Below are 115,343 nucleotides of genomic sequence, written 5' to 3' on the forward strand. Positions count from 1 at the left end.
CTAAATGCACGGTGACATATTTGTTTAGTTTAATCGCATCCATAATAAAATCACATAAAGAGCGCTGAGAAAATTCTAAAAGATTACTTAAGGTAGTCTTTTTTATTTTTTCGGTGGTTAAACGCAGAAAAGGATTAACATCCTCATAAAAAAAATCAAACTTCGAGAAATCAAAGATATAATGAGGCGGTTCCTCATCATTTAATTGTTGGCAGAAAATATGCAAAAAGTTATTAAAAATCCATGGATAACTGCCTTCATGAGTAGATATAATGGCTAACTGGTTACAATGCCAAGGGTAACAGGTAACGATAGGTTTCGAAACCGGTAAGGTTATTCGCAAAATTTGATCCTCCACTATAAGTTAATTAAATTCCCTTTGTTTGCTTAGCGATTCTTAAATTTTTTGCTTATGACAAATCGAGACGTGGAGAAAGTGCTTCAATCCGTTTAGTTTGTGTGATCGGCTCCTTTTATGTATCCGGTTTCATATATTATTCTATATCGCTGCCTAATCTCCTTTGTCCTCCATCGTCTGATTACATTCACAGCACTTTCTCCGAAGCTTCTCGCAATTCACGTCTAAAAAAACGTTTGCTGTGCACAAAAAAGGGTATCCCCTTGCCGCAAGGCAATGGAATACCCTTTGTTTGTGTGTATGTCAGCAGATGAAGCTGCTTCCAGAATTACATCGTCAGATCACGGCCTGCTGAACCGGCTTCTTCTTTTACAGAAAACGGCCACCAATTGGCGCGTCCGAACATCCGGACCATGACCGGCACAAAAAATGGCAGGAACAGAAGTGCGTACAGTACCAGTCCCACCAGTACCACCGTAGCGATCTGCATCATGGAGAGAACGCCGGAAGGATACATCGAAGCAAAAGTGCCGCCAAGAATGACAACCGCGGACAGGATAACCGTCCCCATATTTTTCATGGCATGCAGAATCGCGTCTTTCACATCCCACGTTTTGTTTTCATTAAAGCGTGCCATCAGGAAGATGCTGTAGTCGACCCCAAGCGCCACCAGCATAACGAAGCTGAAAAACGGTGTGGACCACGTGATGCCCGAATAACCCAGGCCGTTTACAAAAATCGCTTCGGTTACGCCAACGGCCGTAAAGTAGGTCACCATCAGCGACAAAATCAAATACACCGGCATAATGATCGACCGCAGCAGCAGCACAAGAATAATGAATATGCCGCCGAGCATCAAAAATACCGTCCGGGTATAGTCTTCGTTGGAAATCGTCTGCAGGTCGCTGTAGGTGCTGGTTACGCCGCTCATGGCGATTTCAGCGTTCTCCAGCTTTGTACCTTTGACCGCACGGTTGACCGCCGCCTGAATATCGTCCACGCTGCCGATCGCTTCCGTGCTGTACGGATTCGCCGCAAACACAACGTCCAGTGTCATGACTTTCCGGTCGCCGGACAGATACGTGTCAAATACCTGCTGAAACTCGGCGTTCTGCAGTGCCTCTTCCGGCACAAGGAATCCGCTGAGCTCTTCGTCCTGGGCGTTCTGCACTTGATCCAGATAACCCTGTGCCGAGTTCAGTCCGTCGGAGATCTGCTTCAGCCCGGCGGCGCTGCTGTTCAGGCCTTCGGTCAACTGGCCGATTTGGCCGCTCAGCTGGCCGAAGCCTTCAGCAAGCTGCTGCTGGCCGCCCTGCAGTTTGTCGAGCCCGCCGGTCAGATCCGGGATTTTGCCGACGATCTGGCCTTGGCCCGCTGCCGCCTGATTCAGGCCGGACTGCAGCTTGCCGATTCCGTCAACCAGCTGCTGCAGGCCATTCGCCAGTGCGGTTTGGCCTGCGGCTGCCTCAGCGTAACCTTTGTTCGCTTCCGTCAGGCCGCCTGCCGCACCCTTCAGCTGGGTGGAGATTTGGCCGAGTCCAGCTGCAAGCTGCTGTGCGCCTTCTCCGGTTTTCGTCACCGTGCCTTTAATCGTCTGGTAATTCACATCCTGAAGCAGCTCAGGATGGCTGCCTTCCAGGCCGGTAAACGAGGCGTTCAGCCCGGTAAGCGCTCCTGCTACGCCCTGCAGCTGCTCCTGCAGCTTCGCCATACCGCCGTCAAGCGCGTTCAGCCCGCCGCCCAGCTTCTTGTACCCTTCCAGCAGCCGTTTATGGCCGTCCGCCAGCTGCTTAGCGCTTGCAGCCGCTTGGGCCAGGCCGGATTTCAGCTCGCCAGCACCGGCCGAGCCGCTTTCAATGCCCTCTTGAATGCGCGACAGTCCGTCGCCCAACTGAACGATGCCTGCTTTAAGCTCGGCAGTTCCTTTGCTCAGTTCGCCGGCTCCCTGTACCGCCTGGTCCAGCTTCGGCGCATTTTCGCTCAGCTGCCGTCCGGCTTCCGAAAGGCCTGACTGAATTTTGTTCAGACCCTCGCCGGTCTGGTCCAGACCTTGGGCCAGCGTTTTGACCTGAGTCGGGATGAGAAAATCATTAATCATCTCCCCGGTCGGACGTGACAACCCCCGGACCGTGTCGACGCCTTCCACTTTCTCGACTTCACGGCTGATTTTTTCCGCAAGGCCCATATATTCCGAGCTGTCCATACGGTCGTCGTTCTTGATCACCAGCTTGCCAGGCATCGACTGCCCCGGGCCAAAGCTGTCCGAAATAATGTTGAAGCCTTTCACCGAGTCGTAACCCGACCCGATTTCATCCATGCTGTTGAACGAAAGCTTGCCGTCGTACGTGACCAGGAAAGGCACCACAATCACCGCAACCAGCAGCAGCGCCGCCCACGGACGTTTGAGTGAAAAGGAACCCGCCGCGCCCCAAATCCGGCTTTCGCTGTGCTCCAGACTGCCCCGGGACGGCCAAAACAGCTTTTTGCCCAATACCGCCATAAAAAACGGCACAATCGTTACGAGCGCCAGCAGCATCACGGCGATGCCGACAGCGACCGCAACCGCCGAACGGTACAGCATGAATTTGGACAAACCGATCGCCACAAAACCAACGAATACGGCCAGACCGGAATAAAATACCGTCCCGCCCGCTTTGCGGTAGGTCTCAATGATGGCGCTTGTTGTATCCTCCGCTTTCATCAGCTCTTCTTTAAAGCGGCTGATCAGCAGAATACAGTAATCCGTCCCGATCCCGAACATAACGGCCACCATAAAAATTTGGGTAAAGGTGGAGAGCGGGAAATCAAAGCGGTCGACCAGAAACGCAACGATCGACTGTGACACTACGTAACTCAGACCGACCGTCAGCAGCGGCACAAACGGCGCCACAAACGACCGGAACACAACAAACAAAATCAGCAAAATGAAAACAACGGTAATATACTCCGATTTTTTCAGACCGGCTTCGGAGCTGACGATGGTATCTTCGGTGATCAGCCCTTCACTGGTCAAATAGTGGTCGGCGGACACGTCCTTTAGCAGCGTATCCATTTCTTCCGGCAATTTTTTAACTGCTTCTTCGCCCCCGCTTACTGACAGGGCAGCCATAATCGTCTGGCCATTGTCGGCTACCAGCGTATCCGCCAGCGCCTCCTGCGTAAACGGTTCGGTAATCGAGTCGATGCCCAGCTTCTCCTGGTTCGCCGTGATCTGCTCGAGACCTTTACGGATGCTCTCTTTGTCTTGATCCGTCAGACCTTCAGGCTTATTGAAGACCAGCGCCACCTGGTGCAGCGTCTCGCCGCCTTCGCCCGAACTGACTTCCTTCAGAATTTCAGCAGCACGGGATGAGGTATATCCTTCAGGCACCGCAATTTGCCCTTTCTCACGGACGAGCTCCGACATGGGCGGAGCGGTCAAAAACAGCGCTACCGCGGCGGCAAGCCAAACAGCGATAATCGCCCATCTAGCTTTCAGTATGGTTCTCACTTGGTTTTCCCTCCTGCATCAATTCATCCAGTCTTTCAAACAGCGTAATAAACTTCTCTACATCCTTTTCGTCAAACATCTGCAGGTAAGGAGTCACAATTTTATACACTTGCGCTTCAGCCGCCTCAAATACGCTGCGTCCATGCTCCGTAATGGTCAGGTATACCTGCCGCCGGTCGGCTTCATCACGCGTCCGCTGCAGAATGCCCGCTTCCACCAGCCGGTTCACAATCGCGGTAATCGAGCTTTTGCCAACGGCAAATACTTCCGCAAGCTGTGTGGATGTGCACGGATTCATGCTGGAGACGAGGCGTAGAATCTGGTATTGATCATTGGTAAGCGACTCGCCCAGATGATCCCGGATCTCCGCGTTGATCCGTCGAGTGACCCGCAAATAGGCGCCCATGTATCTGTCGATCCACTGCTTGGTCTCCTCCTCCACCGTATTTCCCTCCTTTTGTAATAGTTCATGTATCGAACAGTTTCACTGTAAAACTATAGGCCCGATTTAGGCAAAAGTCAATGCATTCTTCGCCGGTGTTGTCCCGGGTTAAGTCTATACTTCGCATCTGTATACTGTACTCCCGTGACGATGTATGCATAACAAAAAAGGACGCGTCTGATTCAGACGGTCCTGTTCATTTTTTGCTGTTGCTTTGCCCCCTGCGAGGACATCTGTATGACGCAAACATTCCTCAGCGTTCCGGACTGCGGGTCCTCTCCAATGTGAACGATTACGAGCGGATACGACTCAGACCGTGTCTACTACAGGTCTTCGTTTTCCTCAATCTCATATACACAGCGGAACTGCTCAATCCCGTGCGGCGACTCGCCGAGGCTGTAAACCATAAAGCCAAGTCTGCGGAAAAAATCAGCGGTCAGCTCGTCCTCCGTCTCCGCCACAACATAACGCGGCTCCACCGCGGACAGTGTTTCAAGAATCAGTCCTCTGCCATAACCCTTGCCCCGGTTCTCCGGAAGAACAGCGATATGCCGGATGTCCATCGATCCGTCTTCGGTCTCTTCAAAGCCGACCAGACCAACCAGCACACCTTCCTCCTCCCAGCCAAGCAGCCGCAGCGCCGCCTGCCGCTGATATTCGCCCGCTGCCTGCGCCGCCTGATCCGGATCACCGAATGCCGCATAACCCAGCAGCTCCACCACTTCCGGCGTTTCTGTCCTTGCTTTCAAATCCACCAGCATCACTTTACCTCCTTGATTGTCCTTGTTTCTGCGTGCGCGGTTTGGCTGTTCCTGAGGAGCCGGAGCTTCGGCCAGCCTTGGCGGGGGGTACCGTCATAAGCACCAGAAGATAACCTGCCCACACACCGCACAGATTCAAAATAATATCATCCACGTCAAAGCTGCCGACACGAAGCAGCATTTGTAACGTCTCCAGCGCCGTAATGCCGAGCACAGCCCGGACCGTCAGCGGCATCCACCGGGCGCACCTCCCGCTGATTACCGGAAGGATCAGCCCGAACGGCACAAAAACAAGCACATTCCCGGCCAGATTGATCAGCCGGCTGCGCAGCGGAAGGCCATTATGCGGATTCAGGTACATTTCAATCGTCTCAAACGGCGTCAAATTGAACAGCACCGGTCCCTCCGCACGTTCCGACCGCCCAAATCCGATAAACATCCAATAAAATAAAGCTAAAAAATACGCGGCCAGCAGTATGCCGAGGATGAAGCGGAAAACCGGCCCGGCGTTCCCGCGCGGCCGTCTCGCCGCTGTCCGCCCGTTTGTCCGGGTCAAGCTCCCGCTTCGCTTTCCAGAATTTCAATGCGGCCGTCGCTGTGGCCAACGATTGCAAGTGAAGCGATGCCAAGAAACAGCCCGTGCTCCACCATGCCGGGAATTTCCCGCAGCGCCTGCTGCAGAGCCGGAGCGGAAGCAATCGCTCCAAAGCGGCAATCCGCAATATAGTTGCCGTTGTCGGTCACATACAGACCGTCTTTTCCTTGACGGAGCTTGGCTGCACAGCCAAGCTTGATAAGCTCCGCAAGCGTCCATTCCCAGGCAAAAGGAACGATTTCCACCGGCAGCGGAAATTGACCGAGCGTGTCCACTTTTTTGCTTTCGTCCGCAACAACAATCATCCGCGTACTGCCGGCGGCCACAATTTTTTCCCGCAGCAGCGCGCCTCCACCGCCCTTGATCAGCTGCAGCTGTCCGTCCAGCTCGTCCGCCCCGTCGATCGTCAAATCCAGCGAATCGATATCCGCAAAGGACACCAGCGGAATGCCCAATCCCCGCGCCTGTTCCTCGGAGGCGAGAGAAGTTGCAACTGCGGTGATCCGCAGGCCCTCTTTGACCCGCTGGCCGATTTTTTCAATTGCCCAATAAGCGGTGGAGCCGGTTCCCAGACCAACCTGCATACCGTCCTGTACATATTCGACGGCTTTTTCCGCCGCAAGCTGCTTCATGTTCATTACATACTACCTCCATCAATTCGTCATATTAATGAGATGAAACCTTCCGCTAACTGGACTAACGGGAGGCTTCAGCATGTGAACTCCCACATAGATGAATAGGTTCTGAAAATCGCCTTTACCGTAAAATTTATGTATTACCGTGGAAACGCCCGGTCCCGGCCGGAACACCTGCGCTGGCTATAAGCTGCTCCAGCACCTCTCTTTCGCCGGCGCTGCGCGCCGCTTCCAGATGAAACCTGCAGTAAAGCTGACCGCCGCCGCGCCGCAGCTGTTCCAGCGCATGCAGCATCCAGGCTTTGGCCTGCTCCAGATCCATTTCCGCCTGGGCTTTCGGCACCCGGTATAATGCGGCTGATTCGCTGCTATCTTCATCCGGTCCAGCTTGCACCCGCAGCAGCAGCTCTCCGCCATCCGGCGCCCGAGGTCCCGTCGAAGCTGAATAACCGCAAGGTTCCTCCGGTCTTCCGGACCGTTCCGCAATTAATTTGCTGTTCCGGTAAGCAAGCATGCCGGCCGCTCCAAGCAGAAGCAGAGTAAGTATCACCGCCGCGTAGATCACTGCTTTCTCCTCCATCTCCGCGGCTGCCGCCGCCATCCTCTTGTCTATCTTACCATGGGCAGCCCTTCCGGGAAAATGCGAAAACCGGCGAATTGGCCAGCTTGCATGCCGGAGGTGTTAGCATAACTCCGCCTCTTTCCTTTTAGCTAGCGTCAGCGAGATTGAGCCGTCTGCCTTTTTAGCTAACTTCCGCATAACCGGCCTCCTGCCCTCTTAGCTACCTCCGCGCAACTGCGAAGCGCGCAGTCTATCTTATCAGCCAATGCGAACAAGGACCTATTAAAGCTATCTGCCGGGATTCATTTGGGTCAGCTGCCGGATGTATTCTTCCGCGCCGGGCATCGCTTTACGCCTGGCTGTACGTACAGTCCCCGAGAGATTAAATGGAACACGCACAAACTGCAGCGAAAACGGAGCCGGAATCATTCCCTCCCAAGTGCCTTCCAGCACCGCGTAACAGGCCAGCGGTACATCTCTTGGCGTCCCCACGCTGCCTGCGTTAAACAGCATTTTCCGGTTCAAATACTGCACAAACGCCCGGTGGATATCTCCGTAACCGATAATGTCAGGCCGGCCGGTTGCTCCCGCCGATTGGGTCATCGGTGTATTCTCAAACATCGCCAGTCTGTCCTTTTCGCTGCTCCACGGCTGTACCCGGTGATACAGGCTTTTGGCCGACGCGTGAAACAGCCGGACCCGTTTGCCGCTGAGCTGCCATTCCAGGGCAAACGGCAGGCTGCGCAAATAGTTAATCCGTTCGGGGCCCAGCTCTTTTGTGAGCCAGGACAACCCGCCCTCCGCCGCGGATGCATCCGCAAGTTTGCCTTCCCAGTTGCCGGCGCAGACGGCCTCGCACGTTTCCCGGATGAGGTCCACCGTCTCCGCAGGCTCCGGGCCTTTGCCGACAAGATCTCCAAGACACTGGATCCGCCGGATGCCTCTAGCTGAAATATCCCTAAGCACGGCCTGAAGCGCCGGCAAATTACCATGTATATCCGATAAAATCGCGATTTTGTCCATGGAGCCCACCTGCCCGTTTTTATTTGAAATACCCGGTGCCGGCGTAGGCCAATCGGATTGCCGCGGACGAGAAATAAAATGTGCAGCATAGGGGTTTGAAAGCCTTTATAAAAGTTATTTTGAAATATTCATATTAACAGTTGAATCTTGACCCTAGATCAAGCATAATATGGGTATCCATACTGCTTTACCTCAATACCGAAATCAAGGAGGAATTAGGTCAAATGAAGTTTTTCTTGGATACGGGGAATATTGAAGAAATAAAGCGGATTACACGTTTAGGTCTGGTTGACGGCGTAACGACGAATCCGTCGCTTATCGCCAAGGAAGGCAGAGTGTTTAAGGAAGTAATCGAAGAAATCTGCGCCATCGTGCCCGGACCAGTAAGTGCGGAAGTCGTCGGCGTCAAGGCTGACGATATGCTGAAGGAAGCCTACGAGATCGCCCAGTGGGCTCCCAATGTCGTTATCAAGCTGCCGATGACCGAAGACGGCCTTTATGCCTGCCACGAGCTGACGCAAAAAGGCATCAAAACCAATGTAACGCTAGTCTTCTCCGCCGCCCAGGGCCTGATGGCCGCCAAAGCCGGCGCCACTTATATCAGCCCGTTTGTCGGACGCCTCGATGATATCGGTGTGGACGGAATGAAGCTGATCAAGGATCTGAAGACGATTTTGACCAATTACGGACTGGCTTCCGAAATTATCGCGGCAAGCATCCGGAACATCGCCCATGTGGAGCAGGCTGCCATTGCAGGTGCCCATATTGCCACGATCCCGGGTTCCCTGCTGCCATCCCTTTGGAAGCACCCGCTGACCGATAGCGGTATCGAGCGATTCTTGAAGGACTGGGAAAAGGTTCCGCAAGCATCCAAGCCGGTTTAAATCTTACGCTTCAATGGACGAGCCCCGATCCGCTATGGATCGGGGCTCGCTGTTTTTGGTCCGCCGCGCATTTGACTACGCCCGGCCGACCCCCTATGATTAAAACGAAATCTGTTTGGATCAATGGAAAGGACCGATACCCATGCCGGAGTATACCTCCCCCTCAATTGCCCCCCTGCTCGGTTCCGCTTACCGCAAGATCAGCACGGCTTTTGCGCGGGCGCTGCGCCCGTATGACATCACGCCGGAGCAGTGGTCAGTGCTCTACGCCGTATGCGCCCACGAAGGCATTACCCAAAAGGAAGTAGCGGATGCGGCCGATAAGGACCAGCCGACAACAGCCCGGATCATTGAACTGCTGCTCAAAAAACGTTATCTTGACAAATCCCCTTCTCCTTCGGACGGGCGGGCTTTCTGCCTGTATCCGACCGAATCGGGACGCCAGCTTATCCATGATACGATTCAGACCGAAGCGGACACCATCGCCCACGCTCTCCGGGGACTAACCAGCGAGCAAATCACCGGGCTGCGCCTGGCGCTGGAGACGATCAAACACAATTTAGCTCCTTGACGGCAGTACAGCGCAGCCTCGTTCGGGTGCTCTAAAAAGGGGCTTTTCTCCGAATTGCCTGCAGCCCCCGGACACGCTGCGGGGCCGACGGCTGCGGGGAGCTGCTTTTCGGACGGACTGCAAACAAGGTCAGCAGCCCGCCCGCCGCGCCCACCGCCGTCATCGTGATGAATAGCAGCCCTTGACCGGCCGACATGAGCAGGGAAACGACAGGCGGGCCAAGCGAGACGCCGATAAACCGCATGCTGCTGTAGAGTGAAGTGATCGTGCCCCGGCTGGATTTTTCAATCCCCTCCGTAATGAGCGCATCCATGCTTGGAAGGGTGATCCCGATACCGATCCCCGCGAGGCACAGCCAGGCAAGCAGCCAATAGATGGAATCCGTGACGATGCAGACCACCATGGCGCCTGTCAGCAGCAGCATGCCAAAGAACCCCATCCATTTCATCAGCCGTTTGTTTTGACCGATGATTTTTCCTGTCCCGTATGAGGCCAGACAGAGCAGCGCCAGCGGTACCGCAAGCACCAGCCCTTTCATGGCTCCATGCATCCCGTAAGTCTCTTCCAGCGTTTCCGACAGGAAAAACAACACGCCGAAGATCACAAACATACAAATTCCGCCGATGGCAAAAATCGCATACAGCCACCTGCCTTTGCGCCCCAGCACCTTCCGCACTTGTGTCAGAAACTGTCTTAAGGACGGCTTCGCGCTTTCGTCGCGCTTTGGACTGCGTACCATAAACATAACCATAAGGAAAGAGATCATCGACAGCGCGGGAATGGAGATAAACGGCAGATACCACAGGATTGCACCAAGCAGCGCGCCTAAAATCGGGCTGAGCACCTTGCCGAACGTGTTGGAGGTTTCAATCAGACCTAGGCCTTTGCTGACATCCTTTTCGTCATGGAACAAATCGCCGACAAAAGGCAGGACAATGGGAAACGCCCCCGCTGCGCCGATCCCCTGCAAAAAACGCCCCGCTAATATCACCCAATAGGCGCTTAGTCCGGTCATAAGCCAAGCCGCCACCGCCGCGACCGCACCGCCTACGGCAGTAATCAGCAGGCTGGGAACGATGATTTTTTTACGTCCGTACCGGTCCGACAAAAAACCGGCGACGGGAATCATCAGAATGGCGACAACGCCATATACCGTAATCAGCAGGCTCACCTGAAACGACGAAATCCCCAAGTGATGCGAAACCAGCGGCAGTACCGGCAGCAGCATGGAGTTACCCAGTGTCATAATCAGCGGTATGGATGCCAGTGCGATAAGATCCCGCTTTTTGCTCATGATTGCCGACCACCTTTGCAGAAGTTGACACTCTTGTGTATTGTGGCTGTTCAGCGGGCGGATTATGCTCTCGCAAATAAAAGAGCAGCACGGTCCGCGCTTCTTGGCGGTCCGTGCTGCTTTGCGGGTTTGGGGGCGGCTCAAGGAGGCAAAAGGCCCTTTTTAACCCTCTGATCGGGTTATCGTGTTTCCCCTGCTTTGGCGGCCGGCAGCGGAATAAACGGACTGGGCTGCCCCAAGCAAAACACATGCAGCACATGCATCGCCCGCGTGCAGGCCGTATAAAACAGCTTCCGCTCGCTCTCCCGGCTGTACCGCGTTTCCGAGCCATCGAAAAGAATCACCGCGTCAAATTCAACACCTTTAGCCAAGTAGGCGGGAAGCACCAGCGTTCCTTTTTGAAAATTAGGCGTATCTTTGGTCACCAGCCGGGCATCCAGCGACTCGGACAGCCGCTTGTGCACTTCAAGGCTCTCTTCCGCCGTCTTGCAGATGACCGCAACATAGTGATATCCCCGTTCGTGAAGCCCGGCGATATCCTTGTTAACCGCCGCATATAAATCCTCCTCCGTCTCCACCTGACGGACCTCCGGCTCTTCCCCTCTGCGGTTGAACGGAACAATCCGCTCGCCGCCGGGGATCATGGAACGGGTGAAGTTTACGATTTCGTAAGTCGACCTGTAGCTGCGCGTCAGTGATATGACCTCCGTCTGGTCCGGCCCGTATATCCCCACCAGATTCGCCAACTCGCCAAGCGCTTCGCCTTGCGCGTAAATCGCCTGGTTGAGATCGCCCAGCACCGTCATTTTGGCCCGGGGAAACAGCCGCCGGACGAATTCCAGCTGAAACGGCGAATAATCCTGTACCTCATCAATGAAGACATGCCGGATTTGCGTGTTGGTGCGGAACCCCTGTGTCAGCTCCTTCAAGTACAAAAACGGGGTGGCATCTTCGTATCCCAGTTCATTCGCTTCAAGTGTCGCAAGCGTCCGCGCGGCCACATCGTCCCACCGTTCCGGAAGCGTTTCGCCGTTATTTAAACTCTCAAGCAGCAGGCGGTCGGAGAACAGCCGCCCATACATGCCCTTAACATCCACGAAACGGCCGCGTTTAACCCAGCCCCGCAGCGGCTTCAGCTTCTGGCTGACAACATAACGGGCCAGCAGTTCCCGTTCGGTGTCAAAATCGTCGAAAGTGTCGCTTTGGCCGCGCTGCTTGCGCCGCATCATCTGATAGGCTCTCTGATATTCCGTCGTATCCAGCAGCTCAATTTGATCCATCACCCAGTCGGCTGTCCGTTCTTCAACGGCGAAGCCGGCGATCCGTTTAAGCAGCCAACCGGTCATCAGGTCAATCCGGTTTGCCAGACGGATGGAAGAATCGTAAGAATAAAAATGCCGTTCCATCTCCTCGCGGCCAACTACGGCTTTCCCCTGGAACATCACGGGCTTAAACATCATCCCCTGGCGCTCCAGCCGGGAAGCGTAACGACGGATCACGTCAAGATAGGCCACGGACGATTTGTAGGTGATACCTTCCCTTCTCGCGTCCGCCGCCGGACTGTCCGGATCGTTCAGCAGATCTTCAGTCTGGCTGAATACATCCTCCAGCTGAAATTCCTGGCCAAGCCGGTGTTCCAGATATATCTGAAATGTGGTCTGCTGCATGTTTTCTTCGCCAAGCTCCGGCAGAACTGTGGATACGTAGCTGTTGAACAGCGGATTTGGAGAAAACAGCACAACCTGATCGGCCTGCAAGCTGTCCCGGTATTTATACAGCAGGTAAGCCACGCGCTGCAGCGCGGCTGATGTCTTGCCGCTGCCCGCCGCGCCTTGAACGACCAGCATCCGTTTTTTGTCGTTGCGGATAATGGCGTTTTGCTCTTTTTGAATCGTCGCGACGATGTTCTTCATCCGGTCATCCGCGCTGTGGCTCAGCACCTGCTGCAGCAGCTCGTCCCCGATGGTCATACCGGTGTTAAACATAACTTCGATTTTGCCATCATGAATGACAAACTGCCGCTTTAAATTCATTGTGCCTTCGATGATTCCCCCCGGCGTTTCATACGAAGCGGGACCAGGTGCGCCGTCATAATACAAACTTGATATCGGCGCGCGCCAGTCATAAATCAGAAAGTTCCCGTTGTCCTCCACAAGCGATCCGATTCCCAGATAAATCCGGTCCTCACTCCCGCCGTCCGTCTCTTGGAAATCAATTCGGCCGAAATAGGGTGAAACCACCAGCTTGTTGTATTTTTTAAGCGCTTTGCTGGATTGAAGATGATGCCGTTCACGTTCGTTCAGCACCTGGGCCTGCTGCCGGAGGCTGGTCGATGTCTCCCCCAGATCGTCCGCGCTGCTAAAGTTAACCGTTACCTCATCCCAAAAATCCTTCCGCATATCAACAACATCCGTCCGGGCCAGTCCCAGCTCCTGCGACAGCTGTCTGATCCGGCTTCTGAGCAGCGCGGTTACGTTATTAACCCGCTTTTGTTCAGCGTTCCATTCCGTTTCATGGATAGACAATTCAGTTCATCCCCTTTGAAAGGTTGACAGCACAGAAATCACATAGTATAATATATTGTGATATTGTCTGCTTTTTTATTTCTTATTCTCGACATCTTTATATTTTACCAATAAATGTGCGGCTGTTCAAGGTCCCTTGCCCGCCGTAATATGAAGAAGATCCGACTCTGACAGGAGACCGGATCTTCTTTTTTTATTTACTCAACTTTCGCAGAGCGAACATCAGCTTAGCTCAAGTCCTGGTGTGAATTTAACCGCAATAAAGTAATCGTCTTGAAAAAATAGAAAAACACCGCTTCGTTGCGGCGAACGCACGCTCGGCGGGATTTACGGTGCGATGAAGTCAGCACCCTAGACCGGGCTGTTTCCTTGACACAACTCATAAAACGGTTGAACGAAATTGCGACTCAGGTTGGGAAGAACTTAAGAAGGACAGGTGGGGCGGAGCCGCCACTGCGGACAATTGGGAACTTCCGGCCCGCTGTTATTTTCAAAATTCTTGATTGGAAGTCTCCGTTAACGGGAGAACTCCGAATATAAAGCAAGAAAACTAAAACATAAGGAGGGAGGCAATCGCGTTCGCTCCTCCATCTCCAAATTGCCTGCTCTTTCCTCCCATTCAAAGATTCAGTCTATAAAGATATACAGTGTCTTGGACTATCGCTGTTGTCATTGAACTACCTGAACGAATTCCTCCCCTGTGACACACCGCAGCGGATTTACCACCGAACGCGACACCAAGGTCTTTCCGGACCCAGCGGACGTTATTTCTGAAATTGTTGGGCTTTTGGGTTGCCTTGCGGACTCCAGATCCGTTATTCGTACCGAAAACATCCAAACGATGGATTTTCCGCGTAAATAAGGGAATCTGAGTCCGCCACTTTGCCAAAACACGGAATAATCAGCAAATAAGGGAAACTGAGTCCGTCACTTTGCCAAAATACGGAATCATCAGCAAATAAACAGAGGGAGGTCTTCTGAGTCCGTGAGAAAGTCACAGGGGAGGTCAATGCGGAGCTGCCTCAAAAGGCCCCTGAAATTTGGAAAATACAAGTAAATCCATTGAATGTTTCTTGCTTACTCAAAGGTTATGCCATTTTTCCAGCTGCGAAAGTTGAGTTATTATTTATTTGCCGGATCCCGGCCCTACTCCTTTTTATCTTCGCCAGAACGGTTAAAATGCTCCGCCACTTTATTCAGGCGTTCAAGCTGGAAGCCGTAATCATACATGGCGGCGGCAACAACCGCCAGCCGAAGCTGGCCCGCCCGGTCGGCATCATAACTCTCAATCGCCGATTCTAAGAATTTGTTGTTGTCCTCCTCCAGCGGTCCGGAATCAAACAGGTTCGGCTTTATTTTTTCCTCAAACTTCAGCAGAATGTGCTCATGATATTTAATCAGCAGTTCAAGATGCTTGTCAAAGATTTCATCGGTGCGCGCCGAACGCTCCGCCTGAAAATAATGCCGGTCGACCGCCTCGAGCACATCGTACCCTTTTTGCAAGGTGGCCAGCAAATTTTTGTAGAGCACAAGCTGCCGGGTAGAGCTGTATTTTGGTTTGCGCAGCTTCTTCTGTTCTTCTTCAAACAGGCTGTATTTATCCGTCAGCGATTTGATGGAGCCGCCCAGCGCATTTTTTTGATCCCTGAAGACAGACTCCTTCATCTCATGCGATATCGCCGTCCGGAGCAGCAGGGACAAGCTGCTGAATACACTTTCTATTTGCTTAATATACTGCTCCCGCGGTTTGGGCGGGATAACCACAATATTGATTACAAAAGCAGACACGATCCCGGTCAGCGTCTGCGCGAACCGTGCAAGCGCGAATTCCCACTGTCCGGATGCTTCCATAACCGAGATGACAGTGACCAGCGTCAGTCCGATCGTATCCGCCCGGTTCATTTTCATGCTGATCATGATGACCAGCACACACACAAGCCCCACGGCGATTGGCTCATTGGACAGCAGCATGCCGCCCAGCAGCGCAAGCGCCGCTCCAATCGTACTGGTCTGCACCTGATCGAGAAAATATCTCCATGACCGGTAGATGGACGGCTGCATGGCAAAAATGGCGGCGATCGCCGCGCCCACTGGCGACGGAAATTGGAGCAGCATGGATAAATATAAGGCCAGCGTTACCGCCATGCCCGTTTTGAGAATGCGGGCGCCAAAAGCCAAGCCTATCCCCCCTTAACCCTATTCTTGTTAGTATATTACCCTGACCCGCCATACGCGAATGCACGCTTTAACTGCAGCTTCCTCCTTCGTTTGGGCAATACTGTGAACTAGCGGGACTGCCGCTATCCATTCTGAAAGGAGTTCCATGATGAAAATCGCATACGCAGCATGTTTATTTGCGGCGCTCTCCACAGGCGTATCGCCGGCTGCCGCTTGGGCCGCCGCTCCTGAACAGGCGCTGGCATCGCCCGCGTCCTCCAATGCAGTGCCGGCAGCAGCCTCCGGGACAGCGGCAATAAAGGCTTCTAAGGCAGTGGCGACAAAGGCTTCTAAGGCGGCGACAAAGGCCTCTAAGGCAGTGCCGTCTTCGGCAGCAGCCTCCAAGGCAGTGCCAACAGCGGCCTTGAAGTCTGCGCCAACCGCGCCCCCTAAGCCGTCACCAACACCAACCGTATCCCCATCCCCCAAACGGGGGCCGCATCCTAAAGCGCTGCGGGACGCCAAATTCCGGTCGGGGAGCCGGTTTATTATCCGGGAAACCGCCCATTTGCTGGAAATCCCGCCGGAACAGCTAATTGAGCGTTTAAGCACTGGAACGACCCTTGCCGAACTGGCACGGGAGCGCAAAGGCTGGAGCGAAGAAGTTTATGTACAAAAACTGGCCGCTGCGGCAAACGAGCGGATCGACGCGGCAGTACGGGCGGGCCGGTGGAACCGGGAAGAGGCCGAGCGGCTGAAAACGCGGCTGCCCGGCATGATCAAGCAGCGCATCCATATGCGCGGCAGCAATCCGGCGGAGCATCCCCGCCCGCTCCGCCCCGCCCGCCCGGAAGTTTAGCCCTTCCGGCCTTCCAGGACGCAAAACGGATACCCGCCGCCTTATTCCGGCGGGTATCCGTTTCACATCTCCCGTTGTCCCGGCCGCGAACGCCGGAACCGTTCAAACAGACCGATGGAAAAGGTGAGCCAGGCGGCGCTGGCTGCATATCCCGCGACGACGTCGCTTGGATAATGCACGCCGAGATAAATCCGGCTCCAGCCCATCACCAGAATCATAAAAACTGCCGCGATAATGAGCACCGTTCTGCCTGCCGCAGAGGGGATGTGGCGCCAGAGCAGGAATGCAAGCACGCCGTAGAGCGAAACTGCGGCCATCGAATGCCCGCTCGGAAAGCTGTACCCGATCTCTTCCATAATCCGGTGGATATTCGGCCGTTCTCTTACGAATCGTTCCTTCAAAATCACATTAATCAAGTTGGAGCCGACCCCGACCCACAAGAACAATAGCAGTTCCAGCCGGTGTTTAAACACTACAAACAGCAGCGCCATAGCGGCTAGCGAAAGCGGAATCGCCCCTTTTGAAGAGCCGAGTATGGCTAAAAGTTTGGCAGCGCCGGTTAATTCAGGCGATTCGGCGGACTGGACAAATCCGATGACGGCAGAATCGAAACCCGCCGTATTTTCGGCCTGCACCAGCCATGCGATCAGACCAAACGCTGCGGCGCAGCATAAAGCCAGCCAGAAAGCCGCGTTTTTGCGTGAAAAAACCATACCTTCCTCCTCAGATCCATCTAACATTTAACCATGTACGAGCTGCCCCGAACTCGTGGTATACTGTAAAGAAGAACATCATTTTTCGGGGATGGGGTGCTGCAAGTGGATCAACCGAAGCTTCAGGAACGAATGCTGAATCAGTTAGTTCAAACACGTATGCCGGTGACGGTATTTACAACCAACGGCGTCAAGATGCAGGGCATCATCACTTCATTCGACGTTTACACGCTGACGCTGCAGGGCCAGAATGACAGCCGGCAAAATGTCCTTTTTAAGTCGGCGGTTTCCACCATCGCGCCGCTGAAGCCGGTATCGTTAAGGTAACCCGCAGCACAAGTAAATACGCGCGGCAAGGAACACCGGGACGCCCCGGTGTTCCTTGTGCTTTTACCGGATGGTTTCAGGCTATATACTAGCGCCGTACAGGAATGACGCATACCGGCTTGGGCAGCGCTGCGGAGTGTCCCGTATAGGTGAGCCCGCCCGATTCTTTATCAATCGTAAAGACGACGAGATTCTCCGCTCCGTCGCGGTTGGCGCAGATTAATTCCGCACCGTCCGGCGTAAGCGCAAAATGGCGGGGATGTCCGCCTCTCGTCGGCGTGTGGCTGGCCGGGACAAGAGACGCCGGGTCTTCGCCAACCGCAAAGACGGCAATGCTGTCGTGTCCGCGGTTTGAGCCATAAACGAATCTGCCATCCGGGGTAACCGCGATTTCGGCACAGCCGTTTTCCCCTTCATAACCTTCAGGCAGCGTGGAAACCGTCTGCACGGTGTGCAGTTCGCCAGTGGCCGGATCATAGCGGAATGAAGTGACGGTTGAGCCAAGTTCACCAATGACATAGGCTGTTTTCCCGTCCGGATGGAAGACGAAATGGCGCGGCCCCGCGCCCGGGTACAGCCGGGTATCTCCTTGGGGAACCAGCTTTCCTGCTTCGTAATCAAGCTTATAGGTGCGGATGATGTCCAGTCCCAAATCCGAAACAAAAATATAGTTCCCGTCCGGGCTGAACACCGCGGAGTGGGGATGCGGACGATCCTGCTGTTTCGGGTCGGCGCCGTGCCCGGTGTGAAGCTGCGTGTCGCACAGCTCGCCTACCCGCCCGTCCTCAAGCAGCAGGAGCAAGCCTACCGCCCCTCCATGGTAACTGCAGACCACAAGATATTTTGACTGCGGATCTTTGGCGATATGGCACAATGTCGTTGGTTTCTCCCCGGCCGGAATAGCAGCCATCCGGTTCAGCTCCCGGATCACACCGGTTGCCGGCTCAAAGGAATAAGCCGCTACGACGGCTTCCTTTACGGGTTGGCCTTCCGATTCCCCAAAGGTATAAAAAATGTTCCGCTCCTGGTCAACGCTAAGAAACGTAGGATTGGCCAGACCACCAGCGCCGTTCAAAGCCTGCAATCCGCCTTCCTTGAGGCTGTCCCATGAGTAAGTATGCAGTCCTTGCGCCTCTGCGCTTGAATAGGAACCGATGAGCAGCAAATAGTTTGAATTTTGTTCCAATTTAACAGCCCCCTTATCATTTATAAATGTACATGGTTTTTGGACTGTTTTCAAACGTTCTGTGACGTATAGTTAAAAATTAGGGTTTTCAAGGCCGCAAAGATGTGTTATGATGTAAGCGCTAACATTTTTTAACGAGGGGGGAACAGGAATGAGCAGTATTCTGCTGGAAGCCAGAAACGTATATGAGGACTTCGAGGTGGAAAAAGACATTCTGTTCTTTAAAGTCGGGGATCACCACTCCGTCATTTTTCACGGCAGAAATTATAATATTAAAAAGAGAATGTCTGCCGAACAGTTGAACCGGTTGCTGTCCAACCCCAACTACTATCAGGTAAACGGCTGCTATGTCAATCTGACCAAAATCAGCTCCATCGAAGACGACTGCATTTATTTTGGGGAAAAGGGCCGTTATGCGAAGCATGTACGGGTACCTAAATGGAAGCAGGAGAGCATTCGAAGCCTGCTAAAACGGCAGCGCTCCTAAATGATCTCCTTGGCAGACGGCCAGGGATTCGAGGATTTCTTTACTTTTTAAGCGTTAAGCGGCACACACCATTTTGCAATAATGAAAATAAGACCGGGCAAGGGGAAACCCCGCCTGGTCTTGTTTTTTTGGTGCCGCTGCTCCCCGCCGTTTATTCGTGCCGGGGAGCCCACAGCATGATCGATACGCCCGCCACGCACACAGCGGCGCCGATCCAGTCATACAGATCTGGAGTTTTTTTATCGACCCACCATCCCCATAACACCGCCAATACGATAAATACACCGCCATAAGCGGCATATACCCTGCCGAATGACGGAAACTTCTGAAGGGTGGGAATCACTCCGTAGGCAATCAGGATCAGGCTTCCGGCCAAACCGTACCATGCGGGCTTGGACTCTTTCAGCCACAGCCATACCAGATAACCTCCGCCGATCTCGGCAAGACCCGCCAGCACAAATAACAAGACCGCAAACACCATTTATTAGCCTCCTGTTCCACTTCAGCGGATCGTCCGCGCGGGTGTTGATTCGTTTCTTCGGCTCTTCTTCACTCCTTCTTCAGATGATTATAGCATGGCCTGTGTATACGGCTGAGTGCTGGACGAGCAGGTATTTTAAGAGATTCGGACACATTTTTATGCTTTCTTAAGGTTTGAAGCGCGGATTTCTGTTAAAGTTGTAAAAGACAAGCATTACCTATAAACGAAGGGAGTCATTGTGTAGATGGATAAGAAAGACTGGAACGAGCAGGAACCGAAGACTAACGAGGAAACAGCTGGAACGCAGCCCGGGGGGGCCGAAACGCCGGAGAGCCAAACCGTGGAACCCCCTGTCGGACAAGAGGCCTCCGCCGGTCCGGTCATGAATAAATACGGCGCCGCAGATGGAAGCGGGAATAACGGTTCGAACGGCTCCAAGTCCGGCAAAGGCTGGATGATCGCCTCCATCGTATTGGCCGCTGCGCTGATTGTGGTGCTGATCAAACCGCCATTCCCTCAGACCGATGCCAAAAAAGCCGTAGCTACCGTCAACGGCACCGACATCACCAAGCAGGAACTTTACGACAAGCTTGTGGAAGCCGGCGGCGAACAGACGCTGCAGTCGCTGATCACAACGAAGCTGGTGGACCAGGAAGCAGAAAAAGCGAAGGTTACGGTAACCGACGCGGACATCGACTCCGAAATCAAAGATCTGCAGGAGCAGTTCGGCGGCGAAGAAGGCCTGAACAGCGCACTGGCTCAAAGCGGCATGACGATTGACGATTTGAAGAAGCAGATGCCGATGCAGGTCCAAATCCGCAAGCTGCTGGAACCTAAAGTCAAAGTAACGGATGACGAAATCAAAAAATCGTTTGAGACCAACAAAGCCTCGTACAACACCGAGGAAGAAGTCCGCGCTTCCCACATCCTGGTGAAGACCGAAGCTGAAGCCAAAGCGATTCTGAAAGAGCTGGAAGGCGGAGCCGATTTCGCGAAGCTTGCTTCTGAAAAGTCAGAGGATACGGGCAGCAAGGCGAACGGCGGCGACCTGAACTTTTTCAAGCGCGGCGATATGGTGCCTGAATTCTCCGATGCGGCCTTCAAGCTGAAGGTCGGCGAGACCAGCGGCGCGGTGAAAAGCGATTTTGGTTACCACATCATCAAGGTGACGGACCGCAAGGAAGCCCATACCGCTACGCTCGAGGAGAAAAAAGAAGAAATCCGCGACACGCTGACCAACCAGAAAATTTCGGAAATGTCTCAGCAGTGGCTGGAAGACTTGAAAACCAACGCCAAAATCACAAATACGCTGACAGACGAGCCGGAAGCCTCTCCTAGCGCTTCGGCCGTGCCAGATGCTTCGGCTGCCCCAGATGCTTCTGCAGCACCGGAAGCTTCCGCAGCAGCAAAACAATAGACAGCCGCAGAGCGAAATTGGGTCACATTCAACTGATCTTAAGCCGCATACATTCAACCAACAGCCTTGGTCCGGTACATCCGGAGCCAAGGCTGTTGGTTTTTTTACATATCCTCACCACATGTCCTCCCTTCCCTACCTTCTCTACTTCTCTACCTTCTCACCCCTTCTCAGCTTCGATGGTCTCTCTGTAGTAATGCGAATAAGGTCTAATCATGTCGAATTTCCTCAAATTAACACGAAATATGTCTAAATTATAGGCCGCTAATTCCGATAAATATACCAAACCCTAGTAATCTTCCGGGAAGAAGGCGTATTTATTCGTTTAAGATAAACGCCTATGTTCACGGGATGCATTACCTAATAGAGAGAAGGCGGGAAACGATATGGCGAAAACAGTACTTCAAGAACAAAACAGTGGCAGCGGGAAAAACATAATTGTTTCCTTGCTAAACAGCATTTCCAACATGGGACTCCGCGGCAAGCTGTTTTTTTCCGTAATTTTGTCGGTTGTGCTCATATTTGCTGCGGTTGCGGTCATTATCTACGATAACGCCAAGCAGGTCATCACCGGCCAGTTGAACGACTCCCTTACTTATGAAAAAGAACACATCAGCGTTACGGTCGATCAAATGCTGAAGCCCGCTGAAGACAGCGTCCAGCTGCTTAACGCCAATGCTTTCGTCCGCGGTTACATCTCAAGCGCGCAGTCGGCGCAGGACACAAAATCAACTCCCGGGTTTAATGAGATGGTTAGGACCTTGAAGCTGATCAAGGACAGCAATCCGAACCTGCTGAATGTGTATATTGGACTTGACCGCGCCAATACTTTGATTACCGATCATGCCGATTTTGTACCTCCCCCCGATTTTGTACTTAAAGAACGCGGCTGGTATAAAACGACAGTAGCCAATAAACGGCTTACCATTACCGATCCTTACATTGATGTGACCTCCGGCAAAATGGTGGTCGCCGTCAGTGTCCCTATTCTGAATGACGCCAACGAAATCATAGGTGTGGCAGGTGTTGATATTTCGACGGAACAAATCAGTCAAGTGCTGGGTTCCTTTCATTACACGGATAACAGCTACGCTTTTTTGGTGGACAAAACGGGCAAATTTATTTACCACCCCAATCAGGCGTACATTTTACAGAAAAAAATGGACGAACTTGGGGCAGACTGGACAGCGGTTGCGGGGCCGATGCTGAAACTGGATTCCGGCGGACTGATCAGCGACGTGGACGGCAAAGCCAGCTATGTGTCTTATGCGCCTGCGGCGGGTAAACAGTGGGCTGTCGGTCTGGTTGTTCCGGTTAAAGAAGCCGAAAGTGCACTGCAGACCTTCAAGATGATCTTCATCTACTCTATTTTGGCTTCCATTCTCATTTTGGGCATTCTGCTGTTTGTGCTGTCGAACAGTATCCTTAAGGCGATCCCTCTGCTGACTGCCGCTTTCCGGACAGCGATGACCGGCGATTTGTCCGTACGGGTCAAAGTCAAAGCCAAAGGTGAAATCGGGGTGCTGGCTGCCGGATTCAACGACATGATTACTTCGCAGCAGGAGCTGATTCAGGAGATCATGAACAACTCCCGGAGCATCTCCGCGGCTGTGGGGAATACGGAGCAAAACGTGTTTTCATTGGATGAAAGCATTGCAGATGTGTCCGCAACGACGGAACAGCTGTCGGCCGGCATGCAGCAGACGGCGGCTTCCATGGAAGAGCTGAACGCAAGCACCGTCGAAGTGGAGCATGCTATAGAGAGCATCGCACGCAAAGCCCAAGAAGGCGCCGATTCGGCCAAGCTAATCAACGAAAGAGCCGAACAGCTCAAGCAAACCGCCGTCCAGTCACGCCAAAACGCGGATGAATTGTTTGGACAAAGCGAAGTGAAACTGCGGAGCGCCATCGAGCAATCCCGCACAATTGAGCAGATCCGGACCTTGTCGGAATCGATCTTGGAGATCGCATCGCAGACAAACCTGCTGTCCCTTAATGCCTCGATTGAAGCGGCACGGGCGGGAGAAGCGGGGCGCGGCTTTGCCGTCGTAGCAGAGGAAATCCGCAAGCTGGCAGAGCACTCCCGCGGAACGGTCGCCGAAATCCAGCACGTCACCGGCCTGGTGATGAGCGCGGTGGGCAATTTGGTGGATGGCGCAGAAAGCGTACTGCATTTTGTAGACCAGCAGGTGTTGAAGGATTACGACATGATGGAACAAACGGGCAGCCGGTACAGTGAAGATGCCAAATATATTGAAGACCTGGTGACCGACTTTAGCGCAACTTCCGAAGAACTGCTGGCTTCTATTCAAAGCATGCTTACGGCGATCGGAGAGACAACGGTAGCCACCAGTGAAGGCGCCGAAGGTGCCGGCAACATTGCCATCAAAACAGAGGAAATTATTGAACGTTCAAACGGCATTGTGCGGGAAATGGAAGATATCAAGGGGAGCACCGCCAAGCTGCTTGGCACGGTCTCCCGGTTCAAAGCGTGAGTTCACAGCCGGTGGTCCGCGCTTAAACCGTATGGTGCATAGGAACGGACTTAAGAAAATAAAACGGGGCCGTCCCGCGTCATTTTAAGATGACGTTCGGGACGGCCCCGTTGTTTCGTTTCAGGCCAAGCCGCGGGGACTAATGGCCTTTTTTGCGGATTTGCTTGTCGTGATTTTCGCCCCACTCTTTCGCCTGTGCCGTCGCGATGGAAATCGCGAGGCCTTCCTCGTAACCGTCCTCCAGCAGCGCGTTTGCAATATCAATCGCTTTGTTGCGGACAGGCGCGGTGAAATTTTTCAGGGAGTCGGGGTAGTTATCGTGATTCCAAGGCATCGGTCATTCCTCCTTAGCTTGGCGTTTGGCCTCTTACTTTATAATTAGCCAATGCCTTCGGAACGAAACAAGTGCCCGGAAGCTTGTCATTAATTATTACCTCCACTTATTTTAGTAACTTACTTTTTTAAATATAATTCATCGGTTTTAAAATTTCAAGCACCCCACACATATTTTTTCCGGTTTCTCTTTCATTACTCGCTGTCCGGAACTCCGAAACAGTTGCGCTTACTTTTTACATAAGGGCCTCCCGCTTCTTTTCTCCCGTCGGTCCGCCGAGTAAAAAAAAGCACCAGCCCCGTAAGAGAGCTGGTGCCTGTTTCTATTGTTTTGCCTGATCCATCTAATCACGGGTAATGAAGAGCGTACCCTCTTCATCTTGAGTGACGGCAGCACCCAGTGTCTGCGCCAGTATCCGCAGCGGTACATAAGCGTCGCCGTATTCGTCGATAAAGACAGGCTGCGCCAGCTCGATCGGCAAACCATTCAGCGAGGCCTTGTCTGAGTCCACTTTAAACGTCAGCTTATCCCCATCCAGATCATCGATAACCGTGATTTCGGACGTCTGACCATTCCACTCCAGACGGCCGCCCAAGTCTTCGGCTATATAACGGACCGGAACCATCGTTACGTTATCGATTACAAGCGGATAATAGTAATCATCTTCCACCGGAATAACGAGCGACGCGGAGGTAATCCCCATATCCTCCTTCAGAATCCGGTATGCCGCGCTTTGCGGGTCAAACACGGAAAGCACGCGTGCCGAAGTTACATCCGGATCGGATACATCAAGCGCGCCATCCGCAGAAAGAACGTCCGCGGTAACTTGGCCATTGATGTTCCATGCTTCGCTTACGGATTTGACCGTCACACTGCGCACCGGTACGTCTTCACCTTGCGGAAGCGCAATCCGGAAGTCGACAGCCTGCTTGCGGATATGCAGCGAGCTGTCTACGTACAGATCCGCGGTCAGCTTCGTCTCTTTGCTGAGCACTGTGCGCATTTCCGGCACATCGCTGTACAGGCTTTCCAGACCTTGGTCGTACATGAGCAGTCCTGTGTCGACCAGCAGCTTGGCAGCGTCATGCACCACAGTGACGATGCCTTCTTTATCGTCGAGCGGCACAGACGGGATGCCCAGACCCTGGAACAGCTCTTCGTCCGCTCCGTTTTTCTTGATGATCGGCATCAAATAATCGTACAGCCCGCCGATCAGCTTTTTGAAGCCTTCCGTATCCTCGGAAATGGACTTCAGCAGTGATTTGGCAAGTGCCGGCAGTTCATCCCCGGTTACTTCCGCATGAACTTTGGTAAGATTCAGCGTTTCTCCATACACGGTTTCGGTGGCCGGCGAAATCTGCAGCACCGATGGATTCGGAAGATTATTTACCAGGAATTCGGTGACCAGATTGGATACTTCCTGGGCTTTGGCCGGATCAAGGCCTTCCGCTTCCATTTCAGCCATCATATCGCCAAACGGCACAACGAACGGCTGCTTGGCGCCTTCCACTTGAAGAACCGCCTGCGTGTTATCCGCATAAAGGGCAAAAGGCACGACAGCCGATTTGTAGCCGATGTTACCGCTTACCGAAACGGTACCGTTCTCCTGCGCCTTAATGGAAGAAGCCTGAACCGACAGCGAGTTGATCCAATCGATGATCTCGCGGTCTTCCGCGGTGGCCCCTTCCGACGCTTCCAGCTGCAGACTCAGCGAAAAGCTGGATTCCCCTGAACGCACATCCAGCGCGCTCAGCAGCGCTTTGTTCAAATCAAGCGCTCCGACCTGGCGGCAGCCCGCCAATACCAGCAAGAGCGCCAGCAGCGGCGCCAGACATTTAAAACCGATGGATGAAATTCTCTTCATTGCATTGCTCCCCTGCTGATTAATGTAAATCAATTTATTATCTCAGCGGGAGGGAGATCTTGTAAATCTTACTTTGGCCCTAGCCTATTGTAGGATACGGTTGCGTGTATTTGCGCATCCCAAACAGGACGGATAGACTAAGGGTTCTACGTTAGCCTGCCTTTCCTGATAAATCGTCACCATACGATCCATTTGACAGCAGCAAGCAGCGCAAGATGCGCCGGATAAAAAACACGCCACACCCAACGGGGCGGCTTGATCCGGTTCAGCCGGGTTTCCACTCCACCGCCAAACGCAATAACAAGGGTCGGAAGCAGACTGAACATCTGGATCGCCCAGCCATAATAAAACAGATAGATAAAATTTAGCGCCAGATGTCCTGCAACCGCCCAAAACGCAGGCAGGTAGCGGAACACCAGCACAAGCAGCAACCCGTAGGCATTATAGTCAAACGGAAGCCGGTCCATAACCCAAAGAGCAGCCAGCACGGCCGGTATCCCGTAAGCGGGGTGAGGCAGCCAGTCCAGCAGGCTGAGTACGGCGGCGGACACAAGGAGCGTAAACACGACATTTAGTCCAAATGGCGCAAGCGCAAAATTATACGGAATCTGGGAGGCCACTGCAATTAGCAGCAGACGGAACAAATATCTTGGTCTTGACGAAGTGTGCAAATGCCCCTGAACCAACAAATAACAGTACAGCGGGAACGCAATCCGCCCGATGTATCTCCATGCGGGCTGCTCGGGAAAAAAGATGTATCCGGTGTGATCGATCAGCATCGTCAGCATGGCAATAAGTTGCATCCGTTTCCTCCTTGATTCTAAGCTCTCCGGGCCCAAACTCCGCCGCATTAACAAGCCGGCACGTTTAGGAAAAGGTTGACTCTTATTATGCTGGATTTGTATGGCGGGCGCAACTTCCGCGCCTCCGGGCATAGCCGCCTATCAACGGGATAATATTTCCGGGAGCCTTGGCTTTGGCGGGAAACTTGGTAACGGCAAAAAAGCCCGCACACTGGAGTGCGCGGACTTTTCCTTAATCATTAGAAGTAGTCCCTTTTTACCGGGAAGACGCAGCGGGTTTAACATACAGACGGGCGGTTTCCTCCCAGATTTCGCCTGGCTCAAGTCCGAACAGTCCGGTTGTTTCCGCCGGAAGCTCGACGTTTGGAGCGTTTACCAGATTAATCTGCGGCTCAGGGCAGAAAAAAGTGCCGTTAGCGCCGTTGTTCCAGATCATCCACTGTTTGTAGGAAACCCCGACATCGTAGACCAGGGTAACGCCAATACGTGTATCGGTCAATTCCATCCGGTTGCGCCCGTCTTGCGGCACGGCGGTGTAATGATTATCCATAGGCTCAAAATAAGGGCTCACGCCTTCGCCGCGCAGCAGCTTTTCGCCATCGGACAACGGCTGGTGCTTGCCCGTCGGCAGCATCCGCTCGCTCAATTCCCAGCGTTCGCCGATTGTTGCCTTCACAAGGCAATCGTCTGCGCTGCTGCCCGGTGCAAACGGCGCGTTTACTGCCGTATGGAACGCCAGCAGACAAGGCATCCGTTCGTCGCCGTCGTTGCGGACAGTCAGCTGCTGGGAGAGCCCGTCCGGTCCAAGGGAATACCGCAATCTGACGGTGTAACGGTGGGGCAGATAGACGTACGACGGATGGCTGTCGTCAATCCGGATGGCGACGGTTACAAAGCTTTCGCTGCGGCCAGTGCCGAACTCCTCCACTTCCCATGCCGCCGTATGTAAAAAGCCGTGCAGATGGTTGCCCGTCGCTTCTTCGTTAACAGGAAATTGATACGTTTTGCCATTCCATGGAAATTTGCCGTCCTCGTAGCGGTTGGGCGGGAACAAAACCGGGATCCCGTGCGCACCGGGGCTCTGCCGGAACTCCTCCATCTCTTCGGCTCCCGGTTCGCGGAGAAAACGGTAACCGTTTACGGCATCCCGGAACAAAATCAGATTGCCGCCGATTTCGGGCAGCACCGCCGCTTCATAATTTCCAGCTTTTAGCCAGACCGCGCGTTCACCTTCATAGGTTCCTTCATAAGCTTGAATGGTTGTCACTTGCTTCGTGCTCCTTTCCACATAAACAATCAAGTAGCATACAACTGTAAGCGTATCATATCTTGCGGGTTCGTAACATGAGCAATTTTGAAGGGGGACGGTATCAGACTTTGCTCCTCCCCCTTATTCTACAGCTGCTCCACTTCAACACTGATCACATGGTCAATTGTTTTTATAAAATAATACACTTCGGTCGCATAATTATGATCGGGGGTGGACAGCACCATATCGATCTGCTGCTTGCCATCCTCCAGATCCTTGATTTTTATCCTGCGGATAATCTTGTTCCGCTGATGGGTATCGTGCTTCCGGTTCTTCTCTTCCTCAATCTTATAGATCAGGTCGGTCATGCCGCCGTCGTTTGATTTCATGATGATCTTGACGGCAAGATCATGTTTGTTCAGGTTCTGCGGGCCAATCTGCCTAATCAAATGCGGAACGACGTTGACGGCAAATATCAGCAGCAGCACCGCTACACCGGCTTCCACATAAAAACCCGCGCCCACTGCAATGCCGATACCTGAAGCCGCCCAGATCAGCGCAGCCGACGTCAGGCCCGTAATGGCGTCTCCGCCCCTGCGCAGAATCACGCCTGCCCCCAAAAAACCGATGCCGCTCACAACTTGCGCCGCAAGCCGCATGGGGTCCATGTTGGGATGGTTCGGATTGGCGAATTGATCATATGCATGAATCGATACCAAGGTAACCAGACAGCTGGCGATACTGATGACCATACTGGTGCGTATACCAAGCGGCTTCTGCTTCAGCTGCCGGTCGATTCCGATGAACAGGCCAAACAGCATGGCGGCAAGCAGCTTGATTACCGATTCTGTTAAACTCATGGTCTTATGCCTCCTTCAGGATTCGTAGCACCGCCGGACGCATTACCAACTGGCACGGAATAAGCGGTATTCAGCAGAAGTGTTAACAACAACCCTATCTGCAAAAAAACCGCCGAGGCGGTTTTTTAATCAAACATTATTATATTATGCGCTAACCGCAAGCGTTAGGCAACGGTTTTCACAAGCCCGTCATGACGCTTAGCCGTGGAGCAGCGATTCGGCTCCGTCGACGTACACCTCGGTGCCCGAAATGTGATCCGAATCGTCCGAAGCGAGGAACAGTGCCAGCTTCGCCACCTGGCGGGGTTTGCCCGGTCCCTCCTCCAGCGGCTGGTCGCCTTCCGGGAATTCCACCGGAATTTTGACTTCTTCCAGATCGTCGGAAGGGAACGTGTTGTCACCGATATTGGTCTCGATGGCCCCTGGACAAATTGCATTCACCCGGATTTTAAACTGGGCAAGCTCCAGCGCCGCCATCTTCATAAAAGCAACCTGGCCGGCCTTCGTTGTGCTGTACGCAGAAAATCCGATATTCGAAAACACGCGGTTGCCGTTGATCGAGCTGCAGATCAGGATGCTGCCACCGCGTTCTTTTAAGTGCGGGATCGCATATTTTACCGTCGCAAACGTGCCGCGCAGATTAATCTGAATCGTCTGGTCCCAATCGTCCATCTCCATCGTTTCAATCGGCGCCATGGCTCCGTTGATTCCGGCGTTCGCGAATACCACATCCAGTCTGCCCCACGTCTCGGCGACCTGGTTGACCGCTTGCTTGACCATTTCCGGCTTCGAGATGTCGCATTCCACTACCATCGCTTCGCCGCCGGCCTGCTCGACCTGGCGTTTGACTTCTTCCGCTTTATCGACAGTACGGTCCAGAAGCGCCACCTTGGCCCCCTGCTCCGCAAACAGCAGCACGCTTGCCTTGCCAATCCCTGACCCGCCTCCGGTTACGATCGCTACCTTGCCTGCCAGCTTCTTCTCCGACATGTCCACGATTCCTCCTCGTATGGGCGATAGCGGCCGCCTGACAAGCGGCCACGGTTATGTTCTTTCCTTAACCTTTACCTCCCATGCGCCCTGCTGAATCGCTGACTCTCCCGGTTCCCCCGGTCAGGACGGATCAGGCGTTATTTCAGACTGACTTTTCAACCGCCTGCATGGCAAGATGCTTCTGCCGCACCCTAATTCCTCCGCTGATAAATGGCGAGTTCATGCAGTCCCGCTTCGTCCATTGCATCGGTAACCAGTCCGGCAAGCAGCCGTGCGCCAAGCACCTGAAAATGCGTGTTATCCGATACTCCTGCCGGATGCGCCAAATATTCGCCGGGGTAACTCCACATGAACAGGTCTTTTGTTCCTTCGGGACCGTACCGTTCAAACAGTTCCCTGCTTTTGTCTGCCAAATCGATTAGCGGCACCTGCTCATCCGCAGCCAGCTCGCGCATTGCTTCAATGTAGCCGCCGTGGGTATTCAAAATCCGGCCTTGTCCGTCAAAAGCACGGCGATGAACGGGCGTGACAAGCACCGGCTGGGCTTTCGCCCGGCGGGCGCCTTCAATATAAAACTTAAGCTGATCCTTGTAAGTCGTAAACGGTTCGGTCCGCCTTGCGGAATCCGGCTTGGCGTCATTATGGCCAAATTGGGCCATCACGTAATCACCGGCCCGGAGCGTGCCAAGGATTCGCTCCCAGTGCCCTTCTTCTATAAAGCTTTTGGAGCTGCGGCCGGACAGCGCCCGGTTCTCGACAGCGATTCCGGCTTTAAACCGCTCCGGCAGGTATTGTCCCCAGCCTGCGTACGGAAAACCGGCTTCCCCTTGGTCGGTCACCGTGGAGTCCCCCGCAAGATACAATACGCGCGCTTCGGGATCGGGGCGGATTTCCAGCATGTTAATTCGCGGAGCCGCACCGGTAAACGACAGCAGCAGCGAACCGTCGTCCACCCGGATACTAAACGATTCGACGGCGGGACAGCCGGCAGTCCCGGCTAACGGATCAAGCAGGCTCCGTGCTCCCGGTCCGCGGACCGCCGTCCGGGTCTCCGCCAGCGGATCGCCGGACAGCAGCGTAATTCGGTAGACGCCGTCAGGAACGTCCATCCGGAACCCCGCCCGGAGGGGGATGCAAAAATTTCCTCCGGGTGATTCCGAGCCGGGTCTGGACCGGGCGTATACCACCGAACCGGGCAGAAAACCAAAACCTGCGGCTTCTGAATATTCCGTTTCCGGTGTTACCTTCACCATATCCGCTGCCGGTCTTCCCATGCCAAAATCAAACCTCATCACGTCGAAACTAAGCAATAAACCTCCTCCTTACCCCTTCAGGCCGCTTGTGCTGATTCCCTCGACGATCTGCTTCTGAAACAGGAAAAAAATCAGCATGACCGGCGCAAGGCTCACCACCGACATGGCGAACATCGGCCCCCAATTGGACACCGATTCGCTGTCGAGGAACATTTTCAGCCCCATCGACACGGTGTATTTGGAAGGGGAATTGAGATACAGCACCGGGCCAAGCAGATCCTCCCAGCGCCAGTAGAATGAAAAGATGGCGGCCGTGGCCATCACCGGACGGATCAGCGGCAGTATAATTTGATAATACAGCCTGAACTTCCCGCAGCCGTCGATTGTCGCCGCTTCATCCAGCTCTGCCGGAATCGTCCGGATAAACTGCAGCATCAGGAACGTAAAGAACGGCACGCTGAAAAACTGCGGCACAACAATCGGTTTGATGCTGTCGAGCCAGTTGAGCTTGGTGTAGATGATATACTGCGGCACAAGCACCACATCCGAGGGAAGCATCAGTGTCATCATCATAATGCCGAACCAGAGGCCGTGTCCAATGAACTTGTTGCGACCAAAACCGAAGGCGACCAGCGAAGAAGACAGCACGGCGCCGATGGTAGACAGAACGACGATGATCAACGAGTTCAGGATAAACACACCAAAAGAATATCCGGCGACGCCCTCCCAGCCTTTCGCGTAATTGCCCCACTCCCAAGGATTCGGAATCAGCTGCTGGGCCGTCACGAACACCAGCCGGCTTTCTTTGAAGGAGCTCATGATCATCCATAGAATCGGATACAGCATAACCACGGCAAGCGCGCCAACCAGCAGGTGATACACCGGCCATTTGAATTTGGTATTAGCCATCACTTATTTGGCACCTCCCGATTCGTAGAACACCCAAGCCTTGGAGGTTTTGAACAAAATACCGGTCATAATACCGACGAGCAGCAGCATGACCCATGCCATAGCCGAAGCATACCCCATGTTGTTAAACATAAACGCCTGGCGGAACAGGTACAGCGAATACAGCAGCGTACCGTCCATCGGACCGCCTTCCCCTTTGGAGATAATGTAAGCGGGCACAAAGGTCATAAAGGCGCTGATCGTCTGCATGACCAGGTTAAACAGCACAACGGAGCTGAGCAGCGGCATCGTAATCTTAACAAATTTGCGGAAAAATCCGGCGCCGTCCACGCTTGCCGCCTCGTACATTTCGGTGGGGATGTTCTTCAGGCCGGCAAGGAAAATCAGCATGGATGAGCCGAACTGCCACACGGACAAGGTAATCAGCATGACCAGAGCGGCCGAAGGGTTGCCAAACCAGCTGACCGGCCCCAATCCGAACACGCCAAGCAGTCCGTTCACAATCCCTGTGTCGCTGAAAATGTTCCGCCACATGATGGAGACCGCCACGCTGCCCCCGATAATGGAAGGCAAATAGTACATGGTCCGGTACGCACCGACCATCCGCGACTTCGTGTTCAGAATCATGGCGACAAACAAGGCGAACGTCAGCCGGAGCGGCACGCCGATAAATACATACAGCAGCGTAACTTTAAGCGACTGCAGATATTTAGGGTCACCCGTGAACATTTTGACGTAATTGTCCATCCCCACCCATTTGGGCGGGGAGAACAAATTGTATTTCGTGAACGACAAGTAGAGCGAAATCACCATTGGAATCAGGGTGAAGCAGAGGAAGCCGATGACAAAAGGCGAGATAAACGCATAGCCGGTCAGATTGGAGCGCAGCTTCCGGCCCAGCCTGGTACTGGCCCCGATAGGCCGATCTGCATTGCCCGGAAGCGGATTGCTGTAAGCCAAAGCCGATTCCTCCTTTACCGGTTCGCCAAAATTTCCGTCGCCTCGGTGCGGAACTGCTTGGCCGCGGCGTCCGGCTCAATTTGTCCGAAGTTCATCTGCTCGGCAAGGTCGGACAGCAGCGCCACCACCTCGGGCGATCCGACCGGCGGACTCATCGGGGATGTCTTCGGCTCCATATCCGCGACGAAGGTAAAGACCTGCTGGCCTGGCTCGGTCAGCACCTTGGAGACGGATTCTTTGATTTTGGCGGAAATCGGCACACCGCGTTCCCCTTTAATCAGCGCGTTGGCTTCTTCATTATTCGTCCAGAAATCGATGAATTTCGCGGCTTCTTCTTTCACCTTGGAATTTGCGGTGATCGACCAGTACATACTCGGCTGCATATACAGCCCTTTTTCCATTCCCGGTCCCGGCATTTGCGCCAGCTCCATTGGACGGTTGACCGCCTGCTGCAGCGCGACATACTGGTTGGACCACTGCCAGATTCCGATGCCGGTGCCCTTTACGATTTCGGACTCCTCGATAACGCCTTTATTCTGGCTCAGTTTGTCTTGTGTCGGCACCGCGCCATCCTTGATCAGACCGGACAGCATGCCGAAGAAGTCGCTGAACAGTTTGTCGTCTTCATAACCAAGCGCCGTGCCGTCATTGTTGTAGAGCGAAAAACCCTGCGTGCGGAGATAGTAATTAAAAAACACATCGGCAGCCATGGAGCTGTCCATATACAGGCCGGCGTCTTTGGCTTTCATCGCGATTTCTTTATATTGATCCCAATTCCAATTCTCCGGGATGGCGTCTACACCCGCTTTTTTCAGCAGCTCCGGATCGTAATGAAAACCGAGAACGTTGACGCCCAGCGGTACTCCAAACTGCTTGCCGCCGATTTTGCCGGTGTTCAGCACGTTTTCGTTTACGTCGCCAACCTGAATCGACTTGCCGAGGTAAGACGTCAAATCCTCCAGCTGTCCGTTCGTGCCATATTGGTTGATGTACGAAATGTCCATCTGCACAATGTCCGGCAGCCGGTTCGCCGCCGCCTGCGGGGCGAGTTTTTTCCAGTAATCATCAAATGAAGCGTATTCCGGTTCGATGGTTACGTTCGGATTGTTTTTTTCATACATGTCGATGACCTGCTGCGTGTAGGAATGCCGGGCATCGCTGCCCCACCAGGCAATCCGCAGTGTCACCGGCTCCGAGGAGCCTTTCGAGTTCGCAGCGCCGCCCGCGCTGTCCGGACTGCCGGCCGGCGTTGCTTCGGTATTTCCGCCGCCGCCGCAGCCCGAAATCAGAGTAAGTAACAGAGGGATGGCCAGTAATGCGGAACGTTTTTTCAAAACCTTTCCTCTCCTTTTGCATCGCATGATTTGAAAGCCGTCGCTGTTAGCGCTTCCATAGGTAAATATTCTCAAAATTATCCGCTGGAATGAATACAAAAATCCGTCCTGATTGTTTAATTTTCCGGCATCCCCTGTCTCAAGAATTCAGTGGGGGTCTGACCGGTTACCTTTTTAAACACCTGGCTGAAATATTGGCTGTTGCCGCCGAATCCGAACCGTTCCGCCAGCTCGAATACCTTCACATCCCCTTCGCGCGCCATGCATTCCTTCGCTTTGGCAATCCGGTAATTGGTCAAAAAAGCCGAAAAATTTTCGCCGGTTGTTTTCTTAAACAGCTTGCCGAGGTAGTCGGGATTCATATATAGCGTCTGTGCGGCGATCGCATTCAGACTGAGTTCCTCATTCGCATATTCTTCGGCAACGGCACGCAGCATTTTATCGACGACAGAGGATTGGCCGCTGTGGATATCGCTTACTGTAAACACCTGCTCCCTGCCGGAGGAGAGGAGCCGTTCAATTCCCTGCTTCATCTGCCGGTACATTCTGCGTGCATGAATCATCGTCCCCGGATCGCCGACCGCCGCGGCGGCATTCATTTTGTAATATCCGCGGAAGACGCCGCAGGCCTGCTCCAGCTTCTCCATTAGCTCCGCTCCGGCGCTTTGTTCCTCCAGCAAAAACAGCAGCCGGCCGTCGATGGTCGTGCTGAGCAGCGCGCCGTGGAGGTGCTCTTTGACGATGTTTTGCAGCGCAAACAGATGCTCGTATTCGTGGCTGTCCTGAATCTGAAACAAGACAAGCCGGACGGTGGTGCCGTTAAGGCTTAAGCCAAACAGCTCCTCGTAGTACTCCAGATCCTGCATGCCGTAAGTTTTGTTGGAGATCCATTCCTTTAAAAACTGCTCTTTCACATGCGGCAGCACCTTCTCAAACCGCCGCAGCATATGATCGGCCTGTTTTTCCCGTTCTTTGGCCCGTTCCAGCTCTCCTGTCAAATCGGCCAACGCTTCGTGAATCTGGTTTTCGTTGCAGGGTTTCAGCAGGTAATGCTTGACGCCGTGCAGCATCGCTTTGCGGGCGTAATCAAACTCCTTGTACCCGGTCAGCATGACAAAACGAAGCTCCGGATACTCCACAGCACAGCGCTCCACAAGCCCGATCCCGTCAAGTACGGGCATGGCAATATCGGTAATGACGATATCCGGCAGCAGCTCCGCAATTTTATCCAACGCCTCCGCCCCGTTTCGGGCTGTTCCCGCAAGAACGGTTCCCGCTCCGTTCCAATCGACCACCTGGGAAATGCCCTGCAAAATCAGACGTTCGTCGTCCACCAGCAGCACTTTATACATGAGAGATAGCTCCTTTCTTCAAGGGAATAACGATTTGAATAAGCGTCCCGCCGTCCGGGCAGCTTGTGATCCCGACCTCCCCTTCGGCGCCGAACACCAGCTTGACCCGCTCGCGGATATTGGCCAGCCCAATGCCTTCCCCCCGGGTTTGTACTTTGCCCTCCAACAGATCGGCCACAAACCGTTCTGTCATTCCAGGCCCGTCGTCGCCGACTTCAAGCAGCAGCCGCTCTCCTTCCCTCCGGGCGGTGACCGCGATTGTACACGTGTCCATTTTTGGCTCCAGCGCATACCGGATCGCATTTTCCACCAGGGGCTGCAGCACCAGCTTGGGCACCAGCGCATCGTGCAGCTCATCCGCCGCTTCCAGCCGGAAATCGAGGCGCTCCTCAAACCGGGTTTGCTGGATATACACATAGCTGTTGACGATCGCAAGCTCCTGCCGCAGGGGGATCAGGGTATCCTTTAAACCGATTGAGCTGCGCAGCAGATGTCCAAGCGCTTCCGCCATCTGGGAGATTTGGGTTTGTTTGTTCATTTTGGCCAGCCAGTTGATGGACTCCAGCGTATTGTAAAGAAAATGAGGATTGATCTGGGCCTGCAGCGCCTTTAGCTCCGTTTCCCGGATCGTAAGCTGCTTGGCGTAATTTTCATCGATCAGTTCGCGGATCCGCCTTATCATCAGCTTGAATGTCCGCTGCAGCAGGCTGACCTCGTCCTGCGCGTCATCCGACACCCGGCCAAGCGTTTGCTCTTCCAGATTATCCAATCCCCCATGCTCAATCTGCCGCATCTTGCGGGTCAGCTTCATAATCGGGCGTACGATACTCCGGGCCAGGCGGTAGCCAAGAATCAGGCCAAAAAACAGGATCATTGCAAAAATCACCAGCACGAGCTGCTTGACCAGATTGATCTGCTTGAACATTTCATTAAACGGCGTCGCATTGATATACGTCCAGTTCATATAAGAGGAAGCCGTTTTGGCGACAAAATACGTGCCTTCGCTAAAGGTGGCGGTCCGGTACGCCTCCCCTAAAGCCAGCTCTTCCCGCAGCTCATTTTCCCCGAGGATTGGCTTCTCGGGATAGACGGCCCGGCCGCTCTCCGCATCGGCAACAATCAGCTGTCCGCCGTTGTCCGGCAGCGTGGAGCTGTCCCGGATAATCCGGTCAATCCGGATGGAGATCACAAGCGTGCCCAGATGGTCCAAAGTAAACGTCGAACCTGTATACGACTTGATCTGCCGGACGGCGAGCAGCGAATTCCCGTCTCCCCGGGTATACCAGGCATTGCTGCCGCCAGCATCCCTGGCCCTGATTTTTAGCTCCTCCTGGAGTGCCTGCGAGACTCCCTGGCGGTTCCCTGCGCTCATCACCCCGCCGTTCGTATCCAGCAGCAGCATGGAATAGACGTATTTTTCGGCCCCGGCAAAAGCGACCAGGCGGTTGATAATCCGGTTGTTCAGCACAAGCCGTTCATACGGCTTGGGGTCCTGCTGCAAGAGGCGCAGGCACTGCTGGATTTGTTCGTCCGTCACGACCGTAAAAGACAGCTGTTCCAACTCGCGCAGCTCGTTTTCGATATTAAGCGATGACATGCCAAGCACCTCGGAGGCCTTTTCATAAATTTGCTTGTCGTAAATCCGGTACACATACTGAAGCACGGCAAAGGAAAACAAAAAAGACAGCAGCAGCACACAAGTAATAAGAATCATCGTTTTGGTGAAAATCCCGCCATTATTGAAAGCGTTTTTATGTATACCCATCCCGAATCCCCGCTCCTTGTTCAGAATTGTTCCGGCCATCCGCTGTCCCCTATTGGCTGCAACTTATGCCGTTTGAAATTGACCGGAGCCTTCAACGCAGGAATCATAGCATACCGCCCGCCTAATGCGCAAAGAAAAAAGGCAGTCCGGAGGTTCTCCCCCGAACTGCCGTTCATATGCTACAGCTCCACGGTTTTGGTTGCGATTTGCCTGCGGAATTCCTGATCATGCTCCACAAACAAAAGGGTGGGCGCGTGCTCCAGCAGCAGCTCTTCAAGCTGCATCCGGGACAGCACATCAATGAAATTCAGCGGCTCGTCCCAGATATACAAATGGGCCTGTTCGCATAGACTGCGCGCCAGCAGCACTTTTTTCTTTTGGCCGCCGCTGTAGGAGGAAATATCCTTGTCGAATTGGCTGCGCGCAAAATCCAGTTTGCGAAGGATCGCTTTCATCAGGCTTTCATCCACACTGTATGCTCTTGCGTAATCGGTCAAGCTGCCCTTCAAATGCGAGGTGTCCTGCGGCACATAAGAAATTTGCAGCCGGCTTCCTCTGTGCAGCGTGCCGGTATAGGGGATGTCTTCGCCGCAGATCAGCTTTAAGAGGCTCGATTTGCCCGTGCCGTTCCGGCCCGACAGCGCGATCCGGTCCCCTTGTTCAATGGTGAAGCTGACGTCCCGGCAGACCGGCTGCCCGCTGTATTGAATCGTCACCCGGTTCAGCTCCACCAGTCTGCCGCTGTAATTAAGGCAGGGGATTTTCAGGCTTTCCGCCGTTTCCACATTTTTAAGCAGCGCGGACTTTTCCCGGATCGCCTCCTGCTGTCTGTTTTCAAGCGACTTGGAGCGTTTCATCATTTTAGCCGCCTTGTGGCCGACATACCCCTTATCGATTTTGGAACCCGAATTGCGTGTTCCGTTTTTGGACCGTTCCACGGCATGGGACCAGTCGGCGGTCTGCTTGGAGGCTTCGGTCAGCCGCTTGACGTCTTTTTTGAGCTTGTCGTTCTCCGCCTGTTCAAAACGGTCCTGCCGCAGCTTGTTTTCATTCCAGGCCGAAAAATTCCCCTTCTGAATCTCCAGGTTTGTACGGTTAATGGACAAAATATGGTCCACGCACTGATCAAGAAACGCACGGTCATGGGAAACGAGGATATAGCCCTTTTTGGAGGACAAATAGCGTCCTACCAGTTCTCTCGCTTCTGCGTCAAGATGGTTGGTGGGTTCGTCGATCAGCAAAAACCGGTTTTCTTTGAGGAACAGCGCGGCCAGCAGCACTTTTGTCTGTTCGCCGTTCGACAGGGAGTCAAACGGGCGGTAAAAAACGCCGTCGTCCATGCCCAGCAAAGTAAATTCCCGCATGATTTCCCACTGCTGCCGCTCCGGAACGATGTCTTCAACTAAGGTTAATGTCAGCTGCTCTTGGTCCTGCACTTCAAACGGAAAATAATCAAATTCCACCGAAGCGGAAATTGTTCCGCTGTATTCATATTTGCCGAGCAGCAGCTGAAGAAAGGTCGTTTTGCCCCGTCCGTTCCTGCCGGTAAAGCCCAGCTTCCAGTCAGTATCGATCTGGAAACTGGCATGGTCGAATATCGGTTCATAACTGTCTTCGTAAGCAAAAGTAAGGTTTGATACGTTAATGATTGACATAAACGGCATCCTCCCCGCACATAAAAAATAGAGCCGCAAGAAAGTACCCTCTCTTACGGCTCATAAATGGTACGACAAAGGAAGCCGCCTGCGTCTGCACGCAAGCGGAATATGCCGATGAGCGAACGGATAAGGTATCTTTCTTGCACAACAAAACAAGCGTACCGCTACTTAGCGTTAACTTGTCTTATCTCTGCAAGAATTCTACATTATCCGTTCAACCCCGTTTCGTATATGGTTAGCGGTATCATACCATGCCTGCCGTGAAATCTCAACCCGGCACCCTACCTTTTACAGATGCCGGTTCGAAATGCGGCCAAGCCGGCCAACCCAATCAGCCGAGCATGATCCGGTCATCAGCCAGTTTGTGCCCGCTAATGCTCTCAAATTCGCTCATCAGCCGCTCAACGGTTAAATCGCGTTTGCGCTCCTCATCGATGTCGAGAATAATGCGCCCTTTGTCCATCATAATCAGCCGGTTCCCCAGCCGGATCGCCTGCTCCATGTTATGGGTAACCATCAGGGTCGTCAAGTTCATTTCGCGCACGATCGACTCGGTCAAGCGGGTAATCAGCTCTGCTCTTGACGGGTCAAGCGCAGCCGTGTGTTCATCCAGCAGCAGGATCTGCGGTTTCGTAAAGGTGGCCATCAGCAGGCTGAGCGCCTGCCGCTCGCCGCCGGACAGCAAACCGACTTTGGCGCGCAGGCGGTTCTCCAGCCCGATGCCAAGCCGCTGAAGCTGCTCCTTGAACAGCTTGCGCGAGCTTGCACCGGTGCCGAAACGCAGTCCTCTCGATTGGCCGCGGCGGTAGGCCATGGCCAGATTTTCTTCTATGGTCATATGCGGCGCGGTTCCCGCCATCGGGTCCTGGAACACGCGGCCGATCCAGCGGGCTCGCCGGTATTCCGGCAAACTGCTGATTGAAGAACCTTCAATCCGCACCTCGCCGATATCCGGCTTCATGACGCCGGAAATAATGTTCATCAAGGTCGACTTCCCGGCGCCGTTGCTGCCGATAATGGTGACGAAATCGCCAGGGCGCAAAGTCAGCTGAATGCCGAGCAAGGCAATTTTTTCATCCGGCGAACCCGGATTAAACAACTTCGATACGTTATTAAGCTCCAGCATTGACGCCGCCCCCTCTCTTGCCTGCTACGGCATCCGTTTTGGCATTGGCGGCTACCAGCTCGGCAGTCCGTTTGCGCGCGGTGCTCTTCTCTTTGAATACCCGCTGGATGGACGGGAACACGAGAGCGATGATGACGATAATAGCCGTAATCAGCTTCAGGTCCGAAGCATCGAGGTTCACGCGCAGCGCCAGGGCCACGACGATACGGTAGACAATCGAGCCAAGCACGACGGCGAGTGTGGCGCGGAAGACACTTTTTGCGCCGAAAATCGCTTCACCGATAATCACCGAAGCCAGCCCGATCACGATCATTCCGATCCCTGCCGAAGCATCCGCAAAACCCGATACCTGGGATACAAGCGCGCCCGAAAGGGCCACTAGACCGTTGGAAAGACTGATGCCGAGAATGATGGTATTGTCCGTGTTTACGCCGAAGCTGCGGATCATTTTGGCGTTGTCCCCCGTCGCCCGCAGCGCAAGCCCCAGATCGGTCCGCAGAAACAAGTCCAGCAGCACCTTAATAATAATGACAACAAAAGGCATAATAATTAGCGGATCGATAGAGGCGAAAACGATATTTTCACCCATCATCGACACGTTTGGCTTGCCCATAATACGCAAATTAATCGAATAGAGCGCGATCATCATGAGAATGCCGGACAGCAGCCCGTTTATCCGTCCTTTTGTATGCAGCAGGCCGGTACACGCACCAGCCAGCATCCCGCCGGCTCCCGCCGCCAGAGTAGCGAGCAGCGGATGTACGCCGTTTGTAATCAGGACAGCCGCAATTGCGCCGCCCGTCGTAAAACTCCCGTCCACGGTCAAGTCGGGGAAATCCAAAATCCGAAATGTAATATAAACGCCAAGCGCCATAAAAGCATAAAGCAGCCCCAATTCGACTGCGCCATTTAACCAGTCCATCCCTGTTCCTCCTTGAAACGACAAGGGGCGTTCCGCAGAAAACGCCCCGTCACCTATAAGATCGATTATTGAATCAAATTGTTGTTTTGGTCCGCGACTTCCGCTTTCATCGCGTCCGTTACCTCGATGCCTTGATCTTGTGCCGATTTCAGGTTAAGAATCAGGTCCAGCTTCTCCTGCTTCGCTACCTTCATCTCGCCTGGAGAAGTGCCGTTCTTCAGCACTTCAGCCGCCATCTCGCCTACCTGGTAGCCATGATCGTAATACTTGAAGCCGACCGTGGCGAATGCTCCCTTCTCAACCGTGTCGCGGTCGCTGGAGAAGAACGGCAGCTTGTTGTCTTTGGCCGTCTGAATAATCGAATCGACGCCGTTCACAACCGTATTATCCAGTGTAATGTACAGCGCGTCCGCCCGGCCCACAAGGGACTCGGCCGCCTGCTTCACTTCGGAGGTGTTCGTTACCGGTGCTTTTATCAGCTCGATTCCATGCTTGTCAAGGGCCTCCTGCGCCTTTGCCGCCATAACGACCGCATTAGCTTCACCTTCATTAATGATGATGCCGAGCTTCTTCACTTTTGGGAACTGCTTGGCGATAAAATCCATCAACCGGGTGATTGCTTCCGGATTCGTATCGGAAGCGCCCGACACGTTGCCGCCCGGTTTCTCCAAGTCCTTGACCAGCTTGGCGTCGATCGGGTCCGTGACCGCCGCAAACAAGATTGGCGTATCGTTTTTGACGGACTGCACAACGGCCTGGGCCGAAGGTGTCGCAATCGCCAGAATCAAATCGTTATCCTCAGTCGCCAGCTTCTGGGCGATCGAAAGGTTATTAGATTGGTCGTTCTGGGCGTTCTGATAGTCCACGGTCAAATTATCGCCTTCCGTAAGGCCCGCGTCTTTTAATGCGGCAAGGAACCCTTCGCGGGTAGCATCCAGAGACGGATGCTCGACGATTTGCGAAATGGCAACTTTGTAGGATTTGCCATCCGCAGCTCCGGAGCCAGCGGATGGCTGGGCTCCCTGTCCTGCATTGCCGTTCGAAGCCGCGCCGCCGTTATTGGAGCCGCAGCCGGCAGCCAGCAGCATCAGCGATAAGCCGATCCCGGCCCATATTTTCTTTGTTTTCATAGTGACAACCCCTTCGTTTACGGTTTCAGCGCGTGCATTGAAGTGAGCGTTACAGCAGTATCGCTTCTATTTATTAAAGCGACAGCTTACATGAACCTCTTAACTTCAACGCCAAGTCTATTCACTTATATTAGCTTGGCGGCGAATATCCGTCAATCGTTTAAATTTAGGAGTTTTACATCGTTTTCCTCACGTTTTTGTTACATAAAGCAGGACCGGCTGCGCACACTTTTCAGTAAATACATCGCTTGGAGGCCATCTACATGCTGAATCATCCAAAAGCCATTTTCCCCCGTTTGCTGCTGCTGGCAGCCGTTACCGCCGCGCAGGCCGGCTGCGGCACCGCTCCCGCGGACACGGATCAAGCCCAGCAGCACGTCCACACAAATGAAGCCAAAGCAAAAACAGGCACTTCGCTAAGCTTGAAGCGAAGCGACAACGCGGCGTTAATTCCGCTTAGCGTTGCAGCGGACCAGCTCGGGTACCGGCTTTTTGCGGAAGGCGGTAAAGACGGAGAAATAAAAATGGGTTACACCGACTGCATGTTCCGCCTGCGTCCCGGTTCAGTTCAGGCTTCAGCTTATGGCCATCCGGTAACCCTGCCCGACGCGCCGGTGATGAACGGCAATCAAATGTTCCTGTCCGCCGACGCCTTGTCCAAACTGCTGCATGCAAACGTCAGCTTAAGCCGGGACACCGGTTCCATTGTAATCGGGACACCAACCTATAAAGAAAACGAGCAGAAGCGGCAGGAAACTGCGGAGCAGTCCAAAGAACCCCGGTTCCGGATTCAAGCAGCCTCGGGTAACTCCGACAGCCTGATTCAGTACGCGAAGCAGTTCTTAGGCGTACCTTACGAATTTGGCGCAGAGCCCTATGAAAATTCGCGGACTTTCGACTGCTCCTCCTTCACAAGACATGTGTTTAAACGCTATGGCGTCGACCTTCCCCGGCTTGCTAAAGATCAAGGAAAAACAGGAACACGCGTTTCCCGGGACCAGCTGCAAAAAGGCGACCTGATCTTTTTTACCGTACCCGGACGTTTTGAGAGCGATGCGATCCCGGGCCATGTCGGCATCTATATTGGCGACGGCAAATTCATTCATACCTGGGGGGATCCCGGCGTGCAGATCAGCAATCTGGACACCGGGTACTGGAGCGATGTGATCCTGTTTATGCGGAGCGTAATGTAGTACCGGATCAACCCATTTGGGGCAAACGACGCCTCAGAACCCTCTGTTACACAGCCCGTACCGATCGTCCGGCATAAATGCAGCTGGCCTGCCGGCGCGGGCTTTTTTCATTCTATCCGATTCAGCCTTACCTAGTCTCAAGTCACGTAGCGGAAGCACTCCTTCCTCAGCAGCCGTTTCCCTCAAGACGATACTCATGTCGGCCCATTATTCACCAAAATATTCCTTCTGTGCCAGCCGCCGAACCTCCCGTTGATGCAAGCTGCACAAATATGTCGAGGTTCAATTTGGAACGTTTTTCGTAATTTCCAGCCTGTTTAACCCGATTATAAGCAGAAACATGCCCTTATCTCTTCAACACTTACAAAATCTGCTTTTCTATCACGTTCTCTTGTAAAAAAATACGGATTCGATTTGGATTGAACTCCGCCCTATGGTATCATTATTTACATAACTAGCCGAAAGGAGGTGTATGGAATGAAGCGCTCGAAGACTAGCAGACTTGCTGCCGTGCTGATGCTGGTACTGTTTTCTTTGGCTTTGGCCTTTCCGAACACCGACACCTTTGCGCATCGCAATCAGCCGGTTAATTACGAACAGAACGCCTATCACCCTTACAAGCATGATCATCCATTTGCGACGACCTTTCGGTTCCATCCCAAATGGCCGGGATCCCTGGCTGTCAAGGCACCGAATGCCGGGAGCATTCCCCCCGCCGATCCGATGATGCCGGGTACGGCAGGCGCTTTGTTCATTCCGCTGATCGGCAAACGGTTAAAGAAACTGCTGCTGCGTCCGGTGAAATACACCTCACGTTTCGTAGATCATTTTAGCGCTTAATGAAATTCATTGAATCTGCAAGCCAAGTATAGTTATCCACAGGAGGATTTATCATGAATTATAGAGAAACCGACCTTCCAGGGATCGGCAAAAAATTTGTTTTCCAAACCAGAAGCGGAGACAAGCTTGTCATCATCGTCCATGACGACGGCCGCCGCGAACTGTACCATTTCCATTACGACGACCCCGACGACAGCATCTCCATGGTCACCCTTGATGATGAGGAAGCACGCACGCTTTCCGCCGTTGTGGGCGGAGTCACTTATAAGCCCAAAGCCTTGGAGTCTATTGAGGTCGCACTCGATGACCTTGTCATTGAATGGTACAAGATGGAGCCGGGTAATCAATGCATCGGACACACCATCGGACAGCTCGATATCCGGGCGCGTGCGGGGGTAAGCATTATTGCAGTAATTGAGAAGAATCATACAAAGCATATTAATCCGGGAGCCGACATCGTGCTAAGCGCCGAGTGCATGATTGTCGCCGCCGGCGAACGGGAGCAGCATCGACGGTTCCGAGAAATCCTAAGGAACGGGTGTGGTTAATAGATGAATCATGTTGTATTCGAAATCGGTCTGGCCATTGCGCTGATCGCAATGGCCGGCCTTATCTCCAGCAAACTCCGCTTCTCCGTAGTTCCGTTCTATATCCTGGTCGGCATGGCGGTAGGACCGCATGCCTTCAAGATCTGGCATCTCGACTTTCGGTTTATCGAAAGCGCCTCTTTGATTGAGTTCCTCGGCCGCATCGGCGTCCTGTTTCTGCTGTTTTACCTCGGCTTGGAGTTTTCAGTTTCCCGTCTAGTCAAAGCTGGCAAATCCATCGCGGTTGGCGGCACCATTTATATTCTGATCAATTTCACGTTAGGACTGGTGCTTGGATTTGCTTTGGGCTTCCCGCTGGCAGAGACGCTCGTGATCGCGGGTATCACAACCATCTCTTCCAGTGCGATTGTGGCCAAGGTTCTGGTCGACCTGAAGCGGACGGCCAACCCGGAGACGGAAATGATCCTCGGCATTATCATGTTTGAAGACGTCTTTCTTGCCGTTTATATTTCCATCCTGTCCGGTTTCCTGCTCAGCGGTTCGACCTCGGTGGGCGGCATTCTCCTATCGGCTGCCATCGCACTCGGCTACATGCTGGGCATCCTGATTATTGGCAGAAAGCTGGTTCCGCTGCTGAACCGGGCACTGAACATTCAATCAGGCGAACTGTTTTCACTCGTCATCTTTGGATCGCTGTTCCTGATTGCGGGTTTCTCCGAGACGATCCATGTCGCCGAAGCCATTGGCGCCCTGCTCGCCGGGCTGGTTCTGGCCGATACCGATCACGTGAAGCGCATCGAAAAGCTGGTTATCCCGTTCCGGGATTTCTTCGGAGCGATCTTCTTCTTCAGCTTCGGTCTGACCATCGATCCGATGTCGCTTGGCGGAGAATCGTTCTGGTACGCGCTGGCTGCCGTGGCGGTGACGCTGTTCGGCAACTTCCTGGCAGGTATGCTGTCGGGCCGCAGCGCCGGGCTTAGCCCCAGGGCTTCCGCCAATATCGGGCTGACCATTGTTTCCAGAGGCGAGTTCTCGATCATTATGGCGAATCTCGGCAAAGCCGGCGGCCTGATGGCAGTGCTGCAGCCATTTGCGGCGATGTACGTGCTGATTCTGGCCATTATGGGTCCGCTGTTGACCAAAGAATCCAAACTGGTGTTCAACCTTCTGGACAAAGTGTTCAAATTCAACAGCCGTTATTTGAAACGCAAAGCGGACAAAACATTGACCGAACGCGAATCCTGACGATAAAGGATTGGCTTCCGTCATAAAGAAGGGCTGACCTCTCAAGCCATAGTTACCGGCTTGAGAGGTCAGCCCTCTTCATGTTGTTTTCAGCCGAAACGCGGAACCGGCTGCTGCCCGGCCGCCTTGGCGGCTTGTCATCTAAACATGCCCCATAAACGGATCAGATGAAACGTATTCGACGGATCGATTCGCTGGGCAATCACAAACCGCACAATCTGCTCCTCCTGAGCCGGAGTCAGCTTCTCGTTAAGGACTCCAGCCGCTCCCCGAACGAGCCGCCGCACCGTAGCTGTATTCTGGAGATCCTGTTTGGACACCCCGTTAATCATGGCTTTGATGCGTTCTTTGGTAGCGGGATTCTTCATCTTTACCTTGACCCGCTCCACAAATTGGGGACTGATTCCATACTGCACATAGTTCAACCTTATGGCACCTCCCATTCTATCCGGACATTCCAGTATATGACTTCCGGATGACGAATGTGCCTAGTTGCATGCAATATTTGATACGCGGGGCTGAACTGCCCGCTCAGTCAATCAAATCTCCCTGAAAAATCTGCTCCTTCTGCAAATATCCGCGCAGCGGGGCAAATTCCGCCGCCGTCCAAAAGGTCCCGTCCGCCAGCAGCGCTGCCGCATCGTCCCGTGTCTGTTCCAGTATGGCAAAATCGGCAGTCATATCAGCCAGCCGGAATTCAGGCAGACCGCTTTGCTTTGTCCCAAAAAAATCGCCGGGTCCCCGGAGCTCCAGATCCCGTCTCGACACCTCGAACCCATCATCCGTTTCAGTCATGGCTGTCAGGCGCTCACGCCCAACCTCGGACTTTGGGTCGGCAACAAGCACGCAATACGAAGCATGTTCGCCCCGGCCTACCCGGCCCCGCAGCTGGTGAAGCTGCGACAGGCCAAACCGGTCGGCGTCCATAATCACCATCAGCGTCGCATTCGGCACATCGACCCCCACCTCTACGACGGTGGTGGAGACAAGCAGCTGGGCTTCGTTTTCGTAAAATGCGCGCATTACTTCGTCTTTTTCCGCCGGCGTCATCCGGCCGTGGAGCAGTCCCACTTTGAAATCGGGAAATGCTTGCTGCATCTGCACATACAGGTCGATGGCATTCTGCACGTCAAGCTTGTCCGATTCTTCGATCAGCGGACAGATGAGATAAGCCTGCCGGCCTTGGCTGACCTCACGGGCAATCAGCTTCAGCACTTTGTCCATCATGTCGTGTTTCACCCAATGCGTCTTGATCGGAATGCGGCCTTTAGGACGCTCTGACAGGGTCGAGACATCCATGTCCCCAAACACGGTAATCGCCATGGTCCGGGGAATGGGCGTCGCCGTCATGGTCAGCACATCCGGATTGTAGCCTTTGCGGCGGAGAATGCTCCGCTGATTGACGCCAAACCGGTGCTGCTCGTCCGTAACTACAAACCCCAGCTCACGGAAATACACATCCTCCTGGATCAGCGCATGTGTCCCGACAATAATATCGATTAAGCCCATTTGCAGTGAGGCCAGCAGATCCTTGCGCTTGCGGCCGGTCACGCTGCTGGTGAGCAGGCCAACCGTAATGCCAAACGGCTCGAACAAGCGCTGAAGCGAGCGGGTATGCTGCTCCGCCAGGATTTCGGTCGGAACCATCAGCGCGCCCTGGTAACCGGAACGAACAGCGGCAAACAGCCCGATGGCCGCAATCACCGTTTTGCCTGAGCCGACATCACCCTGCAGCAGCCGGTTCATGCAGTACGGGGAGCGCATATCATGCAAGATCTCCAGTTCGACCCGCTTTTGAGCATCCGTAAGCTCAAATGGCAGGCTGCGGACGAACTCCCGGATTGTAGCGTTGTCGGCGGTATGCACGACCCCGTCCATCCGGCCGCGGTTTAATACGCGAAACGCCTGCATTTTCAGCTGGAACAAAAACAGCTCTTCATACACCATCCGCCTTCTTCCCTGCTGCCCTTCACGTGTATCTTCAGGGCGGTGGATCGTGGCAATCGCCCGTTTGCGGGGCATAAAATCATATTTGCGCAAAATCAACGACGGCAGGATTTCGGGAATCAGCTCCCCATACTGCTGAAGCGCCGTCCAGATCGTTTTGCGGATCCAGTTCTGCGTGATTTTACCGCCTACCGAATACACGGGCTGCAGCGTGCCGGTTTTCCCCTCTCCCTTGTCGGGAAATTCGTAGTCGGTTACAGTGATCTGGCTTCGCTTCTGATCCCATTTCCCGGACAGGACGATTTCTCTACCGGGCGTAAGCTGCTCCCTGACAAAAGGCCGGTTGAACCAGGTGGCCGTAAACATCCAAGGTTCGGCCAGCATTTTGCAGCTCAGCCTCGACTTACCGCCGTAGCGCTGCAGTACCGGAACACCCATCACTTTGGCTTGGACCGTTACCTTGTCGCCGTGCTTCACTTCGCTTAATGTGCGGGGGCGGTAATCCTCGTACCGGAATGGATAATACTCAAGCAGATCCGCTACGGAATAGATGCCAAAGGCGTGAAGCTCGGCTGCTTTCTGAGCACTCACGCCTTTGACCTGCTGTATCTGAATTTCTTGTAAAGATAACGTCATACGAATCCCTCTACTTGCCGGCGGGCCAAATGAATACGGCCAGGGTCCCGTTGCCGACATGGCTGCCGACCACAGGTCCCACGTTCGTCAGCACTTTCTCTTCCAGCTTGAAATGCCCTGACAGCTCGGTCAGGAATTCTTCGGCTGAAGACGGTTCAGCCGTGTGACCTACTGCGACGTTGACCCTGTCAACGCCCTGTAAATCCTGTTTGAACAGTTCGATCATCCGGGCGACCGCTTTCTTGCGGCCCCGGACTTTTTCGACGGCGTAGATGATGCCTTCTTTGTCGATGGACAAAATCGGCTTGATATTCAGGAGTGTGCCAAGAATGGCGGACGCTTTGCCGATCCTCCCGCCTTTTTGCAAATATTCCAGCGTGTCCACCAGAAAATACAGCTTTCTGGACTGCCGCAGCTCCTCCGCAGACCGCAAAATCTCTTCAGGCGGCTTGCCTTCCGCGGCCAGTCGCGCGGCATGGACAACCATCATACCGAAACCGTAGGAAGCGGACAAGGAGTCCACTACGGTGATCCGCTCCCCTTCTTCTTCCAGCATCGACTTGGCCAGCATGGCGGACTGGTAAGTCCCGCTCAGGCCGGACGAAATATGAAAAGAAAGAATCGCGCTCCCGGGAAACCGCTCCATGATGCCGCGATAGACGTTCATATACTCCACCGGCGACGGCTGCGACGTTGTCGGCAGCTGCGATACGCGCGGCAGCCGTTCGTAGAACTGCTCTGGCGTAATGTCCACATTATCCCGGAATGCCTCACTGCCGAACATAAGCGTGAGCGGCACAACCTCGATTCCGAGCGATTTGGCCATTTCCGGCGGTATATCCGAGGTGCTGTCAGTAACGATAACGGTAAGGTTCATGGATTGCCTCCCCTGCGCTTCTTCTGCCGTTTTTACGGCTCAACGGAAAATAAATAGTAATAGAGCGGCTGTCCGCCTTCATGAATTTCGACTTCAGCTTCCGGATACGTCTCTTTCAGCCATGCGCTAAGCTGTGCCGTCGCTTCCGGCGTGCTGTCCTCGCCCTTCAGGACGGTGACCACTTCATCGCCATTCACCATCATATGAGACAAAAGGGCTTGGCAGGCGGACAGCAGGTCCTCCGCCGCAGCGACAATTTTCGAATTCGAAATTCCGATAAATTGACCCGCTTTGATGTCCAGTTCTTCATACAGCGTATCGCGAACCGCATGTGTCACCTGGCCGGACTTAACCCGCTGGATCGCTTCCAGCATGTTCTCCGCGTTCGCCTCAACCGGTTCGTCCTCCTGGAACGCAAATGCGGCGGCGATGCCCTGCGGAATGCTTTTGCTCGGGATCACCGTGATCTCGCGTTCTCCCTCCAGCAGTTCTTTGGCCTGTTGGGCCGCCAAAACGATGTTGGAGTTATTGGGCAGGATAAAAATATGGCCCGCCGAAATCGATGCGATAGCATTCACAAAGTCTTCGGTGCTCGGATTCATCGTTTGTCCGCCGGACAGGACGACGTCAATACCCAGGCTCTTGAAAATATCGGCGATGCCTTGACCGGACGAGACGGCAATGAAACCGAAAGGCGCCAGGTCGTCGGCAGGCGGAACGGCAGGCGCGGGAACGCTCGTCGTTTCAGCGGGCATGTCCGCAAACAATTCCGGCATCGGAGCGATATCCATGCCTGCAGTCAGCAGCTCACGGTGCTGCTCTCTCATGTTCAGGATGTGAATTTGAGTAATTTCGCCAAACCGCAGTGCCAGATTCAGCACCTCGCCGGGCGCCTTGGAATGGACGTGCACCTTGATGGTGTCGTCATCGGAAATTACGATGATGGAATCGCCGTTCTGGGATAACGCTTTCCTGAATTGATCTTCATCGAATACCGATGCCGGTCCTGCACCGAGCTTACGGTTGATAAAAAACTCCATATCGTACAGGAACTCGATATCCTCGGTGGACAGCTGGGATTGCGCCGACGCGGGCACGGCCGGAACAGCGGCCGGTTCCTTGCGCAGCTGAGGAGCAGGCGCTGCCGCCTGCGGCGCTGGAGCCGGCGTGAAAACCGGGGCACCCCCTGCACCGCTTGTCAGATGCTGAAGGAAACCTTCATAGATATACACGAGTCCTTGCCCGCCGGAATCCACGACGCCCACCTGCTTCAGGACAGGCAGCAGCTCCGGCGTATGCGCAAGCGCTTCTTTGGCTTTGGCCAGCACTTCCGTCATCAGCTCGACGACATCCGCGTTGCGCCGGGCATAATACACCGCATGCTTGGCCGCTTCTTTGGCAACGGTCAAGATCGTGCCTTCAACCGGCTTTACAACGGCCTTGTAGGCCGTATCCACACCTGTCTGGAGCGCAGCGGCGAACTGCTGTGCGTTCAGCTCGTCATACTGGGCCGCATAACGCCCAAAGCCTCTGAACAGCTGAGACAGAATGACGCCGGAGTTGCCCCGGGCGCCCATCAGCAGACCTTTGGACAGCACGCCCGCACATTGTCCTACAGACGCCGTATTGTTCCTCCGCAGCTCGTTCGCTCCGGCCGTCATCGTCAGATTCATATTGGTTCCTGTGTCCCCATCCGGTACGGGGAAGACATTCAGGGAATTGACGTGTTCCGCATGCTGCTGCAGTTGATCCGCGCCGGTGAGCACCATCGCGGTGAAATCTGTTCCATTTATAGAACGCTTACTCAATGAGAATTCCCCTTCCTAACTTCATGCCATATCATTGCTCTCATGAACTGGACATAATACACTAACCTTTATTGTACTATAAGAGACTTCAGAAATAAATGTTTTTGAAGCAGTTGACGAAGCAAATTTTGCTGTGATATTATATATAAGTATTGTTTTATGCAGGGTTACGAAACAAGGAGGTGTAATCGATGTCCCGCAAATGTGCAGTCACTGGTAAGAAACCAAGCAGCGGTAACCACGTGTCCCACGCGAATAACCGCAATCGCCGCTCCTGGGGAGTGAACGTTCAGAAAGTTCGCATCCTGGTAAACGGCAAACCGAAGCGCGTATACGTGAGCACCCGTGCTCTGAAATCCGGCAAGGTAGAGCGCGTATAATTTCGGCCCTTCTAAATGCCCATATGAAAGCAAAAAGCACCCTTACTGCGTAAGGTGCTTTTTTTCGTTTGCCCGCACATCTCCGCCGGCAGCCGGGCGGGCCTCCGGCCTGGAAGCGGTCAGCTCTTCTGAAACGTATTCAGGATCGCTTTGACGAAGCCTCCCAAAAATTTCGGCAGCTTAAATGTGTAGAATTTCATTCTTCAACCTCCCATCGTTCTACCCTCGGTTTATACTATGCTCTGCGCCCACTTCTGGTAACAGTCTGCCACAATCCGTTCATGGAATCGCCCCCGCTCCCAGGCTTGAATACAAAAAAAAGGCTACATGAGTTTCAAGCTCATGTAACCATATTTATGCCGCCGGAACTTGGCCTATTCCGGACCGGTTCATGCGTCCGCTGCTGTTCCGGACTCCGCTGCAGCACGGATCGCGGCGATAGCCCCGGCGCGGTCCTTACGGCCGAATACGGCGTTCCCGGCGACCAGCACATTAGCGCCTGCCTCCGCCACCAGCTTCGCCGTTTCCTCCGCAACGCCGCCATCCACTTCAATCAGCAGGTCGGGATGCGACTCCAGCGCCCACTCGCGGATCTGCCGGATTTTGCCGAGCGTCTTGGGAATAAACGCCTGCCCCCCAAACCCGGGATTTACCGTCATCACCAGAACCAGATCCACATCCTCCAGCACCTCTTTGACAGCCAGCGCCGGTGTGCCCGGATTGATTGCAACGCCCGCCCGGAGGCCCAGCTCCTTGATCTGGTGCACGGTCCGGTGGAGATGGACACACGCTTCCGCATGCACGGTCAGACCCGAAGCGCCGGCCGCGGCGAACTCGGCCAGATACCGCTCCGGTCCTTCCATCATCAGATGCACATCAAGCGGAAGCGACGTGTGCGCCGACACCGCCTTGACGATTGCCGGTCCAAGCGTAATATTTGGCACAAAATGGCCGTCCATTACATCAACATGGATCCAGTCCGCGCCGGATGCCTCCGCGTCTTTCATTTCGGCTCCCAGTGCGGCGAAATCCGCCGACAGGAGCGAGGGTGCCATAATGATCATCTCTAGTACCTCCGCTTCTTGTCTTTCATTTCCGAAAAAAACAGCTTGTAATGCTCGTATCGGCTCTCAGCGATTACGCCCTCCGCATGCGCTTCGATCACTTTGCAACCCGGCTCGTGCAGATGGCTGCAGCCCCGGAATTTGCAGTCTGCCGCGTAAGGAACAAACTCGCGGAAGCAGGCCGACAGCTCCTCCACACCCAGCTCCAAAAAGTCCAGCTGGCTGAAGCCGGGCGTATCGGCCACAAATCCGCCTGCGCCGATATCCATCAGCTCGACATGGCGGGTGGTGTGTTTCCCCCGGCCCAAACGCAGGCTGATTTCGCTTGTTTCGAGCCCAAGGCCTGGAACCAGGCGGTTCAGCAGCGAGGACTTGCCGACTCCCGATTGGCCGGCGAACACGCTGATCCGGCCTTCCAGCCGTTCAAGCACGGGTTCTTTGCCCGCCCCCGTCAAAGAACTCGTTACCAGCACTTCGTAGCCGATCCGCTCGTATAGCGCCTTGGCTTCTTCTACAGATGAATCGTCTTCATCCAGCAAGTCACGTTTCGTCAGCACGATCAGCGTATCCAGACCGGCATGCTCGATATGGACGAGGAACTTGTCCAGCAGCTGCAGATTCAAATCCGGCTCTTTTACCGAAAACAGCAAAACGGCTTGATCCACATTCGCTACGGGAGGACGAATCAGCTCCGAGGTGCGGGGACTGATTTCATCCACGGTCCCTTCCCCGTTTTCGGTGATGCCGTACACGACCCGGTCACCCACCAGGGGGGAGACACCTTTCTTCTTGAATATGCCTCTCGCCCGGCATTGGACAGACTCCTCTTCCGCAGCCGGTCTGCCGTCACGCAGAGGTTTGACGTAATAATAGCCGCTTAGCGCTTTTACGATAATCCCTTCAGGCATACATTACAAGCCTTCCTCTCTATTAGAAGTTATGAATAGGGGTTATGAAGAATGAGGGCTTGCGCATTCATCATACGCAAGCCGGGATGGGTCAGCCGCAGCGGCTGTTATTCTTCATGGTGGTGCTTGGTTTTTTGGGGCCTTGGTTCTTTTACTCTTTGCTTCCTTACTCTTTATGTTCTTTATTGTTGCCTTTTCCTGCAGCCTTACCATTACCGTGGCCGTTTCCTTTGCCATTGCCATTCCCTTGGCCGCCAACCTGGTTGGAAGCAAGCTCTGTGCCGCCGGCATTGGCTTCTCCATTCAGGGCGGCATTGTTGCCGGCTGCGTTGTTCCCGCCGGTCTGATTTTCGCCGGTCTGGTCCCCGCCGCCTTCTCCGTTCTCCGTGCCTTCAGCACCTGGCGCCATTGCCGGATCAACGGTTGCCTCCGGACTGGCCGGCGGCGTCGGCTCCGGTGTCTGTGTAGGCTCAGGGCTCGGTTCTTCGGTGAACTGCGGAATCGGAACTGTGCCGTTTTTGGCGTCGACGTAAGTTACCGGGTACGTATCAAAAAATTCTCCATCATGATACACGTACACAACCCCGTCTTTGTTAGGCGCCAGCAGCATCTCTATGGCAAGCGTCTGGCGCTTGCCGACCGTCCGCGTGCCCCATTCCTGCTTCTCCCCGTTGTTGCGGGCATCTGCAAATTCGATCCGGATTTTCGTTCTGCCGCCCGGTTCCACGGGCTCCACAGGCAGGTTGAATGTATAACGGAAGGCTTCCGGCGGATAACCCGTGCTGACGGTCACCTTGATTTTTTCGCCAGGGCTTGCTTCAGCTCCCGGATCATACGGCCACTGTGCGGTAATCTTGCCCGCTTCATATTCAAAGCTGGCTTCCTCTTGAATTTCATCTAATGTGAGACCCGCCTTCTCCAGCTTCTGCTTGGCCTGATCGACCGTCAGATTCTTCAGATCCGGCATCTCCACACTTTCTTTCCCTTTGCTGACAATCAGCGTGACGGCGGCAGTATCCGGATCATAGTCGCTGCCCGCGGCCGGATCCTGGCTGATCACATCGCCTTCCGGCGTCTCTTCGTTATAACGCGGATCCAGTTTGATCCGGCTTTCCTCGACCCCCTGCTGGATCAGGGCCTGCACCGCTTCTTCTTCACTCATCCCGGTAACATCCGTCATTTTGACAAGCGGTTTGGCGGCGCCTACGGTCAATATAATATCGTAGCCTTTTTTGACCATACTCTCCGGTTCCTTACTCTGCTTAAACACGTATCCTTCGGTAACGTTCGGATTGTATTCCCGGGTTACCGGCTCGACGACATCAATCCCCGCTTCCTCGAGTTTGGCGCGCGCATCTTGTTCCGTAAGACCAATGACCTTCGGAACCTGCACCTCCGGAACGACCAGCTTGGCGTTCACATACCAAACAATCCCAAACATAACGGCCAGAAGAAGCAGCGTGGAACCAATCCAGATGGACGGCTTTACCCACTTCTTGCGGGGCGGTGTAGCAGCCGGTGTATCTGCGGCCCGCATCCGTTCTTCACTTCCGCTTCCGCTGCCGCTCCGCACGGGAACCGTACCAGGCATCGGTTTGATAGCCGGCATAATCCGGGTGCGGTCCTCATCCTCTTCTTCGTCAAACTGCAATTTAGCCTCCGAACGGCGTTCCGGCAGCAGGCAGGTCTCCAGATCGCGCAGCATTTCTTTGGCCGATTGATAACGTTCGTCGGGATTTTTGCGCATGGATTTCAAAATAATGTTCTCCACGCTCTGCGGAATCATGGGATTCAGCACACGCGGCTCCTCGAATTCTTCCTGTAAATGCTTCAGCGCTACGCTGATTGGACTTTCGCCAAGAAAAGGCAGGTTTCCCGTGAGCATCTGGTAGAGGACAATCCCCAGCGAATACAGGTCCGACTTGGCGCCGGCTGCGACGCCTTTGGCATGTTCCGGGGAAAAATAATGAACCGAACCCACAACGGAGCCCGTTTGTGTAATGGTCGTTGAAGTCACGGCGCGCGCAATGCCAAAGTCGGTCACCTTCACCCGTCCGTTGCGCCCGATCAATATGTTATGGGGTTTAATATCTCTATGGATAATATCGCTTTGATGGGCATGTTCGAGGGCATCGCAAATCTGCGAGGCGATCCGGACCGCTTCATCCACCTGCAGCGGCGCGCGTTCCTTAATGATTTCGTTTAAGTTTTTGCCTTCCACATATTCCATGACGATATAATGCGTTTCGTCCTCCTGTCCGACATCGTAAATGCTGACAACGTTCGGATGGGAGAGCGAAGCGGCCGATTGGGCTTCCCGCCTGAAACGGCGGATGAACTCCTCATCATGCACAAACTGGCCCCTAAGAACCTTTACTGCTACGTTCCGGTTCAGCAAAATATCGTGCGCCCTGTAGACAAGCGCCATTCCGCCTCCGCCGATCCGCTCTATGATTTGATAGCGGCCGCCCAATTCGTGACCGATCATAAAAACTCACTCCTTTGCATTCGGCACGGCGGCCTCATCTTGATGTTCCAACATAGCGACGCTGATATTATCGCCGCCGCCGGCTAATAACGCCAGCTGAAGTAATCGGTCCGCTCTTTCTTCCAGGGTGATCTCCCGGATACCCGCCACTTTGCCGATATGCTCGGCGCTGACGAAGCTGCTGAGGCCGTCACTGCACAGCAGCAGCAGCTCGCCGGGTTCAAGAGAGACGGGCGCCAGATCGACGGAAGTTTCCGGATCGGTACCGAGCGCACGCGTCAGCACGTTGCGTCTCGGATGGCTCTCCAGCTCTTCCTGACTGATCTGCCCGTTCTTGAACAGTTCATTGACCAGCGTATGATCTTCGGTTAATTGGCGTGCCATTCCATCTTTAACCTTGTACGCCCGGCTGTCGCCGATATGGCCGATGTAGCCTTCGGCTTCTTTGAGAAGCACGGCGACCACGGTGGTCCCCATATTGTGATACTTCTCATCCCGCGCCGCCTCGCTGTGCACGGTATCGTTGGCCTGCAAAATGGCGGACGCCAAGGCGCTCCGCATCGCTTCCGTGTCCGCATCCGGCTGCAATTCCTCCAGCCCCTGCTTTACAGTCTCCAGCGCAAGCTTGCTGGCGGTGTCTCCCGCCTGATGTCCGCCCATTCCGTCGGCAATGATGCCCAGCGTATAGCCGCCGCGCGTAAGCCCTACCCACACCGAGTCTTCATTGACGGCTCTGACCCGGCCGACATCGCTGGCATGAACTGTTCTGATCAATGACGATCACCTCAACTCCAAATGTTTGGCCCGCAATTGGCCGCAGGCGGCCGCGATATCATGTCCCTGCTCGCGGCGGATGGTTACATTAACGCCCCGTTCCGATAGAATCCGCTGGAATTGGAAAATATCGTTGCGCGACGTTCTTACATATTTGCGCTCCGGCACATGGTTAACGGGAATCAAATTGACATGGCACAGCATGTCCTTCAGCACCGAAGCCAGCTCCTCGGCGTGCTCGGGCTGATCGTTGACTCCGCCGATCAGCGCATATTCAAAGCTGATCCGCCGGCCCGTCTTGGCCTGATAATACCGCAGCGATTCCATGACCTCGGCGAAGGGGAATCTGCGGTTGACCGGCATCAGCTTCGACCGGAGCGCATCGTTTGGCGCGTGAATCGAAATGGCCAAATTAATCTGCGTGTCTTCGTCGGCGAACTGGTAGATGCTCGGTACAATGCCGCTTGTCGATACCGTGATGTGGCGTTGTCCGATGTTCAGCCCTTTTTCGTGGATCATCAAACGGAGGAACCTCATTGTCGCTTCGTAATTCTCGAAGGGTTCGCCTGTACCCATGATGACAATGCTGCTGACGCGTTCGCCTCTGGCATCCAAAATCTGCTGGGATCTTACGACTTGAGCGACGATCTCTCCGGCTGTCAGATTGCGCTTCAGTCCGCCAAGCGTCGAAGCGCAGAAGGTACAGCCGACCCGGCAGCCGACCTGGGTCGTAACACAGACGCTGTTGCCGTAGTTATGCTTCATGATGACCGTCTCGATCGCATGGTCGTCGTGGAGGCCAAACAGAAATTTGACTGTGCCGTCCTTCGACTCCAGCTTGGTAATCTCCTTCAGCGCCGAGATCATAAACTGGTCCTCCAGCTTTTGCCTCAACGTCTTCGGCAGGTTGCTCATTTCCTCAAAGCTGTTCACCCGCTTCACATACAGCCAGTCAAAAATTTGTCCGCCGCGGAACGCCGGTTCGCCATTTTCCTTGGCCCAGGCCTGGAGCTCCTCCAGGCTGTAATCATATATTAAAGGTTTCATGGATATCGCACCTGTACTTTCGTTTTTTGTATGCTTATTCATTTTCATCCTTCCTATTCTAACACAGAAACGGAAGACGGTAAAAGAGCGACCCGCCGTGCGCGCACGGCGGGTCGGAAAAGGGCTTAAACAACTGGCGATTTCTTGAGCTTCACAATAAAAAATCCGTCGCTCCCAAAATGCTGCGGCAAAATCTGCAGGCCTCCGCCGGCGGAAATCACCGCTCCGCCGATGCGCTGCCATACCCCGGAATTCTCCGTATCCACTGAAAATTCCGGATGCCGGCTCAGAAAATCCGCTACGGCCTCCTCATTTTCTTCGGATTCGATGGTACAGGTGCTGTACACCAGCGTCCCGCCCGGCTTCAGCAGTCCCGATACGGTCTCCAGCAGCTCTCGCTGCAGCCCGGCGATTGCGTCCACATCTTCGGGCGTCTTGCGCCATTTCAAATCGGGCTTCCGGCGGATAACGCCAAGTCCGGTACACGGGGCGTCCAGCAGAATCCGGTCGAAGGTCCCCGGTTCGTACACTGAGGCCAACTCCAGCGCATCGCTGCTGACGGCGTGTACGGAAGCAAGACCCAGGCGCTCCGCCTGATCCGCGATCAGCTTCGCTTTGTGCGGATGCAGGTCATTGGCCTCGATGCTGCCCCGATCCTGCATCAGCTCAGCCATATGCGTCGTCTTCCCGCCGGGCGCCGCGCAGCTGTCCAGGACCTGCATCCCCGGCTCGGGCGCAAGCATCTCCGCCACGAGCATCGAGCTCTCGTCCTGGACAGATAATAGGCCGTCGCGGTACCAGGAAGTCAGGGCCAGGTTGCCGCCTCCGCGAACAACAATGCCGTACGGGCTCACATCGGAAGGTGCCGCATCCAGACCTTGGGCGCGCATCTCCTCAAGCAGACGGTCCCTGCTGTACATCGTTGTATTCACCCGGACACTGGCAGATGGCGGCTCGTTATTTGCCGCGCAAATCGCCTCCGTCACCGTTTCGCCGTACCGGCGGATCCAGCGCTGCACCATCCAGAGCGGATGCGAATGCCGGATAGAAATCCGCTCGGCGGCATCTATATCCGGCGGGATGACCGGCAGTGTGCCCGCGCGCAGCGCGCTCCGCAGCACGCCGTTCACCATTCCGGCGACGCCTTGGTGGCCGCGCCGCTTGGCAAGGTTAACCGCCTCGCTGACCGCTGCATGCGGCGGAATCCGGTCCAAGTATACAATCTGATACAAGCTCAGGCGCAGCAGGTTCCGCACCCACGGCTCCAGTTTGTTCAGTCCTTTGGACACCAGGCCGCCAAGAATATAATCCAGCGTAAGCTGTCTTGAAATCGTACCGTAGACCAGTTCCGTCGCCAGTCCGGCGTCTTCCCGGGACAAACCCGCTTTCTGCAGGCTGGCGTTAAGCAGCAGGTTGCTGTACGCGCCTTCCTGCTCTACGCGGAGCAGCACGTCCAGCGCCACGCCGCGGGCCGTAGCGGCTGCCGGCCGGCGGGACGGCGATCCGCCGCGGGAACCGCCGCGCGAATTGCCGCCGGAAGCCGCAGCTCCCTTCCCGCGCGCGGGACCGCCCGCGCCGGGGCGGACGCCGGCCTGACGTCCCTCCCGGCCGCCGTCACCCGCGCGGCTCATTGCAGCACCGTGCCGGGCGCAAGCAGGCCGCCGCGGCCGAAGGCGGCGGCATCCATTGCTTTTTTGCCCGCGGGCTGGACGGTTGTCAGCAGCAGGCTGCCGTCACCCGTCTTCACCAGGATGCCGCGGTCATTGACCTGCAGCACGGTGCCCGGCCCGGCTCCGCCGCCCGTACTGGCAGCGTCCGGTCCCGGCTTCGCAGCCGCCCATACCTTAAACACTTCGCCGTTCCAGAGCGTAAACGCGCCGGAGAACGGCACCAGCCCGCGGACCCGGTTATAAATCGAGCGGGATTCCGCCGACCAGTCGATGCGCTCATCCTCGCGCGTCAAGTTCGGCGCGTAGGTCGCCTGCGAATCATCCTGCGGCACAGCTTCGACCGGCCCTTCCAGCAGCCGCGGCATCTCGGCGCGGAGCAGATCACGCCCGGCCGCGCTCAGCTTCTCAAACAGCGTGCCCGACGTATCCTCTTCGTCGATTGGCACCTCTACGCGGGAGATCATATCGCCCGTATCCAGCCCCTCGGCCATATACATCAGCGTAATTCCCGTCACCGTTTCCCCGTTGATAATGGAACGCTGCACCGGAGCGCCTCCCCGGTATTTCGGCAGCAGCGAGCCGTGCACATTCACACAGCCGCGCGGGGGAAGCTCCAGCACCGCCTTCGGCAAAATTTGGCCGTAGGCAGCGGTAACGATCAGGTCCGGCTGATAGGCCGCCAGCTCGGCTACCGCTTCAGGGCTGCGCAGCCGCTGCGGCTGAAGCACGGGCAGGCCGAGCTCCAGCGCCGCTGTCTTCACCGGCGACGGCGTGAGCACCCGCTTGCGTCCCTGAGGTTTATCCGGCTGCGTAACGACGGCCGCGATCTCATACCCTTCCTCGGCCAGCATCTTCAGACAGGGCACAGCAAAAGCCGGCGTGCCCATAAACACGATTTTCATCGTTTGTCACTCCCCGTCATTGCCGGATTCTGTCGTAATATCGTACAGCTTCTCGGCGATATCCGTGAACAGCACCCCGTTCAGATGATCGATCTCGTGCTGAAACGCGCGGGCCAGCAGTCCGCTCGCCGTCACCGTAATCTCTTTGCCTTCACGGTCAAGTCCCCGCACCGTTACCGTCTCCGCACGGCGGACGTCGCCATTCAGTCCCGGGATGCTGAGGCAGCCTTCCGGGCCAAACTGCTCCCCTTCAGTGCTCACAATTTCCGGATTGATCATTTTGATGAGTCCGTGCTCCTCGTCCGCATCCACCACGATCAGACGTTTCAGTATCCCCACCTGCGGCGCGGCCAGGCCGACACCTTCCGCGTCATACATCGTATCGGCCATATCGTCCAGCAGCTTTTGTACATTGGGGGTAATTTTCGTTACGGTTTTGGCCGTCTTGTGCAGAACCTCATCGGGCTCTTTCACGATCAATCGGATTGCCATTTGGATCGCACCTTCCTGTAATCAGTTGTTTGTTAAATCCAGTCTATATAGACTGAACTAAAAGGACAGGTGAAGCGGAGCTGTCACTGCGGCCAATTGGGGATTCCGGTTGCCGGTTTTTCGGAGTTCAACGGTAGTCCGTAAAGACTGAACGAATGACCTACAGGTGGAGCGGGGCTGCCGCTGCGGCCAATTTGGGACTTCCGGTTGCTGTTATTTTCGGAGTTCTTGATTGGAAGTCCCGTTAGCGGGAGAACTCCGAAAATAAAGGCAAACGCGTTCGCTCCTACAGCTCCAAATTGCCTCCGCGTCATCCCCGCCATCCTGTATTTCTATGGTTCAGTCTATATTGAACGTCGAACTCCGAAAATAAAGGCAATCGCGTTCGCTCCTTCATCTCCAAATTGCCTCCGTGACATCTCTTTTTCCTTCACTAATTCAGTCTATATAAATGGTTTGGTCTATATCGTTAAAATACTCCGTTTTTACATCAGCACCTGCGGATCGACGTCAATGCTGATCTGCAGCCCGGCGTCCTTGGCCGAATCCTCCAGCTCGTCCGCCACACGCCGCGCGAGCCCGATGACATCGATCCCGCCGCGCCATTTGATCATGCATTGGAACCGGTATCTGCCCTTCAGCCTCGGCATCGGCGAAGCGACCGGACCAAGCAGTTCCAATACATCGGCAGTCAGCTTGTCCAGGCTGCCGTACCATCGCAGCTGCCGGGCGTGTCCCTGAAGATTCAGCGCATAATTCTCCGCCATCCGGATCAAAAGCGGCAGCTGTTCATGGGAGAGCGTCACCAAGATCAAACGGCAGTACGGCGGATAATGCAGGCCCCGCCTATGCTTCAGTTCTTCCCGCACAAACGAAGCGTAATCATGCCGGGAAGCATGCGTGATCGAATAATGGTCAGGCGTATAAGACTGGACGATGACTTCGCCGGGAAGCTGATGACGCCCTGCGCGTCCGGCCACCTGAGTCAGCAGCTGGAACGTTTTTTCCGCCGCCCGGAAATCGGGCAGATTCAGCGCCGAGTCGGCTGTAATTACACCGACAAGGGTGACGTCCGGAAAATCGAGCCCTTTCGCCACCATCTGCGTGCCCAGCAGCACATCCGCTTTTTTGTCGCGGAATTGGCCTAGCAGCTTCTCGTGGGAGCCCTTTTCCGTCGTCGTGTCGACATCCATCCGAATCACGCGGATGCCCGGAAACAGCTTGCCTAGTTCCTCCTCAACCCGCTGGGTCCCTGTGCCAAAAAACCGGATGTGCTCGCTGCCGCACTCCGGGCACTCCGACGGCGAAGGCTCCGCATGCCCGCAGTAGTGACAGCGCAGATTGTTGCTCCGGCTGTGATAAGTCAGCGAAATATCGCATTCCGGACAAGTTGCCACATAACCGCATGACCGGCACATAACAAAAGTTGAAAATCCCCGGCGGTTCAGGAGCAAAACCGTCTGCTCCCCCCGTTCAAGCCGCTCCTGCAGCCCTTTGTGCAGCGCCCGGCTGAACATGGACCGGTTGCCTTCCTTCAGCTCGTTGCGCATGTCGATCACTTCGACCGCAGGGAGCTTGTTCCCAAGCGCCCGCGTAGGCATCTCAAGCAGCACCGGGGAGAAATGCAGATCGGCCTGCGACCGGGCTGCATAATAGCTCTCCAGCGAAGGTGTCGCCGAGCCGAGAATCACGGCCGCACCCAGCTGTTCCGCCCGGTGTACCGCCACGTCGCGGGCATGATATTTGGGGTTTTCCTCCTGCTTGTAGGAGGTTTCATGTTCTTCATCCATAATAATCAGGCCAAGATTAACAAAAGGCGCAAATACCGCGGAACGCGCACCAACCGCTACCATCGCTTTGCCTTCCCGGATTTTGCGCCATTCATCATACCGTTCCCCCGCGGACAGCCGGCTGTGCATGACGGCAACCCCGCTGCCGAAGCGGCCTTTAAACCGCTCGACCATTTGCGGCGTAAGCGAAATTTCGGGTACAAGAACAACGGCCTGACGTCCTTGTGCAACACAGCGCTGGATGCACTGCAGATAAATTTCGGTTTTTCCGCTGCCTGTTACGCCATGCAGCAAAAAAACTTCATGCCGCATGGCGTCCACAGAGGCAGAGATCCGGTTATAGACGGCCTGCTGCTCCTCCGTAAGCGGCAGCGGCGCACTTGGCCGGAAATCCCGCCCTTTGTAAGGGTCGCGGTAGACTTCCACCTCGGTAATCTCGACATAACCTTTGTCTGCTAGGCTTTTGACCGTACCCGCGGTTACCTGCAGGGCGGACAGCACATCCTTCAGCGGCATGGGCAGCACCGCCTCCATCTCCAGCAGAAAAGCAAGCACTTCCTTCTGCCGAGCCGATCTGGCCGGGAACGAAGCCAGCGCTTCTCTTGCCGCTTCGGGGGTCGTCGCCAGATCAACCGCCTTCAGCTTCTTTTTGCCCATTTTATCCTTGATCGATTGGGTTTCGACAAGCACACCGCGCCGGATCATAAACTTCACCGTCTCGGCGCCGTCAGGGAACATCCGGGTCAGCTGCTTCATCGATACTTCGCCATGCCGGCGGACAAAATCCGTAATCCGCTTCTCCTCGTCATCCGCGCCGGATAGAAACGGGAACCAATCCTGTTCAGGGAACAGCGGTTCACTGCCGCCCGTCTGCGTGTCTTCCGCTCTGTCTGCTTCGTCTCCCAGCGCGATAACCCGCTCGGCTTTGCCTTTTAGCGCTGTCGGCAGCATCGCCTGAAGCGCGGAAATGCGCCGGCAGGCGTAGCGGCCGCTCATCCAGTCAGCCAGCTCCACCAGCTCCGGCGACAGCGGCGGCATCAGATCAAGCACCTCCTGAATCGGCTTAAGCCCCGGTACACCGGCGGCCGAACCGGATTCCATCGAGACGACGAATCCCTGAACAGTCCGGTGGCCAAAGGGCACCGCCACCCGGCTGCCCACTTCAATCCATACCTTGATCTCATCCGGTATCAGGTAATCGAACGGACGGTCCGTACTGCGCACCGGAACATCGACGATCACTTTGGCGATATCCATCAGCGGACCGCTTCCCGCAGCCGGTCCGCCGCCAGTTCCAGGAGGCGGCGCGCCACTTCGTCCTTGGACAGCATCGGCAGATCCAGCACCAGCCCCGCACGGTCGTATACCGCCACTTTGTTGGTCTCCGAGCCAAAACCGGCGCCTTCAAGCGCAACATTATTCGCCACGATCAGGTCGCAGTTCTTGCGTTCCAGCTTCTCCCGGGCAAAAGCTTCGGTATTGCCGGTTTCGGCCGCAAATCCGATCAGCAGCTGGCGGGTTTTGCTTTTCCCCAGCGTTTCGAGGATATCGATATTTTTCACCAGCTCAAGCGTCAGCGTTTCGCCGGACTTTTTGATCTTGGATCCGGCAGGATGCGCTGGACGGTAATCCGCCACGGCTGCTGCTTTGATCACGATATCCGCCTGGTCCCACAGACCCAGCACCGCCTCGTACATCTCCTGAGCCGATTGCACGCGAATGGAAGGGATGTCCGCCGGCGGCCGTTCATCCGTCCGCGCGGCGACGAGGGTCACATCCGCTCCAAGTGCAGCCGCCGCTTTGGCGAGCGCAAAACCCATTTTGCCGGACGAATCATTGGAAATGTAGCGGACGGGGTCGATCCGTTCGATTGTTCCGCCCGCAGTGATGACGACTTTTTTGCCGCTGAGGGGCCCTACTGCCGCTACACTGCCCAAAAGCCCGTTTGTATCCGCCCCTGCCGCTTCATTCGTCTTCATTCCCGCATGTTCAACCATTGTTGTTCCTGCGGGTTCAGCCGCTAATGTTCCTCCGTATTCAGCCGAGCTAATCGCTGCCGGTCCAGCTGCCGCTTCCGCAAAAAATGCTTCCACGCATTTCACAATCGTTTCCGGCTCTTCAAGACGGCCTTTGCCCACATAACCGCAGGCAAGCTGTCCCACTCCCGGCTCAATGAACTTAACGCCGCGGGATGCCAATACCTCTATATTGTGCCGGACCGCCGGATGCCCGTACATATGCACATTCATTGCCGGTGCAACCATAACAGGGGCCGTTGTGGCCAAAAGCGTGGTGGACAGCATGTCGTCGGCAAGACCATGCGCCATCTTGGCCAGGATGTTGGCCGTAGCGGGCGCCACCAGCACCAGATCGGCTTTGTCGGCCAGCTCGATATGAGACACCGACGAAGGATCCCGCTCATCAAAGGTATCGCTGTATACCCGTTGCTTGGAAAGTGACTGAAGCGTTAGCTCAGTGATGAATTGTTTGGCGGAAGACGTCATAATGACGTGTACTTCGGCGCCTTTTTGCACCAGCTTGCTGGTAAGCGCCGCCGCTTTATACGCCGCGATTCCTCCGGTGACACCCAGCAGTATCGTTTTGCCTGTTAACATTGCCGTTTCCCCCTTGCTATCCGTTCTATGGCCATTACTGCCTGTCGCAGCCAGTCCGTCCGGCTATCCTTATATTAACTAAAGCCTGGGAATAGAGAAGTTTGAACTGTCACAGCGGCAAATCGGGTCCTTCCGGCCCGGCCTGATCCCCGGATTTCTTGAACCGAAGAAAAAAATAACAACCTTCCGGTTGTCTGTTGCCCATACCCGGGCCGGCTGTGCTTCAGTTGGTTGATTTCTCGCTTGATTAGCGGCTGTGACGAGCTGCCGTCCGGCACCCATCCGGGGGTACCTCTTCCAGAGCGGAGCGTACGGACAGCCGTACGGCTGCCCCCCGTCCCTGAAGCCGGTCCCGACGATTGATGCGTACCGCGGAAAGGACTAGCTTACTCTTCCCCGCGGCTGACGGTAACCAGATCTTTGTATACTTCTTCAAGCGCCACGCCGACATTTTTGTGCGATTTCGGGGTGCTCAGTTCGGACTTGCCGCCTTCGCGCAGCTGTCTAGCCCTGCGGGCCGCAGCAACAACAAGCGAATACTTGCTGTCTACTTTTTCCATAATTTCATCAATCGACGGATATAACACGAGAGACACCTCTTTAGTAAGAATAAATTGATTGAACGCTCCTCCGGCAAGCTGCCGGCGGAATCTAGCGGATTTTACAATGTTCGGCGATAATGATGCTTTCTATACGCTTGCAGGCCAGATCGATCTCGTCATTGACCACGGCGTAATCGTAATGCTTCATTAATCCGATCTCTTCTTCAGCGACGGACATGCGGTGGTTAATGACATCCGGATGCTCCGTACCGCGGCCGCAAATCCGGTCCTTCAGCTCATCCATGGAAGGAGGCGTCAGGAACACAAAAATGCCCTCGGGAAATTTCTCCTTCACCTTCAGCGCACCCTGAACTTCAATTTCCAGGATGATATCCTTGCCGCTCCGCAATGTTTCTTCAACAAAATCCCGGGGCGTGCCGTAATAGTTGCCGACATATTCGGCAAATTCCAGCAGCTGGTCCTTGTCGATCATTTCCGCAAATTGATCGCGGGTCTTAAAGAAATAGTTGACGCCGTCCTGTTCGCCCGCGCGCGGACTGCGCGTCGTCGCCGAAACGGAGTACACCAGCTCCGGCATCCGCGGTCTGAGCGCGCTGCATACGGTTCCTTTGCCGACCCCGGATGGGCCGGACAGTACGATCAGCAATCCTTTTGACATAATACACTCCATTTGCTATTATTCGTCGTTCTCGTCGTCTTTGGTCGACAGCCGGTGCGCCACCGTCTCCGGCTGTACGGCGGACAAAATAACATGGTCGCTGTCCGTAATAATAACGGCGCGTGTCCGCCGGCCGTAAGTGGCGTCGATCAGCATATGCCGGTCCCTGGCTTCCTGGATGATCCGTTTGATTGGTGCGGATTCTGGGCTGACGATGGAAATAATGCGGTTAGCCGATACGATATTTCCAAAGCCGATATTGATGAGTTTAATGGCCATGTTCCGGTAGTTCCCCCCAATAATTCAATCTTACCCTGATTCCTCTTCGCTCTCACTCCAGGTTCGCGGCCTGTTCGCGGATCTTCTCCAGCTCCGCTTTCATATCCACGACCCGGTTAACCAGAGTCAGATGGTTGCTTTTGGTGCCGATCGTGTTCGTTTCCCGGTTCATCTCCTGAATGAGAAAATCCAGCTTGCGTCCGACCGGCTCATGGCCCGATAACAGCGCGTCGAATTGGTCCAGATGGCTCTCCAGGCGGATCAGCTCTTCGTCAATGCTGCAGCGGTCGGCGAACAGCGCGATTTCCGTGCCAAGCCGGTACTCGTCCAGCGGCTGGGCATCGCCCAAAAGCTCGCGGATCCGCAGCTTCAGCTTGACGGCGTACTCTTCCGTAACTCTCGGGGCCAGCTCTGTCATCTGCTTGTGCAGCTCCCGCAGTCTGGCCGTCCTCTGCTTCAGGTCAGCGGCCAGATGCCGGCCTTCTCTCGCCCGCATCTCCAGCAATCCGTCCAAGCTGGCCGCAAGTCCGGAGACAAGCGCGGCTTGGAGCTGCCCTTCCTCGTCTTCCATAAGAGACGGCTCAGCTTCACCGCCGGTCATGACACCCGGCAGAGACAACAAATCCCGGAGACTAAGTGAGCCCTCCAGGCCGAACTCGGACTTCAGCGTGTCGGCCGCCCTAAGATAAGAAGACACCGCCGCGGGATTGAGACTTGCCCCGTAAGGCTGCTCCCCGTCCGGCGTCCGGTGAATCGAGATATCGATCCGGCCGCGCTTGATCCGCTCTTGTACCGTATGTCTCAGCGTCTCTTCATAAACGCCCCACTCCCTGGGCATCCGGAATACCGCTTCACAATACCGGTGATTGACCGACTTCACTTCGAACATTATCTTGTAGCCGCCGAATTGCACTGACGATTGACCGTATCCGGTCATGCTAAATGACATCGGCATCACATCCATTACACTATTCTAATTGATTCTTACTACCGAAACAAGGGGGACAATTTGCGTCCGGATTTCTTCCATATATACTCCACCAGCTGGGCAGTCATTTCATAGAACATAAACGGCGTCATCAGATAGATTCCGTTAAAATGCGCCGTCGCCGTATCCAGCAGCTCTTCGGCAATCTTCACGCCTTCCGCCCGTCCCGCCTCGCCTTCCAGTCCCGCCATGCGGCTGCGCACTTCGTCTGACAGCTGGATGCCCGGCACCTCGTTATGCAGGTATTCCGCATTCCTTCCGCTGGCGAGCGGCATCACGCCGATGAAGATGGGCACGTTCAGATGCGCCGTTGCTTTGGCCACCTCTTCGATCAGCTTGGCGTCGTAAACCGGCTGGGTCATGATATAGTCTGCGCCTGAGGCGATTTTTTTCTCCAGCCGCTGCACGGCTTTATCCAGATGCTTCACGTTTGGATTAAACGCCGCGCCGATAACGAACTTCGCCTTTTGCTTAAGCGGTTTGCCTGAAAAAGCAATACCGTCGTTCAGCTGCTTGATCATGCGGATGATCTCGAATGAAGTCATGTCGTAGACGGAGCTGGAGCCTGGAAGATCGCCGAACCGGGCCGGATCGCCCGTCACGGCCAGCACATGGTCGATGCCCAGCGCGTCGAAGCCCATCAGATGCGATTGGGTCCCGATCATGTTGCGGTCCCGGCAGGCGATGTGCACAAGCGGACGCAGGCCCGTCTTCTGCTGAACCAGCGCTCCAAGCGCCATATTGCTCATCCGGGTGACGGCCAGCGAGTTGTCCGCCAGCGTCAGGGCGTCCGCGCCCGCCCGGCGCAGCGCTTCCGCGCCCCGCATAAACCGGGCGATATCCAGATCCCGCGGCGGATCAAGCTCCACAATTACGGTGTGGCGCTCCTTGACCAGATCGACCAGCGACGGCTCGCCGCCCTCCCGGCCCCCGTCCGATTCCAGCGATTCGGCTAATTCAATCCTCGCGGTCTGCCGCGGAGCTGGTGCCGGCAGCGGCTGAGGCTCGTATCCCGCCAGCGCGGCGGAGATTTCCGCGATATGTTCAGGCGTCGTTCCGCAGCAGCCGCCGATGATCCGGGCGCCCTGGTCCGCAAACACGCGGGCCATTTGCCCAAAATATTCCGGCGACGCGCCATAGCGGTATTGTCCGTCCACATAATCGGCAACACCCGCGTTCGGATAAACGGAAGCGGGCAGCGCCAGCTGACCCTCTAGCGATTTCAGCGCCCGCTTGATGCCGTTTGGACCGGTCCGGCAGTTGAATCCGATAATGTCCGCTCCTTCGCTCTCAAGAATGCCAAACGCCTCGGGCAGCGTAAGACCGTCCATTGTCCGCGCCGTTTCGTCCACGGCCAGCTGGCAGATCACCGGCAGCGCGGTCAGCTTGCGGACGGACCGCAGCGCAAGATGCAGCTCCTCCACATCATAAAACGTCTCCAGCATAATGCCGTCGACCTCTTCTTCCAGCAGCGCGCCCAGCTGCTGCGCGAAATAACGTTTCAGCTCCGCCGCGGACAGGTTGGCCCGTTTGCCGGCCCGGATAGATCCAACCGCCCCTACGACATAGGCCGAATCCCCGGCCGCTTCTTTGGCAATGCGGACGCCCGCGCGGTTGATTTCCTCTACTTTATGCTCCAGCCCGTATTTGGACAGGCGGTCGTAATTCGCCGAGAAGGTGTTGCTCTCCAGCAGCGCCGCTCCCGCTTCGCGGTAACTGCGGTGCACGTCTCCGATGACCTGCGGATTGGTCAAATTCAATTCCTCGTAAGAGATTCCGACCGGAAACCCTTTCTGGTACAGAAAGGTTCCCATCGCCCCGTCTCCCACCAATACTTTTGTTGTCCATGCTGTTCGCAGATCCGGCTTCATGCCAAGACGACCTCCCCGATTCCATAGTTTCATATAAATGTATCACATTCCGGGGCAAATCATAAGGGATTTCCCACTGAAATACTGTGAATATATGATTCTCCGGCTTTAAATATAAAAAAAGTGCCTGGCCTCCTCACCCGGAGACCAGACACCCGCTGTAACCAGACACCCTTCAGAGTGCCGCAAAGCATCCAGCTCTTGCGCACAAATGCCAAGCTTGACGCTTTCCGTATCCTGCTTCCGCACTCCGCCCTTAAACGTTCACCGAACCGGTATAAACGATTTCGGCAGGCCCGGTCATGTAGACATGGTTATCCGCTTCGTTCCACTCGATGTAGAGATCGCCGCCCTTCAGGCTGATCCAGGCCGCCCGGCCGGTCAGTCCGTTCAGCACGGACGAGACAAGCGTGGCGCAGGCGCCGGTTCCGCAGGCCAGCGTTGGCCCGGCCCCGCGTTCCCACACCCGCATATCGACCCGGCCGCGGTCCTGCACGGTGGCAAATTCCACATTCACCTTTTTCGGGAACAGCGGGTGGGTCTCCAGCTTGGGTCCCCAAACCGCCAGATCGAAATTAACGGCGTCCTCCACATAAATGACGCAGTGCGGATTGCCCATGGACACCGAAGTAAAGCGGAAGGTGCGGCCGTCCGCTTCAATCGGATGATCCAGCACCGGGTTTGCATCGACGGCAACCGGAATCTGCGGTCCGTTCAGCACAGGCTCGCCCATGTCGACCGTGACGGTATCCGCTTTGCCGTCCTTCAGCCCGATCGTCACCTGCTGCGGGCCGGCGCCCAGCGTTTCAATCACAATTTTTTCAGAAGACACATACCCGTGATCGTACACATATTTCGCAACACAGCGGATGGCGTTGCCGCACTGCTCAGCTTCCGAGCCGTCCGAGTTAATGATGCGCATCATGTAATCTCCCCGCTGGGACGGGAGAATGTATACCAGACCGTCGGCTCCGATGCCAAAGTAGCGGTCGCACAGCTTGACCGCAAGCGCGGAAGCGTCCGCAGGCAGCTCGCGTTCGCCGAAGACGACGATAAAATCGTTGCCGAGACCGTGCATTTTTGTAAATTCCATATCAGGGTCACTCCTTAACGTTCTGCTGGCCTAAACTAAGCTGCCACCAGCATACCGCAAGCGGAGGGACAACGCTATTGACTTTATGCTGAAATCTTTGTACTTTTCATCACGGGCCGGCTGCCGCCCTGAATTCTCCGGCGGTTTTTCCGGCCGCCCCATACGCTGCCCGCCCCCATGAGGAACGTAGGAATTCCTGCGGCCACCAGCACCAGGCACCATTCGCGGAAGCCCAGCGGAACCGTCTTGAACACCGGCTGCAGCGGCGGGAAGTACATAACGAACAGCATAAGCACAACCGACGACAGGACCGCAAGCACCAGGTATTTGTTCTGCAGCGGGTTGCGGTGAAAAATTGAACGCGAACTCCGGCAGTCAAACACATGGATCAGCTGCGCCATAACCAGCGTGGCAAAAGCGACGGACTGCGCTTTAACCAGCTGTGCGGGATTATCAGGCGCTACCCGAAGCGTCAGCCAAAAAGCGGCCAGCGTGCAGAGTCCGATCAGCAGCCCGCGACTGATGATTTTCCAGCCAAGCCGTCTGGCAAAAATATTTTCCTTCGATCCGCGCGGCTTGTGCTCCATCAGGTCTTTTTCGGGCTGGTCGACGCCCAGTGCCATCGCCGGAAGGCCGTCGGTGACCAGGTTGACCCACAGAATCTGAATCGGCACCAGCGGCAGCGGCAGGCCAAGCATCATGGCGAAAAACATCGTCAATATCTCGCCGACATTTGACGCGAGCAGGTAACGGATGAATTTGCGAATGTTCTCATAGATGCTTCGCCCTTCCTCAATGGCGGCAACAATCGTGGAGAAATTGTCATCCCCAAGCACAAGTGCGGACGCTTCTTTGGTGACGTCGGTGCCTGTGATTCCCATCGAGATGCCGATATCCGCCGCTTTCACCGCCGGAGCGTCATTCACGCCGTCCCCGGTCATGGCGACGACATGGCCCGCCCGCTGCAGCGACTTGACGATCCGCAGCTTATGCTCAGGCGACACGCGGGCATATACATACACATTGTCTGAATGCTTATCAAGCTCATTGTCGTCCATCCGGGTCAGCTGGCTGCCGGTCAAGACCGTTCCGCCCCGCTGAAGGATGCCGAGCTGGTGGGCGATCGCTTCGGCCGTCGTGCCGTGGTCGCCCGTGATCATCACCGTTTTGATGCCTGCCCGGCGGCAGACGGCGATGGCATCGCGGACCTCTTTGCGCGGCGGGTCGATCATGCCGGCGAGGCCGACGAACACCAGCTGGGACTCCGCTTCTTTTTCGCTGCCCGCCGTCTCGCCGGGCCGCAGCTCGCGGTAAGCTAAGCCGAGCACCCGGAGTGCAAGCGACGCCATCCCTTCGTTGGCTTCCAGCACCTTCTGCCGGAGCGTCGGCGTGCAGGGCACGACATGCCCTTCCCAGAGCATGTAGGCGCATTTGCCGAGCAGAACATCCGGCGCGCCCTTGGTACAGATCAGCCGGCCGCCCTGGTGCCCGGCAATCACCGACATCAGCTTGCGTTCCGAATCAAACGGGAATTCTTTTTCCCGGGTAAACACCGAAGCCAGATGTTGAGCCGTCAGCCCCATTTTGGCCGACAGTGTCACAAGCGCCCCTTCGGTTGGATCGCCTTTCAGCTCCCATTGGCCTTGGGCCGGCGCATCCGTAACTTCTTCCGCGGATTTGGCTTTTCCCCGGCGCTTGCCCCTCACCGCCTGCTCTTCAGTTGAAGTCTCATGAATCTCCGCGTTGCTGCAGAGCGCCCCGATCTGGAGCAGCCGGCGCAGGCTTTGGTCATGTTTGAGATCAGCCGGCTTGCCCTTCTCCAAAATCTGGCCGACAGGCGCGTAACCTTCCCCTGTCACTTCCATCGTTCTGCCGCCCGTCCAGACCCGGGTGACCGTCATTTTGTTTTGGGTCAGCGTTCCGGTTTTGTCGGAGCAGATAACCGAAGCGCAGCCCAATGTTTCGACCGAAGGCAGCTTGCGGACAATCGCTTTGCGTTTGATCATCCGCTGTACGCCCAGCGCCAGCGCAATCGTCACAATCGCCGGCAGGCCTTCCGGAATCGCGGCGACCGCCAGACTTACGCCAGCCAGGAACATGGCCGCGGCCGGCTGTCCGTGCAAAATGCCGGCAAGAACCACGACGACCGTCAGCGCCAGCGAGACATAGATCAAAATTTTCCCAAGCTGCTCCAGGCGGCGCTGCAGCGGCGTTTCCTGGGCTTCGGTATTTTGGATCAAATCGGCGATTTTGCCCATCTCCGTATCCATACCGGTGCGGACGACCATCGCTTTGCCTGTTCCCCGGGTAATCATGGTGCCCATAAATCCGATGTTTTTCTGGTCGCCCAGCGGGACTTCGTCGGCCGGGATCGGATCGGCATGTTTGGATACCGGCAGCGATTCACCGGTTAGCGCCGATTCTTCCGCATACAAGGAGCTGCATTCCAGCCAGCGGATATCCGCCGGCACGCGGTCGCCGCTCTCCAGCAGCACAATATCGCCGGGTACAAGCTTGCTGGCGGCCACAACCGTCTGATTTCCCGCCCGAAGCACCTTCGCCGTCGGCGCGGACAGCTGCTTCAGCGCGCGGAGCGAACGTTCGGCGCGGAACTCTTGGACGAACCCAAGAATCCCGTTCAGCAAAATAATTGCGACGATGGTCACCGCATCGAGGTATTCCCCGAGCAGGCCGGAGATAAGCGTCGCTCCCATCAGCACCAGCACCATAAAATCCTTGAACTGATTTAACAGCAGCGTGAGAGGCGATATTTTTTTACCGTCCGACAGCTCGTTCGCGCCTGTCCTCTCCAGTCTCCCGGCGGCCTCGCCTTCGTCAAGACCCGTGCGCGGGTCGACGCCGAACAATCGCTCCAGCTCCTCCGTCCCGAGCTTGTGCCAATTGTGTTGTTCCATGTCCATCTTTTCCCTCCCGGTCCTTCTTCACGTTATGGTGCGGCCACAGCCTTTCGCCTGTTCATGTCCCAGTGTATTCGGGCCAGTCCCGAATTATCACCAGGCTTGGCAGGAGAGCGTCTGGCCGAAACACACGCCAACCTTTTGCGCGGCGGGGGTTTGTATGGCATCATAGAGGGAGATCATTACATTAATTGCGACAGGAGAACTTTTATCATGGCACTTGACGGCATTGTCACGCGGGCGATTGCGAATGAGCTTCGGCAAATCACAGGCTCCCGCATCAGTAAAATATATCAGCCAAACGATCACGACTTGATTTTCGTTTTGCGCGGAGCCGGCGGCGGGGGCAAGCTGCTGCTGTCCGCCAATCCGACTTACCCCCGCGTTCAATTTACGACCCGCAGCACGCTGAATCCGCCGGAGGCGCCGATGTTCTGCATGCTGATGCGCAAACACTGTGAAGGCGGCGTCATCGAACGCATTGAGCAGGTGGGCATGGAGCGGATTTTGCATCTGTCGATCCGGCAGCGCGACGAGCTTGGCGACGAATCGTCCAAGACGATTATCATCGAACTGATGGGCCGCCACAGCAATATCATCCTCACGGATGCGGGCGGAACCATTATCGACGGCATTCATCACGTCACGCCGGCGATCAGCAGCTACCGCATCGTGATGCCGGGGTTCGCGTATACCGAGCCGCCCCAGCAGCATAAGCGGAATCCGCTGGACATCAGCCGCGAGGATTTCACCGCTCTGCGGCTTGCAGCGTTGGCCGGGGCTAACGGCAATGCGGCAAGCAGTGCGGCCGGCGGCGCCAGTGCTGGCGGTATTGCGGGCAGCGGCGCCAGTGCTGGCGGTATTGCGGGCAGCGGCGCCAGTGCCAGCGGCGTTATGGACAGCGGTACGCACAACGGTACCAGCGGTGTTACGGACAGCGGTACGCACAACGGTACCAGCGGTGGTACGGGCAGCGGTACGTCCAGCGGTGCCAGCGGTGTTACGGACAGTGGACAGGAGCCGGGCACCAGCTCCGATGAAACCGGAGTGCGCCAAGCGGCGGAGAACCCGGTCGGAGAAAACGCGGACGCGGCGAAACGTGCCGCGGCACCGGCAGACCCTGCCGCGTGGATCGTGTTTACTTTTAGCGGCATCAGTCCGCTCGTGGCCGGAGAGATCGCCGCACGGGCGGAGAGTCCGGAATTAGCGGGCCTGAAGGATGCAGCGGTTTCAGCGGAGAGCGCGGATACGGTGAAGGAAGCGGACACGACGGAAGGAGCAGAACTGGCGGACACAGCTGTTGCGAAGCTCTGGGAAGCGTTCCGCTCCGTTATGGAGCCGGTGCGGCAGGGCGACTTTCATCCGGTGTCGGGGACGAACCGGAAGGGCAAGCTTGTTTTTTCAGCGATCCCGCTAACGCAGCTGTCTGAGGACATCACCACGTACCAATCGATCAGCGAATGCATGGAGGACTACTATGGCGATAAGGCCGAACGGGATACCGTAAAGCAGCGCGTCAGCGATCTGCTGCGTTTTTTGACGAACGAACGGGCCAAAAACCTGAAAAAGCTGGATAAGCTGCAGGAGGATCTGGAGGAAGCCGGCGAAGCGGACCGGTACCGGATTTGGGGCGAGCTGCTGTTCGCTTCGCTGCATGCGGTCTCCAAAGGCGACAAGGAAGCGCGCTTGATTAATTATTATGACGAAAACCAGGCCGAAACCGTGATTCCGCTTGATCCGCTGCTGACGCCTTCCGACAACGCCCAGCGGTATTTTAAAAAATACAACAAATACAAAAACAGCCTTGCGGTCATCGACGAGCAGCTGGCCAAAACCCGGGAGGAAATCGCCTATCTGGAAAACCTGCTGCAGCAGCTGGGCGACGCGTCACTGAACGATATCGAGGAAATCCGCGATGAGCTGGTGGGGCAAGGATATTTGCGCGACCGGTCCAAAAAAGGCAAAAAGAAAAAGAAAAACGCCCGCCCGACCCTGCACCAGTTTATCTCGTCGGAAGGCGTGGAAATGTATGTGGGCAAAAACAATCTGCAAAACGAATACGTCACCAACCGGCTGGCCGCGCCAAACGACACATGGCTGCACACCAAAGACATCCCCGGTTCGCATGTCGTCATCCGCAGCTCAGAATTCGGCGAAAAAACGCTGGAAGAAGCCGCGCAGCTTGCCGCCTATTTCAGCCAGGCGAAGCAGTCCAGCAGCGTGCCGGTCGATTATACGCTGATTCGCCATGTCCGGAAGCCAAGCGGCTCAAAACCCGGTTTTGTCATTTATGACCATCAGAAAACGCTGTTTGTTACCCCGGACGAGGCGCTGATTAAAGCCCTGCCGAACACAGTGAAAAACTAACGTTACGCAGTACCGCCGTATAGTTTCTTGCATAGTGGATAATGCAATCCTCCGCCTTCCTAGCGAAGACACGGGGGATTTTTTTTTCATCTTGTCGTCGGTTCTACTAGGGGTTTGGGGTTCTGTTTGGAGTTCTGTTTGGCGTTCTGTTTAAGGTCTATCAGGCTTCCCGTTTGGTTCCCGTCCGATTTTCCGTCTAGGTTTCCCGTTGGACTTTACACTCGGGTTTCATCCAGGGTTCCATCCGGCAAAGACTATTAACCGCCCCCTGACTGCCTGTCCAAACGAAAAAAACCTCCAGAGCAGCTTGCCCGCCCTGAAGGTTGTATTGCAAATTACGCAGCCGGATTACGCCTTTCCCGGTCCGCGTGCGGCCTGAAGGCGCGGCAGCACATCGGCCGGTACGGTTCGTGCGCCGATATCGCCGTGGAACACCACACCCTGCCGTTCGCCGTGGTAATCCGAGCCCCCGGTAACGATCAAACCGTATTCGGCCGCAAGCAGGGAATACCGTTGTTCTTCCTCGTGACCGTGGTCGGAGTGATACACTTCCAGCCCGGATATCGCCGCCCGGTCCAAAATACTCCGGACGAGTTCGTCATCTCCATACAGCCCCGGATGGGCCAGCACGGCCGTTCCGCCCGCTTCCCGGATCCACTCCGCGGCCTCTTCCGGCGAAACTCTGGGGACAGAGACGTAGGCGGCGGCACCTTCCGCTAGATATTTGTCGAACGCATCCCGCATATCAGCTGCGGCGCCCAGTCGGACCAGTTCGTCGGCGATATGCGGCCGGCCGACGCTTTCGCCCGGCTTCAGGCCGCGCCCCGCGATCACCTGCTCCATCGTTATGCCGATGCCGAGCTTACGCAATCTGCCAATAATCGCCTCGTTACGGTGCCCGCGCGCATCCCGCAGCGACTCCAGCCGCTGCAAAAACTCCAAATTCTCAAAGTCCATATAATAACCCAGCACATGAATGTCCTTGCCGCCCGCCCGGGTGCTGATTTCGATGCCCGGAACGGCTGTTATGCCAGCGGCAGCTCCTGCTTCCAGCGCTTCAGCCAGGCCGGCGACGGTATCGTGATCCGTAATCGCAACAGCCGCCAGCCCTTTCTCCGCGGCAAGGCGGACGTTGTCCGCCGGGGAGCGCATTCCGTCCGATGCGCGGGTATGCGTATGCAAATCGCAGCGTCCTTGTCCGCTGCCAGCGCCGTGCGAATCCGCTAAGCTGTTCATCTTCTCGTCTCCATTCTATTTGCTGCCCGCCGTCTGCTCGCGCAGATACGCAAGGAACGTAACCGCGGAAATCGGCAGCAGGGTTGATTTTAAATGCACCGCATAGAACTGCCGCTTAAAAGAAGCATCGGATATATCCACTACGGATAGCAGTCCAAGCGCCACCTCATGCTTCACCGATGAGGGTGACAGCATCGTAAGACCCAGTCCCGCCTCTACCGCCGATTTGACGGCTCCGGTGCTGCCAAGCTCCATGATGGTGTTCACATCACGCGGCTTCAATCCTTTACGGACAAGCTGTTCTTCCATGACACGCCGCGTGCCCGATCCCTGTTCGCGCAGCACAAACGGATGCTCCAGCGCTTCAGCCAAACGCACATCGGTACGCCCGGCAAGGGCATGGCCTCCGGGCACAATCAGCTTCAATTCGTCTTCCATGACCGGCTCAATCACCATATCCGGATGAGCTACCTGCGCTTCAATCAGCCCGAAATTCAGCTGATGCTTCATGATCTCTTCCAGGATCTGCGAAGTGTTCATCACCTTCAGCATGATGGAGATATGCGGATATGCTTTGCCGAACGGCCCGAGCAGCCGCGGAAGCACATACTCCCCGATCGTCAGCGAAGCGCCAAGCGTCAGCCGCCCTTCCAGCTTTTGTGTAAAAGCCGACATGGCGAGATCCGTCTCGCGCATAAGCTCCATACTTTTGACCGCAAAAGGAAGCAGTGCGGCGCCCGCGTCGGACAACTCGATTTTTTTAGTGGAACGGTTAAATAATTTGGTGCCGAAATAATCCTCCAAGGCTTGAATCTGCATCGTAACCGCCGGCTGCGTCATATGCAGGGCATTTGCAGCCGCCGAGAAGCTCCCCCTCTGGGACACCGTGTAAAAAATATGCAGCTGGTGATAATTCAATCTTGTACCACTCCCTGATTCACTTAACCGGCTGATCCGGCCGTCCGTTCCGTCCTACCGATTCCGGATTCAATCCGGAACACTGCTGTTTGTTACCTGCGCCGCTTTCTACGCCCGTTTTTTTTCGGAGGGCGTTTCTCCCCGGTCAGTGCACTTAAGTCGCGCAGCTCGATATTCTCCGACACTCTGCCGAGAAATGACACCACAATCAATTTCTCCGGCACGGCTTCGCCGCCCGCCTCTGCGGGAACAAAGCGGACGACCATCAGCGCGTCCTCATCGACGATATACACATCCGGCCAGCTGTCCGAGTAGGGCTTGACCCGTTTTTGCTTCAGACGCTGCCACAGCCAGAACTCGGGGTCGTTCCCCTCCCGGCCGCCTGTACATATCCGTTCATTAAACCGGGTTTTTGCGTGCCTGCTTACCTCAACGTCGCTGACGCGGCGGCCATCCAGCATGATGTGGAAAGGCTCGTAGTTTCTCTGCTCCGGGTTGCTGCCGTTCATCCGTATTCCCTCTTCCGCCGCCGGCCCCTGTGCTCCGGCCCTTTTTTAACACATCTTACCGTATCGCCCTGCGCTAAACAAGTCAACTTCGGGACATTCGGTTTCTCTTAAGGAGCCATGGGGCGTTCCATTTATCTCGTCTCAGCTGCGGGCACCCGCCCTTACACAGCACCCTGATATAACAAAAGCCCCGCATCCGCGGGGCCTTTCGTTCTTACAGACCGTAAAACCGGGTCTTGTCCTGGGTGTTGCTGGAGTATTCTGTCTTGATCTCGTTCCGGTATGAACGTTCGATCTTTCTGACATAGGGCAGCCTGCGCACATTTTTCATCACTTCTTCCGCACGGTCTGCGTTTACGTACATTACCGCGTAATGCATCCGGCGTGAAATATAGTGCAGCGTTCCGTATTTCTCCAGGTTGCGCGCCGCTTTGACGTCGCTCACCCATATAATGTAACCTGTCCGTTCCGCAAACATGGCGGCATGCCGCCCCCTCTCCTGTTCACCTTATGCCGTTAACCGCAAGAGCATTTGCCGCCGCTGGCGCAGCCGCCCTTCGGATTCGGGTCGTTGCTTGGCACCTTGATGCTGTCCGATACGGAATACGCAATGGTCTCCGACATCGCATGCAGCATGTCATCAAGCGCCTGCTCGGCCTGTTTAAACCGGACCACTTCCTCAAAGCGTTCCATCTCCAGCTCAACGGCTTCTACTTCATCCTTGGCCGCATGATAGTTCGGGTGAAAATGGCCGAACCGCTGCGTCTCCTCGAATAAATCTTTCTTACGCTGAAGCTTCTTGACTAAGGCCTGAATCTCCGGATGGGTCTCTACGCGGCCCTTCCAGTATAAGTAATCCGTAACTTCGGCGGATTGATTGATCATATCGCCCAATTCATAGGCGTACGTCAGCACTGCAGCCATATCGACCGTATTGATCTCCGCTACGCTCATGAACCTCATCCCAATTCTGTGCAGATTTTTGTCTACCCGGCTGGTGTAGACTTTTCTATCATAGCATATCTTGGGTGTGGTGCAGAAGAGTTTTGCGAAAAAGCCCTTCATTCCATCAAAAGCTGCGGCAGTAGGATCTGAATCTCCTTCCAGTCTCCTTCGCCTAGCGACAGGCCGCGCGGGTTCTCCCCGGAGGCGTCAAGCGCGAGGCCGGTCACCCGCCAAGGGCTGCGCGTCATGCCTGCCGGAAGGAACTGACATTCCTCGCCGCCGAGCGACAGGCGCACTTTGGTGCCCCAGTCCAGCGCCTGCTCCATCAGCTGCCGGGAGGTCGAGCGGTGATACATCCGCCATTCGCCGGTCCAGGCCGCCGGAATGCTGCGGAGACCCGGGAACAGTTCTTCGGGGTCAAGCAGCCCGGAAAAGCCCTCCGGTGCGGTGCCTTCGACGGAATGTGCAGCTTTGGTCCGGTTGGCGGGGCTGGCATCAGGGTCGTCCGCGCCGGTTATTTCCGGCGGAACCGGGAACGGGAACAGCCGGCTGCCGGAGCCGTGTTCATCACGGCCGGTAAGTACGCCGAGTCCCGCTTCAGCCAGCTCGCGCCGCACTGTTTCAGCCGCTTCTGGCGCGACCGCAAAATGCAGCGCACCCAAACGGCTCAGATACGGCGACAGGCGGGGATGGCCCGCGATTTGCTCGGCGTCTTCCGCCTGTGTGCAGGAGAGCAGCAGCACCCGGCTCAGCTCCGTACGCCCGATGCCGCGTCCCCACCGCCTCAGCTCGGCATCCACGCCGGGAGGCAGGCCGCCTTCCGCGCGGGCGGCCAGCCAATCGGCGGCCTGCCCGGGCGGAAAGCCGAGCCGGGCGGCGCGCTCCAGCGCCTCACGGCTGAGCCGGAACCGCCAGAGCGTCTCCGCCGACAGGAGTTCGGCGCAGCAGGCCAAGGTCCAGCGGACGGCGGGCGGCACATCCGGCGGCACCCACACGTCGAAGTTCGGTTCGACGATGAACTGGGCTTCCGGAGGCCCCTGCTCGCCCCGCAGCTCGCACCCGGCTAGCGTCCCCCACTCGGCCGGCAACCGCTTAGTCCAGCGAAAAGCGGGCCCGCCGTCTTCAACCATGCCGGTCTCCGCCCAGCCGAAGCCGGCCAGCGCCCGCAGCCAGCCTTCCGCCGCGAGACGCCTCGACTCCCGGGTCAGCCTGCCGTTTATGCCCGCCTCCGCCAGCGCGGCTTCGATGTCCGCCAGCGCGAACCACTCACCGGTCTGGAGAACCGGCCACCGGAGCAGCAGCCGGAAATGCTGCTGCCAAGGGTCGCCGCCTCCAAACCGGTCCCCGATGTACCGGTACAGCCGGCCGGCCTGCTCCGGCTCCGGCTGCCGCAGCCAACCGGCCAGCGGGCCGGCGGACACATGCAGCTTGCCGCCGCGTTCTTCCAGAAGCCCGAGGCCGGTCAGCAGCTCCGCGGCAAAGGCGGCGGCAGCCGGCCCGCCAAAGCGCAGCGCGTCCTTCGGAAGGCCGGCTAGGTGCCGCTCCCCGAAGGACAATGCCGCTTCAAGCTTCGCTGACCAGCGTTTGTGCAGCAGCCGCTTTCCCGTCAGCGGCAGCCCTTCCTCCGCGGCGAGCAGCAGCGCCAGCAGCAGGTCAGCGGCCAGTCCGCGTCCGGCAGGCTCTTCCACGATTACACCGCCAGCTGCAGCGGGCCCCGGCCTTCCGGCGATGAGCAGGCATTGTGCCGCGGCGAGCCGGTCCGCCGGGATCCGGCAGCGGGCCCCAAGCCGGACGTCCCCGCCGGGCACCACCCAGCCGCTGTGCTTCAGCTCGGCCAAATGCAGCCGCAGCTCCGCCAGCGACATGTCTGGCGGGCGGTAGCGCTCCGCGTCGCACACTTCAAACGGCTGACACGCAAACCGTGCGGACAACCCTGCCAGCAGACGCCTGCCGCCGCTGGACAACCGCTCCAATCCAAACTGCGGACGCTCCTTGTCCGCTGTGCCATTTGCCATCATTCCTCACTCCCTCCGGCGCAGGCAAGGTCCGTTTTTTTCGTTAAGGTATCCCCGCATGCGTCAATAACCGCATAATTATACCCCTGGTCCGTCAAAAACTGCCGCCGCTTGGCTGAAAACTCCTGTTCTCTGCTGTCAGCTGTAACCAGCGTGTAAAAATAAGCGCGGTTTGCGCCAGTTTTAGGCCGCAGCAGCCGGCCGAGCCGCTGCGCTTCCTCCTGCCGGGAACCAAAGGCGCCGGATACTTCGATTCCGACTGAGGCGTCCGGCAAATCCACGGCGAAGTTGGCGACCTTAGAGACCACGAGCACCTGAATCCGCCCTTCATTGAACGCATCGTACAGCTCCCTCCGCCGCCGCTGGGTGAGACGGCCCGTAATCAGCGGTGCCTGGAGCAAATCCGCGAGTCGCTCCAGCTGATCCAGGTATTGTCCAATCACCAAAATGCGTTCGTTTTTGTGCTGATCCAGCAGCTTCCGGACGATGAAATCCTTGGCCGGATTATCGGACGCAATGCGGAATTTTTCCTTAGGCGGCGCGTAGAGGTAACGGCGTCTCTGACCGGGCGGAAGCGGCACCGCCACTTCCGTGCAGGAAACTTCGGCCAGCCAGCCTTGGGCTTCAAGCGTTTTCCAGGGAAGCTCGTACCGTTTCGGCCCGATCAGCGAAAAAACATCCCCTTCGCGTCCATCCTCGCGGACCAGCGTCGCTGTCAGCCCAAGCCGTCTCGTGGCCTGCAGCTCTGCCGCCAATCTAAAGACGGGGGCGGGGAGCAGATGTACCTCGTCGTAGATGATCAGCCCCCATTCCCGTTCCTTGAAGATGCCCATATGAGTGAATCCGCCGTCTTTTGCGGACCGGTGAGTCAGCATCTGATACGTCGCCGCTGTAACCGGCTTGGTCCGCTTTCGCTCCCCTGTATATTCACCTACCGATTCCGGCGAAAGCGTCGTCCGGGACAGCAGCTCCCTGATCCACTGGCTGACCGACATCGAGCTGGAGGTCAAAATCAGCGTTTCACACTGCAGCTCAAGGATGGCGGCCAACCCAACGATCGTCTTCCCCGCCCCGCAGGGCAAAACAATTATGCCGCTGCCTTCATCAGCGCTGCAACCGGCCGTGCCGCTCCATTCACCGTTACTGCTTCCGGTCCTGCCTGCCTCTACAAAGCTGTTTATTCCACTCCAACTGCCCCTTTGATCCATGCCATTTCTGCCAGCAATGCTGCTCCTTTGATCCGTACCATTTCTGCCAGCTGTGCCGCTTTCTTTCCCTTTACCATCGCCGTCTCTTTTTCCTATACTTGTCCCGTCAAAATTACTCCCCCGGACGCTTAGTCCGAGAAAACGGCGGACCGCTTCCTGCTGATACCCGCGCAGCGAAAATACGGCCGTGCCGTCGCCTATCCCGTCCGGACCGCGCCAGGCGTCCCCCGCTCCTTCCAGGCCGCGCCAGGCGATGGGAAGCATCCTGCCGTTCTGATAACCGGCCTGATCCAGAACGGGATAACCCAGCGCCAGCAGCGTCTGCTTAACTGAACCCCGGGCCCCCGCCTCACCGGCCATACGCCTTTCTCCGCACCGGTAGAAGCCTTCCGCTGCCAGTGCTTCGGCCAGTTCATCCAGAAGCTCAGGCGTATCAGCTTCGAGCAGCAGGCGGCCAGCCGTTTCCGTTTCTGTTACGGCTGGCAGTTCTTCCATACGGATCAGCCGCAGCCTGCCATACCGGGAAATTTGGCGTTTGACGAATTCTGCGGCAGCGGGCGGAACTTCCCTGCCCGATAAATCAGCAAGCGAGCCAAGCACCGAGTCCTCAGACCAGCCGGAGGCCGCAGCGGTCCACAAGGACAGCGGGGTCAGACGGTAGATGGAGACTCTCAGCTCGCCTGGACAAAGAGCGGGCTCCGCATACGCAGTCAGTATTCTGTAAGCCTCCCGCGAATCCGGATGCCGCCCGTCTACGATAATGGTCCGGTCGGATTGAACAAGACATGGGCCCAGATGAAGCATTTCGGTTTCCTCCTTTCGCAGCGGATGCCGCGTTTCCCCAAAGGTCCCTGGGGGGGGGGCTCCCGGGTTCCCGGGGGCCCTCCTGGGGTCCCGAGGGGGCCCGTTGGGTAACGGCATCCGTACGCAACGGCATCCGTACGGACGCACCCTATGTAAGCAAAGAGGCCCTGGCCTGCCCTGACCGCTTGGCGCGGAGCGGACGGCCAAGGCCGGGTGTTAATGCAGCTGCTGCTCCGAAATGCTGGACAATGCACTGCCAGCTTCATCCGCGTAGACGCCGCGCACTGCCAGGTCGCCTATGGATACGATTCCAAGCAGACGGCGGTTATCCGTTACCGGGAGTCTCCGTACCTGCTGGGAAGCCATCAGGTCCGCAGCTTCATCAACAGACATATCCAGCGAAGCCGTCCGGATATCGCGTGTCATCACGGTCTCTACGCCGGTAGATCCGGAATGTTTGTCGGCATACCCGCGGATGACAAGGTCCCGGTCGGTTACGACGCCGATCAGGGTGCTGCGGTCGGACTCGTCCACAACCGGGATGATGCCGGTGTCGTTGTCCCGCATTTTCACAGCGGCTTCATAAATATTGTCCTGTGGAGTGACTGTAACCACTTGCTCGGTCATTACATCCTTTACCGTTTTCATGACAAAAAACCCTCCTTCAGTATTAGCGCCGCCTGCTCCTGCCGAAGGCAGAGCTTGACGCGGCCGGCCGCTCCGCCTGGGCGGTGCGGCCTAGCCATATACTGGGATAGGTTCTCCGTTTCAATACACTTCTATGCGCTTAAATGATGCACCAGCCTACGTACCTGAATACGCCTTAGCTTACGCTTCAGACAGCCGGGAATCCGCCATCGCAATCAAGAGCCGGGCACCGTGCAGCATCGCTATCTCATCAAAATCAAAACGCGCATGATGGTGCGGATACACCGCATCTTTTGCCGGGTTGCCGGCCCCTACAAACATAAAACATCCCGGAATCTCATTGAGATAATAAGCAAAATCCTCGGCGGGCATCAGCTTCTCCAGCTCCACCACGCTCACATTTTCGCCAAGCGCCGCTGGGGCCACCCGGAAAAACCGCCGGCATTCCGCTTCATCGTTCACCAGCGGCGGGTAACCCATCAAATAGTCAACTTCCGCTCTGGCGCCGTAAGCCTCGGCAACCGCTGCCGCCATCTCCTCGATCCGCCGGCGGATCAGCAGCCTGCTCTCCTCATCGAAGGCCCGGACGGTCCCGGTAATTCGGCACTGCTCCGCAACGATGTTCTGCGCGGTTCCCCCTTGAATCGTTCCCACATTCAGCACCGCCGGGCGGAGCGGATTGACTGAACGGCTGACGATTGTATGCAGCTGCAGGACCAGCGCCGACGCAGCGGCGATGCTGTCAACAGCTACATGCGGCGTGCCCGCATGGCCGCCCCGGCCGATCAGGTCAATAAAAAATTCGTCCGCGGAAGCCATAAGCGGACCCGCCAAACTCCCGGCTGTTCCTACCGGCAGCGGCGTCCATAGATGCAGTCCGTAAATCGCATCCGCTCCCCGCAGCGCGCCTTCCGCAATCATCCCGACTGCTCCGCCGGGGCAGACTTCCTCAGCTGGCTGGAACAGAAACCGCAGCTCTCCCCGCAGCTCGTCCCTTCTTTCGCTGTAGTAAGCCGCCACAGCAAGCAGAATCGCCGTGTGACCGTCATGGCCGCAGGCATGCATCACCCCCGGTTTTGACGAAGCGTATTCGCTGGTCTTCTCATCCTGAATCGCAAGCGCGTCCATGTCCGCCCGCAGCACCACACACGGCCCCGGAAGGCTCCCTTTGATGATGCCGGTTACGCCGTAGCCCGAACCGCTGCGGATCACTTCAAGCCCCAAACCCGCCAGCTTGTCCGCCACAAAATCCGACGTTTCCTTCTCCTGGTACGACAGCTCCGGGTGACGGTGCAGATGCCGGCGCGTGGCGACCATACCGGCAAACAGCTCCTCAACAGACTTTTTCCCCATAATTATCCATTCCCTTCAAGCTCCCGGCCCGCCTGCTTCAGGGTCACTCTGCCAAGGCAAAGCGGGAGACGGGACACTGTGTTCATTTTATTGTAGCAGATCGCCTGAAAACTGGGTATCCAAACGGCTCCCCAAGTCTTGCGCAAGCTTAGGAAACATACTATCATGAGGTAGAACGTGAACAATTTGTTACTATACACATCCAAAACCTTCCTGAAGGGGGACTTATCGCGCATGATCTTTGAGAACACGGGTCTTGTCGGTTTGAAAAGCGATCTCGCTTACTTGGACGAAAGCGCGGAGAAAGCGGGTTTTATCCGCTGGCAGTGGGAGTATTACCGTGCTACATACGATTCCAAAATTGTGGACGATGAGACGAGCGCGGAATACTACCTGCGGATCAATACCCGCGCCGTCGAAAGCAAGCTGGAGAAGCCGGACGCCGTACTGGCGATCGAGGCGGTATATCTGGGCAAAGCGACCTTTCCCCATGGACTGGAGTATGAATCGCCTGTTCCGAAGAAGGTGCTCGATATCGCCGGACGGCGTATCTTGGATCTGAAACAGCTGCTGGAGGCCTAAGAATCTCCATGATGAAGCAAAATGCAAATTCCGCGCCGGCCAGAAAGGGTGCTCCCGACTTTCAGCTGCTGATTTTAACCCTGCTGCTGGTGGGTTTTGGCCTGATTATGGTGTACAGTTCCAGTGCCAGCCTGAATTTCCGGGGGGACTCCCTTTATTTCATCAAGAAGCAGTTCATCTGGGCCGGGCTCGGTACAGCGATTATGCTGGTCGCCATGAACATGCATTACAGCAAGTTTAAGAAGCTGTATGTTCCAATGTTTATCGTTACCCTCTTCTTTTTGACGATCGTGATGTTCATGGGCAGCATCAACGGCGCCAGCAGCTGGCTCAGCATCGGCACGCTCGGGATCCAGCCTTCCGAGCTGGCCAAATTGTCCATTATTTTATACTTGTCCGCACTGATCTCGAAGAAAGGCGAACGCTTCCGTGACCTCCGCACCGGGTACATCCCGGTCATGGTGATCGTTGGTATCGTTGCCGGACTGATCTACATGCAGAACGACCTCGGCACCTGCTTTATTCTGGTGGCTACCAGCGGTCTGGTGATTTACAGCGGGGGCGCCAGTCTGAAGCATATTATGGGTTCGGTGGCGCTGCTTATCCTTGGCGCAGGCATCGTTTTCGGTGTCAAGGCGGGGATTGATGCAGTATCGAATTCCGGCCAGACGGCGGCCGAACAGGATTACCGCCATGGACGGATTGAAGCCTTCCTCGATCCAATGAAGGATCCGGAGGGGACAGGCTTTCATATTATCCAGTCCCTGATCGCAATTGGCGAAGGCGGTGTCGGCGGCTCGGGAATCGGACAGAGTGTCCAGAAGCTCCATTATCTGCCTTATCCCTATACGGATTTCATCTTTGCTGTCATCGGCGAAGAGCTAGGATTTGTGGGCACCTGTATCTTTCTGCTTGTCTATCTGTATTTTATTCTCCGGGGAATTCTGGTCTCCCTCCGGTGCAACGATCCATTTGGCACGCTGGTCGGCATCGGCGTGATGGGCCTAATTGCGATTCAGGCATTCATTAATATCGGCGGTGTCACCAAAACAATCCCGCTGACAGGCGTAACACTGCCGTTCATCAGCTACGGCGGTTCCTCCATGCTGGTTACTCTGCTGGCGATGGGGATCGTGCTTAGCATCTCGCGCGAGAGCAACCGCCCGGTCAAAGAGGAACATACCAAATCCGTCGTTGTCAAAGAGGATCAGCCGCTGCGGGTAATCCGTTCGGCTAGACAAGCCCGTTAGACGCCAGGATAAACGTGTTCATGCACCGGCAGCTCTGCCTTTTTCAAGGCCCGCTGCCGGTTTGTTTTGCCGGCTTTGAGACGTTCCCGGCGAAAAGTGAGCACACGGCCGATGACCGCACTCCATACAAAAAAAGACTGCCGCGATTGGCAGTCTTTTTTTGTATCTGTGCAGCTGTAGTTCTCGGATCTGAATCCGATGCAGGGCCAGATCAGGTTTAATGTTCCGTTCTTACCCAGTCTAGTGTTCTGTCCTCGCCAGGTCTAGTTCCGGTGAGTAAACTGAACCTATCCTTAGGCGATCTCGTCATTCTTGAAGGCGACGCCTTCCACCTTGACGTTCACTTCGACCACGCGCAGGCCGGTCATGCTCTCCACGGCTTCGCGCACATTCTGCTGCAGCATCCGGCAGACTTCATGGATCGGCGTCTCGTACAGGACGATAATCCGCAGGTCAACCGCCGCTTCCAGCTGGCCGACCTCCACTGTCACGCCTTTCTGCACATTTTTGCCGCTGAGCCGCTTGGCCCAGCCTTCGGACAATCCTCCGGACATGGCTGCGATCCCCGGAGTTTCCAGTGCAGCCAGACCGGCGATTTTTGAAACGACATCGTTCGATATCCGGATATTCCCGTGTTCCAGTTGAAGTTGTTCCGCCATGCCATATCCCCCTTACGCTCATTATCAATTATTGTAATTCCTAAACAGGCTAAAAAGCAAATCGTTTCCTTTGTTCGTTTACACCCGGTATTTTTTTGGGTATATTGAGTTAGGATTTACACATTACATATCGACTGGGGTGTGTCTGAAGTGAAGAAATGGATTTCGCCTGCTTTGCTTATTATTACGTTTGCGCTCAGCGCAATCGGACACTTCGCCCACTGGGATCACACTTTGCAATTTGCGGTGTCTGCCGTGGCCGTCGTGTTCGTCGCAGGCTTCCTGGGGAGAGCGACCGAAAGTGTGGCTCACTACGCCGGACAGCGCCTGGGCGGATTTTTGAACGCAACCTTCGGCAACGCGGCCGAACTGATCATCGCTTTTTTCCTTGTCAAAGCCGGGCTGTTCGACATGGTTAAAGCGAGCTTGACCGGTTCCATCATCGGCAACCTGCTGCTTGTGCTTGGTCTCAGTATTTTTGCAGGGGGCATGAAGTACAAGGTTCAGAGCTTTAACGTCACGCTTGCCGGACTCAATGGCTCGCTGATGATCGTCGCGGTAATCGCATTGTTCGTCCCCGCAATGTTCCTTGATACGCATTCGATCACGGAACAGGAAACGAAGACGCTCAGTCTGGTGGTCGCCGGTATCTTGATTCTGTCGTATCTTGCCTGGCTGCTGTTCTCCATGATTACTCACAAAAAATACCTGGAGGATGTCACGGAAGATTCGAAGGAAGAGCTGCCGCACGAGCATGCGCCGGTCTGGTCCAAAGGCAAATCGATTATCTACCTTGTTCTGGCTACCGTCATGGTCGCTTTTGTCAGTGAGTGGCTGGTGGGTACGCTGGAGACGTTAACCGAACGGTTTGGCCTTAGCGAGATCTTCGTAGGCGCCTTCCTGGTCGCCATCGTCGGCAACGCGGCCGAACACAGCGCCGCCATCCTGCTGGCGATGAAAAACAAAATTGGGGCCGCCGTGGAGATCGCGGTCGGCAGCAGTCTCCAGATTGCGTTGTTCGTCGCCCCGGTTCTGATCTTCGCGAGCTATTTCCTTGGCGAAACCATGGACATCGTGTTCACGACGATCGAAATTGTAGCGATTGCCGTGGCCGTATTCATCGCCAAATCGATTACGCAGGACGGCAAAACAAACTGGTATGAAGGGCTGCTGCTGCTGGCCGTCTACCTTATTCTCGGCGTTTCCTTTTTCCTCGTCTAGGAAATCGGTCAGCCGGCCTAACAAGAAGCGCCTGCCGGATCACCGGCAGGCGCTTCTTGTCTGTCTACATATGAAATAAGTACGATCTATCGGGGCTTCGGTATCGCCTACAGGCTATTCCGCCGCACCCGCCGCCTTCTTGTTCAACGCTTCGTACAGTACCGCCAGATTCCGCTCCAGCTCGCTCAGAATCGTCTTGCCGGCCGCCTCGGGCACCAGCCCGGCCCGCACCGCAAAATCCACTTCACGGGAGAAGCCGTACATCTGGGTGTCCAGAACCTCCTCATAGAGAGGGCAGTACCGGGTTGCCAGATTCTCCATCTGTACTTTAATGAGCTTTTGAATTTTATCGGCATCTTCTTGAAGAAGAGTAATGGCTTTCAGGTTAAGCTGTTCCTGCAATTCCGATGAAGTCATCCTTGATCCCCCCCATGTCCCAAAGTTACAGCTGCAGCGCTATTTCCTTTAATATTAGTCGAAATCCGGCGTCAATACAAGAAGCCTTGTCCAGAAAAGCTTCCGGGGCGGGCTGCGGCAAGGAATGACCCCATCCTCACTTCCTGACCGGCAAAAAAAAGGGGTGTCTCAAAAGTCATGAAATGGCTGCTTGAGACACCCCTCGTTTTTGAGTTGGAGATACGCTAGCTAACTCTGGTGAGGACGCTCCGCGAACGGACCGTTGTTCCAATCGCTTTTTAAAGCATCATCGACGAGCACGACAAACTCACCACAGCGGAGAATATGCTCACTCCAACTACTGCGTCCCGTCGTTCACCGGTGTTTTGTTTTGTTTTGTTTTGGTTTGGTTTGGTTTGATGAAAAAAAAGTTCATATTCATTATTTGTACGTGGTACCCACGGCGAATCGTAGGCACTTTAAAGTGGATTCAGGCAGTTTAAATTGAATCCCCGGCAGATCCAGTGGGGATTTCCGTCCGTTTGTGGGTTCATAATGCTTCCGTGATGGGTTACGAAATGCTATCAACCCTGGATCTACACCCTGAATCTACACCTGTTTATTGTCAGATCGATCTACGAATCCTCTCCTGTGACACACCCGCAGCGGATTACCACAGCACGTGATACGGAGGTCTTCGCGGACCCAGCGGCCGTTATTTCTGAAATTCTTGGGCTTTTGGTATGCCTTGCGGACTCAAAGGCCGTTATTCGTTCCAAAAACATCCAAACGATGGATTCTCCGCGTAAATAGGTGCTTCTGAGTCCGCAACTTTGCCAAAACACGGAATAATCAGCAAATAAGGCATTCTCTGTCCGTACACTTGTACCCCTACTTTCTCTGCAGCTACAAAAGGCGGGAAACTGGGATGAAATCCTGAAGCATGCATGCTTTTTTAATAAAATGAAACATTATCGGCGTTTGGAAAGTCACCTGCATGCTAAACACTTTTTCGAAGTGTCCAGCGTTTGGGGACCCGATTCTCCAAATTCATAGTCTCATCTGAAGAGTTGGAGTCATATCAGCTTGCCGTTTTCAAGAAAAGTTGGACAATTTCAAGAATAATAGGGGAGCCTGCCAATACGGTATCTCCATCCAACTGAAGCAATAAGGAGTTGTCCTTTACTGAATACAGCCTGCCTTCCTGCATAACACCGTTGATGTATAAATTGAGAAAGCTGTTACTACCCGCTCCGGCAAATTGGCTGACACTTTTACCATTGTCATTTGTAAATTGGGTGGCTGGAATCGTGAGAGAACCCGTAATATTGGATGGGGCAAAATAAAAATATCTGAAAATCGCAGGAACTACAACAATATTGGAAATGTCAACAGGAGGACCTGCCGGGCCCGTCTCTCCCCGCTCGCCTTGCGGACCTGCCGGGCCCGTCTCTCCCCGCTCGCCTTGCGGGCCCGCCGGGCCCGTTTCTCCCCGCTCGCCTTGCGGACCTGCCGGACCTGCCGGACCTGTCTCTCCCCGCTCGCCTTGCGGACCTGCCGGGCCTGTCGCTCCCCACTCGCCTTGCGGACCTGCCGGGCCCGTTTCTCCCCGCTCGCCTTGCGGGCCTGCCGGGCCCGTCGCTCCCCGCTCGCCTTGCGGACCCGCCGGGCCCGTCTCTCCCCGCTCGCCTTGCGGTCCCGCCGGGCCCGTCTCTCCCCGCTCGCCTTGCAGGCCCACTGGGCCCGTCTCTCCCCGCTCGCCTTGCGGGCCCACTGGGCCCGTCTCTCCCCGCTCGCCTTGCGGGCCCGCTGGTCCCGTCGCTCCCCGCTCGCCTTGCGGACCCGCCGGGCCCGTCTCTCCCCGCTCGCCTTGCGGTCCCGCCGGGCCCGTCTCTCCCCGCTCGCCTTGCGGTCCCGCCGGGCCCGTCTCTCCCCGCTCGCCTTGCGGTCCCGCCGGGCCCGTCTCTCCCCGCTCGCCTTGAGGACCTGCCGGCCCATGAGCTCCCGCCGCGCCAGGAGCACCCCCGGTGCCGTTGTGCCCTGGCTGCCCTTGCGCTCCGCTATCTCGCTGCAGACATCTGAATTCATGAAGGATCTGTTCCAAGCGGGCTTCTGTCACGCCTTGTGCTCTGTGTTTCTTAGAGACTGCACGTAATTTCAGGGGGCCTTTTGCTGCTCTATATTTGTATTTTAGATTCATCGGTCTTGTCGATTTGATTTTTTTAGCCTTCAACAGACCTGTTTTAAGTTTTCTCTTTTTTCTTATTCCCTTTTTCGCTTTGCATTTCTTGTTAACCTGGCAATAACCTGAACGCTTAATGAGTGTCAAACTCATTACCTCCTCCTACTCCGTTTCATTATAGTACGGTAAATGCCCCTATCCGATTAGGCTAATAACTTGGATTTGCAAAAGATTAATACATTCAATTTCCGCAGTGAGCAATGATCGTTGGCCGTGGCGATAGCTAGTATCGTTCATATCGTATAGTAAGCCTGAAATGAAAGGGGGTGAAAAACATGCCGGTTATTAAACCTGTCTATACAGCCGTTTCCACCACTCCGGTTGCATCAGGAGGAACCATCGGTACTGTTGTGACTCCGGCGGCCACTCGTTTTTTCGCATCAGTAGCTGCCGGTGACATTGCCGGGGGAGTTACGACTATTCTTGCTGGCAGTTTTGTTAATGATGATAATGATCCGGTGACAGTCCTTCCCACTTTGTCAACCAATGAGTATTTTAACGTGTATGTCAACGGCGTACTGCAACAGAGTTCTTTGTCCACCGTTACTCCGGCAAGTCTGGTACTCGATACGACTGATATTTCAGTTGGAGTCCCCGTGATTCTTGAAGTAGCCAGCTTTGCTAATGTGACGTCTACGATCACCACTCAGCCTACCATCTCTACGCCGGTCATTACGATCAACACGTAAAGATTTTATGGGTTAAGTGAGGTTATTAACAGAAATCTGGCCGCGGTCTGAATGGGGGTGTCCCAAAAGCCATGAAATGGCTGCTTGAGACACCCCTCGTTTTTGAGTTAGAGATACGCTAAACTGTTTCTACAATCTTAAAAAAAGCAAAAAAAGAAACCATCCTTTGCTAAAATGTCGGTACGACCCAAACATTACAAAGGAGTGGTTTCTTTTGTACATTCAATATACCATGGACCAATTTTGCTTGCCAATGGATCTGGAAGAAGATATCCCTGAAACCACCTCGTTCGTGTTGTGTGAATGCGGCCGTCAATCGGCTGGACGACGCCATCTTTGACGCGTCCTATCCCGGCGGTGGCCGCGACAGCTACCACCTTAAAGTGCTTGCTAAAGTTACGCCTATACTCAGCGGATCTATTCGTCTCGTCAAATCGCTAAAGCCGTGCGAGAGAACCTCCCTTTCATGTGGCTGGCCGGACCGCAGCGACCCGTAAGAAAATTTCGGCAAGATTGAGAACTGGACGTACAGCGAAACCCAGGATACGTGGACGTGTCCCGCCGGAGAAACACTGCATTTCCGCAAAGAGAGCAAGGCGACTCTCCCAAGTGGCTATGAAATTCACCTACATCATTACCGAAGCCATAGCTGCGAGGGCTGTCCGCTGAAGGAACGCTGCACGAAGGCAGCGGGAAATCGGGAAGTGGTTATCAGTCTGGAGAGGCTGCGTTACCAGATTCAGGCTCGAGACATCCGGCGAAGCGAGGAGGGTTATTCCCTGGCCGCACGTCGAATGACGGAACCGGAAAGTGTATTTGGACAACTGAAGAACAACCGGGGCTTCCGGCGCTTTCTCCTTCGAGGCATGGAAAAAGTGACGCTTGAGGTCGGTTGGCTTTCGCTTGCCCATAATGTACTGAAGCTAGCCACAGTGGACCAAAAACGAAGGGCATCTATTCTCCAATAACGGGAGAATAGATGCCCTGCTGTCTTTTCCTGCTACTCAAATAAGTACGGGCTATTTCTGAGTAGAAAGTCTACCTATGAGACAGCCCCCATCTTACATTGAAAAAAATATTAATCCCCAACAACCGTAAAGTTCAGACCGTGTTTGGCAAACACTTCGCTCATGGCCTTCTTCGCTTCTTCAGCGTCCGTACCGTGGACATGGAGCTCATAGCTTTGGCTCGATACAAGCGTCGTGAACAATCCGAGAATGCTCTTCACATCGATGTACTTGTTGTCGGCCTGCAGAACGATCGAAGAATTAAACCGGCTTGCCGTTTGTGCAATTTCAACAATTGCCGCATTGTTACTGGACATAAAAATCCCTCCGCAACGTGATTATCAGTCTGGTCTTGTCTTATCCCTTACATGATACATTGAATCCGCTTACCTGTGCAAGGTGTTTTCTTGTTTAAGTTTACTTGAGGTTCTCAGGATTTAGACCTTCGAGCTCCGGTATGACAAACAGCCCGTCCTTGCGGATCAGCCGGTCGTCAAAATAAATCTCTCCGCCGCCGTACTCCGGCCGCTGAATCAGCACCAGATCCCAGTGAATGGAGGAACGGTTGCCGTTGTCAGCCACCTCATACGCCTGTCCCGGCGTAAAGTGCAGACTGCCTGCAATTTTTTCATCAAACAGAATGTCTTTCATCGGATGCAAAATATACGGGTTGAATCCGATGGCAAATTCGCCGATATAACGGGCGCCCTCGTCAGAATCAAGGATATCGTTCAGCCGCTTCGTATCGCTGCTTGTGGCTTCAATGATTTTGCCGTCCTTGAAGGTGAGCTTCACCTGGTCGAACGTCACGCCGTTATAAAGCGTCGTGGCGTTATAGCTGATCGTACCGTTGACGGAGTCACGGACTGGAGCCGTATAGACTTCGCCGTCGGGGATATTCCGCTGGCCCGAGCATTTTTGGCCGCCGATGCCCTTGATGGAGAAGCTGAGGTCCGTTCCCGGTCCGCTGATGCGCACCTTGTCCGTTTTGTTCATCAGCTCAGCCAGCGCGTCCTGCGCTTTGTCCATTTTGGCGTAGTCCAGATTGCACACGGAGAAGTAGAAGTCTTCAAACGCTTCGGTCGTCGTGTTGGCCAACTGGGCGAGACTGGCGTTCGGGTACCGCAAAATGACCCACTTCGTATGCTTGACACGCTGCTCGCTGTGCACCGGGTGGGAGTAATATTTGTTATACAGCTTCATTTTGTCTTCTGGAACGTCGGCCAGATCGTTGACATTGTCGCCGCCGCGAATCCCGATGTAAGCATCCATCTGCTTCATGCGGTTCAAGTCGATCTCCGCCCACGTCTCCATGCTCTCCTGGGTCGCATGCATCAGCATGCTGCGCAGCACGGTCCGGTCCGTCAGCTGTACGAAAGCGCGGCCGCCGCGTTTGCCGATTTCCTCCACCACCGCTTTGATCAGGTCCCGTTCGTTGCCGATCATTTCCACCAGCACATTTTCGCCAGGCTGCAGGTCGATGGAATAGCCGACCAGATTTTCTGCGAGCTGCTGAATTCTGGGATCTTTCATTATCTCTCTCTTCCTTTCTGTCAGGTGCTCTCTTGGTTAGATAGCCTTATCTATTGTAGCACGCCGCCACAGGAGCGCAAGGTCAAGGACCTCAATATGAACCTTAGCGGTAGCCGTAAAAATCGATCTCCGAAACCAAGGCCTCCTCCGCTTCCCCCCCGGGAGAAACGACTGTCCGGCGCATCGTCAGCCGCTGTGGCAGATTACGTTTTTTGTCCACCGTGAGATGGTACACCAGACCGACCTCCGACTGTTCCAGCCGCTGGGACAGATGATTCCATTCCCGCTTCCAGAGCGCCTCCAGCTGCGGTTCAAGATTGCTGCGGCCCGCCTTCGCAGCGGCAAGGACGTCTTCCATCTCCGCCTCCAGCTCCCGTTTCATCGTAAGCCGGGCCTGCTCAGGCGGCAGCTCCACCCGCAGCACCCGAAGCCCCCGTCCCGCACCAGCCTCCTCTGCAACCTTGAGCTCCTTCATTGTACCAAGCTCTTCCAGCTTCTTGAACGGGTTGAATCCCGCCAATCTGCGCTCCTCCGCCTCCATGGCGCTTCCCGTCCATTTGCCGTCTGTTTTTTTCAGTTTGACATACAGCGGAGCCGGCGATGCAGCCCGTACGCTTGCCTGAGCCAACCGGCCGCCTTCCTGCTCGTCCGGTAGAAGCGTATACATGCTGAGACGGCTGTGCCCTTCCAGCGATCCTCCAAAATACAACGATTGGCGCGTATCCGTCTGTCCATCCAGCACAAGCGCTGCCGCCCCTTCAAAGGTGACAGCGTCACTCCCGGCCAGCCCGGCGAGCGCCCACCCCAGCTCTTCCTTCGCTCCGGCTTCGTCATCAGCGCCGCCGCAGCCCGAAACTGCCCATATAAGTGAAACGGCCATCACCAGCCGGTATCCTTTCCGTCTCCACATTCCACTGCTCATCGTTGGCGCCTCTTTTCCAGGTCATATATGTCGTAGCGTCTCCGCGCCAATGAGAGGTTATTCGGGATTCGCTGAACTTTCTAGTCCGTCCCGCTTTCCTGTCGATCGTGGCTCATCGACTGATATACAGGTGGAGCGGAGCTGCCGCTGCGGCGAATTTGGGACTTCCGGTTGCTGTTATTTTCGGAGTTCTTGATTAGTAGACACAGTTAGCGGATGAACTCCGAAAATAAAGGCAAACGCGTTCGCTCCTCCATCTCCAAATTGCCTCCGTGTCATCCCCGCCATCCTGTATTTCTTCAGTTCGGTCTGTATAGAACGTCGAACCCGAAATAAAGGCAAGCTGCGCTTCTGCAGCTCCAAATTGCCTCCGCGCCAGCCCGCTTTCCTGTCCTTCATAGGTTCATCGACAGAATTGGAGACATGCAGGTGAGTCGGGGCTGGCACTCGCTAGCTCAGTCAATTAGGGCCTGTACGCAAAGCTATTTAAGCCATATCCTCATTGAAATCAACGCCAAAAAAGCCCTGAACATACTCGCTGTCTTGTCATAGCGGGTTGCCAAGCGCCGATAATTTTTCATTTTGTTAAAAAAGCATTCGATTAAATCCGTTCTTTATAAGTATCCTTGTCATAGGCTCATTTCTTTCAACGGTTTTGCTTGCTCGAAATGACGGGAGTTGCATCTTGCTCCTTGAGCAAGGTAACAATGGCATCCTTATCGTAAGCCCAATCTGCCAACACTTGATGGTTCTGTAGATCCAGAGCTGAAAGCGTTTCGTAACCCATCACGGAATCGTGTGCCTGTCCAGGTGTGAATTCAAAGCGTAGCGGGTTCCCCAGTGCATCAGTCACGGCATGAATCTTGGTCGTTAATCCGCTTCGGGAACGTCCAATCGCTTGCTTGCTTTGCCTTGCTTTGCCCCTTTTGCGCCGGCCCCATGCTGATGGACTTGAACTATGGTGGCTCCAACATCATCTACTCAAAATCGGGTTCAATGGTAACGCGCTTCAGGATTTCATCCCAGTTTCCCGCCTTTTGTAGCTGCCAGAGAAAGTAGGGGTACAAGTGTACGGACTGAGGATGCCTTATTTGCTGATTATTCCGTGTTTTGGCAAAGTGACGGACTCAGATGCAGTTATTTACGCGGAGAATCCTTAGTTTGGATGTTTTCGGTACGAATAAACGAATCTGGAGTCCGCAAGGCAACCCAAAAGCCCAAGAATTTCAGAAATAACGTCCTCTGGGTCCGGAAAAACCTCGGTATCGCATTCGGTGGTAATCCGCTGTGGGCAACCCACAGGATGGCATTTAGCATCTGCCGACGGTCTTTAGGTGGTCGGCCTCCTTGTGATTTTCGGGCTGGCGGTAAAAACATCTGAACGACTTGCCGCTCACGGTCTGTTATCTCGTATCTTCATCTCATAGCTCATATTTTACCAGAGTATTTCCTTGATTTTCAGTTTGCGTACACACCTTAGATGGAATAGCAAAAAAAAGCCCCACAGCTTACGCCATGGGGTGTGTGCCGGCTCTCACGGTCCGGTTCCTATCCGCCACAATTCGGTTTCGTCCTCCGTTTTTTGCCTCGTACAATGCCATATCGGCCCGGTAAAAGAGTGATTCTACACTCACCCCTTCATCCGTCCAGCTCCATTCGGCAATGCCGCACGAAACCGTGACAGGAGGCTCGGTCTCAAACTGTACCCTCTCCCGGATGCGTTCCGCGATGCGTGCCGCCTGCCGGATGCCGAGCTGCGGAAGATAAACTGCAAGCTCCTCTCCGCCCCAGCGGGCTGCAATGTCCCCTCCGCGCACCGAGGAGCGGACGATCTCGCTAACCGTCTTGAGAATCCGGTCTCCCTGCTGATGCCCATACGTATCGTTTACCAGCTTGAACTGGTCGATATCCACCACAATCAGCGAGCCGCAAAAGTCGGTGGATTGCCTGGTATGGATCTCATCGTCGAGATAATGCCGGGCATACAGGCCCGTCAGGCTGTCCCGGTTCGCCAGCCGCCTTACCTCCGCATGAAGCGCTGCATTGCCCACCGCAAGGCCGATTTGTCCCGCCATCGCCTGCAGCAGGCGGTAGTTATCATACGAAAAATAATCCCGGTTGCGGTGGGTCAGCATAATTGCTCCTTTGATCTCGCCGCCTACGCTAAGCGGTGTGGCGATCAGCGACTGCGAGCCGGTCAGGTTCATCAGACGGGAGCTGGATTCCACCTGATCCATATAATCGGATAAAATCATTGATTCTCCCGTTGCATAGACGATTCCGCCGAGACCTTTGCCAACCTCAATCGTTTCGCCCACAAGCGCGGGGTGATTGCAGGCAACAGCTTCTAATCCGCAGCAGTCTTCTTTGCGGTAGAGAATGCAGCAGTAATCCGCATGAAACATATCGATCAACTCTTCGAAGGCGCACTGAAAAATATCTTTCAGCTTCAAGCTCTGGTTCAGCCGCTGCGTCAGTTCGTTGCTCATGCGCAGTTCACGGATCAGCTGGTTTGCCCGTTCGTGCAGCTTGGCGTTCTCAAACGCAGTGCCTGCCGTGTCGGCGACCATAGACAAAAAACGGATGTCCGTTTCCCCCAGCTCGGGATGCTCCATTATAAAATGAAACACCCCGTAAATCCCCTGCTTCCCCGCAAGCGGCAGACCAAGCTCTATCACACGTCCGTCTTCCTGCGTTGTAATCTGAAGGGTAGCTCGGCCGTCCTTAAATGCGCGGGCCCGGACATCCTGCGTCTCCCAGCGGAGCGGCAGCGGCTTGACACGCGGGTTCCGGCTGCGGTGGTCCTGGGAGATGAACAGTTCCAGCTTGGCTTCGGGACACAGCTCCATCATACATTCGATCACTTCGCTCAAAATCTCGTCCACGCCGATATTGTCGTGCATGCGCCGGACAAGCTGGAACAGCATAGTCTTCTGGTCATGCTCCCGTTTCTCCAGCAGATGTGTGCCCGCCATATCTTTAATCAGTCCAAACTCGAACGACCGGTAAAAAACAGACCGGTAATGCAGACCAAGCGCCAAAGGCAGCGCGCTGCCGGCGGAAGCAAGCACGTCGGCGGACAGCTTCAGCCCGAGGAAGGCAAATGTCTCGCCTGATGAGCGGGTCTTAAGCGGGACGACGACATAAGCGTATATCGCCCGGTCCTCTTCCCGGCAGTCCGCTTCTTCAGCGCCGGACACAAGGCTTGCCAGGGCCAACTCCGCGTACCGGTCCCGCGCCGCAGCAGCCGCTTCGTCGCCGGCGATCCAGCGGCCTTCATGGTCGAGCGCGCAGCTTCCGCCAGGCGGCAGCGTACCCGTCCTTGCCGTCTCCTGCTGCCAGCAGCGGTAGCTGTCCGAGATCAGTCCGGACAAATAAGGAAAGTCATGACGGACGATATCCGTCTCGGCCACCCATTCGGCGGCATTCCAGCGGCCTTCTTCCGGCCGGCGGGATGCCGGTTTCGACGGGCGGCCGTCTTTATGGCCGTAAGCTCCCTGCTTTGTCATAAAGAGGTCCCCTTTGCTTTCAGTCAACGCTGGGACGGCCAGGCTCCCGGTGCTTCCCGGGCGGGCTTGTCCAGCGGAATTCCGTTGCTGTATCAATTTAACTATATCTTACTCGCTTCACTGCCGTTTTGCACTAATTTTTCCCGGATTTAGGCGAAAATTTTAGGACTATTGGACTAACGACAATCTTTGACTTTCTCTTTCAAAATCCGTTCTTGACTTTACCATCCATATTCATATAATATTTATTGTTGAACAAGACTGTATAAGTCTTAATTGGGCGTAACGTTGTGTCACCCTCACGCAATTCGTACTGAAGGGGCAGCGGCTGAACTTTCCCTGCAGTGTGATATGCCATTATTGCTTATCACGATATACGAAAAGCGGCGCAAATAGAGCCCTGCTGAAATTTCATCTAAAAAGGAGTCTACTATAACATGGCACGTTACACCGGTCCTAAATTCAAACTCAGCCGCCGTCTGGGCATCTCCCTGAGCGGCACAGGCAAAGATCTGAAGCGTCCGTTCCCTCCGGGACAACACGGCGCTAACCAACGCAGAAAGATCAGCAACTACGGTCAGCAGCTGCTCGAGAAGCAAAAGCTGCGCCACATGTACGGTCTGGGCGAGAAGCAATTCCGCACGCTGTTCGAGAAAGCTCAGAAGCAGCAAGGTATCGCGGGCGAGAACTTCATGTTCCTGCTTGAAAGCCGCCTGGACAACCTGGTTTACCGTCTTGGCTTTGCCAATTCCCGCGCTGGCGCGCGCCAATTGGTCGCTCACGGCCACGTAACAGTAAACGGCAAGAAAGTCGACATCGCTTCGTACCGCGTAAGCATCGGCGACGTAATCGGTCTTCGCGAAAGAAGCCGCGGCCTGTCTTCCATCAAGGAAGCTCTGGCTAACCGTACGCATCTGCCGGCTTACCTGGAATTCTCTGACGCTTCCCTCGAAGGCAAATACATCCGTTTGCCGGAACGCGCCGAGCTGTCCCAGGATATCGACGAGAAGCAAATCGTCGAATTCTACAACCGTTAATCCGCTTTCCGCACTTGCGGAAGCATCGAGCCCTCCGGTTTTTGCCGGAGGGCTTTTTCATGTTTTTTGATCAGCAGATTCCTTATTCCCGCATACAGCAAAAAGCCGCCCTCCCTCCACAGCTAACCGAAGTTCTCTGCGGCGGAAAGGACGGCGGCTTTCTTGCCGTTGCCAGGCTGTTTAGGCGCAGCAGGCACCTATTGTTTCTATAATATAGGAGGCAAATATAAGAGGCAGCGGATGCGGTAGTTTGCGCCGCAACCCCTGAGCCCGGGATCTGTGAACAACAACCCCGTAAACAGGGAATGAAACGTTATCGTACCGTGCAGCAGTCTGTCCGTACTGCGTTCATCCGTTGCCTTCTAACCGTACTGCGTTCTATCCGGACCGCAGTCTATTCCCCTAGCGTCAGCTTGGCAAACTTGCGTTTGCCCATCTGGATGATGTCGCCGTCTTTTGGCGTAATGTCCGCCGCCGGGTCGTCGATTTTGGCTTCGTTCAGCTTGACCGCTCCCTGCTGGATGCCGCGTTTGGCTTCCCCGTTGGAAGCCGCAAAACCAAGCAGCGTCAGCAGACGGATCAGCTTCAGCGATCCGTTCTCCAGCTCAGCCGCGGGAACCGCAAACGTCTCGATGTCGTCCGGAAGCGCCCGCTGCTGGAACACCGTCACGAAATGGGCCTGCGCCGCATCCGCCGCTTCCTGACTGTGGTACATGCGGACAAAGGTATGGGCGAGACGCATTTTGGCATCACGCGGGTGTACCGTGCCCTGCTCGATTCCTTCTTTTAGCGTCTGCAGTTCCTCGTTGCTGAGGTCTGTCGCCAGCTCGTAGTATTTCAGCATCAGCTCGTCCGGCACGGACATTGATTTGCCGTAAATTTCATTAGGCTCTTCATCGATGCCGATGTAGTTCCCGAGGCTTTTGCTCATCTTCTGGACGCCATCCAGCCCTTCCAGCAGCGGGGTCATAATCGCGACTTGAGGTTCAACGCCGTATTCCTTCTGCAGGGTCCGGCCCATCAGCAGGTTAAACTTCTGGTCGGTGCCGCCCAGCTCAATATCGCTTTTCAGCGCCACAGAATCCATTCCCTGCATCAGCGGGTAAAAAAATTCGTGAATGCTGATCGGCAGTCCGCCCTGATACCGTTTGGTGAAATCATCCCGCTCCAGCATCCGGGCAACTGTTACTTTGGCCGACAAGTTAACGACATCGGCAAACGTCATCGGGCTGAGCCATTCCGAGTTGTAGAACACCTTCGTTTTGTCCGGATCGAGAATTTTGCTCAGCTGCTTCTTGTACGTTTCCGCGTTCCGTTTTACGTCCTCTTCCGTCAGCTGCTTGCGCGTCTCCGATTTGCCGGTCGGATCGCCGATCCGTCCCGTAAAGTCACCGATAATGAGCTGCACCTGATGGCCCAGCTCCTGGAACTGGCGCAGCTTGTGCATGACGACCGTGTGGCCGACGTGGATATCCGGCGCAGACGGGTCCAGCCCGAGCTTCACATTCAGCGGCACGCCCGTGGTGACCGATTTGATGATTTTACGCTTCAGTTCTTCTTCTGGCACAATTTCGACGACGCCCCGTTTGATTACACTTAATTGACGCTCCGCTTCCTGCTGCTGCGCCTGTGTCAGTTCTTCCCATTTCATGTCTTTCTTGTCCTCCTTATGATCACTGCCTTTGTCTCGAAACGCAAAAAAAGCCTCTTTCTCCCCAAGGGACGAGAAAAGAGACTCGCGGTACCACCCTACTTAAAGCCTGCGCTGCAGTTGCACGCTGCCGGCTTTCGCTTCATTGCCATAACGGGCTGCTCACCCGGTGCCGGACTACTGGATTCAGCGAAAGCTGACCGTTCCTCCGGACGGCTCGGGACCGTAATTCAAAAGGGCGCGTTACCGGTTCGCAGCTGCCACCGACTCTCTGAAAACGCTGATCCGCCTTCTACTTCTGTCCTTCAATGCCTTTGTCGATATCCAATTGTTTTTAGTTATAACACACCTGATTTGAAAAAGTCAAACCCTCTGACTTCGCCCGAAGCGCATTCAAACGCGCCAATTTATGCTATAATAGTTCCGTTAAAAGGAGGATTGCCGTCGATGGCTGAGGATACCAGCAAAAAGAAAGCAACGAAACGTCCCCACCGGAGATCATGGCTGCAAAAACTCGGTTCCGCCGTAAAATGGACATTTATCTTCGGCGTCATGGGCCTGCTGTTCGCAGGGGGCGCCGTCGCGGGATATGTCTCTTCCATAGTCAAGGATGAGCCCGTACGGTCCGAGCAAATGATTCAGCAGCAGATCAGCCAGAACGCGGTAACAGGCTTTGCCTACTTCCGTGACGGCGTTCCGATCGGCCAGCTGAGAACCGAAGAAGACCGCAGGCTGGTCGAGTATAAAAATATTCCCCAGACGATTATTGACGCGGTGCTCGCTATAGAAGACAACAATTTCTACGAGCACAAGGGCGTAGACGTCAGCGGCACGCTCCGGGCCGTCAAGCAGAAAGTGCTGAACGAATCGGTGCAAACCGGCGGCAGTACGCTCACACAGCAGCTCGCGCGCCGTGTTTTTCTAAGCTTAGACCGTACGGAAGACCGCAAAGTAAAGGAAATCTTACTATCGCTTCGTCTGGAACGGTTCCTGTCCAAAAATGAGATTATAACGGCCTACTTAAACAAAGTTCCTTTCGGCAACGGATCGAACGGATACAATTTGTTTGGGATCAAAGCGGCTGCCAAAGGTATTTTTGGCCAGGATGATCTGAGCAAGCTTAATATCGCGCAGGCCGCCTATCTGGCGGGTCTTCCCCAGCTGCCGTCCAAGTACTCCGCGTTTAACGGGGTCGGGGAATTCAACGAAAACGCCTTTAACCGGGCGATGGACCGGCAGCGTCTGGTGCTGCGCAGGATGCTGGAGGAAGCCAAAATCACAGGGGCCCAATACGATGAGGCGCTGGCCTTCGATATCAAAGGTTCGCTCGCGCCGCACCGCAAAAAAGCCTATGCCACCTTCCCTTACTTGATGATGGAGACGGAGCGCCAGGCATCGGAAATTTTGCTTGAGCTGAATGAAAGCGCCGACGGCGCGAAGAAACAAGAAACAGGCGACCGCGCGCAGCGTCTGGAAGAAGCCAGACGGCAGCTGATGACCGGCGGCTACCGGGTGTACACCACGATTGACAAAAAAGTGTACAACGCGATGCACAGCATTTCCGAAAACAGCGACAATTTTACAAAAGACAGCAAGTCCAAAGGTGTTGAACAGACGGCAGGCATGCTGATCGACAACAAAACCGGAGCGATTTTGGGCATGATCGAAGGCCGGGATTTTAATCTCGAGCAGATGAATTACGCCACTCAAATGGTGCGCCAGCCCGGCTCGACCATGAAGCCGATCTCGGCATATTTGCCGGCGCTGGAGCTGGGGATGATCCAGCCGGCCAGCATTGTGGACGATGCTCCGATTATTTTGAAGGACGGGGGCAAAGGCTACCACATCCCGAAGAACGCCAATAACCGTTACCAAGGGCTGGTTACCGCAAGGTATGCCTTGAACAAATCACTGAATATTCCCGCACTGAAGCTGTTTAACGAAAAAGTCGGTATCGAGAAGGCCTGGGATTTCACGAAAAAGCTTGGCATCACAACCATCCAGGACGACGATTATACGCATGCGACCGGCGTTATCGGCGGATTGAAATACGGGGTAACCGTTCAGGAGCTGACTGGCGCCTATGCTGCCATTCCAAACGGCGGCGCGTTTAACGAGACGTATATGATCGACAAGATTGTGGATTACGAAGGCAACATTGTGTATCAGCACAAAAAGGAACCGCAGCGGGTATTCTCACAACAAACGGCGTATTTAATGACCGACATGCTGAGAACAGTCATTACGGAAGGCACCGCGGATAAAGTCCGCAAGACGTATAAGCATTTTGACGATGTTCCGGTCGTTGGCAAAACCGGCTCCACCCAGAACTACGCTGACGTATGGTTTATGGGCTACTCGCCCGATGTCACGCTCGGCGTGTGGGTTGGTTACAAGGAACAAATCCATTACCTCGTAGGCGACCAGCGCAAACAGGCGCAGAAGCTGTGGAGCATGGTGATGAACGAGCTGATCGAGCAGCGTCCGGATCTGTTCAAGACCAAGGAATTCAAACAGCCGGAGGGAATCGTCAGAAAGACGGTATCCGCCTACAGCGGTAACCTGCCGACCGATCTCACCGACAAGTTCACCACCGACCTGTTCAACAGCAAATTTGTGCCGAAGAGCAGCGACGGCGGGATTTCCAGAGCAAAATATATCACTTACCAGGGCGTAAACTATATTCCGCGTGAAGGCACGCCTGACGATTTCCTGAAAGAGAAAATCGTCGTCGCGCGCGAGAAGCCGATCCAGGACCTGATCAAGGAGCTGCTGGCTGCGTTTGAAGTAATGAAAGACCATGAACCGCTCAGCTATTATCTGCCGAGCGACGCCAAAACCGATGTGCCGACCAAAGTCGATCCGCGCAGGGACGACGGCAGCGCTCCTACGCCGCCGCGCGGCGTCAGCGTCTCTTACGAAGGCGGCAAAGCGGTTGTCCGCTTCTCGCCAAGCGGTTCGCCGGATGTCATCGGCTACCGGCTGTACCGTTCGCTGAACGGCGGCTCTTTCGCTAAAGTCGACGTCATTTCGGCGGGCGACGGCACCACCTTTCGGACAGGAACACCGGCCGGAGCGGGTGCAGCGTTTTATGTGACGGCAGTCGACGTTGCGGGGCAGGAGACGTCCTCCAGCACTGCCTCGGCGGAATACCAGGCAGCACCGGATCCGACGGCAACGCCGGAATCTACGCCGGCTGGCTCTCCGTCGCCAGCGGCATCGCCGACACAAGACGGCGGTGCGGACGCAGTTGCCGAAGATCCCGGCATGATCATCGTGGATCCAGGAGCGGCTGACCCGTCTGCCGGCGGAACAAATGCCGGAACGCCGGCTGACGGAACCAATACCGGCGGTAATACAGGCGGTAATACAGGCGGTAATACAGGCGGTAATACAGGCGGCAATGCCGGAGCCAATGCAGGGACCGATGCCGGTGCACCTGCCTCGAATGCAGCCGGGACGAACGGCGGAAGCGCACAAGGCGGAGACAATGCATCCGCAGGCACCAACTCCGCTGCGCCAGGTAATGCGGGCGGGAATGCCGGCGGCAACGGCGCTAAAGCCAACGCAGGCGGCAATGGCAATGCCAACGGCAACGGCGCCAAAGCCAACACAGGCGGCCGCTGAGGACGCCCCGGCTTGCCTATACAAAAACTCCGATACCAAGTTGGTATCGGAGTTTTTTTGCATTAGCGGCGTAGTTTGGATGATGATCAAGCAGACTATTTTTAACAGATCAATCTTCAATTGTCGACAGGTCGCCTGTCGGAAGATGCAGTTCCCACGCTTTCAGCACCCGCCGCATAATTTTACCCGACCGGGTCTTTGGCAGTTTCTCCTTAAACTCGATTTCGCGGGGGGCGGCGTGCGCCGACAGCTCCGCTTTGACAAAAGCGGTAATTTCCTGCTTCAGCGCTTCAGTTGCTTCATAGCCTTCCCTAAGGGAAATAAACGCTTTAATGATCTCGCCTCTGACGCTATCCGGCTTGCCGATGACACCAGCTTCCGCTACTGCAGGATGTTCCACCAGCTTGCTCTCCACCTCAAACGGGCCAACCCGCTCCCCGGCCGTATTGATCACGTCGTCGATCCGGCCCTGGAACCAGAAATACCCCTCGTCGTCCATATAGGCGGAATCGCCGGAGACGTACCAGCCCGGAATCCGGAAGTATTCCTCGTATTTGGCGGGATTGTTCCAAATCCGCTGCATCATGGACGGCCAAGGGGTACGAATCGCCAGATTGCCCATTGTGTAAGGAGGCAGGACGTTTCCCTTATCGTCAATGATCGCGGCGGAAATGCCGGGAAGCGGTTTTCCCATCGATCCCGGTTTGATTGCCATAGACGGATAGTTGCAGATCAGCATCGCCCCCGTTTCGGTCATCCACCAGGTATCGTGAATCCGCTGGCCGTACACTCTGGCTCCCCACCGGACCACCTCGGGGTTCAGCGGCTCGCCGACAGACAACACATGGCGGAGACTGGCCAGCGAGACGCCCTCCAGACTGCTCTCGCCCGCCCCCATCAGCATCCGGAATGCCGTAGGCGCGCTGTACCACACATTCACCCGGTTGCGGTCAATTGTACGGTACCAGTCTGCAGGGCTGAACCGGCCGCCGCGCACGACATTAGTCACACCGTTCAGCCAAGGCGCAAAAATCCCGTACGAAGTCCCCGTCACCCAGCCGGGATCGGCTGTGCACCAATACACATCATCCGGCTGCAAATCCAAAACAACTCGGCCGGTATAATAATGCTGGATCATTGCCCGCTGCACATGATACACGCCTTTGGGCTTGCCGGTCGATCCTGAGGTGTAATGGATAATGAGGCCGTCGTCCAGCGTCAGCCACTCCGGTTCCCGCACGGGTGAGGCTTCTTCCATCTCCCGCTCATACACGAGACAGCCGTCTTCACGTTCGCTTTCCCCGCCAACGACAACAATATGCCGCAGCTCCGGAAGCTCATCGCGTTTGACTCTGCCGAGCAGGCCGGGCGTGGTCACCAGCATTACCGCACCGCTGTCTTCCAGGCGGTCTTTGACGGCCGTCTCCATAAACGCTTCGAACAGCGGCCCGGCCACGGCTCCCGCTTTTAATACACCAAGCAGCGCGATATACAGCTCGGGGCTGCGGGGCATAAAAATAAAAACCCGATCGCCTTTCTTCACGCCATGTTTTTGCAGTACGGCGGCAAACCGGTCGGAGGCATCCTTCAGGTCGGCGAATGAATACGATGCTTCTCGCGATGCATCGCTGTACAGCAGAGCGGTTTTTGCTCCCCGGCCTTCCTCGACATGACGGTCGATCGCCTCATACGCCATATTCACCTTGCCCGTCTTGTGCCAGGAAAATTGGCATTCGATATCCTCCCACCGGAACCCGGCGGCTGCTGCGGCATAATCGGGCATGTTGGCTTCCGCCAAACGCGGCGGTAAAATCTCATGCTGAACCTGTTCCATTGGACTTTGTGCCTCCCTTACGTTACGATAGTCGGTACAATCTTCCGTGTGATCAGCGTCAATAATGTCAATCTAATAATTGTGAATTTTTTATGTCTAAATCAGTATACCATAGGAAGCGCTTGCATTCCATGGTTTCTCAGTGCTTTCTCTTCTGTTAAGATAAAGGCGAAAGGTGGTGCGCCTGTGGAGCATCGCAAGCACTGGAGCGTCAGACAAATCAAAGGAACATCCGGCCCAATTACCGTCCAAGGGCCTCTTTCACCCGAACGGCTCGCCTCTCTGTCGATGCACCGGGAGCTGGACGCGTTCCGGCCTCCGGCCGAGCAGCATGACGCATTAATTTCGATTGCCGGCCTCCCTGAAGGCCGGATTATCGCCGCTGTTATCGAAGATTTGATCGTTGGCTATGTGACCTTCCATTACCCTGACGAACTGGAACTGTGGTCGCAGGGCGGGATGGAAGACCTGGTGGAGCTGGGCGCGATCGAAGTTGCGGGCGAATACCGGGGCGATGGAATCGCCAAGGCGCTGCTGCAGACGGCGTTTGCGGAGCGGCAGCTGGAGAACTGCATTGTGTTTACAACTGAATATTATTGGCACTGGGATCTTCGGGGTACCGGGCTGGACGTCTGGGCTTATCGGCGGATGATGGAAAATCTGATGAAAAATGTGGATATGGTCTGGATGGCAACCGATGATCCTGAAATCTGCTCCCATCCCGCAAACTGTCTGATGGTGCGGATTGGAGCCGAAGTTCCTCAGTCCTCTGTTGAAACCTTTGACCGGGTGCGTTTCCGGCAGCGGTTTATGTATTAACGGCCCTGTGTACAAGAAATCCCCGCTGACGCTGCTGCGCTCGCGGGGATTTCTATTTTTTCAAATGGCTGGGCTTAGCCCTGCATATGCGCCAGCATAAATTCGAGTATCGCGTGGGAACGGCGGGCCGCCTCCACGGTAAACTCCTCGTAATTTCCCGGGGCGGAGCCGTCCGCCCGGTCCGACATGGAGCGGATGATTACAAACGGAATTCCGTTCATCCAGCACGCCTGCGCCACTGCCGCCCCTTCCATTTCGGCGCATACGCCGTCCATCTCTTCCCTCAGTTCGGTTACTTTGGCCTTGCTGGCGATAAACTGGTCTCCCGACAGCACTCTTCCGGTCAGATGGCGCACACGGAGGCTCATTGTGGCTTTTTCCGCCAAAAGAATAAGCTTTTCGTCCGCCGGGAAAACGGACACCTCCTGATAAGGGATATTTCCTTTCGGGTAGCCAAGAGCTGTCACATCCATATCATGCTGCATGCATTCCGACGATACAACGATGTCCCCGATATTCAGATCCTCATGCACCGCACCGGCAACGCCTGTGAACAAAACGCAGCGGACCCGGAACGTATCGATCAGAATTTGGCTAGTCACCGCCGCATTCACTTTGCCCACCCCTGATTTGCAGACAACAACGGGTTTGTCTGAAATAAGTCCAGTGTAATATGTGGTGCCTGCTTTCGTTACCGATTTCATATCCTGAAGCTGCTCAAGCAGCAGTTTGATTTCCTCATCCATGGCTCCAATCAGCCCGATCGGACGTATCATGCAGGAAAAGCCTCCTTTTAATTCTCGGAAAATGAATAAAAAGCTCCGGAAGGGAGCTTTTTATTGTTGGTTCTGCCGTTTGCACGGCATGGCGTTGTAATAAGGAACTATTCGTTCACGTGGCTCACGGACAGGCGCAAAATCGTCTCATGCGGCAAAATTACACGCGGATTCTCGACCGATTCTTTCTTCATCAGCTTCGTCAGCAGACGCATTGCAACAGCCCCAAGATCGTACATCGGCTGGGCTACGGTAGTCAGCAGCGGACGGACCATAGACGCCATCCGAATGTTGTCCACACTGATAATGGAGAAGTCGTCCGGAACCTTCAGCCCTTCGTCCTGAATGCTGTGAATGGCGCCAATTGCCATTTCGTCGGTTGCGGCAAAAATCGCCGTCGGCTTCTTTTTCAGGCCAAGGAAATACTTCATTGCTTCGACGCCGGACTCGTACCGGTAATTGCCGATCCGCACCAGATCTTCCTGGTACTCAATATTCGCAGCTTCCAGCGCCTTCTTATACCCTTGGAACCGGGCATAGCCATTTGCAGGGTCCTGCAGTGTGCCGCTAATCATCGCGATATCGCGGTGGCCATGGCGGATCAGCGTGTTCACCGCATCAAAAGCGGCCATCTCGTGGTCGATGTCGACCGAAGGATAAGCATTGTTCTCGTCACGTGTCGCGCAGAGGACGATTGGAACAGCGGACGTATGGAAGGCTTGAATATGCTCCTCCGTTACCGTACCGCCCATGAACAGCAGTCCGTCGACCTGCTTCTCGAGCAGGGTGTTGATGACGCGAATCTCTTTTTCCTTGCGTTTGTCGGCGTTACACAAAATAATATTGTAATGGTACATGTTGGCGATATCTTCGATACCGCGGGCAATCTCGGCAAAAATCGAGTTTGAGATGTCCGGGATCACGACGCCGACCGTCGTAGTTTTCTTGCTGGCCAAACCTCTGGCCACCGCATTCGGGCGATAGCCCAGACGCTCAATCGCTTCATAAACCTTCTTCCGTGTCTGCGGTTTCACATTCGGATTGTTGTTGACAACCCGGGATACCGTTGCCATGGACACGCCAGCTTCACGCGCTACATCGTAAATGGTTACCGTCAAATTACTCTCTCCATTGCGATAAATTTTATCGATCGACTGATTAAAAACATGATACGACAATTTGTACGTTTGTGCAATGATAACGCTTCATTTTCCTTTCAAATTTTCTTTTCAAGAATGAAGCTGCACCTGCGTCTTGTTTTTGTACGTCAATCAGGCTTGAGCTGCCGGCTACATTCGCCATTTTGCTCAATTGAAAACTCTTTCTTCTATGGTAACAAAATCCGAGTGAAAAATCCATCTTTTCATGAAAATCTTTCATTTAATTTGCAGAATATTCGTTTATTTTGTCGAAGCCACTCCGCCGGGGATAAGTTGGGCCAACCTGCGGCAGACCTCTCTCCCCCAGTTCACATCCCCGCTGTCGGCTGCAAACCGGTACAAATCCAGCAGCAAATCAATCCGCTCGGCTGCCGCCTGGTTCACATACTGTCCCCAGTGCTCCGGATCCGCTTCCCCACACGCCTCAAATGTCTCTTTTAACAAGTCGGCCCATTCATGGTGTTCCGCAAGTGACAGCGATTGCCGGGCTGGCCGGTCGCCTAGGCTGGTTAACAGCTCGCCCAGCTTCCGTTTTACCGCGGTCAGCGGCTCGTATCGCGAACATTGTACACAGGTGTACACAGGTACATTATGTATTTTCACTTTTCCTTTAAAAAATAAAGTATGCATATGCAGTTCCATTTCCCCGCCGCAATCACAGGCACGATGAATCGTTCCAATAGTAGTAAGCATTCCCTACACCCCATGTTTTAGTTCTATATAGACTGAATTTCTAAATTACCGGTGGAAGTGGAGCTGTTACTCAACACTCAGTCTATTTAGCTATCTTCACTCCTCTTCGTATTCGACCTGCTTCATGCGAATCCTCCCGATTTTGCACGGTACATTTATTTACCAGATAACGCAGGAAAAATGTCGTTAATGTCCTGCCCGGCTAACCTGCACGATTTCCTGGTGATTTGGCTAAGAGCTGCAGGTTAATTGGTTAGGTGCTGCGGGCCAATCGGTTAAGAGCTGCGGCTGCGAGCCGGCAGAGTGCGGCGAACAGTGATTTTTGTTACAATGGATAAAAGAGGACAGCAATAGCAGGATAACAGGCAGCTGCTATTTTGGAAGAGTGGAAAGGAGCGGACAAGCATGAGACTGGCAGGCAAAAAAGTCATCGCCCTCGTCGACGAGGAGTTTGAAGACCTGGAGTTGTGGTACCCGGTGTACCGGGTCCGGGAAGAAGGGGCCGAAGTGCATCTGGCCGGGCTTGAGAAGGGAAAAACCTATACAGGCAAATACGGCGTTCCCGCGGTGGCGGACTATTCGTGGGATGAGCTGGAGGCGGCACATTATGACGGCATTTTGGTTCCCGGCGGCTGGGCCCCGGACAAAATCCGGCGTTATCCCAAGGTGCTCGGGTTGATCCGCGAATTCCACGCGGCTCGCAAACCGATCGGGCAAATCTGCCATGCCGGCTGGGTGCTGATTTCGGCCAAAATTTTGAACGGCGTTACCGTCACCTCAACCCCGGGAATTCGGGACGATATGGAGAATGCCGGCGCGATCTGGAAAGACGAGCCGGTCGTAACCGACGGACATATCATTTCCGCCCGGCGGCCGCCGGATCTCCCGCCGTATGGCAAAGCGTTTTGTGACGCGCTTGCGGGAGAGTTGTAAGATCCCAGGCAATTCCAAGGATGGCGAACTCCCTTCCGTTCCAAACATCAGCATAAGCAAAGCAGGCCGGATAAGGAAGCTATATGTTCCTTGCCTGGCCTGCTTTTTTGGGATTATCTTTCTGCATTCACTCAATCCGCAGCGACTGCGGATCGTGTAACGGACTTGGGTAATTGGTCAGCTTGAAGGTAAGCGGCTGCGGCAGATCTTGGCGTTCAAGGTAATAATGGAACTCCCGGTAATACCCTTTTACACCGTTTTCTTCGGCTGCAGTATCCGTTCCGCTGGTCACGACACCCTCGCTGCTTTTACCGCTGCTCAGCCAGTGCCCGCTGCGTTCTCCATCCGTGTAATTATCGTCCAGGGATAACGTTCCTCCCATCGTCTGATACTCCGTTTCGGGAACGAACATCCGGAAAATCAATTCATTACCCTGTGCATCCTGCATCGCGGGGGACAAGGTCAGCCGGTCGTCAGGCGCTTTTAAGATCTTGCCTTTTTCCAGATCAACTACCACGTCCAGTTTGTCTTTGTTGAGGGCAAGGATTCCATCGGCTTTGAACGCAAATGCTTCTGTTTCAAACCGGCTGTCCGCCGGATAAACCTGCGTAATTTTCCCCACACGCGGAGTAAATGCCGAATGGCTGTAAAGCTCCTGTCCTTCCCCGCTGCCATCAAACACAATGCGGTCATTGAGAAAATCAAACACCTTCATCGAATTTTTGCCGTCAAAGCTGTAGGTCATGTAAGTACCGGTTGCGCCAAGATAAAATTCGCTGACCTTAACCTTTTGCCCGGCAATCACGAGTTCGCGGTCCAATGTAAATCTCCGGTTCCCTTGCAGGACTTTATTGCGGTCCAAGGCAAAGGGGACGGTAAGAGTTTTCCTGTATTTCGTTGAACTGGACAGCTTGGCTTCCGGCGTATCCGGCGTGACTGTCAGTGCCGCCTGCAGCGAATCGAAGGTATCCCGGTCTTTTTCATAAAAAATTTGCGTAAAATCACGGGTAATGCCTGGGCTTCCCGAGTCTTCCGTGTACTGTCCCCCGGTGCTGAATGAAGCGATTGCTGCGCCCTTCCGGTCTTCCAGCGATAAGTAATGATTCACCCGCTGGCCGGTAAAATTCTCAAACGTGTAGAGGATCGTGATCCCCTTGGCATCCGCAATCGCGCCGTTTAATGTCAGCTTGTAATCTTCCCCCAGGCTGACGCTTTCGTTAAGCGGCAGCACTCTGCCTGCATCCAAAGCAGACCGGATCGTCTGGTTATCTTCCACTTCCGGACGGAATACCTCCAGGCTGCCCCAACTGGCAGGCTGCTTCACGATCGCCTTTGCCGGATGTTCCGCCGCCTGCTCCCCGCCTCCAGGACGCAGCGAGGGCAGGAACATAACAAGGACGGCAGCTGCCAGCGCTGCGGCCATCCAGCCGATGCGGAAGCGCTGCCCGCTTTGGCTCTGCCGCCCCTGCGCCATTCCCGCGCGGATCGCGCCGTCCAGCCGGACATCCGGCACAGACTCCGCCTCGGCCTCTACACCGCGCAAATACTGGCGGAGACGCTCTTCCTGCTCGGTCATCCTAATCCCCTCGCTTTCATTTTGTCACGCAGCTGCTGGAGTCCTTTGTTCAGCCACGTCTTGACGGTTCCCTCCGGCTTGCCCAGCACCTCCGCAATTTCGCCAATCGTAAAGTCCCGGTAGTATTTCAGCAAAAGCACCTGCCTGTACTTCGGCTTCACCGCGTCCAGCGCACGTTCCATATCCAGCTTCCGTCCGCTGGCCATCTCCATCGTTTCGCCGCCTGTCTCGCGGGAGCGCTCCCAGCCTTCCCCCGCCCGTTTACGCCGTTTCAGCTCATCCAGGCAGCAGTTGATCAAAATCCGCGTCAGCCAGGAGCGGAACTTCGCCGGGTCCTTTAAGCTGCCGCGTTTGATCCATGCCCGGCAGGTCGCTTCCTGCAGCATTTCCAGCGCATCGGCTTCGCTGCGGACATAGCTGTAGGCAATGCCGTACAGCAGCCGTTTTTCCTCGGATATCCGTTCATAAAAACTCTCTTCGTCCCAGACAACGGCGGACTCGCCTTTTAATGTCATATCCATCCCCCGGTCTATCCCCCCTACAGCACCTTTTCGGGTGATTCTATAAATAAGACTGTCTGCGGCGGGAAACGGTTTTATAAATTTTTGTACCATAGAAAAAAGCCCGGCTTCCGCCGGGCTATACATCCTTAGACGATGTTATGCGTTCGCTCATGTCCGCTATACGGCCGCGCTTCTACTTGCCGCCTGCACGCGCCCAGCGCATACAGACGCGCTTCTATGCGCCGGCTGCATGCACCATCAACTGGCCATACGCTCATATTCACAATCCGCATACAAGTGCCGTCAGGCTTGTCCTTCAAACACGTTTCGCTCAACCATTCGAGTCAGCCGGTCCTGCGGCAATCCCGCTCCGCTGGGCATACAGCGACAGAAGCTCCTCAATCTCGTGGCTGGTGCGCATTTTGTAGCACGCCGCGGCCGCCTGCCGGGCATCCTCCGCGGTGGTGTTCAGCGTGCGGTGCTTGACCTTAAGCAAAGCTTGCGGCGACATACTGAGGCTGCGGATACCGAGGTCCAGCCACAGCGGCAGGGAACGTTCGTCCGCCGCCATTTCGCCGCAGACACTTACGTCGATCCCCGCCGAACGCGCAGCTTCCACCGTCATGCGGATCATCCGAAGCACAGCGGGATGGTACGGGTGATACATATGGGCGATCTGCTCGTTCATCCGGTCGACTGCCAGCACATATTGAACCAGATCGTTGGTTCCGATACTGAAAAAATCAACCTCTTCAGCCAGCAGATCAGCCGTCATCACCGCGCCGGGCACTTCCACCATAATGCCAACCTGGATCCCGCGGTTGTATGGCATCTGCCTGCGGTCCAGCTCCTCCATCGCTTCAAACAGCAGCGCTTTGGCGGCCCGGACCTCTTCTACAGATGAGATCATGGGGAACATGACCTTGATGTTCCCGTACACACTGGCCCGCAAAATCGCGGTCAGCTGGGTCTGAAACATGTCTTTGCGGTCCAGGCTGATCCGGATGGCCCGGTAGCCAAGGAACGGATTTTGCTCTTCAGGCAGCTGAAAATAATCGAGATGCTTGTCGCCGCCGATATCCAGCGTCCGGATCACAACCGGACTCGCTCCAACCTTCTCGGCCACTTGCTTGTACACTTCAAACTGTTCGTCTTCGGTCGGGAAGGACTTGCGGTCCATATAAAGAAATTCCGTCCGGAACAGTCCAACGCCTTCGGCACCGTATTTCAGCGCCAGATCGAGCTCTTTCACCGAGCTGATGTTGCCGGCCAGCCGGAGCGTGACATTGTCTTTCGTCACCGCTTCGACCGAAGCCAGCAGCTCCAGCTGTTCGCGCTTCTTGAGCAGCCGGT

The 115,343-nt window shown here is 55.3% G+C and carries 98 protein-coding genes, 3 pseudogenes and 1 other annotated feature (1 of these 102 running past the window's edge); of the genes and pseudogenes, 23 read left to right on the forward strand and 78 right to left on the reverse strand.

What is annotated here, in order from left to right:
* The 8 genes from ACE6ED_RS03695 to ACE6ED_RS03730 all read right to left on the reverse strand — a co-directional run.
* Nucleotides 1–343, reverse strand: a 343-nt coding sequence (locus tag ACE6ED_RS03695; protein WP_410825621.1) for a hypothetical protein, incomplete at its 3' end; no start/stop codon positions are given.
* A gap of 343 nt (nt 344–686) precedes the next feature.
* Nucleotides 687–3,848, reverse strand: a complete 3,162-nt coding sequence (locus tag ACE6ED_RS03700; protein ID WP_410825622.1) for an MMPL family transporter — start codon at nt 3,846–3,848, stop codon at nt 687–689.
* Nucleotides 3,826–4,290, reverse strand: coding sequence for a MarR family winged helix-turn-helix transcriptional regulator (locus tag ACE6ED_RS03705; RefSeq protein WP_410825623.1), 465 nt, complete (start codon nt 4,288–4,290; stop codon nt 3,826–3,828). The genes ACE6ED_RS03700 and ACE6ED_RS03705 overlap by 23 nt, the downstream gene beginning before the upstream one ends.
* Nucleotides 4,291–4,613: 323 nt before the next feature.
* Nucleotides 4,614–5,051 carry a GNAT family N-acetyltransferase gene (locus ACE6ED_RS03710; protein WP_410825624.1) on the reverse strand — a complete coding sequence of 146 codons (438 nt, stop codon included), beginning with the start codon at nt 5,049–5,051 and terminating at the stop codon, nt 4,614–4,616.
* A 4-nt stretch (nt 5,052–5,055) separates the two neighbouring features.
* Nucleotides 5,056–5,607, reverse strand: a complete 552-nt coding sequence (locus ACE6ED_RS03715; RefSeq protein WP_410825625.1) for a VanZ family protein — start codon at nt 5,605–5,607, stop codon at nt 5,056–5,058.
* A complete protein-coding gene (gene rpiA, locus ACE6ED_RS03720) occupies nt 5,604–6,284 on the reverse strand; it encodes a ribose-5-phosphate isomerase RpiA (protein ID WP_410825626.1) in 681 nt (226 codons plus the stop codon). Before rpiA ends, ACE6ED_RS03715 begins: the two co-directional genes overlap by 4 nt.
* A gap of 130 nt (nt 6,285–6,414) precedes the next feature.
* A complete protein-coding gene (locus ACE6ED_RS03725; protein ID WP_410825627.1) occupies nt 6,415–6,882 on the reverse strand; it encodes a hypothetical protein in 468 nt (155 codons plus the stop codon).
* 249 nt (nt 6,883–7,131) lie between these two features.
* On the reverse strand, nt 7,132–7,866 hold the full coding sequence (locus ACE6ED_RS03730) for a metallophosphoesterase family protein (protein ID WP_410825628.1): 735 nt from the start codon (nt 7,864–7,866) through the stop codon (nt 7,132–7,134).
* A gap of 224 nt (nt 7,867–8,090) precedes the next feature.
* On the opposite strand from ACE6ED_RS03730, the gene fsa reads away from it, so the two are divergent.
* Both fsa and ACE6ED_RS03740 read left to right on the forward strand, forming a co-directional pair.
* Nucleotides 8,091–8,750 (forward strand): fructose-6-phosphate aldolase, encoded by a 660-nt coding sequence (gene fsa / locus ACE6ED_RS03735; protein ID WP_410825629.1) that lies wholly within the window; start codon nt 8,091–8,093, stop codon nt 8,748–8,750.
* 142 nt (nt 8,751–8,892) lie between these two features.
* Nucleotides 8,893–9,321 (forward strand): MarR family winged helix-turn-helix transcriptional regulator, encoded by a 429-nt coding sequence (locus ACE6ED_RS03740; protein WP_410825630.1) that lies wholly within the window; start codon nt 8,893–8,895, stop codon nt 9,319–9,321.
* Nucleotides 9,322–9,352: 31 nt separating this feature from the next.
* Here ACE6ED_RS03740 and ACE6ED_RS03745 read toward each other — a convergent pair whose 3' ends face one another.
* The 3 genes from ACE6ED_RS03745 to ACE6ED_RS03755 form a co-directional block, all read right to left on the reverse strand.
* Complete coding sequence (locus ACE6ED_RS03745) at nt 9,353–10,669, reverse strand: MFS transporter (RefSeq protein WP_410825844.1); 1,317 nt, start codon at nt 10,667–10,669, stop codon at nt 9,353–9,355.
* 125 nt (nt 10,670–10,794) lie between these two features.
* The gene (gene helD / locus ACE6ED_RS03750; RefSeq protein ID WP_410825631.1) at nt 10,795–13,140 is read right to left on the reverse strand and encodes an RNA polymerase recycling motor HelD; all 2,346 of its coding nucleotides are present in this window, start codon (nt 13,138–13,140) and stop codon (nt 10,795–10,797) included.
* Between the two features lie 1,146 nt (nt 13,141–14,286).
* Nucleotides 14,287–15,318, reverse strand: coding sequence for an FUSC family protein (locus tag ACE6ED_RS03755; RefSeq protein WP_410825632.1), 1,032 nt, complete (start codon nt 15,316–15,318; stop codon nt 14,287–14,289).
* Between the two features lie 148 nt (nt 15,319–15,466).
* Here ACE6ED_RS03755 and ACE6ED_RS03760 point away from each other — a divergent pair, with 148 nt between their 5' ends.
* Nucleotides 15,467–16,156: a hypothetical protein gene (locus ACE6ED_RS03760; protein WP_410825633.1), complete on the forward strand. Its 690-nt coding sequence runs from the start codon at nt 15,467–15,469 to the stop codon at nt 16,154–16,156.
* A gap of 62 nt (nt 16,157–16,218) precedes the next feature.
* Here the strand turns inward: ACE6ED_RS03760 and ACE6ED_RS03765 are convergent, their stop codons facing one another.
* Nucleotides 16,219–16,869, reverse strand: coding sequence for a phosphatase PAP2 family protein (locus ACE6ED_RS03765; RefSeq protein WP_410825634.1), 651 nt, complete (start codon nt 16,867–16,869; stop codon nt 16,219–16,221).
* A gap of 105 nt (nt 16,870–16,974) precedes the next feature.
* Between ACE6ED_RS03765 and hfq the strand changes: the two genes are divergently transcribed.
* On the forward strand, nt 16,975–17,196 hold the full coding sequence (gene hfq, locus ACE6ED_RS03770; RefSeq protein WP_410825635.1) for an RNA chaperone Hfq: 222 nt from the start codon (nt 16,975–16,977) through the stop codon (nt 17,194–17,196).
* Nucleotides 17,197–17,284: 88 nt separating this feature from the next.
* On the opposite strand, the gene ACE6ED_RS03775 is transcribed toward hfq, so the two are convergent.
* The gene (locus tag ACE6ED_RS03775; RefSeq protein ID WP_410825636.1) at nt 17,285–18,382 is read right to left on the reverse strand and encodes a lactonase family protein; all 1,098 of its coding nucleotides are present in this window, start codon (nt 18,380–18,382) and stop codon (nt 17,285–17,287) included.
* Nucleotides 18,383–18,533: 151 nt separating this feature from the next.
* Between ACE6ED_RS03775 and ACE6ED_RS03780 the strand changes: the two genes are divergently transcribed.
* The gene (locus tag ACE6ED_RS03780; RefSeq protein ID WP_410825637.1) at nt 18,534–18,869 is read left to right on the forward strand and encodes a hypothetical protein; all 336 of its coding nucleotides are present in this window, start codon (nt 18,534–18,536) and stop codon (nt 18,867–18,869) included.
* Nucleotides 18,870–19,020: 151 nt separating this feature from the next.
* On the opposite strand, the gene ACE6ED_RS03785 is transcribed toward ACE6ED_RS03780, so the two are convergent.
* A complete protein-coding gene (locus ACE6ED_RS03785) occupies nt 19,021–19,350 on the reverse strand; it encodes a YnfA family protein (RefSeq protein WP_410825638.1) in 330 nt (109 codons plus the stop codon).
* A 244-nt stretch (nt 19,351–19,594) separates the two neighbouring features.
* Between ACE6ED_RS03785 and ACE6ED_RS03790 the strand changes: the two genes are divergently transcribed.
* Nucleotides 19,595–20,767 carry a peptidylprolyl isomerase gene (locus ACE6ED_RS03790; protein WP_410825639.1) on the forward strand — a complete coding sequence of 391 codons (1,173 nt, stop codon included), beginning with the start codon at nt 19,595–19,597 and terminating at the stop codon, nt 20,765–20,767.
* A gap of 386 nt (nt 20,768–21,153) precedes the next feature.
* Nucleotides 21,154–23,262, forward strand: coding sequence for a methyl-accepting chemotaxis protein (locus ACE6ED_RS03795; protein ID WP_410825640.1), 2,109 nt, complete (start codon nt 21,154–21,156; stop codon nt 23,260–23,262).
* 139 nt (nt 23,263–23,401) lie between these two features.
* Here ACE6ED_RS03795 and ACE6ED_RS03800 read toward each other — a convergent pair whose 3' ends face one another.
* The 16 genes from ACE6ED_RS03800 to ACE6ED_RS03875 all read right to left on the reverse strand — a co-directional run bounded on the left by ACE6ED_RS03800 (nt 23,402) and on the right by ACE6ED_RS03875 (nt 41,774).
* Nucleotides 23,402–23,596 carry a DUF2188 domain-containing protein gene (locus tag ACE6ED_RS03800; protein ID WP_410825641.1) on the reverse strand — a complete coding sequence of 65 codons (195 nt, stop codon included), beginning with the start codon at nt 23,594–23,596 and terminating at the stop codon, nt 23,402–23,404.
* Between the two features lie 343 nt (nt 23,597–23,939).
* Complete coding sequence (locus ACE6ED_RS03805; protein WP_410825642.1) at nt 23,940–25,460, reverse strand: copper amine oxidase N-terminal domain-containing protein; 1,521 nt, start codon at nt 25,458–25,460, stop codon at nt 23,940–23,942.
* A gap of 176 nt (nt 25,461–25,636) precedes the next feature.
* Nucleotides 25,637–26,263, reverse strand: a complete 627-nt coding sequence (locus tag ACE6ED_RS03810; protein ID WP_410825643.1) for a TraX family protein — start codon at nt 26,261–26,263, stop codon at nt 25,637–25,639.
* Nucleotides 26,264–26,519: 256 nt separating this feature from the next.
* On the reverse strand, nt 26,520–27,530 hold the full coding sequence (locus ACE6ED_RS03815; protein WP_410825644.1) for an aldose 1-epimerase: 1,011 nt from the start codon (nt 27,528–27,530) through the stop codon (nt 26,520–26,522).
* Nucleotides 27,531–27,658: 128 nt separating this feature from the next.
* A complete protein-coding gene (locus ACE6ED_RS03820; protein ID WP_410825645.1) occupies nt 27,659–28,372 on the reverse strand; it encodes an MgtC/SapB family protein in 714 nt (237 codons plus the stop codon).
* A gap of 198 nt (nt 28,373–28,570) precedes the next feature.
* Nucleotides 28,571–29,362 (reverse strand): SDR family oxidoreductase, encoded by a 792-nt coding sequence (locus ACE6ED_RS03825; RefSeq protein ID WP_410825646.1) that lies wholly within the window; start codon nt 29,360–29,362, stop codon nt 28,571–28,573.
* Between the two features lie 194 nt (nt 29,363–29,556).
* The gene (locus ACE6ED_RS03830; RefSeq protein WP_410825647.1) at nt 29,557–30,675 is read right to left on the reverse strand and encodes a rhamnogalacturonan acetylesterase; all 1,119 of its coding nucleotides are present in this window, start codon (nt 30,673–30,675) and stop codon (nt 29,557–29,559) included.
* A gap of 12 nt (nt 30,676–30,687) precedes the next feature.
* On the reverse strand, nt 30,688–31,527 hold the full coding sequence (locus ACE6ED_RS03835) for a carbohydrate ABC transporter permease (protein WP_410825648.1): 840 nt from the start codon (nt 31,525–31,527) through the stop codon (nt 30,688–30,690).
* Between the two features lie 3 nt (nt 31,528–31,530).
* On the reverse strand, nt 31,531–32,427 hold the full coding sequence (locus ACE6ED_RS03840; RefSeq protein WP_410825846.1) for a carbohydrate ABC transporter permease: 897 nt from the start codon (nt 32,425–32,427) through the stop codon (nt 31,531–31,533).
* Between the two features lie 74 nt (nt 32,428–32,501).
* Complete coding sequence (locus ACE6ED_RS03845; RefSeq protein ID WP_410825649.1) at nt 32,502–33,821, reverse strand: ABC transporter substrate-binding protein; 1,320 nt, start codon at nt 33,819–33,821, stop codon at nt 32,502–32,504.
* Nucleotides 33,822–33,937: 116 nt separating this feature from the next.
* A complete protein-coding gene (locus ACE6ED_RS03850; RefSeq protein WP_410825650.1) occupies nt 33,938–35,173 on the reverse strand; it encodes a response regulator in 1,236 nt (411 codons plus the stop codon).
* A complete protein-coding gene (locus ACE6ED_RS03855) occupies nt 35,166–36,977 on the reverse strand; it encodes a sensor histidine kinase (protein WP_410825651.1) in 1,812 nt (603 codons plus the stop codon). Before ACE6ED_RS03855 ends, ACE6ED_RS03850 begins: the two co-directional genes overlap by 8 nt.
* 140 nt (nt 36,978–37,117) lie before the next feature.
* Nucleotides 37,118–38,593 carry a ribosomal protection-like ABC-F family protein gene (gene abc-f, locus ACE6ED_RS03860; RefSeq protein WP_410825652.1) on the reverse strand — a complete coding sequence of 492 codons (1,476 nt, stop codon included), beginning with the start codon at nt 38,591–38,593 and terminating at the stop codon, nt 37,118–37,120.
* A gap of 334 nt (nt 38,594–38,927) precedes the next feature.
* The gene (locus ACE6ED_RS03865; RefSeq protein WP_410825653.1) at nt 38,928–39,722 is read right to left on the reverse strand and encodes an ABC transporter ATP-binding protein; all 795 of its coding nucleotides are present in this window, start codon (nt 39,720–39,722) and stop codon (nt 38,928–38,930) included.
* Nucleotides 39,709–40,644, reverse strand: coding sequence for an ABC transporter permease (locus ACE6ED_RS03870; protein WP_410825654.1), 936 nt, complete (start codon nt 40,642–40,644; stop codon nt 39,709–39,711). The genes ACE6ED_RS03865 and ACE6ED_RS03870 overlap by 14 nt, the downstream gene beginning before the upstream one ends.
* Before the next feature lie 65 nt (nt 40,645–40,709).
* Nucleotides 40,710–41,774, reverse strand: a complete 1,065-nt coding sequence (locus tag ACE6ED_RS03875) for an ABC transporter substrate-binding protein (protein WP_410825655.1) — start codon at nt 41,772–41,774, stop codon at nt 40,710–40,712.
* Between the two features lie 263 nt (nt 41,775–42,037).
* Between ACE6ED_RS03875 and ACE6ED_RS03880 the strand changes: the two genes are divergently transcribed.
* From ACE6ED_RS03880 to ACE6ED_RS03895, 4 genes are all read left to right on the forward strand, one after another.
* Entirely contained in the window at nt 42,038–42,967 is a 930-nt protein-coding gene (locus ACE6ED_RS03880) for a C40 family peptidase (protein ID WP_410825656.1), read from the forward strand.
* 477 nt (nt 42,968–43,444) lie between these two features.
* On the forward strand, nt 43,445–43,807 hold the full coding sequence (locus ACE6ED_RS03885) for a hypothetical protein (RefSeq protein ID WP_410825657.1): 363 nt from the start codon (nt 43,445–43,447) through the stop codon (nt 43,805–43,807).
* Nucleotides 43,808–43,860: 53 nt separating this feature from the next.
* Complete coding sequence (locus ACE6ED_RS03890) at nt 43,861–44,355, forward strand: cation:proton antiporter regulatory subunit (protein ID WP_410825658.1); 495 nt, start codon at nt 43,861–43,863, stop codon at nt 44,353–44,355.
* A gap of 3 nt (nt 44,356–44,358) precedes the next feature.
* The gene (locus tag ACE6ED_RS03895; protein WP_410825659.1) at nt 44,359–45,600 is read left to right on the forward strand and encodes a cation:proton antiporter; all 1,242 of its coding nucleotides are present in this window, start codon (nt 44,359–44,361) and stop codon (nt 45,598–45,600) included.
* A gap of 137 nt (nt 45,601–45,737) precedes the next feature.
* Here ACE6ED_RS03895 and ACE6ED_RS03900 read toward each other — a convergent pair whose 3' ends face one another.
* The 4 genes from ACE6ED_RS03900 to ACE6ED_RS03915 form a co-directional block, all read right to left on the reverse strand.
* A complete protein-coding gene (locus ACE6ED_RS03900; RefSeq protein ID WP_410825660.1) occupies nt 45,738–46,025 on the reverse strand; it encodes a stage VI sporulation protein F in 288 nt (95 codons plus the stop codon).
* A gap of 106 nt (nt 46,026–46,131) precedes the next feature.
* Nucleotides 46,132–48,183, reverse strand: coding sequence for an ATP-dependent DNA helicase RecG (recG, locus tag ACE6ED_RS03905; RefSeq protein WP_410825661.1), 2,052 nt, complete (start codon nt 48,181–48,183; stop codon nt 46,132–46,134).
* A gap of 10 nt (nt 48,184–48,193) precedes the next feature.
* The gene (locus ACE6ED_RS03910; RefSeq protein ID WP_410825662.1) at nt 48,194–49,060 is read right to left on the reverse strand and encodes a DegV family protein; all 867 of its coding nucleotides are present in this window, start codon (nt 49,058–49,060) and stop codon (nt 48,194–48,196) included.
* A gap of 32 nt (nt 49,061–49,092) precedes the next feature.
* Complete coding sequence (locus tag ACE6ED_RS03915) at nt 49,093–50,868, reverse strand: DAK2 domain-containing protein (protein ID WP_410825663.1); 1,776 nt, start codon at nt 50,866–50,868, stop codon at nt 49,093–49,095.
* A gap of 191 nt (nt 50,869–51,059) precedes the next feature.
* On the opposite strand from ACE6ED_RS03915, the gene rpmB reads away from it, so the two are divergent.
* Nucleotides 51,060–51,248 (forward strand): 50S ribosomal protein L28, encoded by a 189-nt coding sequence (gene rpmB, locus ACE6ED_RS03920; RefSeq protein WP_025334690.1) that lies wholly within the window; start codon nt 51,060–51,062, stop codon nt 51,246–51,248.
* 119 nt (nt 51,249–51,367) lie between these two features.
* Here the strand turns inward: rpmB and spoVM are convergent, their stop codons facing one another.
* From spoVM to ACE6ED_RS04010, 18 genes are all read right to left on the reverse strand, one after another.
* Nucleotides 51,368–51,448, reverse strand: coding sequence for a stage V sporulation protein SpoVM (gene spoVM / locus ACE6ED_RS03925; protein WP_006675261.1), 81 nt, complete (start codon nt 51,446–51,448; stop codon nt 51,368–51,370).
* A 189-nt stretch (nt 51,449–51,637) separates the two neighbouring features.
* Nucleotides 51,638–52,312, reverse strand: a complete 675-nt coding sequence (gene rpe / locus ACE6ED_RS03930) for a ribulose-phosphate 3-epimerase (RefSeq protein ID WP_410825664.1) — start codon at nt 52,310–52,312, stop codon at nt 51,638–51,640.
* A gap of 2 nt (nt 52,313–52,314) precedes the next feature.
* Entirely contained in the window at nt 52,315–53,220 is a 906-nt protein-coding gene (gene rsgA / locus ACE6ED_RS03935) for a ribosome small subunit-dependent GTPase A (protein ID WP_410825665.1), read from the reverse strand.
* 166 nt (nt 53,221–53,386) lie between these two features.
* On the reverse strand, nt 53,387–55,708 hold the full coding sequence (gene pknB, locus ACE6ED_RS03940) for a Stk1 family PASTA domain-containing Ser/Thr kinase (protein WP_410825666.1): 2,322 nt from the start codon (nt 55,706–55,708) through the stop codon (nt 53,387–53,389).
* A gap of 6 nt (nt 55,709–55,714) precedes the next feature.
* Nucleotides 55,715–56,482, reverse strand: a complete 768-nt coding sequence (locus ACE6ED_RS03945; RefSeq protein WP_410825667.1) for a Stp1/IreP family PP2C-type Ser/Thr phosphatase — start codon at nt 56,480–56,482, stop codon at nt 55,715–55,717.
* A 6-nt stretch (nt 56,483–56,488) separates the two neighbouring features.
* Nucleotides 56,489–57,529, reverse strand: coding sequence for a 23S rRNA (adenine(2503)-C(2))-methyltransferase RlmN (gene rlmN / locus ACE6ED_RS03950; protein ID WP_410825668.1), 1,041 nt, complete (start codon nt 57,527–57,529; stop codon nt 56,489–56,491).
* A 125-nt stretch (nt 57,530–57,654) separates the two neighbouring features.
* On the reverse strand, nt 57,655–59,160 hold the full coding sequence (gene rsmB, locus ACE6ED_RS03955) for a 16S rRNA (cytosine(967)-C(5))-methyltransferase RsmB (protein WP_410825669.1): 1,506 nt from the start codon (nt 59,158–59,160) through the stop codon (nt 57,655–57,657).
* On the reverse strand, nt 59,157–60,101 hold the full coding sequence (gene fmt / locus ACE6ED_RS03960; RefSeq protein WP_410825670.1) for a methionyl-tRNA formyltransferase: 945 nt from the start codon (nt 60,099–60,101) through the stop codon (nt 59,157–59,159). Before fmt ends, rsmB begins: the two co-directional genes overlap by 4 nt.
* Nucleotides 60,102–60,107: 6 nt before the next feature.
* The gene (gene def, locus ACE6ED_RS03965) at nt 60,108–60,593 is read right to left on the reverse strand and encodes a peptide deformylase (RefSeq protein ID WP_410825671.1); all 486 of its coding nucleotides are present in this window, start codon (nt 60,591–60,593) and stop codon (nt 60,108–60,110) included.
* A gap of 485 nt (nt 60,594–61,078) precedes the next feature.
* On the reverse strand, nt 61,079–63,640 hold the full coding sequence (gene priA / locus ACE6ED_RS03970; protein ID WP_410825672.1) for a primosomal protein N': 2,562 nt from the start codon (nt 63,638–63,640) through the stop codon (nt 61,079–61,081).
* Nucleotides 63,640–64,998 carry a bifunctional phosphopantothenoylcysteine decarboxylase/phosphopantothenate--cysteine ligase CoaBC gene (gene coaBC / locus ACE6ED_RS03975; RefSeq protein ID WP_410825673.1) on the reverse strand — a complete coding sequence of 453 codons (1,359 nt, stop codon included), beginning with the start codon at nt 64,996–64,998 and terminating at the stop codon, nt 63,640–63,642. The genes priA and coaBC overlap by 1 nt, the downstream gene beginning before the upstream one ends.
* Before the next feature lie 386 nt (nt 64,999–65,384).
* On the reverse strand, nt 65,385–65,585 hold the full coding sequence (gene rpoZ / locus ACE6ED_RS03980) for a DNA-directed RNA polymerase subunit omega (RefSeq protein ID WP_410825674.1): 201 nt from the start codon (nt 65,583–65,585) through the stop codon (nt 65,385–65,387).
* A 64-nt stretch (nt 65,586–65,649) separates the two neighbouring features.
* A complete protein-coding gene (gene gmk, locus ACE6ED_RS03985; protein ID WP_410825675.1) occupies nt 65,650–66,219 on the reverse strand; it encodes a guanylate kinase in 570 nt (189 codons plus the stop codon).
* Between the two features lie 18 nt (nt 66,220–66,237).
* Complete coding sequence (gene remA, locus ACE6ED_RS03990; RefSeq protein WP_169279764.1) at nt 66,238–66,498, reverse strand: extracellular matrix/biofilm regulator RemA; 261 nt, start codon at nt 66,496–66,498, stop codon at nt 66,238–66,240.
* A gap of 52 nt (nt 66,499–66,550) precedes the next feature.
* Nucleotides 66,551–67,447, reverse strand: coding sequence for a YicC/YloC family endoribonuclease (locus ACE6ED_RS03995; RefSeq protein WP_410825676.1), 897 nt, complete (start codon nt 67,445–67,447; stop codon nt 66,551–66,553).
* A gap of 38 nt (nt 67,448–67,485) precedes the next feature.
* Complete coding sequence (locus ACE6ED_RS04000; RefSeq protein WP_410825677.1) at nt 67,486–69,357, reverse strand: bifunctional homocysteine S-methyltransferase/methylenetetrahydrofolate reductase; 1,872 nt, start codon at nt 69,355–69,357, stop codon at nt 67,486–67,488.
* Between the two features lie 256 nt (nt 69,358–69,613).
* Nucleotides 69,614–70,450 carry a diaminopimelate epimerase gene (gene dapF, locus ACE6ED_RS04005; RefSeq protein ID WP_410825678.1) on the reverse strand — a complete coding sequence of 279 codons (837 nt, stop codon included), beginning with the start codon at nt 70,448–70,450 and terminating at the stop codon, nt 69,614–69,616.
* 83 nt (nt 70,451–70,533) lie between these two features.
* Complete coding sequence (locus ACE6ED_RS04010) at nt 70,534–73,365, reverse strand: calcium-translocating P-type ATPase, SERCA-type (RefSeq protein ID WP_410825849.1); 2,832 nt, start codon at nt 73,363–73,365, stop codon at nt 70,534–70,536.
* Between the two features lie 216 nt (nt 73,366–73,581).
* Here ACE6ED_RS04010 and ACE6ED_RS04015 point away from each other — a divergent pair, with 216 nt between their 5' ends.
* Nucleotides 73,582–75,735, forward strand: a complete 2,154-nt coding sequence (locus ACE6ED_RS04015) for an Rqc2 family fibronectin-binding protein (RefSeq protein ID WP_410825679.1) — start codon at nt 73,582–73,584, stop codon at nt 75,733–75,735.
* Nucleotides 75,736–76,083: 348 nt separating this feature from the next.
* On the opposite strand, the gene ACE6ED_RS04020 is transcribed toward ACE6ED_RS04015, so the two are convergent.
* From ACE6ED_RS04020 to ACE6ED_RS04060, 9 genes are all read right to left on the reverse strand, one after another.
* Nucleotides 76,084–76,971 carry a PHP domain-containing protein gene (locus ACE6ED_RS04020; RefSeq protein WP_410825680.1) on the reverse strand — a complete coding sequence of 296 codons (888 nt, stop codon included), beginning with the start codon at nt 76,969–76,971 and terminating at the stop codon, nt 76,084–76,086.
* A 15-nt stretch (nt 76,972–76,986) separates the two neighbouring features.
* On the reverse strand, nt 76,987–77,889 hold the full coding sequence (locus ACE6ED_RS04025; RefSeq protein WP_410825681.1) for a selenium metabolism-associated LysR family transcriptional regulator: 903 nt from the start codon (nt 77,887–77,889) through the stop codon (nt 76,987–76,989).
* A gap of 92 nt (nt 77,890–77,981) precedes the next feature.
* Nucleotides 77,982–78,398: a hypothetical protein gene (locus ACE6ED_RS04030; RefSeq protein WP_410825682.1), complete on the reverse strand. Its 417-nt coding sequence runs from the start codon at nt 78,396–78,398 to the stop codon at nt 77,982–77,984.
* A gap of 214 nt (nt 78,399–78,612) precedes the next feature.
* The gene (locus tag ACE6ED_RS04035) at nt 78,613–78,876 is read right to left on the reverse strand and encodes a YlbG family protein (protein ID WP_410825683.1); all 264 of its coding nucleotides are present in this window, start codon (nt 78,874–78,876) and stop codon (nt 78,613–78,615) included.
* Between the two features lie 38 nt (nt 78,877–78,914).
* Complete coding sequence (locus tag ACE6ED_RS04040; RefSeq protein WP_410825684.1) at nt 78,915–79,352, reverse strand: YlbF family regulator; 438 nt, start codon at nt 79,350–79,352, stop codon at nt 78,915–78,917.
* Between the two features lie 107 nt (nt 79,353–79,459).
* Nucleotides 79,460–81,361 (reverse strand): helicase-associated domain-containing protein, encoded by a 1,902-nt coding sequence (locus tag ACE6ED_RS04045; protein ID WP_410825685.1) that lies wholly within the window; start codon nt 81,359–81,361, stop codon nt 79,460–79,462.
* Nucleotides 81,358–83,370 carry a helicase-associated domain-containing protein gene (locus tag ACE6ED_RS04050; protein ID WP_410825686.1) on the reverse strand — a complete coding sequence of 671 codons (2,013 nt, stop codon included), beginning with the start codon at nt 83,368–83,370 and terminating at the stop codon, nt 81,358–81,360. Before ACE6ED_RS04050 ends, ACE6ED_RS04045 begins: the two co-directional genes overlap by 4 nt.
* Before the next feature lie 216 nt (nt 83,371–83,586).
* Nucleotides 83,587–84,018 carry a CBS domain-containing protein gene (locus ACE6ED_RS04055; RefSeq protein WP_410825687.1) on the reverse strand — a complete coding sequence of 144 codons (432 nt, stop codon included), beginning with the start codon at nt 84,016–84,018 and terminating at the stop codon, nt 83,587–83,589.
* Nucleotides 84,019–84,198: 180 nt separating this feature from the next.
* A complete protein-coding gene (locus ACE6ED_RS04060) occupies nt 84,199–85,371 on the reverse strand; it encodes an amidohydrolase (protein ID WP_410825688.1) in 1,173 nt (390 codons plus the stop codon).
* Between the two features lie 234 nt (nt 85,372–85,605).
* Here ACE6ED_RS04060 and ACE6ED_RS04065 point away from each other — a divergent pair, with 234 nt between their 5' ends.
* Together ACE6ED_RS04065 and ftsW are read left to right on the forward strand one after the other, a co-directional pair.
* Nucleotides 85,606–85,953: a YugN family protein gene (locus tag ACE6ED_RS04065; RefSeq protein ID WP_410825689.1), complete on the forward strand. Its 348-nt coding sequence runs from the start codon at nt 85,606–85,608 to the stop codon at nt 85,951–85,953.
* An 8-nt stretch (nt 85,954–85,961) separates the two neighbouring features.
* On the forward strand, nt 85,962–87,203 hold the full coding sequence (gene ftsW / locus ACE6ED_RS04070; protein WP_410825690.1) for a putative lipid II flippase FtsW: 1,242 nt from the start codon (nt 85,962–85,964) through the stop codon (nt 87,201–87,203).
* A 293-nt stretch (nt 87,204–87,496) separates the two neighbouring features.
* Here ftsW and ACE6ED_RS04075 read toward each other — a convergent pair whose 3' ends face one another.
* On the reverse strand, nt 87,497–87,862 hold the full coding sequence (locus ACE6ED_RS04075) for an Asp23/Gls24 family envelope stress response protein (protein ID WP_410825691.1): 366 nt from the start codon (nt 87,860–87,862) through the stop codon (nt 87,497–87,499).
* 150 nt (nt 87,863–88,012) lie between these two features.
* Between ACE6ED_RS04075 and cax the strand changes: the two genes are divergently transcribed.
* Nucleotides 88,013–89,083, forward strand: a complete 1,071-nt coding sequence (cax, locus tag ACE6ED_RS04080; RefSeq protein WP_410825692.1) for a calcium/proton exchanger — start codon at nt 88,013–88,015, stop codon at nt 89,081–89,083.
* A gap of 114 nt (nt 89,084–89,197) precedes the next feature.
* Here cax and ACE6ED_RS04085 read toward each other — a convergent pair whose 3' ends face one another.
* Nucleotides 89,198–89,500: a DUF1507 family protein gene (locus ACE6ED_RS04085; RefSeq protein WP_410825693.1), complete on the reverse strand. Its 303-nt coding sequence runs from the start codon at nt 89,498–89,500 to the stop codon at nt 89,198–89,200.
* A gap of 1,060 nt (nt 89,501–90,560) precedes the next feature.
* The gene (locus ACE6ED_RS04090; RefSeq protein WP_410825694.1) at nt 90,561–91,598 is read right to left on the reverse strand and encodes a DUF4183 domain-containing protein; all 1,038 of its coding nucleotides are present in this window, start codon (nt 91,596–91,598) and stop codon (nt 90,561–90,563) included.
* Between the two features lie 398 nt (nt 91,599–91,996).
* On the opposite strand from ACE6ED_RS04090, the gene ACE6ED_RS04095 reads away from it, so the two are divergent.
* The 3 genes and pseudogenes from ACE6ED_RS04095 to ACE6ED_RS04105 form a co-directional block, all read left to right on the forward strand.
* Entirely contained in the window at nt 91,997–92,410 is a 414-nt protein-coding gene (locus tag ACE6ED_RS04095) for a DUF4183 domain-containing protein (protein WP_410825695.1), read from the forward strand.
* A 409-nt stretch (nt 92,411–92,819) separates the two neighbouring features.
* Nucleotides 92,820–92,927 (forward strand): annotated as a pseudogene (locus ACE6ED_RS04100) (transposase); the annotation flags it as partial.
* A pseudogene (locus ACE6ED_RS04105) lies at nt 92,908–93,378 on the forward strand (transposase); the annotation flags it as partial. The pseudogenes ACE6ED_RS04100 and ACE6ED_RS04105, both read left to right, overlap by 20 nt.
* A gap of 110 nt (nt 93,379–93,488) precedes the next feature.
* Here the strand turns inward: ACE6ED_RS04105 and ACE6ED_RS04110 are convergent.
* From ACE6ED_RS04110 to ACE6ED_RS04135, 6 genes and pseudogenes are all read right to left on the reverse strand, one after another.
* Nucleotides 93,489–93,734, reverse strand: a complete 246-nt coding sequence (locus ACE6ED_RS04110; RefSeq protein WP_410825696.1) for an HPr family phosphocarrier protein — start codon at nt 93,732–93,734, stop codon at nt 93,489–93,491.
* Nucleotides 93,735–93,834: 100 nt separating this feature from the next.
* A complete protein-coding gene (locus ACE6ED_RS04115) occupies nt 93,835–94,950 on the reverse strand; it encodes an aminopeptidase (protein ID WP_410825697.1) in 1,116 nt (371 codons plus the stop codon).
* Nucleotides 94,951–95,053: 103 nt separating this feature from the next.
* Complete coding sequence (locus ACE6ED_RS04120; protein ID WP_410825698.1) at nt 95,054–95,872, reverse strand: hypothetical protein; 819 nt, start codon at nt 95,870–95,872, stop codon at nt 95,054–95,056.
* 646 nt (nt 95,873–96,518) lie between these two features.
* Nucleotides 96,519–96,776 (reverse strand): annotated as a pseudogene (locus tag ACE6ED_RS04125) (transposase); the annotation flags it as partial.
* 233 nt (nt 96,777–97,009) lie between these two features.
* Nucleotides 97,010–97,279 (reverse strand): transposase, encoded by a 270-nt coding sequence (locus tag ACE6ED_RS04130; protein WP_410825852.1) that lies wholly within the window; start codon nt 97,277–97,279, stop codon nt 97,010–97,012.
* Between the two features lie 101 nt (nt 97,280–97,380).
* A complete protein-coding gene (locus tag ACE6ED_RS04135; RefSeq protein ID WP_410825699.1) occupies nt 97,381–99,381 on the reverse strand; it encodes a diguanylate cyclase domain-containing protein in 2,001 nt (666 codons plus the stop codon).
* A 437-nt stretch (nt 99,382–99,818) separates the two neighbouring features.
* Between ACE6ED_RS04135 and rpsD the strand changes: the two genes are divergently transcribed.
* Complete coding sequence (rpsD, locus tag ACE6ED_RS04140; protein ID WP_410825700.1) at nt 99,819–100,418, forward strand: 30S ribosomal protein S4; 600 nt, start codon at nt 99,819–99,821, stop codon at nt 100,416–100,418.
* Nucleotides 100,419–100,812: 394 nt separating this feature from the next.
* Here rpsD and tyrS read toward each other — a convergent pair whose 3' ends face one another.
* Entirely contained in the window at nt 100,813–102,069 is a 1,257-nt protein-coding gene (tyrS, locus tag ACE6ED_RS04145) for a tyrosine--tRNA ligase (RefSeq protein WP_410825701.1), read from the reverse strand.
* Between the two features lie 64 nt (nt 102,070–102,133).
* Nucleotides 102,134–102,387 (reverse strand) — a binding site (T-box leader).
* Nucleotides 102,388–102,516: 129 nt separating this feature from the next.
* Here tyrS and ACE6ED_RS04150 point away from each other — a divergent pair.
* Entirely contained in the window at nt 102,517–105,696 is a 3,180-nt protein-coding gene (locus ACE6ED_RS04150; protein ID WP_410825702.1) for a transglycosylase domain-containing protein, read from the forward strand.
* A gap of 109 nt (nt 105,697–105,805) precedes the next feature.
* Here the strand turns inward: ACE6ED_RS04150 and acsA are convergent, their stop codons facing one another.
* A complete protein-coding gene (gene acsA, locus ACE6ED_RS04155) occupies nt 105,806–107,530 on the reverse strand; it encodes an acetate--CoA ligase (RefSeq protein ID WP_410825703.1) in 1,725 nt (574 codons plus the stop codon).
* A 186-nt stretch (nt 107,531–107,716) separates the two neighbouring features.
* On the opposite strand from acsA, the gene ACE6ED_RS04160 reads away from it, so the two are divergent.
* Nucleotides 107,717–108,349, forward strand: coding sequence for a GNAT family N-acetyltransferase (locus ACE6ED_RS04160; RefSeq protein WP_410825704.1), 633 nt, complete (start codon nt 107,717–107,719; stop codon nt 108,347–108,349).
* Nucleotides 108,350–108,423: 74 nt separating this feature from the next.
* On the opposite strand, the gene ACE6ED_RS04165 is transcribed toward ACE6ED_RS04160, so the two are convergent.
* From ACE6ED_RS04165 to ACE6ED_RS04175, 3 genes are all read right to left on the reverse strand, one after another.
* Nucleotides 108,424–109,125, reverse strand: coding sequence for a 5'-methylthioadenosine/adenosylhomocysteine nucleosidase (locus ACE6ED_RS04165; protein WP_410825705.1), 702 nt, complete (start codon nt 109,123–109,125; stop codon nt 108,424–108,426).
* Between the two features lie 107 nt (nt 109,126–109,232).
* Nucleotides 109,233–110,243, reverse strand: coding sequence for a catabolite control protein A (ccpA, locus tag ACE6ED_RS04170; RefSeq protein WP_410825706.1), 1,011 nt, complete (start codon nt 110,241–110,243; stop codon nt 109,233–109,235).
* A gap of 282 nt (nt 110,244–110,525) precedes the next feature.
* On the reverse strand, nt 110,526–110,978 hold the full coding sequence (locus ACE6ED_RS04175) for a hypothetical protein (RefSeq protein WP_410825707.1): 453 nt from the start codon (nt 110,976–110,978) through the stop codon (nt 110,526–110,528).
* A gap of 405 nt (nt 110,979–111,383) precedes the next feature.
* Here ACE6ED_RS04175 and ACE6ED_RS04180 point away from each other — a divergent pair, with 405 nt between their 5' ends.
* A complete protein-coding gene (locus ACE6ED_RS04180) occupies nt 111,384–111,911 on the forward strand; it encodes a type 1 glutamine amidotransferase domain-containing protein (protein ID WP_410825708.1) in 528 nt (175 codons plus the stop codon).
* Between the two features lie 127 nt (nt 111,912–112,038).
* Here ACE6ED_RS04180 and ACE6ED_RS04185 read toward each other — a convergent pair whose 3' ends face one another.
* The 3 genes from ACE6ED_RS04185 to ptsP form a co-directional block, all read right to left on the reverse strand.
* Nucleotides 112,039–113,487, reverse strand: coding sequence for a hypothetical protein (locus tag ACE6ED_RS04185; protein WP_410825709.1), 1,449 nt, complete (start codon nt 113,485–113,487; stop codon nt 112,039–112,041).
* A complete protein-coding gene (locus ACE6ED_RS04190; protein ID WP_410825710.1) occupies nt 113,484–114,008 on the reverse strand; it encodes a sigma-70 family RNA polymerase sigma factor in 525 nt (174 codons plus the stop codon). The genes ACE6ED_RS04185 and ACE6ED_RS04190 overlap by 4 nt, the downstream gene beginning before the upstream one ends.
* Before the next feature lie 313 nt (nt 114,009–114,321).
* Nucleotides 114,322–115,343: the 3' portion of a phosphoenolpyruvate--protein phosphotransferase gene (ptsP, locus tag ACE6ED_RS04195; RefSeq protein WP_410825711.1), read on the reverse strand. 733 nt of this gene lie beyond the right edge of the window; the window shows 1,022 of its 1,755 coding nt (coding positions 734–1,755); its start codon lies beyond the right edge, outside the window; the stop codon is at nt 114,322–114,324.

It is taken from the genome of Paenibacillus nanchangensis, from assembly GCF_046543445.1.
GTDB lineage: Bacteria > Bacillota > Bacilli > Paenibacillales > Paenibacillaceae > Paenibacillus_AQ > Paenibacillus_AQ nanchangensis.

Coding starts and splice junctions, on each gene's coding strand:
- ACE6ED_RS03710 (WP_410825624.1), bottom strand. CDS start 5,051: ATGCTGGTGGATTTGAAAGCAAGGACAGAAACGCCGGAAGTGGTGGAG.
- rpiA (WP_410825626.1), bottom strand. CDS start 6,284: ATGAACATGAAGCAGCTTGCGGCGGAAAAAGCCGTCGAATATGTACAG.
- ACE6ED_RS03725 (WP_410825627.1), bottom strand. CDS start 6,882: ATGGCGGCGGCAGCCGCGGAGATGGAGGAGAAAGCAGTGATCTACGCG.
- ACE6ED_RS03730 (WP_410825628.1), bottom strand. CDS start 7,866: ATGGACAAAATCGCGATTTTATCGGATATACATGGTAATTTGCCGGCG.
- fsa (WP_410825629.1), top strand. CDS start 8,091: ATGAAGTTTTTCTTGGATACGGGGAATATTGAAGAAATAAAGCGGATT.
- ACE6ED_RS03740 (WP_410825630.1), top strand. CDS start 8,893: ATGCCGGAGTATACCTCCCCCTCAATTGCCCCCCTGCTCGGTTCCGCT.
- ACE6ED_RS03760 (WP_410825633.1), top strand. CDS start 15,467: ATGAAAATCGCATACGCAGCATGTTTATTTGCGGCGCTCTCCACAGGC.
- ACE6ED_RS03765 (WP_410825634.1), bottom strand. CDS start 16,869: ATGGTTTTTTCACGCAAAAACGCGGCTTTCTGGCTGGCTTTATGCTGC.
- ACE6ED_RS03780 (WP_410825637.1), top strand. CDS start 18,534: ATGAGCAGTATTCTGCTGGAAGCCAGAAACGTATATGAGGACTTCGAG.
- ACE6ED_RS03785 (WP_410825638.1), bottom strand. CDS start 19,350: ATGGTGTTTGCGGTCTTGTTATTTGTGCTGGCGGGTCTTGCCGAGATC.
- ACE6ED_RS03790 (WP_410825639.1), top strand. CDS start 19,595: ATGGATAAGAAAGACTGGAACGAGCAGGAACCGAAGACTAACGAGGAA.
- ACE6ED_RS03795 (WP_410825640.1), top strand. CDS start 21,154: ATGGCGAAAACAGTACTTCAAGAACAAAACAGTGGCAGCGGGAAAAAC.
- ACE6ED_RS03800 (WP_410825641.1), bottom strand. CDS start 23,596: ATGCCTTGGAATCACGATAACTACCCCGACTCCCTGAAAAATTTCACC.
- ACE6ED_RS03805 (WP_410825642.1), bottom strand. CDS start 25,460: ATGAAGAGAATTTCATCCATCGGTTTTAAATGTCTGGCGCCGCTGCTG.
- ACE6ED_RS03810 (WP_410825643.1), bottom strand. CDS start 26,263: ATGCAACTTATTGCCATGCTGACGATGCTGATCGATCACACCGGATAC.
- ACE6ED_RS03820 (WP_410825645.1), bottom strand. CDS start 28,372: ATGAGTTTAACAGAATCGGTAATCAAGCTGCTTGCCGCCATGCTGTTT.
- ACE6ED_RS03825 (WP_410825646.1), bottom strand. CDS start 29,362: ATGTCGGAGAAGAAGCTGGCAGGCAAGGTAGCGATCGTAACCGGAGGC.
- ACE6ED_RS03835 (WP_410825648.1), bottom strand. CDS start 31,527: ATGGCTAATACCAAATTCAAATGGCCGGTGTATCACCTGCTGGTTGGC.
- ACE6ED_RS03850 (WP_410825650.1), bottom strand. CDS start 35,173: ATGTATAAAGTGCTGCTGGTGGACGACGAACGTCTGATTTTGCAGGGC.
- ACE6ED_RS03855 (WP_410825651.1), bottom strand. CDS start 36,977: ATGGCCGGAACAATTCTGAACAAGGAGCGGGGATTCGGGATGGGTATA.
- abc-f (WP_410825652.1), bottom strand. CDS start 38,593: ATGTCAATCATTAACGTATCAAACCTTACTTTTGCTTACGAAGACAGT.
- ACE6ED_RS03865 (WP_410825653.1), bottom strand. CDS start 39,722: ATGCTGGAGCTTAATAACGTATCGAAGTTGTTTAATCCGGGTTCGCCG.
- ACE6ED_RS03870 (WP_410825654.1), bottom strand. CDS start 40,644: ATGGACTGGTTAAATGGCGCAGTCGAATTGGGGCTGCTTTATGCTTTT.
- ACE6ED_RS03875 (WP_410825655.1), bottom strand. CDS start 41,774: ATGAAAACAAAGAAAATATGGGCCGGGATCGGCTTATCGCTGATGCTG.
- ACE6ED_RS03880 (WP_410825656.1), top strand. CDS start 42,038: ATGCTGAATCATCCAAAAGCCATTTTCCCCCGTTTGCTGCTGCTGGCA.
- ACE6ED_RS03885 (WP_410825657.1), top strand. CDS start 43,445: ATGAAGCGCTCGAAGACTAGCAGACTTGCTGCCGTGCTGATGCTGGTA.
- ACE6ED_RS03890 (WP_410825658.1), top strand. CDS start 43,861: ATGAATTATAGAGAAACCGACCTTCCAGGGATCGGCAAAAAATTTGTT.
- ACE6ED_RS03895 (WP_410825659.1), top strand. CDS start 44,359: ATGAATCATGTTGTATTCGAAATCGGTCTGGCCATTGCGCTGATCGCA.
- recG (WP_410825661.1), bottom strand. CDS start 48,183: ATGACGTTATCTTTACAAGAAATTCAGATACAGCAGGTCAAAGGCGTG.
- ACE6ED_RS03910 (WP_410825662.1), bottom strand. CDS start 49,060: ATGAACCTTACCGTTATCGTTACTGACAGCACCTCGGATATACCGCCG.
- rpmB (WP_025334690.1), top strand. CDS start 51,060: ATGTCCCGCAAATGTGCAGTCACTGGTAAGAAACCAAGCAGCGGTAAC.
- spoVM (WP_006675261.1), bottom strand. CDS start 51,448: ATGAAATTCTACACATTTAAGCTGCCGAAATTTTTGGGAGGCTTCGTC.
- rpe (WP_410825664.1), bottom strand. CDS start 52,312: ATGATCATTATGGCACCCTCGCTCCTGTCGGCGGATTTCGCCGCACTG.
- rsgA (WP_410825665.1), bottom strand. CDS start 53,220: ATGCCTGAAGGGATTATCGTAAAAGCGCTAAGCGGCTATTATTACGTC.
- pknB (WP_410825666.1), bottom strand. CDS start 55,708: ATGATCGGTCACGAATTGGGCGGCCGCTATCAAATCATAGAGCGGATC.
- rlmN (WP_410825668.1), bottom strand. CDS start 57,529: ATGAAACCTTTAATATATGATTACAGCCTGGAGGAGCTCCAGGCCTGG.
- rsmB (WP_410825669.1), bottom strand. CDS start 59,160: ATGAGCCGCGCGGGTGACGGCGGCCGGGAGGGACGTCAGGCCGGCGTC.
- fmt (WP_410825670.1), bottom strand. CDS start 60,101: ATGAAAATCGTGTTTATGGGCACGCCGGCTTTTGCTGTGCCCTGTCTG.
- def (WP_410825671.1), bottom strand. CDS start 60,593: ATGGCAATCCGATTGATCGTGAAAGAGCCCGATGAGGTTCTGCACAAG.
- priA (WP_410825672.1), bottom strand. CDS start 63,640: ATGGATATCGCCAAAGTGATCGTCGATGTTCCGGTGCGCAGTACGGAC.
- coaBC (WP_410825673.1), bottom strand. CDS start 64,998: ATGTTAACAGGCAAAACGATACTGCTGGGTGTCACCGGAGGAATCGCG.
- gmk (WP_410825675.1), bottom strand. CDS start 66,219: ATGTCAAAAGGATTGCTGATCGTACTGTCCGGCCCATCCGGGGTCGGC.
- remA (WP_169279764.1), bottom strand. CDS start 66,498: ATGGCCATTAAACTCATCAATATCGGCTTTGGAAATATCGTATCGGCT.
- ACE6ED_RS03995 (WP_410825676.1), bottom strand. CDS start 67,447: ATGTCATTTAGCATGACCGGATACGGTCAATCGTCAGTGCAATTCGGC.
- ACE6ED_RS04000 (WP_410825677.1), bottom strand. CDS start 69,357: ATGAAGCCGGATCTGCGAACAGCATGGACAACAAAAGTATTGGTGGGA.
- dapF (WP_410825678.1), bottom strand. CDS start 70,450: ATGGAATTTACAAAAATGCACGGTCTCGGCAACGATTTTATCGTCGTC.
- ACE6ED_RS04010 (WP_410825849.1), bottom strand. CDS start 73,365: ATGGAACAACACAATTGGCACAAGCTCGGGACGGAGGAGCTGGAGCGA.
- ACE6ED_RS04015 (WP_410825679.1), top strand. CDS start 73,582: ATGGCACTTGACGGCATTGTCACGCGGGCGATTGCGAATGAGCTTCGG.
- ACE6ED_RS04020 (WP_410825680.1), bottom strand. CDS start 76,971: ATGAACAGCTTAGCGGATTCGCACGGCGCTGGCAGCGGACAAGGACGC.
- ACE6ED_RS04030 (WP_410825682.1), bottom strand. CDS start 78,398: ATGAACGGCAGCAACCCGGAGCAGAGAAACTACGAGCCTTTCCACATC.
- ACE6ED_RS04035 (WP_410825683.1), bottom strand. CDS start 78,876: ATGTTTGCGGAACGGACAGGTTACATTATATGGGTGAGCGACGTCAAA.
- ACE6ED_RS04040 (WP_410825684.1), bottom strand. CDS start 79,352: ATGAGCGTAGCGGAGATCAATACGGTCGATATGGCTGCAGTGCTGACG.
- ACE6ED_RS04045 (WP_410825685.1), bottom strand. CDS start 81,361: ATGATGGCAAATGGCACAGCGGACAAGGAGCGTCCGCAGTTTGGATTG.
- ACE6ED_RS04050 (WP_410825686.1), bottom strand. CDS start 83,370: ATGCTTCATCTGGGCCCATGTCTTGTTCAATCCGACCGGACCATTATC.
- ACE6ED_RS04055 (WP_410825687.1), bottom strand. CDS start 84,018: ATGAAAACGGTAAAGGATGTAATGACCGAGCAAGTGGTTACAGTCACT.
- ACE6ED_RS04060 (WP_410825688.1), bottom strand. CDS start 85,371: ATGGGGAAAAAGTCTGTTGAGGAGCTGTTTGCCGGTATGGTCGCCACG.
- ACE6ED_RS04065 (WP_410825689.1), top strand. CDS start 85,606: ATGATCTTTGAGAACACGGGTCTTGTCGGTTTGAAAAGCGATCTCGCT.
- ftsW (WP_410825690.1), top strand. CDS start 85,962: ATGATGAAGCAAAATGCAAATTCCGCGCCGGCCAGAAAGGGTGCTCCC.
- ACE6ED_RS04075 (WP_410825691.1), bottom strand. CDS start 87,862: ATGGCGGAACAACTTCAACTGGAACACGGGAATATCCGGATATCGAAC.
- ACE6ED_RS04085 (WP_410825693.1), bottom strand. CDS start 89,500: ATGACTTCATCGGAATTGCAGGAACAGCTTAACCTGAAAGCCATTACT.
- ACE6ED_RS04095 (WP_410825695.1), top strand. CDS start 91,997: ATGCCGGTTATTAAACCTGTCTATACAGCCGTTTCCACCACTCCGGTT.
- ACE6ED_RS04110 (WP_410825696.1), bottom strand. CDS start 93,734: ATGTCCAGTAACAATGCGGCAATTGTTGAAATTGCACAAACGGCAAGC.
- ACE6ED_RS04115 (WP_410825697.1), bottom strand. CDS start 94,950: ATGAAAGATCCCAGAATTCAGCAGCTCGCAGAAAATCTGGTCGGCTAT.
- ACE6ED_RS04120 (WP_410825698.1), bottom strand. CDS start 95,872: ATGAGCAGTGGAATGTGGAGACGGAAAGGATACCGGCTGGTGATGGCC.
- ACE6ED_RS04135 (WP_410825699.1), bottom strand. CDS start 99,381: ATGACAAAGCAGGGAGCTTACGGCCATAAAGACGGCCGCCCGTCGAAA.
- rpsD (WP_410825700.1), top strand. CDS start 99,819: ATGGCACGTTACACCGGTCCTAAATTCAAACTCAGCCGCCGTCTGGGC.
- tyrS (WP_410825701.1), bottom strand. CDS start 102,069: ATGAAATGGGAAGAACTGACACAGGCGCAGCAGCAGGAAGCGGAGCGT.
- ACE6ED_RS04150 (WP_410825702.1), top strand. CDS start 102,517: ATGGCTGAGGATACCAGCAAAAAGAAAGCAACGAAACGTCCCCACCGG.
- acsA (WP_410825703.1), bottom strand. CDS start 107,530: ATGGAACAGGTTCAGCATGAGATTTTACCGCCGCGTTTGGCGGAAGCC.
- ACE6ED_RS04165 (WP_410825705.1), bottom strand. CDS start 109,125: ATGATACGTCCGATCGGGCTGATTGGAGCCATGGATGAGGAAATCAAA.
- ACE6ED_RS04175 (WP_410825707.1), bottom strand. CDS start 110,978: ATGCTTACTACTATTGGAACGATTCATCGTGCCTGTGATTGCGGCGGG.
- ACE6ED_RS04180 (WP_410825708.1), top strand. CDS start 111,384: ATGAGACTGGCAGGCAAAAAAGTCATCGCCCTCGTCGACGAGGAGTTT.
- ACE6ED_RS04185 (WP_410825709.1), bottom strand. CDS start 113,487: ATGACCGAGCAGGAAGAGCGTCTCCGCCAGTATTTGCGCGGTGTAGAG.
- ACE6ED_RS04190 (WP_410825710.1), bottom strand. CDS start 114,008: ATGGATATGACATTAAAAGGCGAGTCCGCCGTTGTCTGGGACGAAGAG.